Annotated in this window: 111 protein-coding genes (2 of these 111 running past the window's edge); 73 read left to right on the top strand and 38 right to left on the bottom strand. The window is 59.5% G+C overall.

Annotated features, from left to right (window positions below):
* Both CXK96_RS02685 and CXK96_RS02680 read right to left on the bottom strand, forming a co-directional pair.
* A protein-coding gene (locus tag CXK96_RS02685) for a glutathione S-transferase N-terminal domain-containing protein (RefSeq protein ID WP_102834942.1) crosses the window boundary here: on the bottom strand, positions 1-125 show its 5' portion. 580 nt of this gene lie to the left of the window's left edge; only the first 125 of its 705 coding nucleotides appear in the window; its start codon is at positions 123-125; its stop codon lies off the left edge, out of view.
* A 107-nt stretch (positions 126-232) separates the two neighbouring features.
* A complete protein-coding gene (locus CXK96_RS02680) occupies positions 233-811 on the bottom strand; it encodes a hypothetical protein (protein WP_102834941.1) in 579 nt (192 codons plus the stop codon).
* 88 nt (positions 812-899) lie between these two features.
* On the opposite strand from CXK96_RS02680, the gene CXK96_RS02675 reads away from it, so the two are divergent.
* From CXK96_RS02675 to CXK96_RS02660, 4 genes are all read left to right on the top strand, one after another.
* Entirely contained in the window at positions 900-1,340 is a 441-nt protein-coding gene (locus tag CXK96_RS02675; RefSeq protein WP_102834940.1) for an HIT family protein, read from the top strand.
* Positions 1,341-1,459: 119 nt separating this feature from the next.
* Positions 1,460-2,470, top strand: a complete 1,011-nt coding sequence (locus tag CXK96_RS02670; protein WP_102834939.1) for an ABC transporter substrate-binding protein — start codon at positions 1,460-1,462, stop codon at positions 2,468-2,470.
* Positions 2,467-3,228: an ABC transporter permease gene (locus tag CXK96_RS02665; protein WP_102834938.1), complete on the top strand. Its 762-nt coding sequence runs from the start codon at positions 2,467-2,469 to the stop codon at positions 3,226-3,228. The genes CXK96_RS02670 and CXK96_RS02665 overlap by 4 nt, the downstream gene beginning before the upstream one ends.
* Entirely contained in the window at positions 3,221-3,874 is a 654-nt protein-coding gene (locus tag CXK96_RS02660) for an ABC transporter ATP-binding protein (protein WP_102834937.1), read from the top strand. The genes CXK96_RS02665 and CXK96_RS02660 overlap by 8 nt, the downstream gene beginning before the upstream one ends.
* A gap of 37 nt (positions 3,875-3,911) precedes the next feature.
* Here the strand turns inward: CXK96_RS02660 and CXK96_RS02655 are convergent, their stop codons facing one another.
* Together CXK96_RS02655 and CXK96_RS02650 are read right to left on the bottom strand one after the other, a co-directional pair.
* Positions 3,912-5,177: a DUF445 domain-containing protein gene (locus CXK96_RS02655; RefSeq protein WP_102834936.1), complete on the bottom strand. Its 1,266-nt coding sequence runs from the start codon at positions 5,175-5,177 to the stop codon at positions 3,912-3,914.
* 135 nt (positions 5,178-5,312) lie between these two features.
* Entirely contained in the window at positions 5,313-5,705 is a 393-nt protein-coding gene (locus CXK96_RS02650) for a hypothetical protein (RefSeq protein WP_102834935.1), read from the bottom strand.
* 201 nt (positions 5,706-5,906) lie between these two features.
* Between CXK96_RS02650 and CXK96_RS20705 the strand changes: the two genes are divergently transcribed.
* The 4 genes from CXK96_RS20705 (at position 5,907) to CXK96_RS02635 (ending at position 8,153) form a co-directional block, all read left to right on the top strand.
* Positions 5,907-6,050 carry a hypothetical protein gene (locus CXK96_RS20705; RefSeq protein WP_159967441.1) on the top strand — a complete coding sequence of 48 codons (144 nt, stop codon included), beginning with the start codon at positions 5,907-5,909 and terminating at the stop codon, positions 6,048-6,050.
* Positions 6,051-6,168: 118 nt separating this feature from the next.
* Positions 6,169-6,390 carry a hypothetical protein gene (locus CXK96_RS02645; protein WP_045425167.1) on the top strand — a complete coding sequence of 74 codons (222 nt, stop codon included), beginning with the start codon at positions 6,169-6,171 and terminating at the stop codon, positions 6,388-6,390.
* 77 nt (positions 6,391-6,467) lie between these two features.
* Positions 6,468-6,896, top strand: coding sequence for a 3-isopropylmalate dehydratase (locus tag CXK96_RS02640; RefSeq protein WP_102834934.1), 429 nt, complete (start codon positions 6,468-6,470; stop codon positions 6,894-6,896).
* Positions 6,897-7,142: 246 nt separating this feature from the next.
* Positions 7,143-8,153: an alpha/beta fold hydrolase gene (locus CXK96_RS02635; protein WP_180981475.1), complete on the top strand. Its 1,011-nt coding sequence runs from the start codon at positions 7,143-7,145 to the stop codon at positions 8,151-8,153.
* Positions 8,154-8,213: 60 nt separating this feature from the next.
* On the opposite strand, the gene CXK96_RS02630 is transcribed toward CXK96_RS02635, so the two are convergent.
* The 3 genes from CXK96_RS02630 to CXK96_RS02620 form a co-directional block, all read right to left on the bottom strand.
* Positions 8,214-10,073, bottom strand: a complete 1,860-nt coding sequence (locus CXK96_RS02630; RefSeq protein WP_102834932.1) for an SLC13 family permease — start codon at positions 10,071-10,073, stop codon at positions 8,214-8,216.
* Between the two features lie 157 nt (positions 10,074-10,230).
* On the bottom strand, positions 10,231-11,229 hold the full coding sequence (locus CXK96_RS20700; protein ID WP_180981474.1) for a sensor histidine kinase: 999 nt from the start codon (positions 11,227-11,229) through the stop codon (positions 10,231-10,233).
* A 2-nt stretch (positions 11,230-11,231) separates the two neighbouring features.
* Entirely contained in the window at positions 11,232-11,669 is a 438-nt protein-coding gene (locus CXK96_RS02620) for a response regulator (protein ID WP_102834931.1), read from the bottom strand.
* 305 nt (positions 11,670-11,974) lie between these two features.
* Here CXK96_RS02620 and CXK96_RS02615 point away from each other — a divergent pair, with 305 nt between their 5' ends.
* Positions 11,975-12,877 (top strand): alpha/beta fold hydrolase, encoded by a 903-nt coding sequence (locus CXK96_RS02615; RefSeq protein ID WP_102834930.1) that lies wholly within the window; start codon positions 11,975-11,977, stop codon positions 12,875-12,877.
* A gap of 19 nt (positions 12,878-12,896) precedes the next feature.
* On the opposite strand, the gene CXK96_RS02610 is transcribed toward CXK96_RS02615, so the two are convergent.
* Positions 12,897-13,844: an alpha/beta hydrolase gene (locus CXK96_RS02610; RefSeq protein ID WP_102834929.1), complete on the bottom strand. Its 948-nt coding sequence runs from the start codon at positions 13,842-13,844 to the stop codon at positions 12,897-12,899.
* 174 nt (positions 13,845-14,018) lie between these two features.
* Here CXK96_RS02610 and CXK96_RS02605 point away from each other — a divergent pair, with 174 nt between their 5' ends.
* Complete coding sequence (locus tag CXK96_RS02605; protein ID WP_102834928.1) at positions 14,019-14,744, top strand: SIMPL domain-containing protein; 726 nt, start codon at positions 14,019-14,021, stop codon at positions 14,742-14,744.
* A 177-nt stretch (positions 14,745-14,921) separates the two neighbouring features.
* Here CXK96_RS02605 and CXK96_RS02600 read toward each other — a convergent pair whose 3' ends face one another.
* Positions 14,922-16,145: an MFS transporter gene (locus CXK96_RS02600; RefSeq protein ID WP_102834927.1), complete on the bottom strand. Its 1,224-nt coding sequence runs from the start codon at positions 16,143-16,145 to the stop codon at positions 14,922-14,924.
* Positions 16,146-16,456: 311 nt separating this feature from the next.
* On the opposite strand from CXK96_RS02600, the gene CXK96_RS02595 reads away from it, so the two are divergent.
* Positions 16,457-16,648 (top strand): CsbD family protein, encoded by a 192-nt coding sequence (locus CXK96_RS02595; RefSeq protein WP_045429079.1) that lies wholly within the window; start codon positions 16,457-16,459, stop codon positions 16,646-16,648.
* A 52-nt stretch (positions 16,649-16,700) separates the two neighbouring features.
* Here CXK96_RS02595 and fdxA read toward each other — a convergent pair whose 3' ends face one another.
* Positions 16,701-17,024 carry a ferredoxin FdxA gene (fdxA, locus tag CXK96_RS02590; protein ID WP_102834926.1) on the bottom strand — a complete coding sequence of 108 codons (324 nt, stop codon included), beginning with the start codon at positions 17,022-17,024 and terminating at the stop codon, positions 16,701-16,703.
* Between the two features lie 131 nt (positions 17,025-17,155).
* Positions 17,156-19,726: a DNA mismatch repair protein MutS gene (mutS, locus tag CXK96_RS02585; protein ID WP_102834925.1), complete on the bottom strand. Its 2,571-nt coding sequence runs from the start codon at positions 19,724-19,726 to the stop codon at positions 17,156-17,158.
* Positions 19,727-19,955: 229 nt separating this feature from the next.
* On the opposite strand from mutS, the gene CXK96_RS02580 reads away from it, so the two are divergent.
* From CXK96_RS02580 to recX, 4 genes are all read left to right on the top strand, one after another.
* Entirely contained in the window at positions 19,956-20,381 is a 426-nt protein-coding gene (locus CXK96_RS02580) for a potassium channel family protein (RefSeq protein WP_180981482.1), read from the top strand.
* Between the two features lie 93 nt (positions 20,382-20,474).
* Positions 20,475-20,975 carry a CinA family protein gene (locus tag CXK96_RS02575; RefSeq protein WP_102834923.1) on the top strand — a complete coding sequence of 167 codons (501 nt, stop codon included), beginning with the start codon at positions 20,475-20,477 and terminating at the stop codon, positions 20,973-20,975.
* A gap of 84 nt (positions 20,976-21,059) precedes the next feature.
* Entirely contained in the window at positions 21,060-22,103 is a 1,044-nt protein-coding gene (gene recA / locus CXK96_RS02570; protein ID WP_102834922.1) for a recombinase RecA, read from the top strand.
* A 5-nt stretch (positions 22,104-22,108) separates the two neighbouring features.
* Positions 22,109-22,570, top strand: coding sequence for a recombination regulator RecX (recX, locus tag CXK96_RS02565; protein ID WP_102834921.1), 462 nt, complete (start codon positions 22,109-22,111; stop codon positions 22,568-22,570).
* Positions 22,571-22,636: 66 nt separating this feature from the next.
* Here the strand turns inward: recX and CXK96_RS02560 are convergent, their stop codons facing one another.
* Both CXK96_RS02560 and CXK96_RS02555 read right to left on the bottom strand, forming a co-directional pair.
* Positions 22,637-23,728, bottom strand: coding sequence for a TIGR00730 family Rossman fold protein (locus tag CXK96_RS02560; protein WP_102834920.1), 1,092 nt, complete (start codon positions 23,726-23,728; stop codon positions 22,637-22,639).
* A gap of 259 nt (positions 23,729-23,987) precedes the next feature.
* Positions 23,988-25,388 carry an MBL fold metallo-hydrolase RNA specificity domain-containing protein gene (locus CXK96_RS02555; RefSeq protein ID WP_102834919.1) on the bottom strand — a complete coding sequence of 467 codons (1,401 nt, stop codon included), beginning with the start codon at positions 25,386-25,388 and terminating at the stop codon, positions 23,988-23,990.
* Positions 25,389-25,516: 128 nt separating this feature from the next.
* On the opposite strand from CXK96_RS02555, the gene CXK96_RS02550 reads away from it, so the two are divergent.
* A complete protein-coding gene (locus CXK96_RS02550) occupies positions 25,517-27,922 on the top strand; it encodes a xylulose 5-phosphate 3-epimerase (RefSeq protein WP_102834918.1) in 2,406 nt (801 codons plus the stop codon).
* Positions 27,923-27,973: 51 nt separating this feature from the next.
* On the opposite strand, the gene CXK96_RS02545 is transcribed toward CXK96_RS02550, so the two are convergent.
* Positions 27,974-28,366 carry a PA3611 family quorum-sensing-regulated virulence factor gene (locus CXK96_RS02545; protein WP_102835039.1) on the bottom strand — a complete coding sequence of 131 codons (393 nt, stop codon included), beginning with the start codon at positions 28,364-28,366 and terminating at the stop codon, positions 27,974-27,976.
* A gap of 114 nt (positions 28,367-28,480) precedes the next feature.
* On the opposite strand from CXK96_RS02545, the gene CXK96_RS02540 reads away from it, so the two are divergent.
* Positions 28,481-29,197, top strand: a complete 717-nt coding sequence (locus CXK96_RS02540; RefSeq protein ID WP_102834917.1) for a tRNA-uridine aminocarboxypropyltransferase — start codon at positions 28,481-28,483, stop codon at positions 29,195-29,197.
* Positions 29,198-29,211: 14 nt separating this feature from the next.
* Here CXK96_RS02540 and CXK96_RS02535 read toward each other — a convergent pair whose 3' ends face one another.
* Positions 29,212-30,135 carry a DMT family transporter gene (locus CXK96_RS02535; protein WP_102835038.1) on the bottom strand — a complete coding sequence of 308 codons (924 nt, stop codon included), beginning with the start codon at positions 30,133-30,135 and terminating at the stop codon, positions 29,212-29,214.
* A gap of 234 nt (positions 30,136-30,369) precedes the next feature.
* Between CXK96_RS02535 and erdR the strand changes: the two genes are divergently transcribed.
* Positions 30,370-31,020: a response regulator transcription factor ErdR gene (erdR, locus tag CXK96_RS02530; protein ID WP_102834916.1), complete on the top strand. Its 651-nt coding sequence runs from the start codon at positions 30,370-30,372 to the stop codon at positions 31,018-31,020.
* Positions 31,021-31,068: 48 nt separating this feature from the next.
* Here the strand turns inward: erdR and CXK96_RS02525 are convergent, their stop codons facing one another.
* Positions 31,069-31,995 (bottom strand): LysR family transcriptional regulator, encoded by a 927-nt coding sequence (locus CXK96_RS02525; RefSeq protein WP_102834915.1) that lies wholly within the window; start codon positions 31,993-31,995, stop codon positions 31,069-31,071.
* Positions 31,996-32,108: 113 nt separating this feature from the next.
* Between CXK96_RS02525 and fpr the strand changes: the two genes are divergently transcribed.
* Positions 32,109-32,885 (top strand): ferredoxin-NADP reductase, encoded by a 777-nt coding sequence (fpr, locus tag CXK96_RS02520; RefSeq protein WP_102834914.1) that lies wholly within the window; start codon positions 32,109-32,111, stop codon positions 32,883-32,885.
* A gap of 62 nt (positions 32,886-32,947) precedes the next feature.
* Here the strand turns inward: fpr and CXK96_RS02515 are convergent, their stop codons facing one another.
* Together CXK96_RS02515 and CXK96_RS02510 are read right to left on the bottom strand one after the other, a co-directional pair.
* Complete coding sequence (locus tag CXK96_RS02515) at positions 32,948-33,433, bottom strand: YchJ family protein (protein ID WP_102834913.1); 486 nt, start codon at positions 33,431-33,433, stop codon at positions 32,948-32,950.
* A 6-nt stretch (positions 33,434-33,439) separates the two neighbouring features.
* Positions 33,440-33,937, bottom strand: a complete 498-nt coding sequence (locus tag CXK96_RS02510; protein WP_102834912.1) for a DUF6231 family protein — start codon at positions 33,935-33,937, stop codon at positions 33,440-33,442.
* Positions 33,938-34,147: 210 nt separating this feature from the next.
* On the opposite strand from CXK96_RS02510, the gene CXK96_RS02505 reads away from it, so the two are divergent.
* Complete coding sequence (locus tag CXK96_RS02505; RefSeq protein ID WP_102834911.1) at positions 34,148-34,750, top strand: OmpA family protein; 603 nt, start codon at positions 34,148-34,150, stop codon at positions 34,748-34,750.
* Between the two features lie 60 nt (positions 34,751-34,810).
* Here the strand turns inward: CXK96_RS02505 and CXK96_RS02500 are convergent, their stop codons facing one another.
* Complete coding sequence (locus CXK96_RS02500; RefSeq protein ID WP_102834910.1) at positions 34,811-35,275, bottom strand: CopD family protein; 465 nt, start codon at positions 35,273-35,275, stop codon at positions 34,811-34,813.
* A gap of 86 nt (positions 35,276-35,361) precedes the next feature.
* Here CXK96_RS02500 and dinG point away from each other — a divergent pair, with 86 nt between their 5' ends.
* From dinG to pdxH, 4 genes are all read left to right on the top strand, one after another.
* Entirely contained in the window at positions 35,362-37,506 is a 2,145-nt protein-coding gene (gene dinG, locus CXK96_RS02495; protein WP_102834909.1) for an ATP-dependent DNA helicase DinG, read from the top strand.
* A gap of 138 nt (positions 37,507-37,644) precedes the next feature.
* Positions 37,645-38,793, top strand: a complete 1,149-nt coding sequence (locus CXK96_RS02490; protein ID WP_102834908.1) for a serine hydrolase domain-containing protein — start codon at positions 37,645-37,647, stop codon at positions 38,791-38,793.
* A 136-nt stretch (positions 38,794-38,929) separates the two neighbouring features.
* Entirely contained in the window at positions 38,930-39,559 is a 630-nt protein-coding gene (locus CXK96_RS02485) for an OmpA family protein (protein ID WP_102834907.1), read from the top strand.
* A 113-nt stretch (positions 39,560-39,672) separates the two neighbouring features.
* Positions 39,673-40,320, top strand: coding sequence for a pyridoxamine 5'-phosphate oxidase (gene pdxH, locus CXK96_RS02480; protein WP_102834906.1), 648 nt, complete (start codon positions 39,673-39,675; stop codon positions 40,318-40,320).
* A 50-nt stretch (positions 40,321-40,370) separates the two neighbouring features.
* Here pdxH and CXK96_RS02475 read toward each other — a convergent pair whose 3' ends face one another.
* A complete protein-coding gene (locus CXK96_RS02475; RefSeq protein ID WP_102834905.1) occupies positions 40,371-40,607 on the bottom strand; it encodes a hypothetical protein in 237 nt (78 codons plus the stop codon).
* A gap of 175 nt (positions 40,608-40,782) precedes the next feature.
* Here CXK96_RS02475 and CXK96_RS02470 point away from each other — a divergent pair, with 175 nt between their 5' ends.
* The 7 genes from CXK96_RS02470 to CXK96_RS02440 all read left to right on the top strand — a co-directional run bounded on the left by CXK96_RS02470 (position 40,783) and on the right by CXK96_RS02440 (position 47,244).
* A complete protein-coding gene (locus CXK96_RS02470) occupies positions 40,783-41,244 on the top strand; it encodes a glycine zipper 2TM domain-containing protein (RefSeq protein WP_102834904.1) in 462 nt (153 codons plus the stop codon).
* A gap of 289 nt (positions 41,245-41,533) precedes the next feature.
* Complete coding sequence (locus tag CXK96_RS02465; RefSeq protein ID WP_102834903.1) at positions 41,534-44,326, top strand: monovalent cation/H+ antiporter subunit A; 2,793 nt, start codon at positions 41,534-41,536, stop codon at positions 44,324-44,326.
* Entirely contained in the window at positions 44,326-44,655 is a 330-nt protein-coding gene (locus CXK96_RS02460; protein ID WP_102834902.1) for a Na+/H+ antiporter subunit C, read from the top strand. The genes CXK96_RS02465 and CXK96_RS02460 overlap by 1 nt, the downstream gene beginning before the upstream one ends.
* Entirely contained in the window at positions 44,652-46,154 is a 1,503-nt protein-coding gene (locus tag CXK96_RS02455) for a monovalent cation/H+ antiporter subunit D (RefSeq protein WP_102834901.1), read from the top strand. The genes CXK96_RS02460 and CXK96_RS02455 overlap by 4 nt, the downstream gene beginning before the upstream one ends.
* Complete coding sequence (locus tag CXK96_RS02450) at positions 46,151-46,651, top strand: Na+/H+ antiporter subunit E (protein WP_102834900.1); 501 nt, start codon at positions 46,151-46,153, stop codon at positions 46,649-46,651. Before CXK96_RS02455 ends, CXK96_RS02450 begins: the two co-directional genes overlap by 4 nt.
* Entirely contained in the window at positions 46,636-46,905 is a 270-nt protein-coding gene (locus CXK96_RS02445; RefSeq protein WP_102834899.1) for a K+/H+ antiporter subunit F, read from the top strand. Before CXK96_RS02450 ends, CXK96_RS02445 begins: the two co-directional genes overlap by 16 nt.
* 9 nt (positions 46,906-46,914) lie before the next feature.
* On the top strand, positions 46,915-47,244 hold the full coding sequence (locus tag CXK96_RS02440; protein ID WP_102834898.1) for a Na+/H+ antiporter subunit G: 330 nt from the start codon (positions 46,915-46,917) through the stop codon (positions 47,242-47,244).
* A gap of 58 nt (positions 47,245-47,302) precedes the next feature.
* Here CXK96_RS02440 and CXK96_RS02435 read toward each other — a convergent pair whose 3' ends face one another.
* Both CXK96_RS02435 and map read right to left on the bottom strand, forming a co-directional pair.
* On the bottom strand, positions 47,303-50,005 hold the full coding sequence (locus tag CXK96_RS02435) for a [protein-PII] uridylyltransferase (protein WP_102834897.1): 2,703 nt from the start codon (positions 50,003-50,005) through the stop codon (positions 47,303-47,305).
* A gap of 31 nt (positions 50,006-50,036) precedes the next feature.
* Positions 50,037-50,819, bottom strand: a complete 783-nt coding sequence (gene map / locus CXK96_RS02430; RefSeq protein ID WP_102834896.1) for a type I methionyl aminopeptidase — start codon at positions 50,817-50,819, stop codon at positions 50,037-50,039.
* 301 nt (positions 50,820-51,120) lie between these two features.
* On the opposite strand from map, the gene rpsB reads away from it, so the two are divergent.
* The 23 genes from rpsB (at position 51,121) to ispD (ending at position 77,226) form a co-directional block, all read left to right on the top strand.
* The gene (rpsB, locus tag CXK96_RS02420; RefSeq protein ID WP_102834894.1) at positions 51,121-51,861 is read left to right on the top strand and encodes a 30S ribosomal protein S2; all 741 of its coding nucleotides are present in this window, start codon (positions 51,121-51,123) and stop codon (positions 51,859-51,861) included.
* Positions 51,862-51,986: 125 nt separating this feature from the next.
* A complete protein-coding gene (tsf, locus tag CXK96_RS02415; RefSeq protein ID WP_102834893.1) occupies positions 51,987-52,856 on the top strand; it encodes a translation elongation factor Ts in 870 nt (289 codons plus the stop codon).
* 196 nt (positions 52,857-53,052) lie between these two features.
* Complete coding sequence (gene pyrH, locus CXK96_RS02410; protein ID WP_045429014.1) at positions 53,053-53,796, top strand: UMP kinase; 744 nt, start codon at positions 53,053-53,055, stop codon at positions 53,794-53,796.
* The gene (frr, locus tag CXK96_RS02405; RefSeq protein ID WP_102834892.1) at positions 53,793-54,350 is read left to right on the top strand and encodes a ribosome recycling factor; all 558 of its coding nucleotides are present in this window, start codon (positions 53,793-53,795) and stop codon (positions 54,348-54,350) included. Before pyrH ends, frr begins: the two co-directional genes overlap by 4 nt.
* A gap of 158 nt (positions 54,351-54,508) precedes the next feature.
* Positions 54,509-55,270, top strand: coding sequence for a polyprenyl diphosphate synthase (gene uppS / locus CXK96_RS02400; protein ID WP_102834891.1), 762 nt, complete (start codon positions 54,509-54,511; stop codon positions 55,268-55,270).
* Positions 55,264-56,079, top strand: coding sequence for a phosphatidate cytidylyltransferase (locus CXK96_RS02395; RefSeq protein ID WP_102834890.1), 816 nt, complete (start codon positions 55,264-55,266; stop codon positions 56,077-56,079). The genes uppS and CXK96_RS02395 overlap by 7 nt, the downstream gene beginning before the upstream one ends.
* Complete coding sequence (ispC, locus tag CXK96_RS02390) at positions 56,052-57,266, top strand: 1-deoxy-D-xylulose-5-phosphate reductoisomerase (protein WP_258005594.1); 1,215 nt, start codon at positions 56,052-56,054, stop codon at positions 57,264-57,266. The genes CXK96_RS02395 and ispC overlap by 28 nt, the downstream gene beginning before the upstream one ends.
* An 85-nt stretch (positions 57,267-57,351) precedes the next feature.
* Positions 57,352-58,704 carry an RIP metalloprotease RseP gene (gene rseP / locus CXK96_RS02385; protein WP_102834888.1) on the top strand — a complete coding sequence of 451 codons (1,353 nt, stop codon included), beginning with the start codon at positions 57,352-57,354 and terminating at the stop codon, positions 58,702-58,704.
* 69 nt (positions 58,705-58,773) lie between these two features.
* Positions 58,774-61,137 (top strand): outer membrane protein assembly factor BamA, encoded by a 2,364-nt coding sequence (gene bamA / locus CXK96_RS02380; RefSeq protein ID WP_102834887.1) that lies wholly within the window; start codon positions 58,774-58,776, stop codon positions 61,135-61,137.
* Between the two features lie 47 nt (positions 61,138-61,184).
* A complete protein-coding gene (locus CXK96_RS02375; protein WP_102835037.1) occupies positions 61,185-61,688 on the top strand; it encodes an OmpH family outer membrane protein in 504 nt (167 codons plus the stop codon).
* Positions 61,688-62,746, top strand: coding sequence for a UDP-3-O-(3-hydroxymyristoyl)glucosamine N-acyltransferase (gene lpxD / locus CXK96_RS02370; RefSeq protein WP_102834886.1), 1,059 nt, complete (start codon positions 61,688-61,690; stop codon positions 62,744-62,746). The genes CXK96_RS02375 and lpxD overlap by 1 nt, the downstream gene beginning before the upstream one ends.
* A 100-nt stretch (positions 62,747-62,846) precedes the next feature.
* Positions 62,847-63,287, top strand: coding sequence for a 3-hydroxyacyl-ACP dehydratase FabZ (fabZ, locus tag CXK96_RS02365; RefSeq protein WP_019342391.1), 441 nt, complete (start codon positions 62,847-62,849; stop codon positions 63,285-63,287).
* Positions 63,284-64,060 carry an acyl-ACP--UDP-N-acetylglucosamine O-acyltransferase gene (lpxA, locus tag CXK96_RS02360; RefSeq protein WP_102834885.1) on the top strand — a complete coding sequence of 259 codons (777 nt, stop codon included), beginning with the start codon at positions 63,284-63,286 and terminating at the stop codon, positions 64,058-64,060. Before fabZ ends, lpxA begins: the two co-directional genes overlap by 4 nt.
* A 1-nt stretch (position 64,061) precedes the next feature.
* Entirely contained in the window at positions 64,062-65,195 is a 1,134-nt protein-coding gene (gene lpxB / locus CXK96_RS02355) for a lipid-A-disaccharide synthase (protein WP_102834884.1), read from the top strand.
* On the top strand, positions 65,195-65,842 hold the full coding sequence (gene rnhB / locus CXK96_RS02350) for a ribonuclease HII (protein WP_102834883.1): 648 nt from the start codon (positions 65,195-65,197) through the stop codon (positions 65,840-65,842). The genes lpxB and rnhB overlap by 1 nt, the downstream gene beginning before the upstream one ends.
* Positions 65,843-65,974: 132 nt before the next feature.
* Entirely contained in the window at positions 65,975-69,496 is a 3,522-nt protein-coding gene (gene dnaE / locus CXK96_RS02345; RefSeq protein WP_102834882.1) for a DNA polymerase III subunit alpha, read from the top strand.
* A 185-nt stretch (positions 69,497-69,681) separates the two neighbouring features.
* On the top strand, positions 69,682-70,632 hold the full coding sequence (locus tag CXK96_RS02340) for an acetyl-CoA carboxylase carboxyltransferase subunit alpha (protein ID WP_102834881.1): 951 nt from the start codon (positions 69,682-69,684) through the stop codon (positions 70,630-70,632).
* A 163-nt stretch (positions 70,633-70,795) separates the two neighbouring features.
* Positions 70,796-72,115, top strand: a complete 1,320-nt coding sequence (gene tilS / locus CXK96_RS02335; RefSeq protein WP_102834880.1) for a tRNA lysidine(34) synthetase TilS — start codon at positions 70,796-70,798, stop codon at positions 72,113-72,115.
* Positions 72,116-72,255: 140 nt separating this feature from the next.
* On the top strand, positions 72,256-73,887 hold the full coding sequence (locus CXK96_RS02330; protein WP_102834879.1) for a CTP synthase: 1,632 nt from the start codon (positions 72,256-72,258) through the stop codon (positions 73,885-73,887).
* Positions 73,884-74,729: a 3-deoxy-8-phosphooctulonate synthase gene (gene kdsA, locus CXK96_RS02325; protein ID WP_102834878.1), complete on the top strand. Its 846-nt coding sequence runs from the start codon at positions 73,884-73,886 to the stop codon at positions 74,727-74,729. The genes CXK96_RS02330 and kdsA overlap by 4 nt, the downstream gene beginning before the upstream one ends.
* Positions 74,730-74,762: 33 nt before the next feature.
* The gene (gene eno, locus CXK96_RS02320) at positions 74,763-76,052 is read left to right on the top strand and encodes a phosphopyruvate hydratase (protein ID WP_102834877.1); all 1,290 of its coding nucleotides are present in this window, start codon (positions 74,763-74,765) and stop codon (positions 76,050-76,052) included.
* A 194-nt stretch (positions 76,053-76,246) separates the two neighbouring features.
* Positions 76,247-76,525, top strand: a complete 279-nt coding sequence (ftsB, locus tag CXK96_RS02315) for a cell division protein FtsB (RefSeq protein ID WP_073301032.1) — start codon at positions 76,247-76,249, stop codon at positions 76,523-76,525.
* Positions 76,522-77,226 (top strand): 2-C-methyl-D-erythritol 4-phosphate cytidylyltransferase, encoded by a 705-nt coding sequence (gene ispD, locus CXK96_RS02310; protein ID WP_102834876.1) that lies wholly within the window; start codon positions 76,522-76,524, stop codon positions 77,224-77,226. Before ftsB ends, ispD begins: the two co-directional genes overlap by 4 nt.
* Before the next feature lie 75 nt (positions 77,227-77,301).
* On the opposite strand, the gene CXK96_RS02305 is transcribed toward ispD, so the two are convergent.
* From CXK96_RS02305 to CXK96_RS02295, 3 genes are all read right to left on the bottom strand, one after another.
* Positions 77,302-78,468: a hypothetical protein gene (locus CXK96_RS02305; RefSeq protein WP_102834875.1), complete on the bottom strand. Its 1,167-nt coding sequence runs from the start codon at positions 78,466-78,468 to the stop codon at positions 77,302-77,304.
* Positions 78,469-78,549: 81 nt separating this feature from the next.
* Positions 78,550-78,867, bottom strand: coding sequence for a ribosome hibernation-promoting factor, HPF/YfiA family (gene hpf / locus CXK96_RS02300; protein WP_102834874.1), 318 nt, complete (start codon positions 78,865-78,867; stop codon positions 78,550-78,552).
* 131 nt (positions 78,868-78,998) lie between these two features.
* Positions 78,999-79,898, bottom strand: a complete 900-nt coding sequence (locus CXK96_RS02295) for a LysR family transcriptional regulator (RefSeq protein ID WP_102834873.1) — start codon at positions 79,896-79,898, stop codon at positions 78,999-79,001.
* Positions 79,899-80,027: 129 nt separating this feature from the next.
* On the opposite strand from CXK96_RS02295, the gene CXK96_RS02290 reads away from it, so the two are divergent.
* Both CXK96_RS02290 and fghA read left to right on the top strand, forming a co-directional pair.
* Positions 80,028-81,143 carry an S-(hydroxymethyl)glutathione dehydrogenase/class III alcohol dehydrogenase gene (locus tag CXK96_RS02290; RefSeq protein WP_102834872.1) on the top strand — a complete coding sequence of 372 codons (1,116 nt, stop codon included), beginning with the start codon at positions 80,028-80,030 and terminating at the stop codon, positions 81,141-81,143.
* A gap of 68 nt (positions 81,144-81,211) precedes the next feature.
* Entirely contained in the window at positions 81,212-82,057 is an 846-nt protein-coding gene (gene fghA / locus CXK96_RS02285; RefSeq protein WP_102834871.1) for an S-formylglutathione hydrolase, read from the top strand.
* 222 nt (positions 82,058-82,279) lie between these two features.
* On the opposite strand, the gene CXK96_RS02280 is transcribed toward fghA, so the two are convergent.
* Both CXK96_RS02280 and CXK96_RS02275 read right to left on the bottom strand, forming a co-directional pair.
* Positions 82,280-83,329 (bottom strand): alkene reductase, encoded by a 1,050-nt coding sequence (locus CXK96_RS02280; protein WP_102834870.1) that lies wholly within the window; start codon positions 83,327-83,329, stop codon positions 82,280-82,282.
* A gap of 37 nt (positions 83,330-83,366) precedes the next feature.
* Positions 83,367-83,669 carry an ArsR/SmtB family transcription factor gene (locus tag CXK96_RS02275; RefSeq protein WP_102834869.1) on the bottom strand — a complete coding sequence of 101 codons (303 nt, stop codon included), beginning with the start codon at positions 83,667-83,669 and terminating at the stop codon, positions 83,367-83,369.
* Between the two features lie 182 nt (positions 83,670-83,851).
* Here CXK96_RS02275 and ispF point away from each other — a divergent pair, with 182 nt between their 5' ends.
* The 8 genes from ispF to CXK96_RS20695 all read left to right on the top strand — a co-directional run bounded on the left by ispF (position 83,852) and on the right by CXK96_RS20695 (position 90,411).
* The gene (gene ispF, locus CXK96_RS02270) at positions 83,852-84,325 is read left to right on the top strand and encodes a 2-C-methyl-D-erythritol 2,4-cyclodiphosphate synthase (RefSeq protein ID WP_102835036.1); all 474 of its coding nucleotides are present in this window, start codon (positions 83,852-83,854) and stop codon (positions 84,323-84,325) included.
* Positions 84,322-85,362 carry a tRNA pseudouridine(13) synthase TruD gene (gene truD, locus CXK96_RS02265; protein ID WP_102834868.1) on the top strand — a complete coding sequence of 347 codons (1,041 nt, stop codon included), beginning with the start codon at positions 84,322-84,324 and terminating at the stop codon, positions 85,360-85,362. The genes ispF and truD overlap by 4 nt, the downstream gene beginning before the upstream one ends.
* The gene (gene surE, locus CXK96_RS02260; RefSeq protein WP_102834867.1) at positions 85,362-86,111 is read left to right on the top strand and encodes a 5'/3'-nucleotidase SurE; all 750 of its coding nucleotides are present in this window, start codon (positions 85,362-85,364) and stop codon (positions 86,109-86,111) included. The genes truD and surE overlap by 1 nt, the downstream gene beginning before the upstream one ends.
* A gap of 38 nt (positions 86,112-86,149) precedes the next feature.
* Entirely contained in the window at positions 86,150-86,785 is a 636-nt protein-coding gene (locus CXK96_RS02255) for a protein-L-isoaspartate(D-aspartate) O-methyltransferase (protein ID WP_029404859.1), read from the top strand.
* Between the two features lie 17 nt (positions 86,786-86,802).
* Positions 86,803-87,738, top strand: coding sequence for a DUF368 domain-containing protein (locus CXK96_RS02250; protein ID WP_102834866.1), 936 nt, complete (start codon positions 86,803-86,805; stop codon positions 87,736-87,738).
* Between the two features lie 30 nt (positions 87,739-87,768).
* Positions 87,769-88,611: a peptidoglycan DD-metalloendopeptidase family protein gene (locus CXK96_RS02245; RefSeq protein WP_423835175.1), complete on the top strand. Its 843-nt coding sequence runs from the start codon at positions 87,769-87,771 to the stop codon at positions 88,609-88,611.
* Between the two features lie 98 nt (positions 88,612-88,709).
* Positions 88,710-89,708 (top strand): RNA polymerase sigma factor RpoS, encoded by a 999-nt coding sequence (gene rpoS, locus CXK96_RS02240; RefSeq protein ID WP_102834865.1) that lies wholly within the window; start codon positions 88,710-88,712, stop codon positions 89,706-89,708.
* A gap of 556 nt (positions 89,709-90,264) precedes the next feature.
* Positions 90,265-90,411 (top strand): hypothetical protein, encoded by a 147-nt coding sequence (locus tag CXK96_RS20695; protein ID WP_178114594.1) that lies wholly within the window; start codon positions 90,265-90,267, stop codon positions 90,409-90,411.
* A 20-nt stretch (positions 90,412-90,431) separates the two neighbouring features.
* Here the strand turns inward: CXK96_RS20695 and CXK96_RS20865 are convergent, their stop codons facing one another.
* Together CXK96_RS20865 and CXK96_RS20860 are read right to left on the bottom strand one after the other, a co-directional pair.
* Positions 90,432-90,845 carry an NUDIX hydrolase gene (locus CXK96_RS20865; RefSeq protein WP_256061626.1) on the bottom strand — a complete coding sequence of 138 codons (414 nt, stop codon included), beginning with the start codon at positions 90,843-90,845 and terminating at the stop codon, positions 90,432-90,434.
* Entirely contained in the window at positions 90,842-91,183 is a 342-nt protein-coding gene (locus CXK96_RS20860) for a GNAT family N-acetyltransferase (RefSeq protein ID WP_256061630.1), read from the bottom strand. The genes CXK96_RS20865 and CXK96_RS20860 overlap by 4 nt, the downstream gene beginning before the upstream one ends.
* Positions 91,184-91,829: 646 nt before the next feature.
* Here CXK96_RS20860 and CXK96_RS02230 point away from each other — a divergent pair.
* Positions 91,830-92,345, top strand: coding sequence for a hypothetical protein (locus CXK96_RS02230; RefSeq protein ID WP_102834864.1), 516 nt, complete (start codon positions 91,830-91,832; stop codon positions 92,343-92,345).
* Positions 92,346-92,725: 380 nt separating this feature from the next.
* Here the strand turns inward: CXK96_RS02230 and CXK96_RS02225 are convergent, their stop codons facing one another.
* On the bottom strand, positions 92,726-93,175 hold the full coding sequence (locus tag CXK96_RS02225) for a group II truncated hemoglobin (protein ID WP_102834863.1): 450 nt from the start codon (positions 93,173-93,175) through the stop codon (positions 92,726-92,728).
* Between the two features lie 122 nt (positions 93,176-93,297).
* Between CXK96_RS02225 and CXK96_RS02220 the strand changes: the two genes are divergently transcribed.
* Complete coding sequence (locus CXK96_RS02220) at positions 93,298-93,729, top strand: universal stress protein (RefSeq protein WP_102834862.1); 432 nt, start codon at positions 93,298-93,300, stop codon at positions 93,727-93,729.
* A 25-nt stretch (positions 93,730-93,754) separates the two neighbouring features.
* On the opposite strand, the gene CXK96_RS02215 is transcribed toward CXK96_RS02220, so the two are convergent.
* Both CXK96_RS02215 and CXK96_RS02210 read right to left on the bottom strand, forming a co-directional pair.
* A complete protein-coding gene (locus CXK96_RS02215; protein WP_102834861.1) occupies positions 93,755-94,099 on the bottom strand; it encodes a YajD family HNH nuclease in 345 nt (114 codons plus the stop codon).
* Positions 94,100-94,133: 34 nt separating this feature from the next.
* Complete coding sequence (locus CXK96_RS02210) at positions 94,134-94,844, bottom strand: YebC/PmpR family DNA-binding transcriptional regulator (protein WP_102834860.1); 711 nt, start codon at positions 94,842-94,844, stop codon at positions 94,134-94,136.
* A gap of 215 nt (positions 94,845-95,059) precedes the next feature.
* On the opposite strand from CXK96_RS02210, the gene CXK96_RS02205 reads away from it, so the two are divergent.
* Positions 95,060-95,956: an EamA family transporter gene (locus CXK96_RS02205; RefSeq protein WP_102834859.1), complete on the top strand. Its 897-nt coding sequence runs from the start codon at positions 95,060-95,062 to the stop codon at positions 95,954-95,956.
* Positions 95,957-96,311: 355 nt separating this feature from the next.
* Here the strand turns inward: CXK96_RS02205 and CXK96_RS02200 are convergent, their stop codons facing one another.
* The 4 genes from CXK96_RS02200 to CXK96_RS02185 form a co-directional block, all read right to left on the bottom strand.
* Positions 96,312-98,234 (bottom strand): HAMP domain-containing methyl-accepting chemotaxis protein, encoded by a 1,923-nt coding sequence (locus CXK96_RS02200; RefSeq protein ID WP_102834858.1) that lies wholly within the window; start codon positions 98,232-98,234, stop codon positions 96,312-96,314.
* 118 nt (positions 98,235-98,352) lie between these two features.
* Entirely contained in the window at positions 98,353-98,673 is a 321-nt protein-coding gene (locus CXK96_RS02195) for a DUF2025 family protein (RefSeq protein WP_102834857.1), read from the bottom strand.
* 146 nt (positions 98,674-98,819) lie between these two features.
* Complete coding sequence (locus tag CXK96_RS02190; protein ID WP_102834856.1) at positions 98,820-99,497, bottom strand: MOSC domain-containing protein; 678 nt, start codon at positions 99,495-99,497, stop codon at positions 98,820-98,822.
* A 41-nt stretch (positions 99,498-99,538) separates the two neighbouring features.
* Positions 99,539-99,727: a hypothetical protein gene (locus tag CXK96_RS02185; RefSeq protein WP_102834855.1), complete on the bottom strand. Its 189-nt coding sequence runs from the start codon at positions 99,725-99,727 to the stop codon at positions 99,539-99,541.
* Between the two features lie 119 nt (positions 99,728-99,846).
* Between CXK96_RS02185 and dgt the strand changes: the two genes are divergently transcribed.
* Both dgt and CXK96_RS02175 read left to right on the top strand, forming a co-directional pair.
* A complete protein-coding gene (dgt, locus tag CXK96_RS02180; RefSeq protein WP_102834854.1) occupies positions 99,847-101,343 on the top strand; it encodes a dGTPase in 1,497 nt (498 codons plus the stop codon).
* Between the two features lie 345 nt (positions 101,344-101,688).
* Complete coding sequence (locus CXK96_RS02175; RefSeq protein WP_102834853.1) at positions 101,689-102,897, top strand: ammonium transporter; 1,209 nt, start codon at positions 101,689-101,691, stop codon at positions 102,895-102,897.
* A gap of 86 nt (positions 102,898-102,983) precedes the next feature.
* Here the strand turns inward: CXK96_RS02175 and CXK96_RS02170 are convergent, their stop codons facing one another.
* Entirely contained in the window at positions 102,984-103,637 is a 654-nt protein-coding gene (locus CXK96_RS02170) for a TetR/AcrR family transcriptional regulator (protein ID WP_102834852.1), read from the bottom strand.
* A 95-nt stretch (positions 103,638-103,732) separates the two neighbouring features.
* Between CXK96_RS02170 and CXK96_RS02165 the strand changes: the two genes are divergently transcribed.
* A complete protein-coding gene (locus CXK96_RS02165; RefSeq protein ID WP_102834851.1) occupies positions 103,733-104,830 on the top strand; it encodes an efflux RND transporter periplasmic adaptor subunit in 1,098 nt (365 codons plus the stop codon).
* 5 nt (positions 104,831-104,835) lie between these two features.
* Positions 104,836-107,910, top strand: coding sequence for an efflux RND transporter permease subunit (locus tag CXK96_RS02160; protein ID WP_102834850.1), 3,075 nt, complete (start codon positions 104,836-104,838; stop codon positions 107,908-107,910).
* Between the two features lie 26 nt (positions 107,911-107,936).
* Here the strand turns inward: CXK96_RS02160 and CXK96_RS02155 are convergent, their stop codons facing one another.
* Entirely contained in the window at positions 107,937-108,497 is a 561-nt protein-coding gene (locus CXK96_RS02155) for a TetR/AcrR family transcriptional regulator (protein ID WP_102834849.1), read from the bottom strand.
* Positions 108,498-108,688: 191 nt separating this feature from the next.
* On the opposite strand from CXK96_RS02155, the gene CXK96_RS02150 reads away from it, so the two are divergent.
* Both CXK96_RS02150 and CXK96_RS02145 read left to right on the top strand, forming a co-directional pair.
* Positions 108,689-109,438, top strand: a complete 750-nt coding sequence (locus CXK96_RS02150) for a Zn-dependent hydrolase (protein ID WP_102834848.1) — start codon at positions 108,689-108,691, stop codon at positions 109,436-109,438.
* A 139-nt stretch (positions 109,439-109,577) separates the two neighbouring features.
* Positions 109,578-112,120: the 5' portion of a transglycosylase domain-containing protein gene (locus CXK96_RS02145; protein ID WP_423835174.1), read on the top strand. 583 nt of this gene lie beyond the right edge of the window; only the first 2,543 of its 3,126 coding nucleotides appear in the window; it begins with the start codon at positions 109,578-109,580; the stop codon falls past the right edge of the window.

Genomic DNA, 112,120 nt, shown 5'->3' with positions numbered 1-112,120 from the left:
CCCGTCTCCTCCAGCATGATTGACACCTTCACCCCGTTGGGCGTGGGCAGCGAATACAGCTGCAGGCGATCCGGGTAGCTGGCGGGCCATTTCTGCGTGATGGCGAAGGTGGATAGATCGTGCATGGAGCCCTCCAGGGAAGCGGGTTATTCGAGTCGGTAGGTTGGTACGGGTTGTTACTAAGGATCAGGTTTTTATATCTTTCGTTCGATAGCGATTCCTGGGTAGGCGCCTAGTTCAGAGCATCTAGGAATGTTCCATGAATCTCGTACGTTGCCTCGAATCCATGAGGGCCCTTCCAATGCTGCGATAAGAGTTTTGTTAAACGGCGGCCGTAAGCCGATATAAGCCATTCGTAATCCGTCCATATTTTTGGACTCAGGTTTGCCGGGTCGGTGCTACTTGCCTTGTTCAGCGCGCAGGGATACCTAGCCCAAGATTCGTTACCGTCTTCAAACGTGCCCAAAATTTTCCGTGCTTTGCGCCTGTAGGGAGCCTGCTTTGACAATGCCGCAAGTTCCGTCAGCTTGTGAGTTCGAAGGGGTTTTGCGAGTGTGCCATTCGATATCCAGCTCGGATTTTCAAATACCAGAAGGGCCTTGATTGCATTCTCTAAGGCAAACGACGCAAGGAGAAATGTCGCACGATCTGTGTTGTCCCAAAATGCTTCGCGCCCAGTCTGGTGGTCTATTCGCCGAAGGAATCCATGTCCGTAGCCGTCCCTTAGTTTCAAGGCTTGGCCGTGGAGATCGTCCGCCACTGAGAACCAGCTATGTGGGCATGCAAAGCCGACGAATTCCTCATTTGTCATGTTGTCCGTTTCCCTTGTTGTGGCCGTATGCTACGCATCAAAACGCATCCACTATGTGCTTAGGCCGCTTAACTTATCGGAGTCGCTCATGAGCTTAACTACCCCCTATGACCCCCAAAACATCTTCGCGCAGATCATTCGCGGCGATGCGCCTTGCTACAAGCTCTACGAAGACGACCATGTCCTGGCCTTTCTCGACGTGTTTCCGCAGTCCTACGGCCATGCGCTGGTGATTCCGAAGCGCTCCGCGGCCTGCAACATCCTCGATGTGGATACCGAGGCGCTGTGCAAGGTGATGGCGGTGGCGCAAAAGCTGGCGCGTGTGATCGTCGATGAGCTGCAGCCTGACGGCGTGCAGATCGCGCAGTTCAACGGGGCGCCGGCAGGGCAGACGGTGTTCCATATCCATGTGCACATCGTGCCGCGCTATTCGGGCGAGGGGCTCGGTATCCATGCCGCAGGCAAGGCCGATCCAACGGAGCTGGAAAAGCTGCAGGCGCGGCTGGTCGGCAAGTTGGCCGAAATCTAGTGCTGAGTTAGAGCTGAACCGGCAACGCTGCAGCCACGGTTACAGTCGCGACCATCGCAGCAGCGAAGAGACACCAAAGTACTATTCGTGGCTGATGTGAGGCTTCGTACCCTGCGGGCATGAAGCCTGCTCCGCTGTCCCTCATCCTCTATTTCGCTCGCGCATGCCTCGCCGCACTTCGATGTGGGCGTGTGGTTCTGCTCGCGATGTTGCCGTTGTTTGTCCAGGCGCAGGGCGAGACGCAACCACTGCCGGTCCTGACGCTCAGCGTGCTGCAGTTCGGCACGCCGCATTGGGAACTCGATCATCTCAAGCGTCACAACCTTGACCGGGCCAATGGCTTCGAGTTGAAGGTGCGTCTGGTGGCTGACTTGCCCGCCTCAAGGCTGGCGCTGAGCAGCGGCAGCGTGGACGGCGCGGTCAGCGATTTGCTCTGGGCCCAGGCGCGCTACGAAGCCGGCACGGCATATCGCTACCTGCCGTTTTCCTCGCAGATCGGCGAAGTTCTGGTAAAGGACGGCAGCGACATTCGCACCCTGGCCGATCTGCGCGGCAAGCGCATCGGTGTTGCAGGCGGGCCGGACGGGCTGGGCTGGCAACTGTTGCAGCAGGTAGCGGCAAGGCAGGGACTCGATCTGGCGCGCGAAGCGACAGTGCAGTACGCCGCGCCACCGCTGCTCAGCCAGGCGCTGCGGCGGGGTCAGGTGGATGCGTTGCTGACCTTCTGGCACTTCTCGGCGCGGCTGCGCGGCGAAGGCGGCGTACACACAGCGTTCGGTCTTGATGAGATGGTCGGAACACTGGGTCTCGATCCGGATCTGCCCGTGCTGGGTTATCTGTTTCCGCAAGCCTGGGCCAACGCGCACGGCGACCTGTTAGAACGCTTCGCCAGCGCGCTGCGACAGACCAAGAACGAGCTGGCGACTCAACCGGATCACTGGCAAAAGATCCGGCCCTTGATGCGTGCCGACAACGACGCAGTGTTCGCCGCGCTGCATGACAGCTTCGTTGAAGGCATCCCGCAGCCGATGGACGAAGCGCGTATCACTGCGCTGCAGCGGCTGTTGGCCCTGACTGGCGCCAAGCAGGGCCAGCTGATGCCCGCGGCGCTGTTTCAGAGCGGGCCATGAGTGGGTCGCGCTATGCCTGCTGGGTTGCGCTGCCGCTGTTGGTGGCGATCTGGGCTGTTGTAGCGGTGAGTACGAATACGGCCCTGCTGCCGAGCCCGGCAAATGTGCTGCGGACCTTCTTGCTGGCTGTTGAAAGCGGCGAGCTGCCCCATCACTTATTGGTCACTTTGCGCCGGGTGCTGATCAGCTTTGCGCTGGCGATGGCGCTGGGTGCGCTGCTGGGCGTCTGGATGGGGCGTTCGCGGTTAGCCAACGCGGTGCTCGATCCCCTGCTAGTGCTGTTTCTCAACCTTCCGGCACTGGTCACCATCATCCTGCTCTACGTCTGGTTTGGTTTGGTAGAAGAGGCGGCGGTGCTGGCGGTGGTGATCAACAAGGTGCCCAACGTGGCTGTCACCGTACGCGAAGGCGCGCGCAGCCTCGATCCAAAGCTGGAGCAGATGGCGCAGGTATATGGCTTCAACCGCTGGCAGCGGGTGGTGAACGTCTGGCAGCCGCAGCTGTTTCCCTATCTGATGGCGGCGACTCGCGGTGGTCTGGCGCTGATCTGGAAGATCGTTCTGGTGGTCGAGTTGCTGGGCCGTTCCGATGGCGTCGGCTTCCAGTTGCACATGGCCTTTCAGGTGTTCGACGTGGCGAGCATATTGGCCTACAGCCTGGCCTTCATCGCTGTCGTGCAATTGATTGAACTGGTGCTGCTGCAGCCGCTGGAGCGTCGCGCATCGAGCTGGCGCAACGCTGGGATGCAGCATGCTTGAGGTGCGCATCGATGGCGTGGCGGCAGGCCATCCGGTACTGGGCGTGATCAATGCGCAGGTGCGGGCAGGTGAGCGCATCTGCCTGTTGGGCCCCTCCGGTGTCGGCAAGAGCACCTTGCTCAATGCCATTGCCGGGCTTGACCCGCGTCTGGCGCCGATGGTCCGACTACTACCCGGCCTACGCATCGGCTACCTGTTTCAGGAGCACCGCCTGCTGCCGTGGTACACGGTGCGGCAGAACCTCAAGCTGGTCGGCGCAACCGCAGGCGATATCGATCGGCTGCTGGCTGATGTTGGCTTGAGTGATGCGGGTGATCGGCTGCCGGATCAGCTCTCGCTGGGTATGGCGCGTCGCGCGTCGCTGGCCCGTAGCCTGGCAATCAGGCCGGATCTGCTCTTGCTTGATGAACCCTTCGCCTCGCTCGACCCGGATCGCGCCGCCGAATTGCGTGAGCTGATCGTTCGCCTGCTTGAGGGACAGCCACAGATGGCGCTGATCTGCGTGACCCATGATGTCCACGACGCCGATCAACTGGCCAATCGCCTGTGGTATATGAGCGGCCAGCCTGCAACCCTGCGCCGGGATAGGCCCGTTATGGCCGGTGCCAGTCAGATTAGCGAGCAGCTGCGCACGCTCCAGGTCTGAAAAGGCTTGCTGGCCGCGCCATACCGGCCGCGCTCACTCAGCCAGCCGCCAGCTGCGTCAGAGCATGCAGCAGCAGCCCGACCAAACCGCCGACCAGCGTGCCGTTGATGCGAATGTACTGCAGGTCCTTGCCAACGCTCTGCTCCATCTGTTCGACCAATTCGCGGCTTTCCCAGTTTTCCACACGCTGGGCAATGTACTTGCCGATCTGTCCGCGGTAACGCTCGAGCAGGCTCGGCGCGGCTGCCATCAACTGTTCGTTGATCCAGTTGCGCATGGCGGTGTCGGCGGCCAGGGAGTCGCCCAAACCTTGGGTCAGGCGCACGATCCGTTTGCCGATACGAGAATCCGGGCTTTCCAGATCGGCTTCCAGCCACTCGGTCAGCTCACGCCAGAGAGTCCGCAGGTAGTCGGTGGTTGCGGGGTGCTCCAGCAATTGGGCGACGATGCGCTCGACCTCCAGCCGATAGGCCGGATCATGCTTGAGTCGATCAATGTATTCGCTAACGTGTTCATCGAAACGCTCGCGCAGAGGATGTTCAGGGTCACCGGCAATCTCGGCGATCACCGCTGATACGCCGTCGACGAACTTGTTGGCCGACCAACCGCCGACTGCCTTGCCAAGCCCCAGGTAGCGCAGCGTCCTGACTTCAGCCGTGATGGCATCGGCCACCAGCGCGCGGGTGTCGTCGTCCTGCAGCAGTGCATCGACCTTGATCAGCGCTTCATCGAGCATCGCCTGGTGCTTGCCCTGGCGCGTAAGCATTTCCAGCACCTGCCCGCAGATCGGTGCGAGATCGACCTTGCGCGCGCGGTGGATCAGCTTGGCCTGGACGAAGGCTTGCACGCGCTCGTCGTGCAGCGACTCGACGCCGAACCTCGCCATGTTGGTGAGCTGACGGCCCACCGCTTCGGCGTTGGCGGGATGGCGCAGCCAGTTGGCCAGTCGACCGCCGATATCGAGTGCCTCGAGCTTGGCCAGCACCATAGGCGTGGAGAGAAAGTGAGTGGTGATGAAGCTCGACAGGTTCTGTCCGATGCGCGCCTTGCTGCGCGGGATGATCGCCGTGTGGGGGATCGGCAGGCCGAGCGGGTGGCGGAACAGGGCCGTCACAGCGAACCAGTCGGCAATTGCACCGACCATCGCCGCTTCAGCGAAGGACGCGAGATAGCCCCAGGCCGGGTGGCGCGGTTCCATGGCGGTTGCGATGACATAGAGCAACGCAGCGAGTAGTAGCAGCAGGCCGGCGACCAGTTTCATGCGCGTGACGGGGGATTGCCAGCGGCGGTGCAGAGGGCTCATGCGATTCCTCTTTTGTGGCGAGTGGTGTGTGCGGGTGGTGCGCAGGCGTATCGGATCGGGAGGTGCCGACGGGTCTGCCTATACAGCACAGACCCGGTTAGCGAGGTAAGGGTTCGGCATCAGCAGCCGTGCGGCTTATAGCTCGTCGTCTTCCTCGCGCAGCAATACGTAACTATCGTCTTCCAAGCGCTCGCAGACGTAGAACATGGATATGGTGCCGTCCTGCTCGGTCACGGCCGCGTAGTCGTCCGCCTCGACAGTGAAGAAACCCTTGGAGTCTGAGCCGTGCTCACTGGCAAACACGGCGGTAAAGAACGCCTCTTCCGGCATGCCATCGAAGTAGTCGGCCCGGGCCTTGGCGTCCCACTCCTGCGGCGGCTCGAACTGCCCGGTGATGATCACGCGGGCATCGCCCATGTCGCGTTCTTCGCCGTCCGGGTCCGTTTCATGAGCGCGGTAGATCGTGCAGTTGAGTGCATCCGGGTCGGCCAGAATACTGTCGCGCGAAGGGGTTTGGGTGGCAGGCATGGCAGGCAGCTCCGGTCAAAGATTGGATTGTCGGCAGTGTGGTGGAGTACTGGGGTCGCTGCAATCGCAAGTTGGAAAGGGCGATGGATTCTTTTGGCTGCAAAGCACTGATCGGACCGCCGGTGCCCGGACAGGCGAACGCTGCAGGGCGCCTGTTGCTCCAATCGGGTAGACCCTTTGCACCAAGCCAACGAGGTAGCCATGAACCAGAGCGACCAGACTCAGCCTGAGCAGAACAAGCCAGCCGACGACCTGCCGGACGTCACCATGACCGACGCCGGCGAGAAGGAAGCAGGTGAGGACCCTGATTTCGACGAAGTCGAAGGCGACGACAACCGGGGCTAGCCCGCTGACGTTCGTTTGCCGCACCGGCTGCAAGCCAGTCGGTACGTCTAATGGCGCACTCACTCGCCGCTTTCTTGCTTAAGAAGCGGGTCGCGCAGATTCATAAAAGGAGCACAGCATGGACAAATACCACGTGAACCCCACCCCGATGGGCTGGGAACTGACCGATCAGCAGTCTCAGGAAACGGTGTTGCGTACCCTCACCAAAGACGAAATGTTCACCGGCCTCGACAGTTTGATGGAAGGCAAGACCGCATCGGTCGAGGTCTACGATCGCCACGGAACGCTGGAAGAAGAACGGCCCTATCCCGGCAGCAGCCATCCGGTGTCGACCCGGTAAGCCACAACTATCCGCACGGTGAGCGAATAAAGCTGTCGTACCATTACCGCTTCGCTTACCAGACTGGAGAGTCCTCTATGCGCTTGATCCTCGCCCTGATCCCTGTGCTGGCCTTGGCCGGTTGCTCGTCCTGGCAGGCGGATCCGGAGGACATCACGCCGGTCCCCGAGGAACGTTTGCGTGCGTACCAAGCGCCTGTCGCCAATGGCGGCGAGCTGGTGGTGACGCGTGACTTTGGCATTCGCGGCGGCGGCTGCTATGTGGCGGTAATGGTCGATCGCAAGCTTGCTGCGCGTATCCACGTCGGCGAGCGGGTGCGCTTGCAGGTGCCGGCGGGGATGCGCATCGTCAGCATCGAGTCGGACCCTGAGGACGACACGCTGTGCGGCATGGGCAATCTGCTGCGCGAGAAGGCCGCGCGGGTCGAGCCCGGAGAGACGCTGCAGTTTCGCATCAGCAGTGATAACCGCATTGGCTTCGATATCAATCAGGTCGACACCGAGTAGACCTTCGCATCGCGCTCTGCTGAGGGCGGGCAGTGGGGCGGGTCGCTCAGTCACGGTCACCCACCGGTATAAAGACGAAACATTCTTCTGCCGGCCATGCCGAACCCTCACTTCGCTTTCGTGCTCCCAGATAGGCAAACCGTTGTGCTTGAGCCCTCGGCGTCTATCTGACATCCCCAGCCGTCCGCTCCGCACAACGACCCATACGCCATGCAGCCCAAGTGGCCGCCCGCCAGGAGTCGATGCGTGAAACGAGCCATATCCTCCCTGATGTTCGTCGCCGGGCTAGCCCTGGTTCCCGCGTTGCACGCTGAACAGAGTCCGAGCTACGGGCCGCATCTTGAGGGGTTCGACTATCCGCACGCGATCAAGCGCTTCGAGTTTTCGTCGCAGCGCCAGCCGTTAGAGATGGGCTACATGGACGTAGCCCCAGCGGGTAAGGCCAATGGGCGAACGGTCGTGCTGATGCATGGCAAGAATTTCTGCGCGGCGACCTGGGAAGAGAGCATCGCGGTGCTCTCGCAGCAGGGTTATCGGGTGATTGCACCGGACCAGATTGGATTCTGCAGCTCCAGCAAACCCGAGCGATACCAGTTCAGTTTCGCGCAGCTGGCGCATAACACCCGGGCATTGCTGAGGTCGCTGGATCTGGAGAAGGTCACCGTCATCGGACATTCGATGGGCGGCATGCTGGCGTCACGGTTCGCCCTCAACTATCCGCAAATGATCGAGCAACTGGTCTTGGTCAATCCGATTGGTCTTGAGGACTGGCAAGCCAAAGGCGTGCCGTATGCCCCGATTGAACAGCTGTATCAAAGTCAGCTGAAAACCGACTTCGAGAAGATCAAAGCCTACCAGCAGAAGTTCTATTACAACGGCAACTGGAAGCCGCGTTATGACCGATGGGTGAATATGGCCGCCGGGATGTATGCCGGCGACGGCAAGGAAATAGTCGCCTGGAACCAGGCGCTGACGTCCGACATGGTCTTCACCCAGCCGGTCATTCACGAATTCGATACCCTCAGCGTGCCGACGTTGCTGTTGATCGGTGGCAAGGATCGCACGGCACCGGGTGCGAACCGTGCGCCGGAGGATGTTGCACAACGCCTCGGGAACTACCCAGAACTGGGCCAAAAGGCCGCGGCGATGATCCCCAACGCTACTCTGGTGCCTTTCCCGGAGCTCGGACACTCCCCCCAGGTCGAGGCCCCTGATGTGTTTCATGAGGCTTTGCTAGACGGCCTCAAGGCGCACTGATCGACGTGGCGCGTACGGATGACGGCACGCCGGTGTTTTAAGCACCGGCTGTGCAGGCCTCTACAACGGCCATACCCAGAGAATCGTGGGCACCGACACCAGCACCACCATGATCGACAGCGGCAGCCCGAGTCGCCAGTAATCACCGAAACGGTAGCCGCCCGGCGCCATTACCAGAGTATTCGACTGATGTCCGATGGGGGTGAGGAAGGCGCATGACGCCCCAATCGCGACCGCCATCAACAGCGGGTCGGCAGAGGCCTCCATGCCTCGTGAGAGCGCTATTGCCACAGGCGCGGCGAGTACCGCCGCTGCGGCATTGTTGACGACGTTGGACAGCAGCATTACCCCAATCATCAGGATCGCAACGGTGGCTGCCGGCGGCGCAGCCTGACCGATGTCGAGCAGGGCATCGGCGATCAGGCGGGAACCACCGGTGGTTTCCAACGCTTCGCCGATGGGCAGCATCGCGGCAATCAGGACGATGATCGACATGTCGATGCTTTTGTAGATGTCGCCGGTCGGCACCAGCCCGACGAGGATCATCACCAGTGCACCGGCCACCAGCGCCACAGCCGCCGGAACGATGCCCAGTGCGATGAGCGCCAGTGCGGCGGCGAATATACCGCTGGACAGCAAAACTTTTTGCGGAGCGGTGATGCGTAAGCCGCGCGAGGCCAGGGGCAGGCAACCGAGGCTGTTGAGGGCGGTTTGCAGTTGGTCCTCGCGCGCCTGCAGCAGCAGAATGTCGCCGGCGGCAAAGCGGATTTTGCCAAGTCGCTGCTGCAACCGTTGCCCTTGGCGAGCCACGGCCAGGATGTTCACACCGTATCGCTCGCGCAGCGAAAGACCGGTCGCGCTCGTGCCGACCAGTGACGAGTTGGCCGTCACAATGGCCTCTGCTAGCGCTCGCTCGGCACGGCGATCCCCGTTGGATTCGGTGGTGTCGGGCTGCTTGTCCGCGTCGCCATTCTTTTCCGCGCGCTTTTCCTGCTCGGCTTTCTCCCGCGCCTCCGCCTTGCTGTCGGCTTCGGCGGCGAGTTGCAGGTGAGTGACGTCGAGAAAGCGCTTCAGGCTGTCGGAGTCCGCTTCGACCATGAGGATGTCTTCTCCGCGCAGCACGTCGTAGGTCGACGGCATGCGCTGATACTGTCCGTCTCGTATCAGTGCGATGACCATGACATCCGCCTCGTCACCGCCTGCAACGATCAGATCATGCAGCGAGCGACCGACATACTTGCTGTCTGCCGGAATTTGCAGCTCGGTCATGTAGGCGCTGATTTCGAACAGCTCCTTGTCGCCACTTGGATCTTCACGGCGAGGGGTCAGGCGCCAGATCAAGCCGATGAACAGTACGCCGGCGAGCGTGATCGCAAGGCCCACCGGCAAAAAGTCGAACATGCCGAACGCCTCGTCGGCGACCTCACGCCGATAGCCTGCAATGATGATGTTTGGTGGTGTACCTATCAGCGTCAGGGTGCCGCCAAGCAACGAGCCGAAGGCCAGCGGCATCAACAGGTAGGAGGGCGATCGGCCGCTTTGACGGGACATCCACACGGCCACCGGCATGAACAGCGCCAGTGCGCCAACGTTGTTCATGAACCCCGAGCACAACGCGACGATGCCCGTCAGTGTCAGTACCTGAATCCAGGGACGGTCACCGACTTTGGTCAGGTGGCGTGCCAGCGAATCCACCACGCCGCCGTTGAGTAGCCCGCGGCTGAGTACCAGAACCGCCGCAACGGTGATTACGGCCGGATGCCCGAGGCCCATGAACGCCTCCTGCGGTGGCACGATGCCGGCCAGGGTGACCACCAACAAGGCACCCACTGCGACGATGTCGTAACGCCAGCGATTCCACACGAACAGGCCCAATGTCGCGGCGAGGACGGCGAACACGATCAGCTGATCGCTTTGCATGAATAACTCCGGCAGGCAGCTGCACGCGCTTTAACGAGGCGTCGGTCAGCAGAACGGGTGGAATGGTTTGAAGGTTGCGCCATGCGGCTGCTGGCACGTGGCGCGGTCTCTACAGCAAATGGAGCGCAGCGTTCGTGTCCGCCTCGCTGCGCGCCAGTCAGCAGGGGAAGCGGAGGCAGACCTGAGCACCATTTAAATTGCGGCGGATGACGGTCGCGTTGCAAGCGTGCGCCAGAGCGTCGACCAGCTCTCTGCCCTTGGCGCTGCCGCGTGGCGTGCTGCTGGTGAGTTCGTCCTCGCTGAAACCAGGCCCCTGGTCGGCAATGCATATCTCGGCCACTCCCGGCTCCGGTCGCCGCACAGTGAGAGCGATGCGGTTCACCCGTCCATGCTTGATTGCATTGATTACCAGCTCGTTGACGATCAGGCCAAGGTTGGATGCAGTCTGGAATGAAACCTTCACCGACTGAGCCTCGGTTGTCAGGATGTGATCCTCACCCCGTTCGATGGTGAGCACGCTGCGCGCCAGATTCGGCAGATAGTCGGCCAGGTCGACAACTCCGCTGGTGTATTTGTGCAACTCGTTCTGCACCGCCCCAACGCCATGAATACGGCTGATCGCTCCTTGCAGGAGGGTTTTGGCTTCCTCTCCACTGGCGCGGTTCTTCGAGAGTTGAAGGAACGAGATGATCAGCTGCAGGTTGTTCTTCACCCGGTGGTTGAGCTCAGCTAGCAAGAGCCGCTGGTGTTCTTCAAGGTCTCGCTGCTCGGTGATATCGATGCAGCTGCCGAAGTAACCGGCGAACTCGCCGTTGCGGAAAAAAGGCGCGCCGTTATCGAGAAACCAGCGATAGACACCGTCACGGCGGCGAAGTCGGTAGGGCATGGTGAAGGTTTCGCGGGCATCGAAGGCATCGTTGTAGATCGCGACGCAACGCTCGAAATCGTCGGGGTGGACGTCTTCTGCCCAGCCATAGCCAAATAATTGCTCCGGCGTTCTGTCGACGAACTCCTGCCAGGGTTTGTTGAACCAGTCGCAGAGCTTGTCGGTACGTGACCGCCAGATCATTACCGGTGCGTTATCGGCAAGCTCACGGAATTCGCGCTCGCCCATGCCGTCCTGCGGTTCACCCACAGGTTCTTGCGACTGGTCCATGTTCAGGCTCCTGGGCGGTTGCAGGTTAAAGCAGGGGAGTAGACTTCAAGCGAAGCCGGCACGGACATTGGTAACACAGTCAGCCCACTGATCAGAGCCTGTGCGATCGCTACACAGCGGCCCAGATCGCTCGGTTCGTAAGGCTTGCGTAACAACCCCAGGGCGGCATCGGTGTTGTTGCGCGCCGCTTCGGTCTGGCCGCTGACGAACATCGACGCAATCCCGTAGCGCTTGCGCAGAGTGCGCGCGAGCGCAACGCCTTCATCGTGCCCCGCCAGGTTGATGTCAACCAATGCGATGTCGATGCTCCGGCTGTCGGCCAGCGCCAGGGCTTGCTCATCGCCATAAGCGGGGCCGATGATCTCGTGTCCTTCGTCTTCCAGCATAGACGCTGCGATCAACGCGAGTATGGGATCGTCTTCAACCAGCAGGATGCGCATGAAAGCCTTTCGGTATAGGAAAAGGAGGAGTTTTTGCGGAGCCACGGCAATTAGCCGTGAAGTCTAGCAATGCCGACAAGCGACTTGCGAACATTCATCGATGAGCGCTAATGATTCGAGCGGCGCCTAGGGCGCGGAACATTGGCGGGTGCGTTTCCGACGCCTATGGTTGTTGAGGACCGTAATCAGCTGCTGCGTCGCCTCCCTCGAGGTTGCGCGCTGTAGCGCTGCTGATTGAGTCATGTTTGGCCCCAAAGCAAATGTGCGAGAGCCCGGCACATCAGTTACCAAGGATTGACGACCGCATGCCTGAATCCATCAGTCTCACATGCCGTGACGGCTATTCACTGTCTGGGCAGCTCTGGCTGCCAATTGGGGACAGCTGCGGCTCGGTGGTTATCAGCAGCGCGACCGGTGTGCTGGCGCGCTACTACGCCCGGTATGCTGATTTTCTGCGCGAGCAGGGCTACACGGTGCTGACCTACGACTACCGCGGTATTGGTGGCTCGCGGCCTGAAAGCCTGCGCGGCGTGCACATTCGCTGGCGCGACTGGGGTGATCTGGACTTCGACGCCGCGGTGCGCTGGATGCGCCAGCGTGATCCTGACGGTCCGCTGATTGCGGTCGGTCACAGCATCGGCGGTTTCCTGCCGGGTTTCGCGGCGGCCGCGACCAAAGTGGACCGCTTTCTCAGCGTTGGGGCGCAATACGCCTACTGGCGTGACTATGCGGCTGCGCAGCGCCTGCGGATGTTCGCCAAGTGGCATCTCTGCATGCCTGCAATGGCAGCGTTGTTCGGCTATTTTCCCGGCCGCCGCTTGGGCTGGCTGGAGGATCTGCCGGCGGGCGTTGCACGGGAATGGGCGTTTCGCCGGGCAAGGCTTGAACAGAGCTACCCCGAGCACGAGCGGGCAGATGTGCTTCAGCGCTTTGCTGCGATCAATGCGCCCATCCTGGCGGTTAGCGTCAGCGACGATGAATACGGCACGCCAGCGGCTATTGCGCGCGGACTGGCCTATTACCGCAACGCTCAGGTCCAGCAGGTGCAGCTCAGCCCGGCGGCACTGGGCATGGAGCGGGTCGGGCACTTCGATCTGTTCCGCGAACGCCACCGAGATGGATTCTGGAAAGCCAGCCTGGGCTGGATTGAGGAGGGCCGCAACCCCTGGTCAGACGAGGCACAACCCGCCGTTTGTGCAGCCTGCTGAGCGCGAACGCGGCAGCACATCAACTGCGGTTGGTTTCTGAATCGCCTGGCAATGTTCTGTTGGCGGCGTGCTCCACTGGTGTCTCCAGCAATTCCCGGATGGCTTCGGCATAGGCGCGCCGACCCACGCGCATGGCGTTGTTGTGGTTGCCGCCTTCTATCAGCAGGAGCTGTTTGGGGTTACGCGCAGCGGCGTAGAGTGCTTCGCTGAAGCGCGCCGGCACGTATTGATCTTGCGTTCCGTGGACGAGCAAGAGCGGCATGCCGACCTGGTCGATCTTTTCCAGCGAGTCGAATTTCTGCGACACCAACCAATGGATCGGCCAGGCGGTGTCGGCCACTTCCGTCGCGATATCGGCCAGGTTGGTAAAAGTGGATTCAACGATCAATGCGCGCGCTTGCGGTGGTTCGTCCCGGAGTTTGGCTTCACGGCCAAGCTCGGCCGCCAGGTCTACCGCCACAGCGCCGCCCAGCGAATGGCCATAGATCAGACGTTTGCCGGCGTCTGGTTGTAGCGTTTTCAAGTGGTCCCAGGCGATGCGTGCATCTTCATAGACGGTGGCCTCGGACGGCAGCTCGCCGAGGCTCTGGCCGAAGCCTCGGTAGTCGATTGCCAGCACCGAAAAACCCAGCGACCGAATCTGCTCCAGCCGGAACAGGTGCCCGGTGAGGTTCCACCGCGACCCATGAAGATAGAGAATTGCTGGCGCATCTGCCGCTTCGGCTGGCCACCACCATGCGTGGATGTTCTGGCCGTCGCCGAGCGCAGGCGTGCTCAGCTTCAACTCTTCCACGCCACTGGGTAAACCTCGATACCAGCTGGCGGTACCAGGCTCGATACGAAACACCAGTTCTCGCTCTTTCTGCTCGAGCATTGAGCAACCTAACGGCAGCACGGCGAGCGCTGCGAGGATGATCAGCGAAGCAACAGTGCGGGCTCTGGTGCGGAAAAACGGCAACTTCGACATGCGGTGAGGGCGTCTCCTTCTGGAGCGGACATTGAGCGTCCAGTTGGATAGGCACGCAAGCGGCTAGCGTCGATAAGTCATTACTACAGATTGCAGTGCGGCACGGGTGACTAGCGGCCATTGATTAGCGATGCGGAGTAGCATCAACGCTCCTACTGCTGATGGAGGTTCATCGTGACTACCGCACGTATCGGTTTGCTGCCCGCTTTATTGATCGCCGCCGCGGTGGCATTTGCTGGTTGGTCTGTAGGGCAGGGGGTGGAGCGCTTTCGCATGGCGGATCGCTCGGTGACGGTCAAAGGGCTCGCGGAACGAGACGTGTCGAGTGATTTCGCCGTCTGGACACTGGGTTTTCGTCGTGCCGGCAACGATTTTGCCAGCGTTCAACAGAACCTGTCCGAGGATCGCAATCGAGTCGTAGCATTCCTTCGCGAGCAGGGATTCGCTGACGACGAGATCGAAGTGCGCCCGTTACAGGTTCAGGATCTGTTGGCGCGTGAGTGGGCCCCGCAGGAGATCGCCCTGCGTTTCAACGGCAGTGGGCAGGTGCTGGTGAAATCGCCGCGTGTCGAGGCGGTCGGTAAGGCCGCTAACGGCGTAGACCCGTTGATACAGGCCGGCATCCAGCTGGATACCGAACAGAACGGATTTAGCGGGCCGCGCTACCAGCTGCGAGGCTTCAACGACCTAAAACCGGCGCTGTTGGAAGATGCCACCCGCAACGCCCGCGAGCAGGCTGCCAAGTTCGCCGAAGATGCCGGAGCGCAGCTCGGCGAATTGAAGACTGCCAACCAGGGTGTAATTCGGGTGCTCGACGACGACGGCAGCGACATGGACACCGGACGCACGCCAGGCAAGCGTCTGCGTGTGGTCAGCACATTCGAATACGCGCTGCAGTAATTCCCCCGTTGCTGGGACGCCGGTTAGGAGGAACTTCGCGGTTTGCAGCAAAACATGACCTCATGTGGCGTTAGGCTCGATATCCGTTCGAGCATGGAGCTGATTGCGGTTTTTTTTGGATGGGTCAATCAGCAGGCGTTTCGGTTGGCGAGTCCACGACTCGATGAGGTCATTCCCTCAATCGCAGGCGGTGGCGGCTCCCCTTGTTTCTTCGCTTGGGTTGCTTGCAGTCCAGGCCCACCAGAACACCAGCAAGCCGACGGCAGCGGTAGCGGCACCGATGTAGCCGGTCGAGGTCCAGCCAAGTCCGGCGCTGATCGCCAGCCCGCCGAGCCAGGGTCCGAGCGCGTTGGCAACGTTGAATGCCGAATGGTTGGATGCGGCTGCTAGGGTCTGGGCTTCACCGGCCACATCCATCAGGTGGGTCTGCAGGGGCGGGCCGAGCGATATCATGGTGCCTACCGCAAACGCGGCTGGAAGGATCGTCCACAGCGAGTGCGCGGCGAGCGGGAACACCAGCAGCACCACAATGCTCCATAGCAGCAACCAGGCAATTGCCTTGAATCCCAACTTGTCGAACAGCCAGCCGCCAAAAATGTTGCCGACGATGCCTCCCAGGCCAAGCGCGGCCAGGCCTACCGGAATCCAGTGCTCGCCGACGCCGGTGATCTCCAGCAGGGCTGGCGCCAGGTAGCTGAATACGCAGAACATGCCGGCGAAACCGATCGAGCTTATGGCCAGCGCCAGCCACACAGGTTTGCGATTGAAATCACGCAGTTCGAGCATGGGGTTGTTGCGCGGCTCACTGCGGTCGAGTGGCAGGAAGATTGCCACCAGCAACACCGTCAGCAGGGCGATGAGGCCCACCAGACCGAAGGCCCAGCGCCAGCTGAGCCATTGCCCCAGCCAGGTGGCGGTTGGGTTGCCGATCAGCATCGCAATAGTCAGGCCGGCCAGCACGCGGCTGACCGCCTTGGCGCGTTGATCGGGGGCCACCATTGAAGCGGCGACCAGCATGGCTACGCCGAAATAGGCGCCGTGGGGCAGCCCTGCAATAAAGCGAAAGACCATCAGCGTGTGGTAATCCGCCGCCATCGCGCTGGCGAAGTTGCCCAGTGCGAAGAAGGTCATCAGCAGCAACAGCAGATGCCGCCGAAACATTCGGGAACCGAGGATCGCCAGCAGCGGTGCTCCCACCACGACGCCCAGCGCATAGGCGCTGATCACGTGGCCCACCTGGGGTTCGCTGATTCCGAGGCCCTGCGCGACGTTGGGCATCAGGCCCATGATGGCGAATTCGCCAGTGCCGATGGCGAACCCGCCCATGGCCAGGGCCAGCTCGATCAGCAATATGGCGCGTGCCGAAAGCGTCGGCTTGCCTGTGGCGTTCAGATGGTTCATCGGTGCCTCGACGGGATGATTCGAATAACGGACGCGCGCCGCTCAAGTCGAGCGGCGCTGGGGCGTGCGGTGGTGGGCGAATAAGTAGGCAGTAATCACAGGTTGAAGTTCTGCTCCGCGTTGAGGACCGACTGCGCTTATGGCGCGACCCATGTCATGGTGCGTTTAGGGGGGGCGGCTCGGTTGTCAATGGATCGCCTGGCCAAAGCACGCAATGATTGATGACCCTGCCGAACCGTTCCTCGGGAAAACGAAACTATTGTCGGAGCGGCTCTGTCAACTGAACGTACCCAAGCAGAGAGGAACGCGCCATGAGCAGTACCGGAGATAAAATGAAAGGCAACCTCAACGAAGCCGCGGGCAAGGCCAAGCAGGGTCTGGGCGAGGCGACTGATAACGAGCGCATGAAAGGCGAAGGCCAGCGTCAGGAAGTCAAAGGCGACGCTCAGCAAGTCAAGGGCGAAGCCAAAGACACAGTGAAGAAGGGCGTTGATCGCGCCTGACCGCTGAGCCAAGAAAAAAGCCCGCATCGCGGGCTTTTTTCGTTTCTGGTGCTTAGCGCTCCAGATACTGCAGCTTGTCCTTCACGCCGTCCCACTCTTCGGCATCGGGCAGCGAGTCCTTCTTCTCGGTAATGTTCGGCCAAACTTCCGCCAGATCGGCGTTCAGCTGGGTGTATTCCTGCTGATCATCGGGCACTTCATCTTCGGAGAAGATCGCCTGGGCAGGGCACTCCGGCTCGCAAAGCGCGCAATCGATGCACTCGTCGGGATGAATGACCAGGAAGTTCGGGCCTTCGTAGAAGCAGTCCACCGGACAGACTTCCACACAGTCGGTGTATTTGCACTTGATGCAGTTGTCGGTGACGACGAAGGTCATTTCTAGCTATCTCCTCGGGCGTGTCAGGTGGCGTTGCAATGACGCCCCCGTTCGGCAGGACTATAGCGACACCAGGCAAATGCCGCCTATATCCAAAAAATGCGCGCGATTCTATCAGCTTTTAGCAGCCGTCAAACACGCGCTTTTAGGTTGTATAGCAGGTCCAGCGCCTGGCGCGGGCTCATATCATCGGGATTGATCCGCGCCAATTCTTCGACCACCGGATGGGGCAGGCTGGCGAAGAGGTCATTCTGCATGGGTGGGGCAGGCTGGCCGGGCGCCATTTTCGGCGTTTCGTGAGGCAGGCTGGTAGTTTCCAGCCGCGACAGATGGTCACGTGCGCGTTGGATCACCTCACCTGGCACGCCAGCCAGTTGTGCCACGGCCAAGCCATAGCTCTGGCTTGCCGGACCCGGCAGGACGTGGTGAAGGAAGACGATGCGATCATTGTGCTCGGTGGCCGACAGGTGCACGTTAGCCACCGTTGGCTGGCTTTCCGGCAGCACGGTGAGCTCGAAGTAATGCGTCGCGAACAAGGTGTAGGCGCGCAGCTTGGCAAGGTGCTCGGCAGCCGCCCAGGCCAGCGACAAGCCATCGAATGTGCTGGTGCCTCGACCGACTTCGTCCATCAGCACCAGACTGCGGTCGCTGGCATTGTGCAGAATATTGGCGGTCTCGCTCATTTCCACCATGAAGGTCGAGCGGCCGCCGGCCAGGTCGTCCGAGGAGCCGATGCGGGTGAAGATGCGGTCGACCAGGGACAGCTCGCAGGCCTTCGCCGGAACGAAACTGCCGATCTGCGCCAGCAGGACGATCAGCGCGGTCTGACGCATGTAGGTCGACTTACCGCCCATGTTCGGACCGGTGATGACCAGCATGCGGGTGTCGTCATCAAGGTTGAGATCGTTGGCGACGAACGGCGTCTGCAGGACCTGCTCGACCACCGGATGACGGCCTTGTTCGATCTGCAGGCAGGGATGCTCGACGAAACGTGGACGGTTGAGATCAAGCGTCAGCGCCCGTTCGGCCAGGTTGCTGAGCACGTCGAGTTCGGCCAGCGCCGCAGCACTGTCCTGCAGTGGCGCGAGATGACCAATGAGGCGTTCCAGCAATTCTTCGTAGAGCTGCTTTTCGCGCGCCAATGCGCGGCTCTTGGCAGACAGCGCCTTGTCTTCAAATTCTTTCAGTTCGGGCGTGATAAAGCGTTCGGCCCCCTTGAGTGTCTGCCGGCGAATGTAATCGGCTGGGGCCGACTCGGCCTGTTTGCTCGGCAGCTCAATGAAATACCCGTGCACGCGGTTATAGCCAACCTTCAGATTGGCCAACCCGGTACGGGCCTTCTCGCGGGTCTCCAGATCCATCAGGTACTGGCCGGCGTTCTCCGACAGCGATTGCAACTCGTCCAGCTCGGCGTCATAGCCGGTTTTCAGGACGCCACCCTCACGGATCACCGCCGGTGGATTATCGATGATGGCTTTAGCCAGCAAGGCAGCCAGCTCGGGATAAGTCCGAATAGTGGCTGCCAGCTCGATCAGGTGCGGCGCCACCAGTTCCTGCAGGCCTTCCTGCAGCTGCGGCAGTGCCGCGAGCGCGTCGCGCAGGCGCGCCAGATCGCGGGGACGCGCATTGCGCAGGCCGATCCGCGCCAGGATGCGCTCGAGGTCGCCGATCTCCTTCAGCTGCGGCTGGATCTGTTCAAACCGATAGTGCTCGAGCAGGCAGGTGATCGAGTCCTGGCGGGCCTCGAGCACGCGTCGATCACGCAGCGGACGGTTCAACCAGCGGCTGAGCAGACGGCTGCCCATGGCGGTCTGGCAGCGGTCGACCACTGATTGCAGGGTGTTTTCCCGTCCCCCGCCGAGATTGATGTCCAGTTCCAGATTGCGCCGGGTCGCCCCGTCGAGAATCACTGTCTCGTCGAGGCGTTCGTGACGAAGGCTGCGCAAATGATGCAGAGCGGTACGCTGAGTTTCCTTGGCGTAGGTCAGGAGGCAACCCGCGGCGCCGATGGCCAGCGTCAGCTGCTCGCAGCCGAAGCCTTTCAGGTCCTGAGTGCCGAACTGCTGGCAGAGGCCCTTGAAGCCGCTGTCACGGTCGAAATCCCAAGGCGCGCGACGGCGCACACCGCGGCGCTTCTCCACCGGCAGATTCGCCGGCCAATCGTCCGGGATCATCAGCTCGGCCGGGTTGAGACGTTCGACTTCAGCCAGCAGCGTTTCCCAGCCGCCGAACTCCTGCACGCTAAATCGGCCGCTGGTGATGTCCAGCACCGACAGGCCGAACAGCTTTTCATCGCCGACCACCGCCGCAAGCAGGTTGTCGCGGTGCTCGTCGAGCAGCGCTTCATCACTCACCGTGCCGGGGGTGATGATCCGCACCACCTGTCGTTCCACCGGGCCCTTGCTGGTGGCCGGATCGCCAATCTGCTCGCAGATCACCACGGACTCGCCAAGCTTCACCAAACGGCTGAGATAGCCCTCGGCCGAGTGAAACGGAATGCCAGCCATGGGGATCGCATTGCCACCGGACTGGCCACGCGCAGTCAGGGTAATGTCCAGCAGCTTGGCCGCTTTCTTGGCGTCGTCGTAGAACAGCTCGTAAAAGTCGCCCATGCGGTAGAACATCAGCTGATCAGGGTGCTCGCGTTTGAGCTTCCAGTACTGCTGCATCATGGGCGTGTGATGGGACAGGTCTTGTGACATATAGCTCGACTTGGGGCGATGTGACAGCGCGGGCGCGGCTCGCTCCCTTTCAGGTAACGGCCGTTGCTGGCACTGTGCGCAGGATGAAATAAACCGGGAAGGTTATCATGGCCAGCGCAGGTGCGAAGGGCCAACCTGCGGAGCCGATACCTGGGATGCCCCGCATGGGTTTGATTGCTTTGGAAGTGCTATGTCTGCTCTAGAACAGGCGTCGACCGCATCGGCGAATCTGCTTCTCGTTACGTTGGTCAACATCATCGTCGTTGCGGTAGTCGTGGCGATTCACTACGAGTTTCTGTCGCGTCTATCTGCAAGCAGGGCGAGCCCACATTTCCATCATCGCGTCGGGATAGTGTTTGGTGTGTTTGGCGCATTGACCGCGCACGCGGTGGAGGTCTGGGTGTTCGCCTTTGCCTACTACCTCATGCACCACGCGACAGGCTGGGGGACGCTGGCCGGCGAGTTCAGCGGCAGCCTGCTGGACTGTGCCTATTTCTCTTTCACGACCTTCACGACCGTTGGTTTCGGGGATATCCACCCCGTCGGCGCCATTCGATTTCTGACGGGCATCGAGGCGTTGACGGGCTTGGTTTTGATCACCTGGACCGCCTCGTTTCTGTTTCTTGAAATGCAGCGCCACTGGACCGTCCGCTGATGGCATTCATCAGGCTGTGTCTGGCGACGTGTGGCTGACCCTCAGAAACGTGCGCTGCTAAGGTAGCGTTTGATATCGATATCAGGAGCCTTCATGTCCGCCTTGACCGAACTCGCGGCCCAGCTAGGCCATGCGCTCCAGCAAAAGTCGGCGCAAGTAACCACAGCCGAATCTTGCACAGGGGGAGGCATTGCCGAGGCCATTACCCGCATTGCTGGCAGCTCGGCCTGGTTCGAGGCTGGCTATGTCACCTACTCGAACCGTCAGAAAACGCGTCAGCTGCAGGTGCCGGAACATCTGTTTTCCGAAGTGGGCGCAGTGAGTCGTGAGGTTGTAGAAGCGATGGTCTGCGGCGCACAGGTCGCCAGCGGAGCGCGCTACGCCGTTGCCGTCAGCGGCGTAGCAGGGCCGGGCGGTGGGTCGCCGGATAAACCGGTCGGTACGGTTTGGTTGGCCTGGGGGTGCGAGGGTGAGCGGTTTGCAAGACGCTTCCAGTTTGACGGCGACCGACAGTCTGTTCGTGAGCAAAGTGTGAAGGCTGCGCTCGTCGGATTGATCCGCCTAGTGGCCGGAGAAAATCCCATTGAGGGCTAGGCGCTCGTTTTTGCCTATGCTCTAATACTGTCTACTTATACAGTTGTCGTGGCCTCTGGCCCTCTTGATCAAGTGAGGATTGTAATGGACGAGAACAAGAAGCGCGCCTTGGCTGCCGCCTTGGGCCAGATCGAAAAGCAGTTCGGTAAAGGCGCGGTCATGCGCATGGGCGATCATGATCGCCAGGCGATTCCAGCCATTTCCACTGGCTCGCTGGGCCTGGACATCGCGCTCGGCATTGGCGGTCTGCCTAAAGGTCGGATCGTCGAGATCTACGGTCCGGAATCTTCCGGTAAGACCACCATGACGCTTTCCGTCATTGCTGAGGCTCAGAAGGCCGGCGCCACTTGCGCCTTCGTCGACGCCGAACATGCGCTGGATCCCGATTACGCTGGCAAGCTCGGCGTCAATGTAGACGACCTGCTGGTTTCACAGCCCGATACCGGCGAACAGGCTTTGGAAATTACCGACATGCTGGTGCGCTCCAACGCGGTCGACGTGATCATTGTCGACTCCGTAGCGGCTCTGGTCCCCAAGGCGGAAATCGAAGGCGAGATGGGCGATACCCACGTCGGTCTGCAGGCTCGTCTGATGTCTCAGGCGCTGCGCAAGATCACCGGTAACATCAAGAACGCCAACTGCCTGGTTATCTTCATTAACCAGATCCGCATGAAGATCGGTGTGATGTTCGGCAGCCCGGAAACCACCACCGGCGGTAACGCATTGAAGTTCTATGCATCGGTTCGTCTCGACATCCGCCGTACCGGCGCGGTGAAGGAAGGCGACGAAGTGGTCGGCAGTGAAACGCGCGTCAAGGTCGTCAAGAACAAGGTGGCGCCACCGTTCCGTCAGGCCGAGTTCCAGATTCTTTACGGCAAGGGCATCTACCGCAATGGCGAGGTCATCGACCTCGGCGTTCAGCAGGGTCTGGTCGAGAAGTCTGGTGCCTGGTATGCCTACAAAGGCAACAAGATCGGTCAGGGCAAGGCCAACGCTGCTAAATACCTGGAAGAGAATCCAGAGATCGGTCGCGAAATCGAACAGCAGATTCGTGACAAGTTGCTGGTGGTTTCTCCGAGCAGCAAGGCCAATCCGGTCGTTGAAGACCTTGCCGAAGCTGACCTCTAAGTAGCATGCCGGTCGTGCTCGACAGCCCTGCCGCCGTGCGGCGGGCCGCTATGGATTTACTGGCCCGGCGCGAGCACGGACGTATGGAGCTGAGTCGCAAGTTGCGTTCGCGTGGTGCCCCGCCTGATCTCATCGAGCCAGCCCTGGAAAAACTGGCTGATGAGGGGCTGCTCAGCGAGGCTCGCTATCTGGAAAGTTTTGTGCGCATGCGTGCCAATGCGGGCTACGGCCCGTTGCGCATACGTGAGGAACTGACCCAGCGAGGCCTCCTGCGAGAGGAAATCGAGCAGGCGTTACGTGACAGTGGCTTCGACTGGAATGAGCAGTTGCGCGAAGTCTGGTTGCGAAAGTTCGGTGAGTTACCGGGCGATCAGCGTGAAAGGGCCCGCCAGGGCCGCTTTTTAAGCTACCGTGGCTATCCCCTGGATTCGATTGGTCGCCTTCTGCGGGGCGCTTCGCTCGACTGATCCGGATTGGATAGTGGCCGTTTTGCTGCTGGTCGAGATCGCGTCACTAACTGAGCTCGCACTACTTCAATCTTCAGCGCTCAGCGGCGAAGCCCAGTGTTCCTTTGCATTGATAAAGTCGGTCAGCTCCCGTAGCCGGCCATGATCCCTTCCGTTAAATACGAAGCTCAGCCTGGGTAACGGCTGCAGTTCCGGCTCGTCCAATTCCATTTCACAGCACGCTTGCTGCTCGAAGCGGCCTTTGAGACAAAGGTCGGCAAAATGTTCGTTCATGTAGGACACGGCGGAATCGGTCAGCACATGGTTCATGCGCATGACGAAGCGGTCTTGCAGCCATCGGCTCGAGTGGAAGTTGCTGTAGAAGTGATCGATCTCAGCAGCAGCGTCTTCGGCATTGTCTACCAAGCGCATCAGTCGCATATCAGTTGGAAGGATGTAACGGTTGCCTTCAAGCTGTCGGCGCATGAAGTTCAGCGCGTCTTTCCAGAATGTGCCGCCGGGCTCATCCAGCAGCACAATCGGCACCAGTGGGCTTTTGCCCGTCTGGACCAGCGTGAGTACTTCCAGGGTTTCGTCCAGTGTGCCGAAACCACCGGGACAGAGCACCAGCGCATCGGCCTCTTTGATAAAGAACAGCTTGCGCACGAAGAAGAAGTGAAAAGACAGCAGGTGGTCGGTGCCATCTACCGTCGGATTAGCATGCTGCTCGAAGGGTAGGGTGATGTTCAGGCCAAGGCTGTTATCCATGCCTGCGCCTTCATGGGCAGCCGACATGATGCCGCCACCGGCACCGGTAATAACCATCAGGTCGTAGCGTGCAAGCGTCTCGCCGAGCTCGCGGGCGAGCGCGTACAACGGGTGTTCGATGGGCGTTCTCGCCGAGCCGAAAACGGTCACTTTACGGCGACGCTTGAACTGATCGAGGCGGCTGAAGGCGTGCTCCATTTCACGCATGGTTTGTAGCAGAATCTTGGCATCCCAGCGGCTTCGATCGGCTTGAGCCATGCGCATGACGGTAACCAGCATTTCCCGATACAGGGGCAGGTTCTGGCTGCTGGATGGAACTACGAGTGCAACCAGTTCATCGATTTTCTTCGATAGTTCGGCACCACTGGTTTTGAAATGTCGCGACAGGTAATCGTCCGATTCGAAAGGCATACAAGTTCTCCCTGTGGAAGCTGGGGCGCTGCTCAGCCGCCGGGAGCGAGAACCGTATCTCGCCCTGTGGTCTGAGTAAGTCCAGACAGCCGCCGAAAACAATCTGGGTGATGGTATGTCGGCATTTGGCGTTCGTGACGCACTTGTTTCATGCCTAACAGTAGCTCAGCGCGAAGATGTCGAACGTCGGTTCTATCGCTCTGTGAACAGCCACGATTATCGCGCGTGCAGCTTTGTCTGGGGCATCAGTTTCCGGCCATCAGAGTGCGATGCGATCTCCCGGTTCCGGAATGCGGGCTTGCCAATCGAGGCGAACACGCAGGGCCTCCTGCAATGTACGCATCTTGTCCAGCTCCCCATGGACTAGATACAGCTCCGGGCGCGACTTGAAGTGGCTAGCCCATTCGATCAGCTGCGATTGCCCCGCATGCGCGGAGAAACCGCCCAACGTATGGACCTGGGCGTTCACCGCTATGCGCTGATGCATCAGCTTGACGGTTTTCGCTCCATCGACGATGGCGCGACCAAGTGTGCCGCTCGCCTGGAAGCCTGGGATGACTAAATGGCATTCCTTACGCCAGAGGTTGTGCTTGAAGTGATGAAGAATGCGCCCACCATTGCACATGCCGCTGCCGGCGATAATGATCGCGCCACTTTTGAAACGGTTGATAGCCATCGATTCTTCAGGGGTTGGCGTCGCCCTGAATATCGGCAGCCATGTCTCGATACGCTGCCGGTTACTATCGGCTGCTGCGCCTGGTTCTATGTCCAGCTGCTCCTGGAAAAGTGAGTAGATTGCGTTCGCGCCGATGGCCATCGGGCTGTCCAGAAAGACCACTTGCTGAGGCACTCGGCCTTGGTGGTACAGAAGGCCGAGGTAATAGATCAGATCTTGCGTGCGGCCAACGGCGAAGGACGGCATGAGTACGTTGCCACCATCACGGTGGGCTTGCTGAAGGATCTCGGCCAGTTCTTCGATGGTTGCCTGATGATCGCGGTGGTCGCGGTCGCCATAGGTGGACTCCATCAGTACCACGTCGGCTTCGCGCAGTGGCGTCGGCGCGTGCATCAGGGGTGAGCAGGCATTGCCAAGGTCCCCGGAAAATACCAGGCGGCGGGTAGCGCCAAAGTCGGTGACGTCGACTTGAACGATGGCTGAGCCAAGGATGTGTCCCGCATCAAAAAAGGTCACGGAGACCCCCGGTGCGGCTTCGAAGACGTCGCCATAGGCGTGAGGCTGTCGTTGCGCAAGCATGCGTTCGGTGTCGACCCGTGTGTAGAGCGGCTTGATAGCCGGCTTGCCCAGACGCGCGCGCCAACGGTTTTCCCACTCGGCGTCCTTTTCCTGGATGTTGGCCGAGTCGAGCAGCATCAGCTCGACCAGCTTCCCGGTCGCTTCGGTGACATGAATCGACCCTTTGAATCCTGCTGCCACGAGCTTCGGTAACAAGCCGCTATGGTCGATGTGTGCGTGTGACAGCACCACGGCATTCAGGGTCTGCGGGTCGAAGCTAAAACCTGCACGGTTGCCGGCCTCCTCTTCGCGCCGCCCTTGGCGCATGCCGCAGTCGAGAAGCACGCGAACGCCATCATGGGTTTCGATCAGATAACAGGATCCAGTGACCTGTTGGATGGCGCCGAGAAAGCTGAGCAAAGCCATGAGAACCTCCTGTTTGTACAGTTGCGCCCAGCATGCCCGCTATGCCGGCAGCTCATCTTGATGCATATCAGAGAGAGCCCGCTAGACGCTGACTAGACTATCGCCAATGCCCACCAACGGAGTGCCTCATGAATCAGCTACTGCCCAGTCTTGACGAGCTGGACCATCATGCGGAGATCCAGCCGGAGTTCGCTCGCTGGCGAACCGGGTACGGACCCTTTGAACATGCTTTGGAAACCCAGGCTGCCGTATTTCGCCTGGCCCATCAGCTGGTACAGGCCGAGTTGCAGCCGGATCTGGCAAGTGTGTATCGGCTGCTGCAGGCGATCGACAGGATCGGTTCGGCTGGCCTGTGGCTGGTTGTACACATGACCTATGCGCGTCGCGTTCGGCTGGACGGCTCTGAACTCAGCGCCGAGGACTTCAAGGTTGCGCCAGAAGGGCATACCGGCGGTTCTCTTAATATGGTGCCTGCCTACGCCGGGTATCTAGGACTGAACGCCCTGACCGGCAGTACACGTGCTTGGTTGATGGGGCAGGGGCACTGCGTTGCAGCGATCGAAGCGCTGAATCTGCTTAGCGACAATCTGCACCCCGAACAGAAGCAAGCCTACGGCGCTGGCGAAGCGGGTATCAATCGGCTCCTTGAGGACTTCTACGGATACCATCAGGCGGCGGATGGCAGCCCCTCAGCGCCTCTCGGCAGCCATGTCAATGCACACACTGGGGGCGGTATCGCCGAAGGCGGATACCTTGGCTTCGCCGAGCTGCAATATGCCCACATGCCACTGCCTGGCGAGACGTTGGTGGCCTTTCTGTCCGATGGTGCAGCAGAGGAACAGCGCGGCAGCGACTGGATTCCGCGCTGGTGGCGTGCCGAGGATTGCGGTGTAGCGCTGCCCATCATGATCGCCAATGGTCGGCGTATTGAACAACGCACCCAGCTTGGCACTCATGAGGGGCTTGAGGGGTTTCGCCAGCATCTAAGCCGTTGTGGCTTTGACCCCATCCCGTTCGATGGGCGCGACCCGGCTGCTTTCGTCTGCGCCCTGTGGGAGATGGAGCAGCGCCTGGTTAGGCGTGTCGAGGAAAAATCCCGCGGTCTGCTGCGCTATCCGCTGCCGATCCCCTACGGAATAGCCGAGACGATCAAGGGATTCGGCTTCTATGGTGCCGGCTGCAATGCAGCGCATAACCTGCCGCTGCCGGGCAACCCGCACGTTGATGACGCTTCGCGTGAGTTGTTCAATACCCATGCCGCCCCGCTTTTCGTTCCCTGGAATGAGCTTGAGCAAGCTCGCCAGCTGGTTGCGCAGTCCCGCCATGCGCGCCCTGCCGAGCGCGACAACGTCCTCGCGACCAGGCGGCCCAATGCTCCGGTCATGCCGCCGCTCCAGTATCACGATCACGCCTGTTCCCCGATGGCAGCGGTAGATGATTTCTTTGTCGAACTCACCCGTGCCAATCCGTCACTGCGCCCTCGTGTGGGTAACCCCGATGAACTGGCCAGCAATCGCTTGGGCGGCGTACTCAGAGCGATGAAGCACCGCGTGGTCGATCCTGAGGGAGAGCTGGAGGCGGTGGACGGAAAGATCATCACGGCACTGAATGAAGAGGCCGTGGTTTCCGCCTGTCTTGCCAACCAGGGCGGCCTGAACCTGGTTGCCAGTTATGAGGCGTTCTGCGTGAAAATGCTCGGCGCGGTACGCCAAACCCTGATTTTCTCCCGGCAGCAGAAGGAGGTTGGGCGGCCAGCCGGTTGGCTTGGCTGGCCCATCATCGCCACGTCTCACACCTGGGAAAACGGCAAGAACCAGCAGTCGCACCAGGACACCACATTTTGCGAGGCCTTGCTGAGCGAAATGAGCGATATGGCGAGAGTTTTGTTCCCGGCAGACCACAACAGCGCCATGGCACTGCTGCCTTCGATCTACCAGACCCGCGGTGCGCTGGCTTGCCTGGTCATGCCCAAGCGTGAGCGGCCAGCCGTTTTCAATCAGGCGCAGGCCGAGCAGCTTGCCCGTGACGGCGCGATCATCGTTGACGAGCAGAAGGGTGATAACCCCATCCTTCTGATTGCCAATGGCAGCTATCAGTTGACTGAAATGCAACGTGCCACTCAGCGCCTCAAAGAAGCGCGTGTTAGCTATCGTCTGGTGTATTTACAGGAGCCGGGTCGCTTCCGCGCACCGCGGGATCGTTGGGAGATCGAGGCGCTTGCGGCTGAGGGTGTAACCGAGCGCCTGTTTCCCGAACAGATGGAGATGAGGGTGCTGCTCACTCACATGCGGCCCGAAGTGGCGCGTGGTCATCTCTGGCCGATTTTGCCGGACGTGCGACGAAATTCGGTTCTGGGCTATCGCAATCGTGGTGGCACGCTGGACGAGGGCGGTATGCAATTCGCCAACCGGGCTAGCTGGGCAAATGTATTGGCCGCCTGCGCACGTTTGCTCGATATACCGCGAACCGCACTGCTCAAGCCAGATGAGGCGGCTGCGGTCGCGGGCAAGGGCGATCCGCGCGTGCTGCGCTAGTCAGACCTGTCAAAGGGCAGCGCCGATGCTGCCCTTGGCGTGTTGCCGGCTTCAGCAATCGCTGGAGCGATAGCGTTCCGTGGTGATCGGTTTCTTGCTCTGGTACTCACTGAACTCGAAGCGCAACACTGCGCCCTGGCTCATCAGCTGACGCAGGCCCTCGTTGTTGCAAACGCTGGCGGCCAGTTGGGTGCGGACTTGCTTGGGGTTGTCTCGCATCTGCGCGGCGTGGCGCGGCTGAACGCTCAAATGGTTGACCAGCTCGTTTCCGTCGACGCTGTAGCCCTCGTCGAGCAGGTCGGAGTTGATCGCACGTGGAGTGCCTACACTGCTTTCACGGGCGACTTTTTCCAGCAATTGGCTGAGCGCCTGGTCCTGTGCGGATGCGGTGTGGGCGAAGGGCAGGGCGAGGCAAAGCGTTAGAAGTGTGGTCAGACGGCGCATGGTGATCTCCTGATGACTGCCGTCGTTCGACCGGTGTCGGTCCTCACGGTTCAGCGCTGCCATGGTTTGGGGGCGGCTGTTAAACTCCGCTCCCCCTCTGTTGATCGAACAATCATGACTCACGCCGTCGTCCGCCTTCGCGATGCTCGCCTGGCGCGTAGCGCCAAACCGTTCATTGCCCGCGGTTCTCGCACGCCGCGGTGTGCCCGCTGCCGAGTTGCCTTCAGCCATTGCCTGTGTGACTGGCTGCCATCGGTGACGACCAATAGCGCGGTCTGCCTGATCATGCACGATATCGAGCCGCTGAAACCGAGCAATACCGGTTGGCTGATTGCCGATATCGTGGCTGAAACCTATGCCTTCACCTGGCAACGAACCGGTGTAGACGCTGCGCTGCTAGAGCTGCTGGCCGATGCCCGCTATCAGCCCCTGGTGGTCTTTCCGGGTGAGTACGCGCAACCAGATCGGGTGGTTACGGAGCTTGAGGTCACACCGGGGAAGCGCCCGCTGTTCATCCTGCTGGATGCGACCTGGACCGAAGCGCGAAAGATGTTTCGTAAAAGCCCCTATCTGAATCATCTGCCTGTGCTGAGCTTGCAGGCCGACGTACTGTCACGTTATCGCCTGCGTCGCTCGACCCGCAGCGAACACCTGTGCACCGCGGAGGTCGCTGCGTTGTGCTTGGGCTTGGCTGGAGATGACCAAGGCTCCGCGGCACTGGATACCTGGCTCGATGCGTTCACTGACCATTACCTGGGTGCTAAGTATCACCGCGCACCAGACCCCGAGGATGCCACTCATCGGGCGCTGGCTGCCCTTGGCCAGCGCTGATATTGGCCTGTGGGTCAGTGCCTGGCCACCTGTGGGATTTCGGTAGCAGCCGGCACGGGTACATCCTTGCGCGGCCAGAGTTGGGCGGCGAGCATGCCAACGAACATCAGCGCACAACCAAAATAACCGCGCGGACTTAGGCTTTCATCAAGCAAAAATGCTCCAGCAAGTGCGGCGAACACCGCTTCGAGCGAGAGGATGATGGCCGCGTGCGAGGCGATTGCGTGCTTCTGCGCCACGACTTGCAAGGTATAACCAACCCCCACTGCGAACATTCCGCCATAGATTAGGGCCGGCGCGGCAAGCCAGATGCTGTTCAGGCTGGCTTCTTCGAAGACTGCCGCCAGCAGCAGACTGACGACCGCGCAGGTCACGAATTGCAGAAAGGCCAGGCGAATGGCGTCATGACGACCCACGAAAAAGCTCACCAGCAACACATGAATGCCCCATACGAAAGCGCCAGCCAACTGTATCCAGTCGCCGGAAGCGATCTGAAAGTTTTCGTCGATGCTGAGCAGCGCCATGCCAACCACGGCGAGTATTGCGCCTAGCCAGGTGCCCATGCCGGTCCTCTGGCCAATAGCCAGGCCGAGTAAGGGCACGACGATGACGTACAAGCCAGTGATGAATCCAGAGTTGGTCACGCTGGTGAACAGCAGGCCAACCTGTTGCAGGTTGATGCCTATAGTGAGTGCGAGGCCCATGCTGAGGCCTCCAAGCAGCAATCCGCGCTGCAGGAATGGCTCGTGGCGAGCAGCGTCTCGACCTTGGTGCAGCAACAAGGGCAACAATACGATTGCGCCCAATGCGAAGCGAAGGCCGGTGAACAGGAATGGCCCGATGTTATCCATGCCGACCCGCTGTGCGACGAATGCGCTTCCCCAGATCATGGCCGTGATCAGCATTAAGAAATCGGCGCGAAGGGCTTGTTTGCGCATGTTTGAACTCGTGCGGAAAAACCGCGAACTTTGCATCAAACCGATGGGCTTTGCCACCGCTTCGCCGTCCGGCGCGGCAAACGGCTGATTAAATGCGGAACGATGATCGAATTTCGCGTGGTGGCGCGATATCATCACCGCGGTCACCCTCGAGCATATTGCGGGTTCTTGCCGTCCTGATTGTCAGCACCCGGCTCAGGCAGGTGAAGCGCCAATAAAAACTATAGGTCCGCCATGGCTGCTTACGAAATCCTTATCGCCGATGATCATCCCCTGTTTCGCAGTGCCCTCCAGCAAGCGTTGACGCTTGGCCTGGGCGATGATGTTCGGCTTTCCGAGGCGGCTAGCATTGCCGAGCTCGAAGCTCAACTGACCCGAACATCGGACTGGGATCTGGTATTGCTGGATCTCAATATGCCCGGCGCTTATGGCTTCTCCGGGCTGGTGCTGCTGCGAGGTCAGTATCCCCAACTGCCTGTTGTGATGATCTCTGCACAGGAAGACGCTGCGGTTGTTGCTCGCTCTCGCGAGTTTGGCGCCAGCGGTTTCATACCCAAATCCAGCTCACTCGAGACGATTCAGCAGGCTGTGCGGGTCGTGCTTGATGGCGACGTCTGGTGGCCTAGCAATATCGAGGATGTGGCGCACGTCAGCCCCGAAGCCAAGGCTGCCAGCGAAGGGCTCGCAAGCCTCACGCCCCAGCAGTTTCGCGTGCTCACCATGGTGTGCGACGGTTTGCTAAACAAGCAGATCGCCTATGAACTCAGTGTTTCCGAGGCGACCATCAAGGCGCATGTGACCGCAATCTTTCGCAAGTTGGGCGTTCGCACCCGAACCCAGGCTGCTCTACTGTTGCAGCAGATGGGCTCAATCCCCAGCAGCTGAAGGCACGTTGTTGCCTGTAGATGCCTCGCCGACCGCGCTGGCTCAGCGTCAGGCAATCGTCGGCAGCACAATCTCATCACTGCGGCGGACGCCTGCCGTCAGCGCTCGGCATTGTTCGATAAATTCGCGCATGGCGGCGGTCTGATATTTCATCGAGTGCCAGATGAAATAGAACTGCCGAGCAAGGTCCAGTTCGGGTGTTTCCAGAGCGACCAGGCTGCCCCGGCGAAATGCATCGCGTAGCGCCAATCTTGAAATGCAGCCGATCCCGAGCCCGGATTCGACGGCTCGTTTAATCGCCTCGGTGTGCTCCAGCTCGAGCCGAATGTTCAATTTGGCCGGATGATGGCGCATGGCATGGTCGAAGGTCAGGCGAGTACCAGAGCCCTGTTCGCGGAGAATCCAGGCTTCGCGCGAGAGTTGATCCAGGCTCACCGCAGTGTGGGCGGCCAACGCATGCTGGGGCGCGCAAAACACCACCAGTTCGTCCTCGACCCAGGGTAATACTTCGATCTCTGGATGCTGGCAGTCGCCCTCAATCAGACCTAAATCAAGTTCATGTTGCGCAACCTGCTGGACAATATGCGCGGTGTTCTGCACATGGAGTTTCACTCGGCATTCAGGGTGACGCTGCATAAAACTGCCGATGAGCAAGGTGGCGAGGTAGTTGCCGATCGTCAGGGTGGCGCCCACGCTCAGCGAGCCGAATCCCGTTTTGCCAGCGAGCAGATCCTCAATCGCTTTGGCCTGGTCGAGCAAGCCTACTGCCTGCGGCAATAGCTGGTGGCCTAATGCGTTCAGCCACAGACGTTTACCGGCACGATCGAACAGCTGGCAACCCGACTGGCGCTCCAGTTCGGCCAGTGAGGTGCTGGTCGCCGACTGTGAAAGGGCAAGGCTTTCAGCCGCACGGGAAACGCTTTCATGCCGCGCGAACGCGACGAACACCTGCAACTGCCGGAGTGTGAAATGCATATCTATATAACCGATAACATATATCGTTAATATTCGTTTAGCGGATATTAGTCGGCCCGGTAAACTGCCAGCAAATATTGATGCGCCGTTGTGCGCTAGAAGGGGAGCACTACATGAGCAACCTGAACGTTGAGCGAGTCCTCAGTGTGCATCACTGGAACGACACGCTGTTCAGTTTCAAAACCACCCGCAATCCGGGGCTGCGCTTTGAAAATGGTCAGTTCGTGATGATCGGACTCGAAGTGGAAGGGCGACCCCTCATGCGTGCTTACAGCATTGCGAGCCCCAATTATGAAGAGCATCTGGAGTTCTTCAGTATCAAGGTGCCAGATGGTCCGCTGACCTCTCGCCTGCAGCACCTGAAAGAAGGTGATTCACTGATGGTCAGTCGCAAGCCGACTGGCACGTTGGTGCTGGACGACCTGTTGCCGGCCAAGCATCTTTATCTTCTGAGTACGGGAACCGGTCTGGCGCCTTTCATGAGCGTGATCCAGGATCCGGAAACCTATGAGCGTTTCGAGAAAGTCATCCTGGTGCATGGTGTTCGTTACGCAAACGAAGTTGCCTACCGTGAGTTTATAACCGAGCACCTGCCGCAGAACGAATTCTTCGGCGAAGCCCTGAAAGAGAAGCTGATCTATTACCCTACCGTCACGCGCGAGGCGTTCGAGAATCAGGGGCGTCTGACCGACTTGATGCGCAGCGGCAAGCTGTTTGCGGATATCGGCCTGCCGCCGATCAACCCGGAAGACGACCGCGCGATGATCTGCGGTAGCCCTAGTATGCTGGCCGAAACAAGCGAAGTGCTCGACAGCTTTGGTCTGAAGGCATCGCCGCGGATGGGCGATCCTGGGCACTACCTGATCGAGCGAGCATTCGTCGAGAAGTGATTGGACGTTGAGTCCAACGACCGGCTGAGCGTCACGACAGCCGGTTTTTTTTGGCTGGCTCTTTAGAAGTAAGTGGCACAGCATTTCTTGTACTTCTGACCACTCCCGCACGGGCACGGGTCGTTGCGACCGCCCTTCAGCGGGACAGTGGGGTCAATGAAGTACCAGCGTCCATTGTGCTGCACGAACGCTGAGCGCTCATGTTGAGCGTGCTCTCCGGCTCCGTCGTGCCATCGTGCGGTAAAACTGACCAGCGCATGTTCTGGCTGTCCGCCGAGCACTTGGCTTTGCTCAACGTCCAGTCCCAGCCAGGTACTGTTGGCGCTCCACTCCTTCATGGACTGCAGATCCAGAGCTTGTTGCTGTGCCGGCAGCGTGGTGGCCTGCAGGTAAGCGATAGCCCCGACAACGTAGGCGCTATATCGCGACCGCATCAGTTGTTCAGCGCTAGGCGCTGGTAGACCTTGATGATAACGACCGCAACATTCGCCGTAGGGGTCGCCGGTGCCGCAGGGGCAATTTGCGTCTGTCGGTTGATCATCAGACATCGTCAATCACCACCAATATTTGCCGAACATTTGCGGATTGGCCCAGTACTTTGCATTGAGCCAGTCTGGAACCTGCTTGTAATCCAGTAGGTCGTAGGTGAAGAGGGTCACCGTTTGGCCGCCTCGTTCGAAGCGTCCGCTGAGCTGTAAGGCCAGCGAGTAAAAATCGGTTGCCTGCCAGTCCGACGCATTCAGATCGACCAAAACCGCCATGCGGCTGGTGTTGAGATTGCGAATGCCGCCGAGCAACTGCAGGCCGTCGCGCTTCGGAAGGTGTTCCAGGCAGTCAGCGACCAGGGCGAGATCGTAGCGGCGGGCCGCGAGGTCTGCAGGCAGTGGGCCGGTCAGTGCGCGATCGATCTGGCAGTGGTTATGGCTGTGGCTGAATGCATCGATAGCGGGCAGTTCGCTACGACCGACATACAGCAATCGGGCCGGACGGTGTTGTTCCAACAGGGCGGCCAAAGCTTGCTGCGGCGTCTGCGATGAGCGGGATGCGGTCAAGCCGGGATTCCTCGATATCAGGCGTAGCGGAATGCAGAGATTGCAGTCCGCTCGGTCTGTCAAAGTATAAAGACTAGCGCGCTGGCGCCTGCCGTCCTAGTCTCGATATAACTGGAGCTGCTTATGCTATGGCGCATAAAGCTCTGGCCGATCCCACATTAGGAGGCTTTAACGATGAGTAGCTTACGGACAGCAGTACCCGTGATTGTGATGACCACCTTTCTGGCCGGCTGCGCAGGGGTGCAGAAACAAGATTGGCCCAGCTGCGCGGCTGTTGGCGGCGTAACCGGCGCCGCGTTGGGCGCGATAGAAAGCAGCACCTACACAGGTTATGGCGCATTGATTGGTGGCGGCATGGCTGCAGCCTACTGCTGGGCCAATGGCACCGAGCAGGAGACTGTCGCCGTGGTTGAAACGGTTGAGCCTGCACCGATGGCTGAGCCGGAGCCCGAGCCTGTGATGGAGGCCGTACGGGTTGAGCTGGACGTAAAATTCGACTTCGACAAAGCCACCATCCGTCAGGACGCATACGATGACATCGAAGTGCTTGCTGACTTCATGAAGCAGTACGACCAGACCTCGACGACTGTAGAGGGTCACACCGATTCCATCGGTACTGACGCTTATAACCAACGTCTGTCCATGCAGCGTGCCGAGTCCGTTCGCGATGCACTGGTAAACCGCTACGGTGTTGAAGCCAACCGTCTTGAAGCGGTGGGCTATGGTGAGTCGCGTCCGGTCGCTGATAACTCGACCGAGCTGGGCCGCGCCATTAACCGTCGCGTTGAGGCGTCGGTCGAAGCGCGTCCGTAACGCAGGCTCTGTAAAAAAACCGGGTTGTATGACCCGGTTTTTTTGTTTCGATTGGCCGCTTCAGAACAAGGGGCGCGCGCTTGCCAGCGCGACCACAGCCAGACCCACCAGTAGATTAATGCCGACAAGCTTGCGGATCTGGCCCAATGCAGCGCCACCTTCCGGCCAGTTCTGCGCGGTGATCGCGCGCTTGAGTTGGGGCAGTTGCAGCAGCTGTATGCGCCAGAACAAGGCGAGCATCACCAGGAACATCCCGGCCATGATGTGGACGTAGCGAGGCGCAGCCTCCAGCCCGTCGAAGCGCATGTGCCACATACCGATACCACTTATCGGAAGCACCAGCACTGTAACCCAGACCCATCGAAAGAAGCGGCGAAACACTTCGGCCCAAAGCTTCAACCGTTCCGGTGCCTGTAGTGCGGAAACAGCCGCTGGGCGCAGGACCATCCAGGCGAAGAACATGCCTCCCACCCAGATCACTGCGGCTAGTACATGTAGTGAATAGAGCGCGGCGAATGCGGTCATGGGAAATCTCCGGTGGCGGTTGAGGAAACGCGCGTTATCATAGCCACCCTCCAGAAATACTGAAAATATATACAGCATCCGCGCCCATGCTCAGCACTGAACTCAAGTCCCAGATCCAGGGCGCCTACTCCCAGTTTCTCGAAGCCAAGGGCCTCAAGCCCCGTTATGGCCAGCGTCTGATGATCGCCGAAGTGGCGAAAGTGCTCGGTGCGATCAAGGCCGACGATGAGGGGCGGCGCGATGGGGAGCCCGCTGTCGTCGCGGTCGAGGCTGGCACTGGCACCGGCAAGACTGTCGCCTATAGCCTGGCTGCCATTCCGACGGCCAAAGCGGCGGGCAAGCGCTTGGTGATCGCAACAGCTACGGTCGCGTTGCAAGAGCAGATTGTGCACAAGGATCTGCCGGATCTGATGCGCAATAGCGGCCTGAGCTTTTCCTTTGCTCTGGCCAAGGGACGCGGTCGTTATCTTTGCCTGTCCAAACTCGACGCACTGCTGCAGGAAGGGCAGGCGCAGAGCGCAACCGCTCAATTGTTCGAAGAAGAGGGCTTTCGCATCGATGTGGACGAGCGGAGCGAAAAGCTCTTCGGAAGCATGATCGAGAAGCTCGCAGGCAACCGCTGGGATGGTGATCGCGACAGTTGGCCTGAAGAGTTGGCTGATCCCGACTGGGCGCGCCTGACCACGGATCACAGTCAATGCACCGGGCGCCACTGCCCCAACTTTCAGCAGTGCGCCTTCTACAAAGCGCGCGAAGGCATGACCAAGGTTGACGTCATCGTCACCAATCATGACATGGTGCTCGCAGACCTCGCGTTGGGTGGTGGGGCGGTGCTGCCCGATCCGCGCGACACACTCTATGTCTTTGACGAAGGCCATCATCTGCCGGATAAGGCGATCGGGCATTTCGCTCATTTCACCCGCCTGCGTTCTACCGCCGAGTGGCTTGCCCAGGTCGAAAAGAACCTGACCAAGCTGCTCGCCCAGCATCCGCTGCCGGGCGATCTCGGCCGGCTGATCGAGGCGGTTCCGGAAATCGCCCGAGACCTTCGCAGTCAACAGCAATTCATGTTCAGTGCCTGCGAACAGCTGGCTGACTTCCGAGCCGGCGAAGACATGGAGGGCCGCGAGCGGCCTCGTCATCGGTTCGTGGGTGGTGTGGTCCCGGAGCATCTGATCGAGCTGGGTATCGAGCTGAAAAAGGGCTTCGCCAAGCTGAACGATCTGTTCACCCGGCTGACCGAGTTGCTCAAAGAGGCGATGGATGGCGAAACGGGTGTGGGCATCGCCAGCCATCAGGCCGAGGAGTGGTATCCATTATTCGGCAGTCTGCTCACTCGGGCCCAGGGCAACTGGGAGCTGTGGACGGCCTTCACGGTCGACGATCCAGAAGACAGCCCACCCATGGCGCGCTGGCTGACACTGGCCGATGGTGGCGCTCTGTTCGATATCGAAGTCAACGCCAGTCCGATCCTTGCGGCCGAGACGTTGCGCCGCAATCTGTGGAACGTCTGCTACGGCGCGCTGGTAACATCGGCCACGCTCACCGCACTGAACAGTTTCGATCGCTACCGCATGCGTGCCGGGTTGCCACGTTGTGCTGTTACGGCGGTGGTGCCGAGCCCGTTCCATCATGCCGACGCTGGCGTACTGAGAGTGCCCGATCTCAAGGCCGACCCGCGGGATGCCGCTGCACACACAGCTGCGATCGTACGGGATCTGCCGCAGCTGGTGGAGGCTTCACGCGGCACGCTGGTACTTTTTTCGTCGCGTAAACAGATGCAGGACGTTTTCGACGGGCTGGAGCGGGACTGGCGACGGCGGGTGCTCATTCAGGGCAATCTGTCCAAGCAGGAGACCCTTAACAAGCACAAGGCGCGCGTGGACGATGGCGAGAAGAGCGTGCTGTTCGGGCTCGCCAGCTTTGCAGAGGGAGTCGACCTCCCTGGTGCGTATTGCGAACACGTGGTGATTGCCAAGATTCCGTTTGCTGTACCCGATGACCCGGTCGAAGCAGCGTTGGCCGAGTGGATCGAGGCGCGAGGCGGTAATCCCTTCATGGAAATCGCCGTACCTGATGCCTCCTTGCGCCTCGTACAGGCCTGCGGAAGGCTGCTACGTACTGAGGAGGACCGCGGCACGATCACGCTGCTGGATCGCCGGGTCGTCACGCAGCGCTACGGAAAGGCCATCCTCAATGCGTTGCCGCCGTTCCGCCGCGAGATCGGTTAGTGGCATGTTGGCCTAGCGAGCAAGATGCGCCGTTATTCAAGTGAATGATTGTCTCTTCAGCGAACTCGAATTTGTTTGCCAGATTCGGTGTGACTGGAACAATGCGCTGAATCCATCAGCCTGGTAAGGAGCACAAACGTGCAAATTCAGGGGTATTTCGATCTTCGTTTCGAAGCGGTCAGGGACGCATTCAGCGAGCTTTTCGTGCGGACCCAGCAGCGTGGCGCCGCTGTCTGCGTGAAGGTTGGTGGCGAAACCGTCGTCGATCTGTGGGCTGGCGTCGCAGATAATGCCGGTGAACAGGCTTGGCAGAGCGACACCCTGGTCAATCTGTTTTCTTGCACCAAGACGTTCACCGCGGTGGCTGCCCTGCAGTTAGTCGCGGAGGGCAAGCTGCAGCTGGATGAGCCGGTTGCCCGTGTGTGGCCGGAATTTGGTGTCAACGGCAAACAGGACATCACGCTACGGCAACTGCTCAGCCACCAGGCCGGGCTGCCGGCGGTTCGCCAGCCGCTACCGCCCGAAGCTCTGTACGATTGGGAAAAGATGACTGCGGCGCTCGCAGCCGAGACGCCCTGGTGGACGCCAGGTGAAGGTCACGGCTATGCCGCAATCACCTATGGTTGGTTGCTAGGCGAACTGATCCGTCGTGCCGACGGCCGTGAGCCGGGTGAAGCGATAGTTGCGCGCACCGCTCGGCCTTTGGGGCTCGATTTCCATATCGGTCTGGCCGATAGCGAGTTTGACCGAGTCGGTTATCTGACACGGGAGAAAAACAACCTTGGCGACGCAGCTGCCCAACGGGTAATCAAAGCCCTGATGTGCGATCCGCAGTCGCTCACGGCTCTCGCCTTTACCAATCCACCGTCGATCATGAACAGCGCGAATAAGCCGGAGTGGCGTCGAATGGCACAGCCAGCTGCCAACGGGCATGGTAATGCGCGATCGTTGGCGGGCTTTTATGACGGCCTGTTGCGTGGGGAGCTGCTTGATTACCAGCTGCTGGACGAGATGACGCGAGAACACTGCATCGGTGAGGACCGCACGCTGCTCACCCGGACTCGTTTCGCGCTAGGCTGCTGGCTAGACCAGCCGGACGTTGAGAACGCCACCTTCGGAATGGGGCCGGGCGCCTTCGGCCACCCGGGGGCCGGCGGTTGCATCGGTTTCGCCGATCCTCAGCGCGAAGTGGCCTTCGGCTTTGTCACCAACACCATGGGTCCTTACGTGCTGATGGATCCACGCGCGCAATCTCTGGCACGTGTAGTCAAGGCATGTATCGGTTGAACCACTCGTCTGTTTGGCTGGGTGAGACTTTGCAGAACAAGGACCTGCGTCCACAATTTGAGTCAAATCCTTGCTTAAGCTGCGTGTTCAACCCGCGCAGTTTGTTTTCGCAACCCTCTTCCACGGAAATTGGCTCATGAACCTGCTGAAAAGCGCCTCTCTTGTACTCTGTATGGTCATTGCCGGCTGCAGCTCCAACGACGAAAAGCCGGTGGAAGTGGTTGCTGCGCCGAGTTCTGTGATTGACGCTGCCTGGTTGGATGGGTACGAGCCGCGCCTTCGCGATGCGTTGAAGGACAGTCATTTCGAGCTTGAGCGCCGTGAGGGCGTATTAGTGGTCACCGCACCTGTCGATGGCTCCTTCAACCCCGACCGCCCCGGCATGCTGCTGCCTGTAACGCTTGGCCCGCTTAGTCGGGTGGCGAAATTGGTGGAAGGCGACGAGAAGACCGCCGTGGTTGTGGTTGGCCATGCTGACAGTACGGGACCGACCGATCTTAACCGCGACATCAGCCGCCAGCGTGCCGGTGCCGTAGCGGCAATTTTCCGGTTGAGTGGCTTGAAACACGACCGGCTGCGCATTCGTGGGCTGGGTTCAGATATGCCGCGTGCTTCAAACGAGCACGAAGAAGGCCGTGCTCTGAACAGGCGTGTCGAGATGGTCCTGGCTCCTCAGCCAACCTTGCTGGCACTGATTACCCAGTACAGCGAGGCGCCGGCCAAGCCGACCCAAGTCGCTGCCGCAGAAGTCAGCAAAGCCAAATAACTTGGCGCTGTCATCGACGCGCTGCCCATTCGGCCTACTTTTGCGTTGAATCAAGCGGGGTAAGGCATAGAGCCGGTAAGCTTTGGCTTCAACTGTCTTCCAGGAAACCAGCGATGACCCAATCCTTGGCCGATATGCGCCGCGATTACACGCGTGACGGACTCAGTGAAGTGAACGCGCCGGAAGAGCCGTTCGAACTCTTTCGGCAGTGGTTTCAGGATGCGGTGCAAACGGAGCAGCCGCCTGTCGAACCGAATGCCATGACCTTGGCGACGGTAGACGCCGAGGGTCGCCCCCATTGCCGAGTGCTTCTGCTCAAAGCATTGGATGAACGTGGCTTCACCTTTTTCAGCAACTATGACAGTGCCAAGGCCGAGCAGCTGGAAGCATGTCCGTTCGCTGCGATGACCTTCTTCTGGCCCAGCCTAGAGCGTCAGGTACGTATCGAGGGACGGGTCGAGAAGGTCAGCGCGGCCGAGTCGGATGCTTACTATCAGGTGCGTCCGCTGGGTAGCCGCCTTGGCGCTTGGGCTTCACCCCAAAGCCATGTGATTCGCGATCGTGCCGAGCTTGAACGGCTTCTCGCCGAGACGGAGCAGCGCTTTCTGGACCAGGCCCCGCATTGCCCGCCTCATTGGGGCGGTTATCGTTTGCTGCCGGAGCGAATGGAGTTCTGGCAGGGACGTCCCAGCCGTCTGCATGACCGGCTGAACTATCGACGCCTGGCCAGCAACTGGCAGCGCGAGCGTCTGGCGCCCTGAGCCGAGGGCTCAGCTTTTGATCAGAGGCCGGTTGCGGCCTCTTTTTCATGTCAGCGCTCGTTGTAGAGCGCTAATTCGCTTTCCAGCCATGCTTGCAAGTCCTTACGTTTGACGCGCGCATCTTTCGCAGCTGAAAGGCGCTGCAAGACCCACGCTCGCTTCTGTGGGTCATCTCCTGCCAACGAAAGCGCCAGGTCCCGGTCCGCCCAGCGTCTGAATCGGATGAACAGCCAGGCATGGAAAACCAGCCCGGCCAGCGTAACGATGGTGATAATGAAGTAGTCCATAGATAGTCTCGAGTACAGCTTGAGCGAGCGCCCTGCATGCGGGACGGGATCGCCTCGGGTAAAGTACGGTCCTAGTTGAATGAATGCTGAGTCAGGTCGAGGCGGTTGCCAAGTGTTTCTTCGCCGCACCGACTGACCACGGTCGGGTTCAACCTCGTTTCCCAGGAGAGTACCTATGCGCCACTCTATCGTTGTTGCTTCGTTCACCGTCGTGGCGCTTGCCGTCGGCGGTTGTACTTCCAACCTTACCGGGGATAGCTATTCCCGCGACGAGGCGCGGACCGTCCAGACGGTACGTTATGGCACGATCGAGTCATTGCGCCCGGTCAAGCTCGAAGGGACCAAGACCCCGATCGGTACCGGCGCAGGCGCTGTGGTCGGTGGTATTGCTGGTAGCGGGGTTGGTGGCGGTCGGGGCAGTGCCGTGGCGGCGGTGATCGGCGCACTGGCCGGCGGTATGCTCGGTTCAGCAGCGGAGGAGGGGATCACACGGGCTCAAGGCGTTGAAATCACGGTGCGTGAGGATGACGGCAACATGCGCGCCTATGTTCAGGAAGTCGAGCCCAATCAGGTGTTTCGTGTCGGTCAGCGCGTGCGCATCATGACGGTCAATGGCACGAGCCGTATCGCACCCTGATACCGTTCGTCTTGGCCGGGGAGGATTAGCAACGGGCTGTCGCGGACGCCAGTCAGATGCGATGAATAGCAGGCAATTTTTCCACGCGGATTTGAAGACAGGGCGCAGCCTGAATGCCGGCTGATACGGTGTTTAGGCTGCGCTTTTTGTTTTTCGAAATACTTGAATCCATGACGTTGCTACGGTCGGTATGGATAATCGGCGCACACCGCCATGCCCCTTCGGGCTGCGAAGGGCCGACCAAGGGATATAACTGCCGTGCGCACGCGCGGCTTAAGGGGTTTTACTCATGGCGCTTGCGCTGATCATCGCGTTGCCATTCCTGGGCATATGCCTGCCGTTGCTGCTTGAACGGTTTGGGCGATCTGCCTGTGCATTCGGTGCCGGTTTGGCCCCATTGCTGGCGTTGGCATTGCTGTTGTCCAAGCGTGCCGCCGTGTTTGGCGGCGAGACGGAAGTCCAGTCCCTGCCCTGGCTTCCCGAGCTGGGGTTGAACCTCAGTTTGAGGCTGGACGGCCTGGGATTTCTCTTTGCGCTGCTGATTCTCGGCATCGGCCTGCTCGTCATCCTTTATGCACGCTATTACCTGTCGAAGAGCGAGCCGATGGGGCGCTTTTTCGGCTTCTTTCTATTGTTCATGGGCGCCATGCTCGGTGTGGTGCTAGCTGAAAACCTTCTGTTGATGTTGATGTTCTGGGAGCTGACCAGCCTTTCGTCGTTCCTGTTGATTGGTTTTTGGAATTACCGCTCCGATGCACGCCAGGGCGCGCGCATGGCCCTCGCAATTACAGGAGGCGGCGGGCTAGCGCTGTTGGCGGGTATTTTGCTGATCGGGCATATCGTCGGCAGCTACGAGCTAAGCACTGTCTTGGCGTCGGGTGATTTGATCCGCGCCAGCGGCTTGTATCCGCTGACCTTGATTCTGATTCTGCTCGGTGTATTTACCAAATCGGCGCAGTTTCCGTTTCACTTCTGGTTGCCACAGGCGATGGCGGCGCCCACCCCTGTATCGGCATTTCTGCACTCCGCGACCATGGTCAAGGCTGGCGTGTTTCTGTTGGCGCGGATGTACCCGGCCCTTTCCGATTCGGAATGGTGGTTTTATCTGGTCAGTTTGACGGGCTTGGCGACGTTGCTGATCGGCGCGGTCATGGCGCTCTTCCAGCACGACCTGAAAGGGTTGCTGGCGTATTCGACCATCAGTCACCTGGGACTGATCACTTTGCTGTTCGGTCTCGATTCACGTCTCGGGCCGGTGGCTGCGATCTTCCATATCATCAATCACGCAACGTTCAAGGCTTCGTTGTTCATGGCCGCGGGGATCATTGACCACGAGACCGGAACTCGCGATATGCGGCGAATCAACGGCATGTTGAAGTACATGCCGCACACGGCGGCGCTGGCAATGGTGGCGTCGCTGGCGATGGCCGGCGTGCCGCTGCTAAACGGCTTTCTCAGCAAGGAGATGTTCTTTGCCGAGACGCTCGACCAGCATCTGTTGGGTAGCTTTTACTGGACGATCCCGGCTCTGGCGACGCTGGCGAGTGCCTTTTCAGTCGCTTACTCGCTGCGCTTCGTGCACGACGTATTTTTCAACGGCGAACCGATCGACCTGCCCAAATATCCGCCGCATGAGCCGGCGCGGTACATGAAGATTCCCGTTGAGATCCTCGTGTTGCTTTGCCTGCTGGTGGGTACCTTGCCGGCCTACACTGTCGCACCTTTGTTGGCTGCGGCTGTTGCCGGCAGCCTGGGCGGTGACGTTCCTGACTACAGTCTGGCCATATGGCATGGCTTCAACCTTCCCTTGGCGATGAGTTTCGTGGCGCTGGGCGGTGGCCTGTTGATCTACTCGATGCGCAAGTGGGCGTTTCGCTGGTATGAAGGGCTGCCGCGTGTCGATTCGCTGCAGGTCTTTGCTCAGGTGGTCAGCGGCATAGCTGCAACGGCGCGCTGGGTGACCGAGCGCATGGAGAACGGATCGTTGCAGCGGTATTTGGTGCTGATGCTGGTCAGCTCGCTGCTGGTAGTTGTGTATGCCTTGACCCCCCTACAAGCGCTGCGCGGCGCTGTACCGCTGACGCCGCTGGACGGCATCACCGTTGTCGGGATGCTATTACTCGCCCTGGCGTCGGTAATGACGGTGATCTTTCACCGCAGACGTCTCATGGCGCTGATGGTGCTCAGTGTGGTGGGGTTGTTGGTCGCCCTGGTGTTCGCCCGTTACTCGGCACCGGATCTGGCCCTGACTCAGATTTCAGTTGAGGTGGTGACGATCATCCTGCTGATCCTGGCCTTGTTTTTCATGCCGGACCGAACGCCGGTCGAGTCGAGCAGCCTGCGCAGTTTCCGTGATCTGATCATTGCGTCGGCCTTTGGCACCATGGTGGCCTTGCTTGCCTATGCGGTCTTAAGTCGGCCGTATGACAGCATCGCCTCGTTCTTTCTCGAGAACAGCGTATCCGGAGGCGGTGGAACCAACGTGGTCAACGTCATCCTGGTCGACTTCCGTGGCTTCGATACTCTGGGCGAGATCGCCGTGTTGGCAATTGCCGCAGTAGGGATCTATGGCCTGCTTCATGGCTTGCATCTGCCTCACCCGGTCAGGGATTACGGCGGCCGGCTATGGTCCACCGACAGGCACCCGATGGTCCTCGACACGCTGTCGCGCGTGCTGTTGCCGATGGCGCTGTTGGTGTCGGTATTCATCTTTTTGCGCGGCCATAATCTGCCTGGAGGTGGCTTCATCGCTGGGCTCATTACAGCAGTCGCCCTGATTCTGCAGTACATCTCTCATGGTGTGGTCTGGGCGCAGCAGCGTCAGCCGTTCAGCTATCACGGCGTGGCCGGGCTTGGTGTGCTGATTGCCGGTCTGACCGGGCTCGGCAGTTGGTTGTTCGGTCGGCCCTTCCTGACCTCGGCCTTCGGCCATTTTCATCTTCCGTTAATTGGCGACTTCGAGCTGGCAACCGCGATGCTGTTCGATCTCGGTGTGTATTTGGCTGTTGTAGGGGCGACACTGCTGATTCTTTCCAACCTCGGTCATGTCAGTCAGGACGAGTCGTGCAAGGAGGTGGTTTGATGGAAATCGTCTATGCGGTCACGTTGGGCGTGATGATGACAAGTGGCGTGTATTTGCTGCTACGTGCACGGATATTTCCGGTGGTCATGGGGCTGACCTTGATTTCATATGCAGTGAATCTCTTCATATTCGCCATGGGGCGTCTTTCGACAGGGGTTCCGGCAATCATCGGGGCGAGCGCCGAGTACGGTGATCCCTTGCCGCAAGCCTTGGTATTGACTGCAATCGTCATAGGCTTCGCCATGACCGCATTCGTTGTGGTACTGGCCCTTCGCGGTCTGGGCGAGCTGCGTACCGATCATGTTGATGGTCGGGAGCCGGGCAAATGAATCATGCGTTGATCATGCCGATCCTGCTGCCCCTGTTGGTCGGGTGCAGTTTGCTGTTGATTCATCGCCGTGGCGCATCGCTTAAGCGTTTGCTATCAGTAACCGCCACCTGGCTGCTGGTGCCGCTGGCCTTGTGGCTGGCCTGGCAGGCAAATGCTGGCGAGCTGTCCGTGTATCGTCTCGGTGACTGGCAGCCGCCGTTCGGCATCATGCTGTTGCTGGATCGGCTGAGTGCCTTGATGTTGCTGGTGACCGCGGTGCTTGCTGGCTTTTCGGTGCTTTATGCCGCGCGTGGAGATGACGAGCGCGGCCCGAACTTCCATGCGTTGTTTCAGTTCCAGCTGGCAGGCATCAACGGCGCTTTTCTGACTGGTGATCTGTTTAATCTCTTCGTGTTCTTCGAGATCCTGTTGATCTCGTCCTACGCGCTGTTGCTTCATGGCCACGGCGCGAAGCGCGTGCAGGCGGGCATCCACTACGTTGTGCTGAACCTGCTGGGTTCATCGCTGTTTCTGATCGGCGTCAGCATGCTTTATGGCCTGACCGGAACCTTGAACATGGCCGACTTGGCGGGGCGGGTGAGTGCGGCCGACCCGGCCGACGCGCCGCTTCTCGCTGCGGCGGGCTACTTGTTGCTAGTGGTTTTCGCACTGAAGGGCGCGATTCTGCCGCTGTATTTCTGGCTACCACGAGCCTACGCCGCGGCGACTGCGCCAGTGGCGGCGTTGTTCGCGATCATGACCAAGCTTGGGCTCTACGCCATCGTGCGAGTCTTCACACTGATTTTCGGCAGCGAAGCGGGTGTACTGAGCAACATGGTCCTCGACTGGTTGTGGCCACTATCGATGCTCACGCTGATCGGCGGCGTACTGGGTGCGCTGGCGGCCCGCAATCTGCAGGTCCTGCTGTCCTATCTGGTGGTGGTTTCGGTGGGCACCCTGTTGGCCGGTATCGCGCTGGGGTCAGAGGCGGGCCTCAGTGCTGCCCTGTATTACTTGGTGCACAGCACTCTGGTTTCCGGAGGTTTGTTCCTGCTCGCTGACCTCATTGCTCGCCAGCGCGGCGATATGGCCTCAGAGCTGCTTTCGGCACCAGCGCTCAAGCAGCCATTGATGCTGGGGGCATTGTTTTTTGCCGGTGCGATTTCGATCGCCGGGCTCCCGCCTTTTTCAGGATTCATCGGCAAGGTGATGCTGCTGCAGGCTGTGCCTGCTGGAGTCGACGCCCTGCTGCTGTGGCCTGTGGTGCTGGTGGGCGGGTTAGGGATGGTCATCGCGCTAAGCCGAGCCGGCAGTATGGTCTTCTGGCGGCCAAGTGAAGCGGTCAGCGTGGGGCGACCTGCGGATCGAGTGCGCGTGGTGGCCAGCTTCGGATTGCTGTTGGGCAGCGTGTTGTTGGTCGTGGTGGCGCAGCCGATTCAGGCCTATATGCAAGCGACGGCAGCGCAGCTGTTCGATCTGGGGCCTTATATGCAAATCATTCAGGGAGGTGAGGCATGAAGTCCCGCCTGCTTCCCAACCCCGCGCTCACCTTGCTGTTGGCGCTGCTCTGGTTGCTTCTCAGTAATGCGCTAAGCGTGGGGCATCTGGTGCTTGGACTGGTTCTGGCCTGGGCGATACCTTTGTTGGTGCAGGGGTTTCTGGTCGATCTGCCGAAGGTCCGCCGCCCGTTGAAGCTTTGCCTGTTCCTATTGAAGGTCTTTTACGACATCGTCGTGGCCAATGTCAGCGTGGCCAAGCTGGTGCTCAGTTCTCGAGACCGGCTGCGGCCTGCCTTCGTCGAAGTGCCGATGGCGATCGAGCATCCGTTCGTTCTCGCTGTGCTGACCAGCATCATCTCGTTGACCCCAGGGACGGTATCGGCTGCTTTGCGGCCCGGCCACAAGATGCTGTTGATCCACGCGCTGGATGCGCCCGACACGGAAGCGCTGGTGGCCGAGGTGAAAAACCGGTACGAAACACCGCTGCTGGAGATTTTCGAATGCTCACGTACGTAATTCCGCTGTGCATGGCGATCATTGGAATCGCAGCGATCCTGAATGTGGTGCGGCTGGTCCAGGGGCCCGACATGCCTGATCGGGTGTTGGCGCTCGACACCCTGTACATCAATGCGTTGGCCTTGATCGTCTTGTTTGGCATCTGGCTCGCGTCCGACCTGTTCTTCGAGGCTGCTCTGCTCATCGCGGTGATGGGCTTCGTCAGTACCGTAGCAGTGGGTAAACACCTGTTGCACGGCGAGATCATCGACTGAGGAGGCTGCATGCCATTCTGGATAGAGCTGCTGGTAAGCGCATTTCTGATAGTGGGAAGCGTGTTTGCCCTGGTAGGGGCGATCGGTTTGTATCGTCTTCCTGATTTCTTTACGCGTTTGCATGGCCCAACCAAGGCGACCACGCTTGGAGTCGGTGGGATCGTCATCGCTTCGATGATCTTCTTCAGTAATCAGGGTAACGGCCTCAGCGTCCATGAGGTGCTGATTACTCTGTTTCTGTTTTTGACCGCGCCGGTCAGCGCGCATGTGCTGGCGAAGGCAGCCATGCAGCAGAGGCTGCCCTACACAGAGAAAACCCGAGGCAAGCCCTGGGATTGACTCAGGCCCCGGCGACGTTCGCTACCGCCTCGTCGCCGAGGCAGGATGCCGTTGCTGATTAGATGACGATGCTGCTAGGTGAGGGCTGATGCTCGTTGTCCTGGGTCAACTGCTTGATCATTGCCTGCTGCAAGCGAGTGCATAGCTGCGGGTCTGACAAAGGCTGGTTGTCTGCATTGGTGACGAAGAAAACGTCCTCTACACGCTCGCCCAGCGTGGCGATCTTGGCATTCTGTACCGAGAGATCAAAGTCCAGAAACAGTTGGCCGATGCGCGCCAGTAGCCCGGGGCGGTCTGGTGCAACGACCTCGATGATCGTTTGCGGGCGCTGCATGTCGTTGTGAATGGTGACCTGCGGCGGGAACGCGAAATGCTTGAGCTGTCGCGGTACGCGTTTCTGAATGATGGTCAGATAATCAGCCGGGTTCCGCAGCGCGGTGATCAGCCCTTGTCGAATTTCTTCTGTGCGCTCGGGGTCGTTGCCGATGGGTGAACCGTCGGCGTCCAGCACGATGTAGGTGTCCAGCGTGAACTGGCTGCTCGAAGTAATGATTCGGGCGTCGTGAATGTTCAGGTTCAGCTGGTCCATGGCCGCGACGGTCACGGCGAAGAAGTCATGCTGATCTGGCGCATAGATAAAGATCTGAGTGCCACCTTCGAATTCACGCTGGGTGGTTTCCTTGATCAGGACCAGCGGACCGCCGTCGCTCGGGTGCTCGATGATTGCTTCGGTGTGCCAGGCCACATCGACCGAGCTGTGGCGCATGAAATAGTCATCGCCCAGCTGCGACCATAGCTGTTCAGCATCATCTGGATCGGTTCCGTTGCGCACCAGGCTGTCGAGTGCGGCTCGCTGGGTCTGGCGAATCTGCTCCTCGCGCCCCAGTGGGTTTTCCAGGCCGCGCTTGAGCGCGCGTTTGGTCTCGGTGTAGAGCTGGCGCAGCAGACTTGCCCGCCAGGAATTCCAAAGGGTCGGGTTGGTTGCATTGATGTCTGCAACAGTCAGCACATACAGGTAATCGAGGTGGGTTTCGTCACCTACCTGCTGAGCAAAGTCGTTGATCACCTGAGGGTCCGACAAGTCCTTGCGCTGGGCGGTCGTTGACATCACCAAGTGGTTCTCGACCAGCCATACCACCAGGCGCGTGTCCCATGCAGGCAGCTTGTGGCGTACACAGAATTCCTGCGCATCCACTGCGCCCAGCTCCGAATGGTCGCCGCCACGGCCCTTGGCGATATCGTGGTAGAGCCCGGCGATGTAGATGAGCTCCGGCTTGGGTAGCCGTTCCACCAATTTGCTGGCCAGTGGATACTTTTCGGCGACCCCGGGTTTGCTCAGTTTGCGCAGGTACTTGATGACGTTGAGCGTATGGGCGTCGACCGTGTAGATATGGAAAAGGTCATGCTGCATCTGCCCGACGATATGGCCGAACTCGGGCAAGTACCGCCCGAGAATGCCGTAGCGATTCATGCGCCGCAGATTGCGGTGGATGCCTTCCTTGCATTTGAACAGTTCGACGAAGAGGCTGGTGTTGCGGATGTCGCTGCGAAACTCGTCGTCGATCAGATGCCGGTGGTCCCTGAGCAGGCGGATGGTCTCCGCTCGTACACCCTGAATGTCGGGGTGTTGGGCCAGCAGTACGAAGATCTCCAGTATCGCGAAGGGCCTGCGCTTGAACACCGAATCATCGGCTACTTCCAGATAGCCGTCGCGCACCAGGAAGCGGCTGTTAAGCGGCACCGCATCGCCGCTGTCGCCTTCCCAGAGGATCACCTCGGCGAAGTGCTGTCCGACCAGGTCGCTTAGCTCTGAAATGCTCATCACGACACGGTAGTACTTCTGCATGAAGCGCTCGATCGCCAGCTTGGCATCGCTGTCTTCGTAGCCAAGGAGGGCGGCGAGACTGCGCTGGTGGTCGAACAGCAGGCGATCCTCCGCGCGTCCGGCCAGCATGTGAAGCCCGTAACGGACACGCCAAATGAACTCCTGCCCGGCCACCAGCAGTGAGTATTCGCCTTCCGTCAGGAATCCCTGATCAAGGATAGCGCTGAGATTCAAACTACCGAACTGGCGCCGCGCTATCCACAGAATGGTCTGTATGTCACGCAGCCCGCCAGGGGAGCCTTTGACGTTTGGCTCCAGGTTGTACTCGGTATTGTTGTACTTGGAATGGCGGGTGGCCTGCTCGTTACGCTTGGCAAGAAAGAATTCCTTGCTGGGCCACATTGCTGAAGGGCTGGTGACCTTCAGCATGTTCTGGCGCAGGCGTTCGGGGCCGGCGATCGTGCGGCTCTCCATGAGGTTGGTGATGACGGTCAGGTCTGCACGTGCCTCCTCGGCACACTCCTGCACCGAGCGCACACTCTGGCCAACTTCCAGGCCGATGTCCCAGAGCAGCGTTAGAAATCGCTCGATGGCGTCCCGAAAAATTTCCTGATCGTTATTATCGAGGAGGATCAGCAGATCAATATCGGAATAGGGGTGCAGTTCGCCGCGCCCATAGCCGCCCACCGCGACCAGCGCGATCTGTGCTTCATTGCTCCAGTCGAAGCGGCCCCAGGCGGCGCGCAGGATCTGGTCAACGAACCAGGCGCGGCCTTCGATCAGGCTACGTATATCCTGGCCGGCGAGGAAGCGCGCATCGAGCACCTCTCTGGCCTTGCGAATGACTTTCTTGAAGGCGGCGATGGGGCTGGCCTTGAGTGCCAGTTCAGCCTGGAACTGGCTGCGGTCGAACAATTCGGAATCAACCTGAGGCATACCGTCGCCCTCCGTCAAAGCATCAAAAAAATCAGGGCGATGTGCGGGCTATGGTGTCATCGCTGCGAAGGGTGAAGATCTCATAGCCATCTGCAGTGACCACAAGGGTGTGTTCCCATTGGGCGGATAGCTTGCGGTCCTTGGTAATAGCTGTCCAGCCGTCGCCAAGCAGACGGGTTTCTGACCGGCCCTGGTTGATCATTGGTTCAATGGTGAAGGTCATCCCTTCCTTTAGCTCAAGACCGGTCCCGGCTCGGCCGTAGTGCAGCACCTGCGGCTCCTCGTGGAAAACCTTGCCGATGCCATGTCCGCAGTACTCGCGGACGACGGAGAAACCGTTCTTCTCGGCGTGCTTCTGAATCACTTCACCAATGTCCCCAAGGCGCGCACCGGGGCGGACCACTTCGATCCCTTTATAAAGGCACTCCTGCGTTACCTTGCAGAGTCGCTCGGCCCACTCTGGCGCTTTGCCGACAATGAACATTCGGCTGGTATCGCCGTGGTAGCCGTCCTTGATGACCGTGATGTCGATGTTGAGGATGTCACCGTCTTTGAGCGGCTTGTCGTTGGGGATGCCATGGCATACGACGTGGTTGATCGAGGTGCAGATCGATTTGGGGTAGCCCTTGTAGTTGAGCGGGGCGGGTACAGCCTGTTGCACGTTGACGATGTGCTCGTGGCAAATGCGGTCCAGCTCTTCGGTTGTGACGCCGGGCTTGACATGATCACCGATCATTTCCAGCACCTCGGCGGCCAGGCGGCCGGCAATGCGCATTTTCTCGATGTCTTCAGGCGTCTTGATGGAAACAGTCATGCAACCCTCTTGGCGCCAAGAGGCGCAGGCGAATAGATATAAGCAGCAAATGATAAACCAAAGAGGGCGTGGCCTGCAGGCGGCCCTGGCGGCGCCGGCAAACAGAGGCAACCTTGATAACTTCATTCAGTTTCAGTACGCGCTAGCCTCCGATGCTTGCTTGTGCTATAAAACGCGCCGCTCTGCGGGACTACCTGCCGAGCCTGACCCCACACACGTGTCGACACGGTATCCTGGGTGCTCGCAAGAGTTGGATATCGGGACGCGTGGAGGCCTAACCCGACTTATCTGAGGAACTCTCATGTCTCAAGTCACTATGCGCGATATGCTGAAGGCCGGTGTGCACTTCGGCCACCAGACCCGTTACTGGAACCCGAAGATGAATAAGTACATCTTTGGCGCGCGCAACAAGATCCATATCATCAACCTTGAGAAAACCCTGCCGATGTTCAACGACGCCCTGCGTTTCGTTGAGAAGCTGGCTGCAGGCAAGAACAAGATTCTGTTCGTTGGCACCAAGCGTTCCGCTGGCAAGATCGTTCGCGAAGAAGCTGCTCGTTGTGGCTCGCCGTACGTCGATCATCGCTGGTTGGGCGGCATGCTGACCAACTACAAGACCATTCGCGCCTCGATCAAGCGTCTGCGTGAGCTGGAAACCCAGGCTCAGGACGGCACCTTCGAGAAGCTGACCAAGAAAGAAGCGCTGATGCGTACTCGCGATCTGGAAAAGCTGGATCGTAGCCTAGGCGGCATCAAGGACATGGGCGGCCTGCCGGACGCCATGTTCGTTGTTGACGTTGATCACGAGCGCATTGCTATCTCCGAAGCCAACAAGTTGGGTATTCCGGTTATCGGCATCGTTGATACCAACAGCAGCCCGGAAGGCGTCGACTACATCATCCCTGGTAATGATGACGCCATCCGTGCCGTGCAACTCTATCTCGGCTCCATGGCGGACGCTGTTCTGCGTGGTCGCCAGAACAACGCTGGCGGTGCTGACGAGTTCGTCGAAGAGGCAGCTGCCGAGGCCGCTCAAGGCTAAGCGCATCTGTCGCCTAGCTGATACCCGTTGAACAAAAAGGGGGCTATGCCCCCTTTTTGCCAATTCCGAATTGATCGCCCGAGTTGAGGGCATGATCGACAATCGAATCGAGAGGATTTGCGAACATGGCAGAGATCACTGCAGCCCTGGTTAAAGAACTGCGCGAGCGCACTGGCCAAGGCATGATGGATTGCAAAAAGGCACTCACCGCTGCTGGTGGCGACATCGAGAAAGCCATTGATGACATGCGTGCTGCGGGTGCCATCAAGGCAGCCAAGAAGGCTGGCAACATTGCTGCAGAAGGCGCTATTGCGGTTAAGGTTGCTGATGACAACAAGCGTGCCGTGATTATCGAAGTCAACTCGCAGACCGACTTTCTGGCCCTGCAGGACGACTTCAAGAATTTCGTCAGCAACAGCGTCGAGAAGGCTTTTGCCGAGAAGATGACCGATGCTGCGCCGCTGGTTGCAGCTCAGGAAGCTGATCGTGAAGCGCTGGTTGCCAAGTGCGGAGAGAACGTCAATATCCGCCGCCTGACTACCGTTGAGGCGGATCTGGTAGGTGCTTATCTGCACGGTCACCGTATCGGTGTGCTCGTTGCGCTGAAGGGTGGTAGCGTTGAGCTGGCGAAGGAAATCGCCATGCACGTCGCTGCTAGCAACCCGCAGTTCCTGGATCCGTCGCAGGTTTCCGAAGAGGCTGTTGCAAAGGAAAAGGAAATCTTCCTGGCATTGAACGAAGACAAGATCAAAGGCAAGCCGGCCGAAATCGTCGAGAAGATGGTTGCAGGCCGTATCAGCAAGTTTCTTGCTGAAGCCAGCCTGGTCGAACAAGCCTTCGTCAAGGATCCGGACGTCAAGGTCGGTGAGCTGGCTAAGAAGGCTGGTGCCGAAATCGTTTCCTTCGTGCGTTACGAAGTAGGTGAAGGCATCGAGCGCGCCGAGGTCGACTTTGCTGCTGAAGTCGCCGCTCAGGTGGCTGCCACCAAGCAATAAGACGCTTCTGCTGTCCTCAAAGAGGCTGCCCGCTTACGCGCGCGGCCTCTTTGTCGGATTGGAGGGTTGAAATGTTTTTCGCCAATGCGACGGTCACCGCTTGGCACCAACGCGATACTGCGCTGTCATAGCGCAGACATTTTTTCCGGCTGCAGGCCAGCCTAGTCATACAAATGCCGCAGGAGAGACAACGCCAATGGCTCAGCAGATGAGTGCACGCAATCCTCGCTATAAACGCATTCTGCTCAAATTAAGCGGCGAGGCCCTTATGGGGTCCGAGGACTTTGGCATCGATCCCAAGGTGCTCGATCGCATGGCCTTGGAAGTTGGTCAGTTAGTGGGCATCGGCGTAGAGGTTGGCCTGGTCATTGGTGGCGGCAACCTCTTCCGTGGTGCTGCGCTGTCTGCTGCGGGCATGGACCGTGTAACTGGTGACCACATGGGCATGCTCGCTACGGTCATGAATTCCTTGGCCATGCGTGATGCCCTGGAGCGCTCAAACATACCTGCATTGGTCATGTCGGCGATTTCGATGGTCGGTGTTACTGACCATTACGACCGCCGCAAGGCGATGCGTCACCTGAAGAGCGGCGAAGTGGTGATCTTCTCCGCGGGCACCGGCAATCCGTTCTTTACCACCGATTCGGCCGCCTGCCTGCGTGCCATCGAGATTCATGCCGATGTGGTGCTCAAGGCCACCAAGGTTGACGGTGTTTATACGGCGGACCCATTCAAGGATCCGAATGCCGAAAAGTTCGAACAGCTGACTTATGATGATGTGCTTGACCGCAAGCTGGGCGTCATGGACCTGACCGCCATCTGCCTGTGCCGCGACCACAACATGCCGCTGCGGGTGTTCAATATGAACAAGCCCGGTGCCCTGCTCAATATTGTGCTTGGCGGCGCCGAAGGAACCCTGATCGAGGAGCAGTATCAATGATCAACGAGATCAAGCAAGACGCACAGGAACGCATGAAGAAAACCCTGGAATCGCTGGGGCAGGCGTTCGCCAAGATTCGTACCGGTCGTGCTCATCCGAGTATTCTCGACGGCGTTATGGTGTCTTATTACGGCAGTGACACGCCTCTGCGCCAGATAGCCAACGTAACGGCAGAAGACTCGCGCACTCTGGCCCTTACGGTCTTTGATCGAGGCATGATTCAGGCTGTCGAAAAGGCGATCATGACGTCTGATCTCGGCCTGAATCCTGCCACTGCCGGCACTACCATCCGCGTGCCGATGCCTGCGCTTACTGAAGAGACCCGTAAGGGGTACACCAAGCAGGCGCGCTCGGAGGCCGAGAATGCTCGGGTCGCCGTGCGCAATATCCGTCGCGATGCCATTGCCCAGTTGAAGGATCTGGTGAAGGAGAAGGAAATCAGCGAAGACGAGGAACGACGCGGCCAGGACGACGTTCAAAAGCTGACCGACAAGTACGTTGCGGAAATCGACAAGGCGCTTGAAGGTAAGGAAAACGACCTGATGGCTGTTTGATGTCGCTGTACCGGACTTCGTCCGTACTGCACACGTCGGAGTGCGCCGAGCCACGTAAGTTCGCGGCGCGAGGGGCTAACCAGTCGTATCCCCGGAAGCTGCCGTTGGCGGTTTCTCCCATTGTTCGCAGCGTGATTGAGCGCAGGTAGAGTCGTTTCATGGATAAGGTCAGGCAGATTGCCGGGCGGAATGTACCCCGTCATGTCGCAGTCATCATGGATGGTAACAATCGCTGGGCGAAGCGTCGTCTCTTGCCAGGCGTGGCTGGGCACAAGGCCGGTGTCGATGCGGTGCGAGCCGTTATCGAGGTCTGCGCTGAGGCAGGTGTTGAGGTGCTGACGCTGTTTGCCTTTTCCAGTGAGAACTGGCAAAGGCCTGCTGAAGAGGTTGGGGCTCTGATGGAGCTCTTTCTGACTGCTCTACGCCGCGAAGCGCGCAAGCTCAATGAAAATGGCATCAGCTTGCGAATCATTGGTGATCGCTCTCGCTTTCATCCGGAGTTGCAGGCAGCAATGCTTGAGGCTGAGAGGATGACCGCGGGAGCAGGCCGTTTCGTGCTTCAAGTGGCCGCCAACTATGGCGGCCAATGGGACATACTCCAAGCCGCACAGCGATTGGCTCACGAAGCGCAGGAGGGTCGCCTGAATCCGGATGAGGTCACGCCTGCCGTCTTTCAGCGCTATCTGGCAACTGGTGACATGCCTCCGCCGGACCTCTGCATTCGTACCGGAGGTGAGCGGCGCATCAGCAATTTCCTTTTATGGCAGCTGGCTTACGCTGAGTTGTATTTCTCGGACCTGTTCTGGCCCGATTTCAAGCACGACGCTATGCGTACTGCATTGGCCGATTTCGCCAAGCGTCAACGACGTTTCGGTAAGACCGGGGATCAGGTAGAAATAGAGGTTCGAGCTGAATGCTGAAGCATCGCATCATCACGGCAGCCATTCTTCTTCCGATCGCGCTGATCGGGTTTTTTCTTCTTGAGGGTCTCGCTTTTGCGCTGTTCATAGGCCTTGTCGTAGTGCTTGGGGGCTGGGAGTGGGCGCGTCTGGCAGGTTTCGAGGCTCAAGCGGTCCGGGTGCTTTATGCAGCGGCGGTCGCTCTGATACTTGCTGGGTTGTATTCAGTTCCCGCTCTGGCGTCATGGTTGCTCGCGATCAGTGTGGTCTGGTGGCTGGCGGCTGCAGCGCTGGTCGTCAGCTATCCCCGAAGTCAGCGGCACTGGGGTGGGCGTACCGGCAGCCTGTTTATCGGATTGCTGATTCTGTTGCCCGCCTGGCAGGGTCTGGTTTTGCTGAAACAGTGGCCGCAGGGCAATTGGTTGATCGTTGCAGTGATGGTTCTGGTCTGGGGTGCTGATATCGGTGCCTATGCGGCGGGGAAGACCTTTGGTCGTCGCAAGCTCGCTCCGCAGGTCAGTCCGGGCAAGAGTTGGGAGGGGATGATTGGTGGCCTGGTTACCAGCCTGCTGATTACGTTTTCTGTTGGTTTCTATCAGTCCTGGTCCACACGTGAGCTAGTGCTCGCTCTGTTGGGTGCGGCTCTGGTAGTGGTCATTTCCGTTGTTGGTGATCTGACCGAAAGCATGTTCAAGCGCAGCTCTGGTATCAAGGACAGCAGCCAGCTGCTTCCAGGGCACGGTGGCGTGATGGATCGTATCGACAGCTTGACAGCTGCGGTACCCGTATTCACGGTTCTGCTATGGCTCGCCGGTTGGGGTGCATGGTGAGTGGCCCGCTGCAGGTAACAATTCTTGGCGCGACCGGTTCCATCGGGCTGAGCACGCTTGATGTCATCGCCCGTCATCCCGAGCGTTACCGGGTTTTTGCGCTTACTGCATTCAGTCGCATCGCCGAGTTGCGTGAGCTGTGCCGACTGCACCATCCCCGGTATGCCGTAGTGGCTGATAGCAGCAGGGCTCGTGTGCTGCAGGAGCAACTCGACAGCGATAGCATCAAAACGCGGGTGCTGGTAGGTGAGGGTGGTCTGAGTGAGGTTGCAGCGCATCCCGAGGTCGATGTGGTCATGGCCGCGATTGTTGGTGCGGCCGGTTTGCGTCCGACGCTCTCGGCGGTTCAAGCCAGCAAGCGGGTTCTGTTAGCGAACAAAGAAGCGCTGGTCATGTCCGGCGCGCTGTTCATGCAGGCGCTGCATGACAGCGAGGCGGTGTTGCTGCCCATCGACAGCGAGCACAACGCCATCTTCCAGTGCCTGCCTGGCAATTATGCAGCCGGCCTGAGCCGTGTCGGCGTCCGGCGTATTATGCTTACCGCCTCAGGTGGGCCGTTCCGACAACTGCCTCTGGAGCAGCTCGCTGATGTGTCTGCTGATCAGGCCTGTGCTCACCCGAACTGGTCCATGGGTCGCAAGATTTCGGTCGATTCGGCGAGCATGATGAACAAGGGGCTTGAGCTCATCGAGGCCTGCTGGCTGTTCGATGCTCGGCCGGACCAGGTCGAGGTCGTGATTCACCCGCAAAGCGTCATCCACTCGATGGTCGACTACGTCGACGGTTCGGTCTTGGCGCAGCTGGGTAACCCCGACATGCGCACACCTATTGCACATGCATTGGCCTGGCCGGAGCGGATCGACTCAGGCGTGTCCGCCCTCGACCTGCTTCAGGTGGCCCGTCTGGATTTCGAGGCCCCCGACCAGCACAGATTTCCGTGTCTTCGGATCGCCCGCCAAGCCGCTCAGGACGGCGGAACGGCGCCAGCGATGCTCAATGCCGCAAATGAGGTGGCTGTGGATGCTTTCCTGAACGGCCGCATTCGCTTCACTGAAATCGCGAGTATTATCGAGGACGTTCTTGATCAGGAGGCTTCGGTTCCGGCTCGTTGCCTTGCTGACGTGTTTGCCGCCGATGCGCAGGCTCGCAAGCTTGCTTCGAGCTGGTTGCAAGCCCGCGATCGATAGTGATCAAGAGTCCCAACTTGGCTGTGACGCCCCGGCATTGATCGGGCTGACAGGCTGCTAAAAGACCTTTCGAGGCAGAGGAAATATGGGCGCGCTGTACATGATCATTGGCACCCTCGTGGCGCTGGGTGTACTGGTAACCTTTCACGAGTTCGGGCACTTCTGGGTAGCTCGTCGTTGCGGCGTCAAGGTTCTGCGCTTCTCGGTAGGCTTTGGTCGGCCGTTGTTGCGCTGGCATGACCGCCAGGGTACCGAGTTCGTTCTCGCCGCGATCCCTCTCGGCGGCTACGTCAAGATGCTCGATGAGCGCGAGGGCGACGTACCGCCCGCTCTGCTGGAGCAGGCCTTCAACCGCAAAACCGTAAAGCAGCGTTTCGCCATTGTGTCGGCTGGGCCGTTAGCCAACTTTCTGCTTGCCCTGGTGTTCTTCTGGGTGTTGGCCATGTTGGGCACCGAGCAAGTCCGTCCGGTTGTGGGTGCGGTAGAGGTCGGTAGCCTTGCTGAGCGGGCAGGGCTGATGCCTGGGCAGGAAATCGTCGAAATCAACGGCAAGCCAACGGCTGGTTGGGCAGAGGTCAACTTGCAGCTCATCCGGCGACTAGGTGAAAGCGGCTCGCTGGAGATGCTGGTGCGTGGGGTTGATGGCGATCAGCCGCAACGGCTGCAGCTGCAGCTGACGGATTGGCTGAAAGGCGCCGAAGAACCTGACCCGATCGGTTCGCTGGGCATTCGCCCTTGGCGTCCGGAAATCGCACCGGTGGTTGCCCAGCTGGATCCGGAAGGGCCGGCTCAGGCTGCTGGTGTTCAACTAGGGGATCGTTTGGTCAGTATTGATGGAGAGGCGCTGACCGAATGGCAAGCAGTAATAGATCGGGTCAAGCCGCTGGCCGGACGGGCAGTGTTACTGGGGGTCGAGCGTGACGGCCAGCAGATTGAACTGCCCCTGACGCTGGCTGAGCGTGGTGATGGGGATAAGCGTCGGGGTTATCTTGGTGCTGGCGTTGCGGGGGGGGAATGGCCACCGGAAATGTTGCGTCAGGTCAGTCATGGTCCCGTCGAAGCTGTCGGTGAAGGGCTTCGTCGCACATGGACAATGAGCGTTCTGACACTGGATTCGCTTAGGAAAATGCTGTTCGGGGAGCTCTCGGTAAAAAACTTGAGCGGTCCGATAACCATTGCTAAAGTGGCGGGCGCTTCTGCACAGTCGGGCGTGGGCGACTTCCTGAATTTCCTCGCCTACCTGAGCATAAGTCTTGGGGTACTCAATCTATTGCCTATCCCTGTCCTGGATGGAGGGCACCTGCTCTTCTACTTGGTCGAGTGGGTCCGTGGACGTCCCTTGTCGGACAGGGTCCAGGGTTGGGGAGTACAGATCGGTATCAGCCTGGTTGTTGGGGTGATGCTGCTTGCGCTGGTCAACGACCTTGGCCGCCTTTAACCGCCATATACCTTGATGTCGCCGCGCCACGCGCAGGTTCAATTATCAGGTTTGAAAAGAAAGGACTTCATGAAACGTCTGCTGCTACCTGCGGTTATTTCCGCACTGATGATTGCCGAAGTTCACGCCGAGTCCTTCACTATTTCCGATATACGCGTCAACGGTCTGCAGCGAGTCTCTGCTGGCAGTGTCTTTGGCGCGTTGCCGCTGAATGTCGGTCAGGCAGCTGACGACAGTCGGCTGGTCGATGCAACCCGAGCGTTGTTTCGCACCGGTTTTTTTGAAGACATCCAGCTCGGCCGTGAAGGCGATGTGCTGGTAATCAACGTAGTCGAGCGCCCGTCGATCTCCGGCATCGAAATCGATGGTAACAAGGCAATCAAGACCGAAGACCTGCTTTCCGGTCTCCAGCAGTCAGGCCTTGCCGAAGGTGAAATCTTCCAGCGAGCCACGCTCGAAGGTGTGCGCAACGAGCTGCAGCGGCAGTATGTTGCGCAGGGTCGCTACTCGGCCACGATCGAGACCGAGGTTGTTCCGCAGCCACGCAACCGCGTCGCGTTGAAGATCAACATAAACGAAGGTTCCGTCGCGGCAATCAAGCATATCAACGTCGTCGGCAACTCCGTGTTTCCTGACGAAGATCTCTCCGACCTGTTCGAGTTGAAGACCAGTAACTGGTTGTCGTTCTTCCGTAATGACGACAAGTACGCGCGGGAGAAACTGTCCGGTGATCTTGAGCGTCTGCGCTCCTATTACCTGGATCGCGGCTATATCAACATGGACATCACCTCTACCCAGGTGTCCATCACGCCAGACAAGAAAGACGTCTATATCACGGTAAACATCGCTGAAGGCGACCGCTATACCGTCAGTGACGTCAAACTGAGCGGCGATTTGAAAGTGCCCCAAGAAGAGCTGCAATCCTTGCTGTTGGCAAAGGAAGGGCAGGTCTTCTCGCGAAAAGTGATGACTACCACCTCGGAGCTGATCACTCGCCGCTTGGGCAATGAGGGCTATACCTTCGCCAACGTCAACGGCGTGCCGGAAACCAACGACGAGGACAACACTGTATCGATCACCTTTGTGGTCGATCCAGGCAAGCGCGCCTATGTCAATCGCATCAACTTCCGCGGCAACACCAAGACCGAAGACGAAGTGCTGCGACGCGAGATGCGCCAAATGGAAGGCGGGTGGGCATCCACCTATCTGATCGACCAGTCCAAGACACGTCTCGAACGGTTGGGCTTCTTCAAGGAAGTGAACGTCGAAACGCCGCAGGTCCCAGGCACCGACGACCAGATCGATGTGAACTATAGCGTCGAAGAACAGCCGTCTGGCTCGATTATGGCGAGCATCGGATTTGCGCAGAATGCGGGTTTGATTCTCGGCGGGTCGATCAGTCAGAACAACTTCCTAGGCACCGGTAATCGTGTCAGCGTCGGGCTCACCCGCAGCGAATACCAGTCGCGTTACAACTTCGGATTTGTGGATCCCTACTGGACCGAAGACGGCGTAAGCCTTGGCTACAACGCTTTCTATCGAACCACCGACTACGACGAGCTGGACTACGACGTTTCAAGCTACTCGGTCGACAGTCTGGGTGGCGGTGTGAACATTGGCTATCCGATCAGCGAGACTTCGCGGCTGTCGTTTGGTCTGTCCGCGCAACAGGACACGATCGACAGTGGACGCTACACGGTTGATGAGATTTTCGATTTCATCGAGCAGGAAGGCGACAGTTATCTCAACTTCAAGGCTTCAGTCGGTTGGTCTGAGTCGACGTTGAACCGTGGCGTTCTGGCAACCCGGGGTCATTCACAGAGCCTGTCACTGGAGACCACCATTCCAGGCAGCGACCTGTCGTTCTATAAACTCGATTACAACGCTCAGCTGTTCGTGCCGGTTACCAAGACCTACACCATGCGGCTGCATACGCAGCTGGGCTATGGGGACGCCTATGGCTCGACATCACGGCTGCCGTTTTATGAGCACTACTATGCCGGTGGCTTCAACTCCGTCCGTGGTTTCGAAGACAGCAGTCTCGGTCCGCGCAGCACGCCGAGCCGTGGCGAGCCTGTAACCGGGAATGAGGGCACTATTGCCGATCCTGATCAGGATGCGCTGCCCTACGGTGGTAACGTGCTGATTCAGGGCGGGATGGAGCTGCTGTTTCCGATGCCGTTCGTCAAGGATCAACGCTCGTTGCGCACCTCGGTGTTCTGGGACGTGGGTAACGTCTACGATACGAATTGCCCGTCGGGCTCGGCTAAATGCAGCGATATCGATATCGGCGACATGGCCAGCTCGGTCGGTGTCGGTCTGACCTGGATTACTGCTATGGGGCCGCTGAGTTTCAGCCTGGCGATGCCAGTAATGAAGCCGGACGAAGCGGATACTCAGGTCTTCCAGTTCTCGCTAGGCCAAACCTTTTAATCATCTGGAGCCATGCTCCGGCGCATTCCTGAAGAGTGGTATATACCGTGCGTAAGTTGACCCAATTGCTTGTCATTGCCGCTGCTCTAGTGGCGACCCCCGCATTTGCTGAAATGAAAATAGCGGTGATGAACTATCAGATGGCTCTGCTCGAATCGGACGCCGCCAAGCGCTACTCGGTCGACGCAGAGAAGAAGTTCGGCCCACAGCTGGAGAAGCTTAAAGGACTGGAGAGCGACGCCAAGCGCATTCAGGACCGTCTGGGCAAGGACGGCGATAAGATGCAGCAGGCTGAACGTGAGCGTCTTGAGCTTGAATTCAAGCAAAAGGCCCGCGACTTCCAGTTTCTGTCGAAGGAGCTGAACGAGTCTAAAGCATCCGCTGATCGTGACATGCTCAAGCAGCTCAAGCCAAAGCTGGACAAGGCAGTCGAAGAGGTCATCAAAAAGGGTGACTATGATCTGGTGCTCGAGCGTGGCGCGGTGGTTGATGTCAAGCCGCAGTACGACATCACCCGCCAGGTCATTGAGCGCATGAATCAGCTGCGCTAATGAGCAGAGTGGCCTATACGCTCGGCGATCTGGCCGAACGGCTCGGTGCCGACCTGCGCGGCGATGGCTCGCTGCAAGTGTCAGCTCTCGCGACGTTGCAGGATGCTGGCCCTGAGCATTTGAGCTTTCTGGCCAATGCGCAGTACCGGAAATTTCTGGCCGCGACGAGAGCGGGCGGCGTGCTGCTTACCGCCAAGGACGCCGATGGCTACGCCGGTACCGCATTGGTTGTAGCCAACCCGTATCTTGCCTATGCGCGCATCTCGCATCTGTTTGAGAGGCGGCCACTGGCGCCCGTCGGTATTCATCCCACCGCGGTCGTCGATCCCAGTGCCTCGGTTGATCCCTCGGCGCGCATCGGTGCGCAGGTGGTGATTGAGGCAGATGCCTGGGTGGGTCCTGGGGTGCAGATTGGGGCGCAGTCATTAGTCGGTGCACGAAGTCGCATAGGCGCGGGAGGGCGGCTCGCTGCTCGCGTCACCCTTTGTCACGACGTAATCATCGGCGAACGCGTGGTCATTCAACCCGGTGCGGTGATCGGAGGTGAAGGGTTCGGCTTCGCCAATGAGCAGGGCAGTTGGGAAAAGATTGCTCAGCTCGGTGGCGTGCGTATCGGTGATGACGTCGAGATTGGCGCCAATACCACCATCGACCGAGGTGCCATATCGGATACGGTTATAGGCAATGGCGTCAAGCTGGATAACCAGATCATGATCGCGCATAACGTACAGATCGGTGATAACACTGCCATGGCTGGCTGTTCCGGCATTTCCGGTAGCACGAAGGTTGGTCGTAACTGCATGATTGCGGGCGGCGCTGGGCTCGTTGGGCATATCGAGGTCTGCGATAACGTGTTCATCACAGGCATGACCATGGTCACGCGGTCGATCACCGAGCCGGGAAGCTATTCTTCTGGAACGGCCATGCAGCCTGCCGCGGAATGGCGCAAGAGTGCTGCTCGGATTCGGCACCTTGACGACATGGCGCGCCGGCTGCAGCAGGTAGAAAAGCGCTTGGCGTCCGTGACCCCGCGCGGGGATACGGCTTCTGATGGCTGACCATACCGTCTGATCGCTCCTATCAGAAGGCATTTGCCAGCGGGTCGCTCGGCTATATGGCTGTGCAGGCTCCCATTCTCCTTACGGGCTTTTTTTCCAAATGATGGATATCAACGAGATACGCGAATACCTTCCCCACCGGTACCCCTTTCTGCTGGTTGACCGGGTGGTGGAGTTAGACACGGATGCCAAGCGTATTCGCGGCTACAAGAATGTCACCATCAACGAACCGTTCTTCAACGGGCATTTTCCGCAGCATCCGATCATGCCGGGCGTCTTGATCATTGAAGCCATGGCGCAAGCGGCGGGGCTGCTTGGTTTCAAGATGATGGGTGCGAAGCCAGCCGATGGCACACTGTACTTTTTTGTCGGCTCGGACAAGCTGCGTTTCCGTCAACCCGTCGTGCCGGGCGATCAGTTGACGCTCGAGGCATCCTTCATCAGCGCCAAGCGAGGAATCTGGAAGTTCGATTGCCGCGCCAGTGTTGACGGTAAGCCGGTATGCTCGGCGGAAATCATTTGTGCGGAACAGAAGATATGAGTTTGGTCGACCCTCGCGCCATCGTCGATCCTGCGGCCCGGCTGGCGGATGACGTTCAGGTCGGCCCGTGGTCGATCATCGGCCCGGATGTCGAAATAGGCGAGGGTACCGTGATCGCGTCTCACGTGGTCATCAAGGGGCCGACCCGTATCGGCCGGCACAATCGAATCTTCCAGTTTTCCTCGGTGGGTGAAGATACCCCCGACCTCAAATACAAGGGTGAGCCTACCCGCCTTGTGATTGGTGATCACAACGTGATCCGCGAAGGGGTGACCATTCACCGCGGCACCGTGCAGGATCGAGGCGAGACCACGCTCGGTGACCACAATCTGATCATGGCCTATGCGCACATTGGCCATGACAGCGTCATCGCCAATCATTGCATCCTGGTCAATAACACAGCGCTAGCTGGCCATGTGCATGTGGGTGACTGGGCGATCCTGTCCGGATACACCCTTGTCCATCAGTATTGCCACATCGGTGCTTACAGCTTTTCCGGCATGGGCACGGCCATAGGCAAAGATGTTCCCGCTTTTGTGACGGTATTTGGCAATCCGGCCGAAGCGCGCGGCATGAACTTCGAAGGCATGCGTCGTCGGGGCTTCAGCACCGAAGCCATCATGGCACTGCGCAATGCTTATAAAGTCGTCTATCGCAAGGGATTGACGGTAGAGGCTGCACTGACTGCGCTCGAGGTGGATGCCCAGGCATTTCCTGAGGTAGCGCTGTTTAGAGACTCAGTGCTGGCTTCGAACCGCGGTATCACCCGCTGATATGTCAAAACCTCTAAAAGTTGCGTTAGTTGCTGGCGAAGCGTCTGGCGACATTCTTGGCGCCGGATTGATGCAAGCGCTGAAGGCGCAGTATCCGATGGTCGAATTCGTTGGCGTGGGCGGCCCTCGAATGGAGGCGCAGGGGCTTAAATCCTATTTTCCGCAAGAACGCCTGGCTGTCATGGGGTTGGTTGAGGTGCTCGGGCGCCTACCGGAACTGCTCTGTCGACGCAAACGACTGCTCAAGACCTTGCTTGAAGTGCGTCCGGATGTATTTATCGGAATTGACGCGCCGGATTTCAATCTGGACCTGGCGCTTAAATTGCGGCGTGCTGGTGTCAAGACGGTGCATTACGTCAGCCCTTCGGTCTGGGCATGGCGTCAAAAGCGTGTGTTGAAAATCCGTGAAGCCTGCGACCTGATGCTGACGCTGTTTCCCTTCGAGGCGAAGTTTTACGACGACCATCAGGTAGCGGTGCGTTTTGTAGGCCACCCACTGGCCGACACTATCCCATTAGTAGCTGATCGAGCCGAGGCGCGGGCTCTATTGAATCTGCCGCAGGACGGGCTGGTCGTGGCGTTGATGCCCGGTAGTCGGGGTGGAGAGGTGGCTCGCCTTGGCGAACTGTTCCTGGCCGCAGCCGACCGATTGCGCTCGATGCGTCCGGGGATTCGTTTCGTGGTGCCCTGTGCCAGTTCCGAGCGGCGAGCTCAGTTGGAGCAGATGCTGACAGGGCGGGACCTCCCGCTGACGTTGCTCGACGGTCGTTCCCATGAGGCGTTGGCCGCCTGCAATGCGGTGCTGATCGCCTCTGGCACCGCAACGCTCGAAGCCTTGCTGTACAAGCGGCCCATGGTGGTGGCTTACAGCGTTGCGCCGCTGACGTTTCGGATTCTCAAGCGCCTGGTTAAAAGCCCGTATGTGGCCTTGCCTAATTTGTTGGCCCAGCGGCTCCTTGTTCCTGAGTTGCTTCAGGACGCTGCGACTCCAGACGCAATGGCTCAGCTGTTGTCGCCATTGCTGGATAACGGCGACAGGCAGACCGACGGGTTTGATGCGATTCACCGTACGCTGCGTTGCGATGCCTCGAGCCAGGCGGCCGATGCAGTGCTCGAACTGATAGGCGCGCGCTGATGCAAATCGGGCTGGATTTCAATCTGGTTGAAGAGCTGGTCGCTGGCGTCGATGAAGTGGGCCGTGGGCCGCTGTGTGGACCCGTGGTCACTGCAGCGGTGATCCTTGACCCCTTGCGTCCGATCAAGGGCTTGAACGATTCGAAGAAGCTCACCGAGGCTCGCCGCGAGGCGTTATTCGATGAGATTTGCGAGAAAGCGCTCGCTTGGTGCATTGCTCGCGCCGAGGTGCATGAGATCGATCAGCTGAACATCCTTCATGCCACCATGCTGGCCATGCAGCGTGCAGTCGAAGGGCTCAGCGTCAGACCTCGATTGGCCTTGATCGACGGTAATCGGTGCCCCCAGCTTGCGGTGCCGAGCGCATCGGTCATACAGGGCGATGCACAGGTACCCGCAATTGCCGCTGCATCGATTCTGGCCAAGGTCAGCCGGGATCGGGAAATGTGTGCGCTGGACCTGTGCTATCCGGGCTATGGGCTTTCCGCCCATAAAGGCTATCCAACGCCGCATCACCTCGACGCCCTGCGGCGTCTCGGCCCGACCATCATCCATCGCCGTTCCTTCGCGCCTGTGCGTAACCTACTGGAGCAAGGCGGCGCCGTGGTTGAGCGCGTGACCGCCGAAGCGGCTAGCCTGCTAGGCTGATCTTCGCCGGCATTCCTCAGTCTATCGAGGCGTGCTTTCCGCTGATCCACAAGCGGTTAAACGCCGTCTTAATCGGCTGCGGCTTTCCGGTACAATTCGCGGCTTGTCGTTTCGCCAGTCCAAGGTTCGTTCATGCCCGTCTCCTTCGTCCACCTCCGTCTGCACACTGAATATTCTCTGGTTGACGGACTGGTGCGCGTCAAACCGTTGGTGAAGTCGGTAGCAAGCGCAGGCATGCCAGCGGTGGCGGTCACGGACCAGAGCAACATGTGCTCGCTGGTCAAGTTCTACAAGGCGGCACAAGGCGCAGGGATCAAGCCGGTCTGTGGTGCCGATATCTGGCTGGCCAGCCGCGAGGAAGATGGACCGCTCAGCCGCTTGACCTTGCTGGCGATGAACAGCCAGGGATATCGCAACCTGACCGAACTGGTTTCGCGCGGTTGGACAGAAGGTCAGCGTAACGATCAGATCATTATTGAGCGCGACTGGGTCAAAGGCGCGGCAGATGGTTTGATTGCATTGTCGGGCGCCAAGGAAGGGGAGATCGGCCATGCGCTGCTCGATGGCGAAGAAGCCTTGGCCGAGGCATTGCTGAATGAGTGGAAGCAAACCTTTCCGCAGCGTTTCTATCTTGAAGTACAGCGTACAAGCCGCGTCAACGACGAAGAGCATCTGCATGCGGCTGTGGTATTGGCGCAGCGCTGCAGTGTTCCGCTTGTGGCTACCAACGATGTGCGCTTTCTCAAACAGGAAGATTTTGAAGCCCACGAAACGCGCGTGTGTATCGGTGAAAGTCGCACCCTCGACGACTCGCGGCGGCCGCGGAATTATTCCGACCAGCAGTATCTGAAGACGCCCGAGGAGATGTGGGAGCTGTTCAGCGATCTGCCAGAGGCGTTGGAGAACACCGTAGAGATCGCCCGGCGCTGCAACATTGAAGTGCAGCTCGGTACCTACTTCCTGCCCGATTTTCCGGTGCCGGATGGCATGACCATGGACGAATATTTCCGCAAGGTATCGTTCGACGGGCTCGATGAGCGACTCGAGGTGCTGCTGCCCAAGGACACGCCGGACTATGAGGCGAAAAAGCAGGTTTACATCGACCGGCTGAATTTCGAGCTCGACATCATTATTCAGATGGGCTTCCCCGGCTACTTCCTTATCGTCATGGACTTCATCCAGTGGGCGAAGAGCAATGGCGTGCCGGTTGGGCCTGGGCGGGGATCGGGTGCGGGGTCGCTGGTGGCCTACGTGCAGAAGATCACCGATCTCGATCCGCTGGCCTACGACCTGCTGTTCGAACGTTTCCTTAACCCGGAGCGGGTCTCCATGCCCGACTTCGACGTCGACTTCTGCATGGATGGCCGTGACCGGGTCATCGACTACGTGGCGGAGAAGTACGGCCGCAACGCGGTCAGCCAGATCATTACCTTCGGCACCATGGCGGCCAAGGCCGTGGTGCGTGACGTGGCGCGGGTGCAGGGTAAGTCCTACGGTCTGGCTGATCGACTGTCGAAGATGATTCCCTTCGAAGTCGGTATGACTCTGGCGAAAGCCTACGAAATGGAAGAGCCGCTCCGGGATTTCCTGGTCGTCGACGAAGACGCCCGGGAAATCTGGGACATGGCGCTCAAGCTCGAAGGGATCACGCGCGGTACCGGCAAGCACGCCGGCGGCGTGGTCATCGCGCCCACCAAGCTCACCGATTTTGCACCCATCGCCTGTGATGACGAAGGTGGCAGCCTGGTGACTCAGTTCGACAAGGATGACGTCGAGCAGGCGGGCCTGGTCAAGTTCGACTTCCTTGGCCTGCGCACCCTGACCATCATCAAGTGGGCGCTGGAAACCATCAATCGCGAGCAGGCGCGCAAGGGGCTCGAGCCAGTCAACATTGATTTCATCCCGCTGGACGACAAGTCGACCTATTCGTTGCTGCAAAAAGCCGAGACGACCGCAGTCTTCCAGCTTGAATCGCGCGGGATGAAGGAGCTGATCAAAAAGCTCAAGCCGGACTGCTTGGAAGACCTCATCGCTCTGGTGGCGCTGTTCCGGCCTGGCCCGCTGCAGTCGGGCATGGTTGACGACTTCATCAACCGTAAGCACGGCCGTGCAGAGATTTCCTATCCGCATACGGATTACCAGTATGAGGGCCTCAAGCCGGTGCTGGCTCCCACCTACGGCATCATCCTGTATCAGGAGCAGGTGATGCAGATTGCGCAGGTCATGGGCGGCTATACCCTTGGCCAGGCGGATATGCTGCGTCGCGCCATGGGTAAGAAAAAGCCCGAGGAAATGGCCAAGCAGCGCGGCGGCTTCATCGAAGGCTGTGCCAACAACGGCATCGACGCTGATCTGGCGGGTAACATTTTCGACCTCGTCGAAAAGTTTGCCGGCTACGGCTTCAACAAATCTCACTCGGCGGCCTATGGCCTGGTTTCGTACCAGACCGCCTGGCTCAAGGCGCATCACCCGTCGCCTTTCATGGCAGCGGTTCTATCGGCGGACATGCACAACACCGACAAGGTGGTCACGCTGATCGAAGAATGCCGCAGCATGAAGCTGCGCATCGACGCGCCTGATGTGAACAACTCCGAGTTCAAGTTCACGGTCAGTGACGATGGTCGGATCATTTACGGACTTGGAGCGATCAAAGGCGTCGGTGAGGGCCCGGTCGAAGCCATTTGTGAATGTCGCAAGGAAGGCGGGCCGTTCAAGGACCTGTTCGATTTCTGCAGCCGTGTCGATCTCAAGCGAATCAACAAGCGCACCCTCGAAGCCCTGATCCGTGGAGGCGCGCTGGATCGCCTTGGGCCATATTTCTCAGATGAGCCGAAAGCCTACCAGGCCAATATTGATCGCAATCGGGCGGTGCTGCTCTCGGCAATGGAAGAGGCGATTCAGGCAGCAGAGCAGACGGCACGCAGCCTCGACAGCGGCCATGCCGACCTCTTTGGCGGCTTGTTCGCTGAGCCCGAAGCAGATGTCTATGCGAACCATCGCAAAGCACGCGAGTTGTCCCTGAAGGAGCGTCTGAAAGGTGAGAAGGACACCCTTGGCCTCTACCTTACCGGGCATCCAATCGATGAATACGAAGGCGAGGTCCGCCGCTTTGCTCGTCAGCGCATCATCGATCTACGTCCTGCTCGGGGCGAGCAGACTGTAGCCGGGCTGATCGTCAACCTACGGGTCATGAAGAACAAGAAAGGCGACAAGATGGGCTTTATTACCTTGGACGATCGCTCGGGGCGGATCGAAGCCTCGCTGTTCGCCGAAGCCTTCAACAGCGCTCAGGCGTTACTGCAGACCGATGCTCTGGTGGTGGTAGAGGGCGAAGTCAGTAATGATGATTTCTCGGGAGGATTGCGCCTGCGAGCCAAGCGGGTCATGAGTCTGGAGGAGGCCCGAACCGGGTTGGCCGAAAGTCTGCGAGTCAAAGTGGCCAGCGATGCGCTAAAAGGCGATCGGGTCCGTTGGTTGGCCGATGTTTGCGGTCGTCATCGCGGCGCCTGTCCGATTACGCTGGAGTACACCGGCGCTGATGCCCGGGCTCTGTTGCAGTTCGGCGAAGGTTGGCGAATCGACCCTGCCGACAACTTGATTCAGGCATTGCGTGACCAGTTCGGGCGCGACAACGTCTTTCTGCAATACCGATAGTGGGACCCGCCGATGGGGGCACCTTTGCAGGTGCGAGAACCATCGGCGTCCTGAACCGGCCTGATCTCTGATCGGGTCATGATTGTGAACATTTTGTTCGACCTGAATGCGTCCGTCCCGTAAGGTAGGGCGCAAAAAACGGAACAGCTCCCGGCCGCCTGGCCGTCGACGCATGACGGATGCCTATGAACCCGAATTTTCTCGATTTCGAACAGCCGATCGCCGACCTGCAAGCCAAGATCGAAGAATTGCGCCTGGTTGGTAATGACAACTCGCTGAACATTGGCGATGAGATTGCCCGCCTGCAGGACAAGAGCGAGTCGCTCACCGAGAGCATCTTCGGCAATCTCACCAGTTGGCAGATCGCTCGTCTGGCCCGACACCCGCAGCGCCCTTACACGCTGGATTACATCAAACACCTGTTCACCGAGTTCGAAGAGCTGCATGGCGATCGCCATTTCTCCGATGACGCCGCAATCGTCGGTGGTACGGCTCGCTTGAACGGCGAGCCGGTGATGATCATCGGTCATCAGAAAGGTCGAGAGGTCCGCGAAAAGGTGCGTCGTAATTTCGGTATGCCCCGTCCTGAGGGCTATCGCAAGGCGTGCCGCCTGATGGAATTGGCCGAGCGCTTCAAGATGCCGATCCTCACCTTCATCGACACACCTGGCGCCTATCCGGGTATCGATGCTGAAGAGCGCAACCAGAGCGAGGCAATTGCCTGGAACCTGCGGGTCATGGCACGGCTGAAAACCCCCATCATCGCCACGGTGATCGGCGAGGGTGGTTCCGGTGGTGCGCTGGCTATTGGCGTTTGCGACCAGCTGAACATGCTGCAGTACTCGACTTATGCGGTCATTTCGCCTGAAGGCTGCGCCTCCATTCTATGGCGGACTGCTGACAAGGCGCCGGAAGCTGCCGAGGCGATGGGTGTAACCGCCGAACGTTTGAAGAATCTCGGTATCGTCGACAAGGTCGTACCCGAGCCGCTGGGCGGCGCCCATCGTAATCCGGCGGCGATCGCGGCGTCGCTGCGTGACGAGTTGACCGTTCAGCTCGACATGCTCAAAGGGCTCGATACCGAGGCCCTGCTGGCGCGGCGTTACGAGCGTCTGATGAGCTACGGCATTGCCTGATATTAAGTGGTCGATGAACGAAACGGCGGGCTTTCCCGCCGTTTTCATGTCTGAGCCTTTCACTTTGCCAGATTGTTTCAGCGCCCCACTGATCCGTGCGATTGGCTAGCGTTCGACCATATCCAGCTTATGCTGGCCTTCGTTTATTCTGAGCTGCAACCAGATGTCTCTCGAGTCTCGGCTGCTTGATGCATTGCAACCATGGCGTACCGCGCCGCGCTGGCGTGTGGCTTTTTCCGGTGGGCTGGACTCCACCGTGCTGCTGCATCTATTGGTGCGCTTATCGAGTCGCGAACATCTCCCGCCAATAAGCGCAATCCATATCCACCATGGTTTGCAGCCTGCAGCCGAGGGTTGGCCGGAGCACTGCCGGTCCATCTGCCGAAGCCTCGGCATTGAGTTGCAGGTTGTGCGGGTACGGGTGGAGCCTGGTCCAAGCCTCGAAAGCGCCGCGCGAGCTGCGCGATATGCGGCCTTCAGCGAGTGCTTGAACCCAGCCGACGTGCTTTTCACTGGTCAGCATCGAGACGATCAGGCGGAGACCCTGGTCTTTCGCCTGCTGCGTGGCGCGGGGGTGCGTGGCCTTGCCAGCATGCCAGCAATACGCGCGCTGGGCGATGGATGGCTGGTGCGGCCTTTACTCAATGTCTCGCGTGAAGAGCTGGAGGCCTACGCGCGAGCGCAGGGCCTCAGCTGGGTCGAGGACCCAAGCAACCAATGCACCGAACATGCGCGAAACTTTCTTCGTCATCGTGTCATGCCAGTACTCCGGCAGCGCTGGCCTCGAGCCGTGGAAAATATGGCGCGCGCCGCCGGGCATCTGGGCGAGGCACAGCAGTTGCTGGATGAGCTCGCCGAAATTGATCTGCGCAAAGCTCATGCGCCTTGCCGGTATCAGTGGTTACCGATGCCGAAGCTCTCCTTGTTGTCACTGGAATCGCTCAGTCCCGCTCGTCAGCGCAATGCGTTGCGCTATTGGTTGGCTGATCTGACGGCGCTTCCCGATAGCGATCATTGGGCTGGCTGGGATGCGTTGCGTGATGCCGCTCCGGATGCCGCTCCGGTCTGGCGCTTGGCTGCTGGCGAGCTGCACAGAGGCGATGGTTGCCTCTGGTGGTTATCGGGGCCCTGGTTGGCCACCGTGGCGGGGCTAGTCGACTGGCCGCAGCCGAGCACTGACCTGCAGCTGCCCGGCAACGGCTTCCTACGCTTGAGCGGCTACGCTGGGCAGGGCTTGTTGCAGGTGCGCTATCGTCAGGGCGGCGAGTCACTGAGAATTCCTAACCGTGGCCGGCGTGACCTCAAGCGGTTGCTCAATGAGGCTGGTGTGCCAGGTTTCGTGCGCTCGCGTTTACCGTTGCTCTTCGTCGACGGTGAGCTCGTTGCTGTAGCCAATCTGCCGCAGTTCGATGCCCAAGCCCTGTCGCTTCATTGGTCGCCGCCGGCCGACGCTAGGTTTGAGCTGATAGGGTCTTTCGAGTAGACTACGCTCCCGTCCCAACACAGCTTCTGCGGCTTTCTTCGAAAACCGTGGCAGTTGAGCTATTGCCGCCCCAGGCGCAGTGGCACCTTCGCTCTTCCCCGGCGGCGCTGACCGCTTAACGCAGACTTCTAGGGTTTTTCATGACGCGCTACATCTTCGTCACGGGTGGTGTTGTTTCTTCATTGGGGAAAGGCATCGCCTCGGCTTCATTGGCGGCCATCCTGGAGGCGCGGGGCCTGAAGGTCACGATGCTCAAGCTGGACCCTTACATCAACGTGGATCCGGGCACCATGAGCCCGTTCCAGCACGGTGAGGTGTTCGTCACCCACGACGGCGCCGAGACCGACCTCGACCTTGGTCACTACGAGCGGTTCATCCGCACCACGATGACCAAGAGCAACAACTTCACCACCGGCCGCGTCTACGAAGATGTACTGCGTCGCGAGCGCCGTGGTGACTACCTGGGCGCCACCATTCAGGTGATTCCGCACATCACTGACGAAATCAAGCGCCGCATCATCAAAGGCGCTGGCGATGCTGACGTTGCGCTGGTGGAGGTTGGCGGCACGGTCGGCGACATCGAGTCGCAACCCTTTCTTGAGGCGATCCGCCAGCTTCGCGTGGAAGTGGGCGCGAAACGCGCGATGCTGATGCACCTTACGCTGGTCCCTTATATCGCCACGGCTGGTGAAACCAAGACCAAGCCAACCCAGCATTCGGTGAAGGAGCTGCGCTCCATCGGTCTGCAGCCAGACGTACTGGTATGCCGCTCCGACCATCCGATCGACGTCTCCTCAAGGCGCAAGATTGCTCTGTTTACCAACGTCGAAGAGCGCGCGGTGATCAGCCTTGAGGACGTTGACACCATCTACAAGATTCCTGGTGTGCTGCATGCTCAGGGGCTGGACGACTTTGTGGTCGAGCGCTTCGGTCTGGAGTGCGGCGGAGCCGATCTGTCCGAATGGGATCGTGTGGTCGACGCCAAGCTGAACCCGGAGCGGGAAGTCACCATTGCCATGGTCGGCAAGTACATGGAACTTCTGGATGCGTACAAATCTCTGATCGAAGCAATGAGCCATGCTGGCATCCAGAGCCGTACCAAAGTGAACCTTCGCTACATTGATTCCGAAGACATCGAAAACCAGGGCACCAGCTTGCTGGAAGGCATGGATGCGATCCTGGTTCCGGGTGGTTTCGGTCTGCGCGGCGTGGAAGGCAAGATCGCTACGGTCAAATATGCTCGCGAGAGCAAGATTCCTTACCTCGGCATCTGCCTCGGCATGCAGGTTGCGGTGATCGAGTTTGCTCGTGATGTGCTTGGCTGGACCGACGCCAATTCCACCGAGTTCGACAAGGACAGCACCCATCCGGTCGTGGGTCTGATCACCGAGTGGGAAGATGCCACCGGTGCTGTGGAAACCCGCAGCGATGCGTCAGACCTGGGTGGCACCATGCGTTTGGGTGCGCAGGAATGCGGTCTGGAGGCAGGCTCCAATGTGTTCGCCTGCTACGGCAAGGAGCGCGTCATCGAGCGTCATCGCCATCGCTATGAAGTGAACAATAACCTGCTGCCGCAACTGCAGGCCGCTGGCCTGAAGATCACCGGTCGCTCCGGTGACGGCGCGTTGGTCGAAGTGGTCGAGGCGCCAGATCATCCCTGGTTCGTGGCCTGCCAGTTCCACCCTGAATTCACATCCACACCGCGCGACGGTCATCCGCTGTTCAGTGGCTTCGTCAAGGCAGCGCTGGATTACAAGGCGGGCAAAGCATGAGTCAGAAGACCATTCGCGTCGGCAGTATCGAAATCGCCAACGACAAGCCATTCGTGTTGTTTGGCGGGATGAACGTGCTGGAGTCTCGCGATCTTGCACTGCAGATATGCGAAACCTATGTAAAGGTCACCGAGAAACTCGGTATTCCTTATATCTTCAAGGCCAGCTTCGACAAGGCCAATCGCTCCTCGATCAACTCCTTCCGAGGCCCTGGCCTGGAAGAGGGGATGCGCATCTTTGAAGAAGTGAAGAAGACCTTCGGCGTTCCGGTGATCACCGACGTACACGAGCCTCACCAGGCACAGCCGGTGGCCGAGGTGTGCGACATCATTCAGCTGCCGGCCTTCCTCTCGCGCCAGACCGATCTGGTGGTGGCGATGGCGAAGACCGGTGCGGTGATCAATATCAAGAAGGCGCAGTTCCTCGCGCCGCAGGAAATGAAGCACATCCTCACCAAGTGTGAAGAAGCCGGCAATGATCAACTCATTCTCTGCGAACGCGGCTCCTCTTTTGGCTACAACAACCTGGTCGTCGACATGCTCGGCTTCGACATCATGAAGCGGATGCAATATCCGGTGATCTTCGATGTCACACATGCGCTGCAGATGCCGGGTGGCCGCGCCGACTCGGCTGGCGGTCGTCGCGCACAGGTTACCGATCTGGCCAAGGCCGGTCTCAGCCAAGGGCTGGCCGGGTTGTTCCTTGAGGCCCATCCGGATCCGGAAAATGCCAAGTGCGATGGTCCTTGTGCATTGCGTTTGGACAAGCTCGAACCCTTCCTCACCCAGCTCAAGCAGCTGGATGATCTGATCAAGAATTTTGCGCCAATCGAAACTGCTTGAAGCCTTGAAGCTATCTACGGAGTGTTAATAAAAATGGCAAAGATCGTCGACATCAAAGGGCGTGAGGTTCTCGACTCCCGTGGCAATCCCACTGTTGAAGCTGACGTTATCCTGGATAACGGCATTACCGGCAGCGCCTGTGCGCCGTCCGGTGCTTCCACTGGGTCCCGCGAGGCGCTGGAACTGCGCGATGGCGACAAGAGCCGTTACATGGGGAAAGGTGTGCTGAAGGCTGTCGGCAACATCAATGGCCCTATCCGTGATCTGCTGCTGGGCAAGGACCCGCTGGATCAGAAGGCGCTGGACCGCGCCATGATCGAGCTGGACGGTACCGAAAACAAAGCCTCGCTGGGTGCCAACGCCATTCTTGCCGTGTCGTTGGCTGCTGCCAAAGCCGCTGCGCAGGACCAGGATCTGCCGCTCTACGCGCACATTGCCAATCTCAATGGCACACCGGGTGAGTACTCCATGCCGGTGCCGATGATGAACATCATCAACGGTGGTGAACATGCCGACAACAATGTCGACATTCAGGAGTTCATGGTTCAGCCCGTCGGCGCCAAGACATTCGCTGATGCGCTGCGCATGGGCGCCGAAATCTTCCACCACCTGAAAGCCGTGTTGAAGGCCCGTGGCCTGAGCACTTCGGTTGGTGACGAAGGTGGCTTCGCACCGAACCTGGCATCCAACGAAGACGCCCTGGCAGCCATCGCAGAAGCGGTGGCTAACGCCGGTTATACGCTGGGCGATGACGTCACCCTGGCGCTTGATTGCGCTTCCAGCGAGTTCTTCGAGAACGGTAAATACGACCTCGCCGGTGAAGGCAAAGTCTTCGACGCCGCCGGTTTTGCTGACTACCTGGCGGGCCTGGCCGAGCGCTATCCGATCATCTCCATCGAAGATGGCATGGACGAGTCCGACTGGGCTGGCTGGAAGGTTCTGACCGACAAGATCGGTAGCAAAGTTCAGCTGGTGGGCGACGACCTGTTCGTAACCAACACCAAGATCCTTAAGGAAGGCATCGAGAAGGGCATCGGTAACTCGATCCTGATCAAGTTCAACCAGATCGGTTCGCTGACCGAAACCCTGGAAGCCATCCAGATGGCCAAGGCTGCTGGTTACACGGCGGTGATTTCGCACCGCTCCGGCGAAACCGAAGACAGCACCATCGCCGACTTGGCAGTAGGAACGGCTGCCGGCCAGATCAAGACTGGTTCACTGTGCCGCTCGGACCGCGTATCCAAGTACAACCAGCTGCTTCGTATCGAAGAGCAGCTTGGCGGGAAAGCGGCTTACAAGGGACGTGCCGAGTTTCGCGGCTAATCTGGCTATCGCTAGAAAAGCTGGGGCATGCTAGAAAAGGGCGGCGTTAGTCGCCCTTTTTTGTGGATAACGGTCAGCGCTGTTAAGGTCGCCGCACGGCGATGCGCTAGCCAGCAAAGGAAAGCCGGGCCATGTCGCTGACCGCCGCTTATACAATGTCACTGGAAACCAATCGAATTCGATCCATGCCCTCCATGCGCAGTCCCTACTGGTTGTTTGTTGTCCTGATTCTGCTCCTGGGTGGCTTGCAGTATCGCCTGTGGGTGGGCGAGGGCAGCCTCGCCCAGGTCAGCGGGCTGAACAAACAGATTGCTGAGCAGCAGGGCGAGAACCAGCGGTTGCTTGAGCGCAACCGAATTCTCGAAGCCGAGGTCAGAGAGCTCAAGCAGGGTATGGAAACTGTGGAAGAGCGTGCTCGGCATGAGTTGGGCATGGTCAAAGAGGGCGAAACTCTCTTTCAGCTCACCGAATGAGTGTAAACAATCTCCCGTCTTACTGGGTCGTTATTCCGGCTGCCGGCATTGGCAGTCGCATGCGAGCCGACCGTCCCAAGCAGTATCTGCAGCTGGCTGGAAGGACGATCTTGGAACACACCCTGGATTGTTTCCTGGGTCATCCCCAGCTCATGGGACTGGTGGTCTGTCTGGCGCGTGATGATGCCTATTGGCCAGATCTCCCTTGCGCGATAGATCCGCGGGTTCACCGTGCCGATGGCGGTAGCGAGCGAGCCGACTCCGTGCTTGGCGGCCTGCGAAGACTGTCTGGCCTCGGTGCCTCGGACAACGACTGGGTGCTGGTGCACGACGCCGCCAGACCCAACCTGACACTCACGGATCTTAATCAGCTGCTGGAGACCCTCGCCAACGATGCTGTTGGTGGGCTGCTCGCCGTGCCGGCGCGCGATACGCTCAAGCGGGCAGATACAGACGGCCGCGTCCAGGAGACGGTTGATCGCAGCGTCATCTGGCAGGCATTTACCCCACAGATGTTCCGGCTTGGGTCGTTGCGCGAGGCCTTGGCGGATGCGCTTGCGAGCGGGGTGGCGGTGACTGATGAAGCGTCCGCGCTTGAATGGGCGGGATACCACCCGCGTTTGGTTGAAGGTCGGGCCGACAATCTGAAGATCACTCGTCCAGAGGATCTTCAATGGCTGGAGCAGCGCTGGAAATCGTGAGTCCAGCGCTGCTCACAATGCTCGGCACAAAGTAAAGTCGATGCGCTCTGCATAGCAGCTCTACAGGCGTTGCGATCAGTACCGATAGATTGCAGCGGCACCACTTTCAGTTGGCATGCGTTCGGTAGGCACAGCAATCACCTCGCCGCCTTGTTCCAGCGTCCATATGGTCAACTCGTCGAGCAGGTCGGGCGTCGTTGCGGTGTCATCTTCCACAGCGACCGCCTTACCCTGCTGCTTGTCCACAACTCCTGGAATCTGACGCTCCGCCTCCACCAGAAGCGTGGCAACGCGGCCTTCGAGTGTCGCCTGGCCGATCTGCTCAAGCTGGTCGGTAGCCAGTCCCTGACCGTGCGAGACGCCGTATTGGTTGATGAAGCCTTCCAGACGCTTGATGTAGCGCGGCTGCATGACCATCCAGCTCTTTTGCCGAAGTTCGTCATGGCTCAGCAACGATGCATCGCTTTCGATCCCTTCCGAAAGCATGAACTCGTTGTGGCTGAGTTTGCGAAAGTGAAACTGATGCTCCGGCAATGCGGCGAGGATCAGCGGCAGTCGCGACTTGCGGCTGTGGTGCTCGAGAATTGCGCGGTCCACTTCACGGAAGAAACGCTCCCGGTCTCGATCGATTTCGTCTTGGCGGCCAGCGCCACCGCTTTCCACCTGCATTGGGTCGCCACGCTCGCTGGCGCGGCTGTAGCCTTGCGGGAAGCCGGTCTGCCCCTTCTCGGTCAGATCGCGCCCCAATGCTTCCTCAAGTGTTTTCGGTACCCCGTCGCCCAAGCGGACTTCGTCGATGCCGTCGCGGTTGCCTTCGAATAAACGAACCGAGTTGAGGGTGATCGCCAGTATCTGATAGCGATCAGCAGACTGCGCTATACGTAGTAGCGGCTTGAGGTGCATTCGATCATTGGCGACGGCGAGCTCGGGAACGCTGCGTTGCAAGCGGAATACTTCGAAATAATCCACCGCACCGAAGACGGCAAGTCCATCACGGTTGGAATTCCAGAAGTCGGGATCATTCATCAGGTCTTGGAACGGCTTAAGCAATGCTTTGGCCTGATCCCCCCGGCCTTGTTGCTTGAGCGAGTCTTCCAGCTCACGGACGAGGTGCTTGAAGCGAATCGGGTCCTGCTGCCGCTCGGGGAAACTGCGGTGGGTGGGCTGATAAAGTGACAGGCAGGGCGCTTCGCGTTTTGCCAGCAGTTGGGACATGGTTTCTCGATCGAGCAATCTGTTCATGTACGGCCTCACTCGTTGTCAGATGGTTCGGTTCCTCACGGGTGACGATCGGCCCGCTTTGGCGGGTCTCATAGGCGGCGTTCAGTGGTGATTGAGTTTCTTGTCCAGCGCATGGGCTAGTGCGTGGTTTAGCTTTTCGGCACAGCCGTCGATAGCCATATTCAGCGAGTCCGCCTTGTGGCTGGTCGAGATGGGCTCGTGCCCTTTGACGCGTGCTTCCATCTGGCAGCGCTTATCCTGCGGACCACTTTTGCCGCTGTTCTCGTCGTTGAGATGAACTTCGACTCGGGTCAGCTGATCGTCGAAGCGCTCCAGTTCGCTCTCGACCGTCGCCTTCACGTGCTCCTCAAGGTTGCTGGTCACGTCGACGCTATGATTGCTGTTCACCAGAATCTGCATGATGTCCTCCTGATTGAATGGCCGGCTCGCTCAAGCAGAGGGCCGGAGGCACCGGCTTCAGGATTTCGACGTGGTGGGTTAATTCGGGTTCCGCCTGACGCTGGCAGTCGGACGCGCGGCGCAGTCGCAACTCAATTGCGTTCGTTGCGGTATTCAGGGCGGCTTGCCAGGCCCTGCTTCAATGCCTGGATCAATAGCCGGACCTTTGGCAAGGGATAGCGCCGCTGCGGATAGACGGCCCATACGGCTGTATTCGGCGGCTGATAGGTTTCGAGCAAGGACACCAGTTCACCGCGGCGCAGCGGTTCCTGGACGTAATAGTCCGGTAGCTGGCATAGCCCGAAGCCCCGTAGTGCAGCGTCCAGCACCGCCTGGCCGCTGTTGCAACGCCAGTTGCCAGAGGGCTTGAAAGGCTGCTCGCGACCTTCGATCTGCAACGTCCAGGTATCAACGGTGCCTATCAGGCAATTGTGCCGCGCCAGCTCGGAAAGCGTGTGAGGCCGGCCGTAGCGCTCGAGGTAGCTCGGTGCGGCGCACAGATACATCGCCCGCGGGGCGATGCGCGTAGCGACCAGCCGTGATTCGCTGAGTCGGCCCAGGCGTATGGCCAGGTCGTAACCTTCCTGCACCAGATCGAGCGTGCGGTTGGACAATTCAATGTCGACCCGCAATTGAGGGTGCTGCGCCATGAATTCGTTTACCAGCGGCACGATGAATCGTTCGCCGTACGCGACTGCAGCGGTCATCCGCAATAACCCTGTGGGGGCGGCATGCAGGTCGCTGATGGCGTGAAAGGCTTCGTCGCGCTCTTCGATCAAACGCTGGCAGCGAGAGAGGAAGGTATGGCCGGCTTCGGTCAGCGATACACGGCGGGTGGTGCGATAGAGCAAGCGGGCCTGCAGGCGTTCCTCAAGCCGCGCCACTTGCCGACTTACATGGGATGACGATACGCGCAGATGTTCGGCGGCGCGCATGAAGCTGCCCGCTTCAGCGACTGCCACGAATTCGTCCAAGCCTTCCCACCGGTTCATAAGCGATCCTTTCGGTAGAGGGCTGAATTATCCCTGCCTGGCAATAATGTTTCCACGATCAGCTTATTAACCCTGTCTGCTGATAAAACTACACTGCGCTTCACCATTCATCCACGAGTAAAGCCAGCCATGACCATCAAGTCCCGTGCCGCAGTCGCGTTTGCCCCCAATCAGCCTCTGCAAATTGTCGAAGTGGACGTCGAGCCGCCCAAAGCTGGCGAGGTGCTGGTGCGCATCGTTGCGACTGGCGTCTGCCACACCGACGCGTACACGCTCTCCGGCGAAGACTCGGAAGGTGTCTTCCCATGCATCCTTGGTCACGAAGGGGGCGGCATCGTCGAAGCTGTCGGCGAAGGCGTTACCTCGGTGGCGGTGGGCGATCACGTGATCCCGCTGTACACCGCCGAATGCCGCCAGTGCAAATTCTGCAAATCCGGCAAGACCAACCTCTGCAGCTCGGTGCGCGCGACCCAGGGCAAGGGCCTGATGCCGGACGGCACCACGCGGTTTTCCTACAACGGCCAGCCGATTTACCACTACATGGGTACTTCGACGTTTTCCGAATACACCGTGTTGCCTGAGGTTTCGGTAGCGAAGATTCCCAAGGAAGCGCCACTGGACAAGGTCTGCCTGCTGGGTTGCGGCGTAACCACCGGGATCGGTGCGGTACTCAACACCGCCAAGGTTGAAGAGGGCGCGACTGTAGCGGTCTTCGGCCTGGGCGGCATCGGCCTGGCAGCGATCATCGGCGCAAAGATGGCCAAGGCCAGCCGAATCATCGCGATCGACATCAATCCGTCCAAGTTCGCCATCGCCGAAGAACTGGGCGCGACCGACTTCGTCAATCCGAAGGATTACGACAAGCCGATCCAGGAAGTCATCGTCGAGATGACCGATGGTGGCGTTGACTATTCATTCGAGTGTGTCGGCAACGTCCAGCTGATGCGCGCCGCGCTGGAATGTGCCCACAAGGGTTGGGGCGAATCGGTGATCATCGGTGTGGCCGGCGCGGGTCAGGAGATCAGCACTCGTCCGTTCCAGCTGGTGACGGGCCGCGTCTGGCGTGGCAGCGCCTTCGGTGGCGTCAAAGGGCGCACCGAATTGCCGGGCTATGTGGAGAAGGCTCAGACCGGTGAGATCCCGCTGGATACCTTCATCACCCACAACATGGGGCTGGACGAGATCAACCATGCGTTTGACCTGATGCATGAAGGCAAGAGCATTCGGACCGTCATCCACTATTGATTTCGCATGTCGGGCCGTGGTGCTTTGCCTTGCCTGGCGAACACCACCGGCCCGCTTCAGGAGGGCCCATGAGCCTCGAGAACATTTCCTGCCAGAAGAGCTTCGGTGGCTGGCACAAGCGCTATCGTCACCGCTCTGCCAGCTTGAACTGCGACATGGTGTTTGCCGTATACCTGCCGCCTCAGGCGGAGCAGGGCGAAAAGCTGCCCGTGCTGTACTGGCTGTCCGGCCTGACCTGTACCGATGAAAACTTCATGCAGAAAGCGGGTGCGCATCGACTTGCAGCAGAACTTGGCTTGATCATCGTCGCGCCAGATACCAGCCCGCGCGGGCCTGATGTCCCTGATGATCCTGATGCCGCTTATGACTTCGGTCTAGGGGCGGGTTTCTACCTCAATGCGACTCAGGATCCATGGGCCCAGCATTACCGTATGCACGACTACGTGGTTGATGAGCTGCCTGCGCTGATCGAGGCAAACTTCCCGGTCTCTGATAAGCGCGGCATCAGCGGACACTCCATGGGCGGTCACGGTGCGCTGGTGTGCGCCTTGAAGAATCCTGGCCGCTACCAGTCGCTGTCGGCCTTCGCGCCGATCACCAATCCGGCCGACTGCCCGTGGGGTGAAAAGGCCTTTTCCAATTACCTCGGTGAAGATCGCTCTCGCTGGCGTGAATGGGATGCCTGCGCCTTGATCGCCAAGGCGCAGGAGAAGTTGCCGATACTGGTCGACCAGGGTGATCGTGATGACTTCATGGTCAACCAGTTGAAGCCTGAGGCGTTGGTATCAGCCGCAAGAGCGGCGGATCATCCGCTGACGATGCGTATCCAGCCTGGCTACGATCACAGCTACTACTTCATCAGCAGCTTTATCGACGATCATCTGCGTCATCATGCGCAGGCGCTGAAGGCTTGAGGTGCGTTGCGTTTGCCGTTGAGCTGGCTGTTTTGCGATACCAGAACCTTTTCTCTCGGGGAGGTGCACTTACCATTGATGGCTTCACGGTGGATAGATCGTTGTAGCGTTGCCGACAGCGCAAATGCCCCAGGCCTATCGATGCAAGGCGTTGCGCGTCATCAGCGGCAAGCACAAAAAAGGCCCGACCGGTTACCCGGTCGGGCCTTCCATCGCAAGGAGCTAGTGCGATGGATAATCGGTGAAACCTTCGGCACCTTTCGCATAGAACAACTCAGGCCGAGGCTCGTTGAGCGGAGCGTCCTTACGTAGGCGCTCGACCAGGTCGGGGTTGGCGATGTACGGGATGCCGAATGCAACCGCGTCGGCTTTACCTTCTTCAAGCCAAGCGTTGGCCTGTTTTTTGGTAAAGCGCTCGTTGGCGATGTAGACGCCGCCGAAGATTTCCTTCAATTGCGGTCCGAGGCTGTCCTCGCCGGCTTTCTCACGAGTGCAGATAAAGGCGATACCGCGTTTGCCCAGCTCACGTGCGACATAACCGAAGGTTTCTGCACGATCAGAGTCGCCCATGTCGTGAGCGTCGGCTCGTGGGGCCAGGTGCACACCCACGCGGCCCGCGCCCCAGACCCCAACCGCAGCGTCCGTGACTTCCAGCAGGAGACGTGCACGGTTTTCCAGTGATCCGCCGTACTGATCGGTGCGCTGGTTGGTGCTGTCCTGAAGGAACTGGTCGAGTAGGTAACCGTTGGCACCGTGAATTTCCACGCCGTCGAAACCTGCTTCCCGCGCGTTTTCGGCCCCCTTGCGGTACGCCTCGACGATGCCGGCGATTTCTTCGGTCTCGAGGGCGCGTGGGGTTTCGAAGTCCTTCATCGGCCTGACCAGGCTGACGTGACCCGCGGGCTTGATCGCGCTGGGCGCGACTGGAAGCTGGCCGTCCAGGTATAACGGGTCGGAAATCCGGCCGACATGCCAGAGCTGCAGCACGATCTTGCCGCCCTTGGCGTGGACCGCATCGGTTACCTTTCTCCATCCCTGTACCTGCTCGGCCGACCAGATACCGGGGGTGTCCGGGTAGCCGACGCCCATCGGCGTGACCGAGGTGGCTTCGCTGATGATCAGGCCTGCGTCGGCCCGCTGGGTGTAGTACTCGACAATCAGGTCACCCGGCACGCGGCCAGGCTCAGCGCGGCAACGGGTCAGCGGAGCCATGATGATGCGGTTGGCCAGTTTCAGTTCGCCAATCTTGATCGGGTCGAAAAGTGTGGGCATAGCGATGCTGCTCCTTACAAGGTGAGGGCTGCGAAGCTCAGAGTTCACGGCCAAGACGGGTTACGAGGGCTTCGATAGCCGGTTCATTGCGTTTGAAAAAATGCCACTGACCGACCTTGCGGTTGGTGATCAGTCCCGCTCGTTGCAGTGTTGCCAGATGGGCCGAAACCGTGGACTGCGACAGCCCGGCGCGCTGGTCGATCTGCCCGGCGCATACACCGTTTTCAAGCGAATGGTGCTGCTCGGAAAAATAGCGTTGCGGCTCTTTCAGCCAGGCCAGAATCTCCCGCCGCAACGGGTGGGCAATTGCCTTGAGCATGTCGTCCAGTTCTTCGGGCATGGTGTCGTCCGGTTCGTATATCGCGATGGGGCGAACTATATATCGGTAAAAAACGATATGAGATCGATTCGGTTAATGGTCGTTATCGTTGATATTGATCTGGAGGGTTCCTGCCGCTGCGACTTCAATGGTTGCTGCTGTCCTGTAGAATCGCGGGCTGATCTTTTCGAGGGCGTATGACTATGCGAATCGGCCACGGCTACGACGTGCATCGTTTTGGTGAGGGCGACTTCGTTACCCTAGGCGGGGTACAGATTTCTCACAGGTTCGGCCTGCTCGCGCATTCGGACGGTGACGTATTGCTGCACGCCCTGAGCGATGCATTGCTTGGCGCGGCGGCGCTTGGTGATATCGGTAAGCACTTCCCGGACACCGATCCGGCCTTCAAGGGGGCCGATAGCCGCGTCCTGCTGCGTCATGTGCTCAAACAGGTGCAAAGCAAGGGCTGGAAGGTTGGCAATATTGACGCCACCATCGTTGCCCAGGCACCCAAGATGGCTCCACATATCGAATCCATGCGAACCCTGATCGCCGAAGACCTGCAAGTCGGCCTGGATCAGGTCAACGTCAAGGCCACCACTACCGAGAAGCTTGGTTTTACCGGACGTGAAGAAGGCATCGCCGTGCATGCCGTCGCGCTGCTGGTCGGCGCATGACCGAGGATCAGTTGCTCGGCCCAACGGCACATGGAGGGGCCTGTGGCTCCGCCGTGCTCAAGGCTGTGGCGGAGGACTTCCAGGTCGACGAGGTGCTCGACATCCCTTTGTCTGGTGCCGGTGAGCATCTGTGGCTCTGGGTGGAGAAGCGCAACCTCAACACCGAGGAGGCTGCGCGACGCCTGGCGCGGGCTGCTGGCGTTCCGGTGCGCAATATCAGCTATGCCGGCTTGAAAGATCGTCAGGCTCTGACCCGCCAGTGGTTCAGTCTGCATCTGCCGGGCAAAGCTGATCCTGCACTGACCGGGGCCGAAGACGAAACCCTGATGATTCTCCAGAGCGGCCGTCATCAGCGAAAACTGCAGCGCGGTGCCCACTCGGCCAATGGCTTTACCCTTCGCTTGACGGAGCTGAAGGCTGATCACGCCGAACTCGATGCGCGTCTCGAGCGAATCAAGAGGGAAGGTGTACCCAACTATTTTGGCCTGCAGCGCTTCGGTCATGAGGGAGGAAATGTCCACGGCGCCCGCGAGTATGCGGATAGGCAACAGCTTCCGGTACAGCGCAATCTCCGCTCGCGTCTGCTATCGGCGGGGCGTAGTTATCTGTTCAATCGAGTGTTAGCTGAACGAGTTGCGGCAGGTAGTTGGAATCAGGCGCGGGTCGGTGATCTGCTGGCCTTTACCGACAGCCGCAGCTTCTTTCCTGCCGGCGAGGCTGAATGCAGCGATCCACGGCTGGCCGTGCTGGATCTGCATCCGACCGGTCCGCTCTGGGGCGCCGGTGAGTCGCCCGCCTCGGGCGATGTTCAAGCACTGGAGATGCAGGTTGCCGCAACGGAGCCGTCAATCGCCAAGTGGCTCGCAGAAGCCGGAATGAAGCATGAACGGCGCATTCTTCGCCTCCCAATGGGCGGCTTGTCGTGGCATTATCCCGAGCCTGACATTCTGCAACTTGAATTCGTCCTGCCGACCGGATGCTTTGCCACTGCTGTGGTGCGCGAACTGGTCAGCCTGGCAGGGCAGACGGACATCTGATGCGTATTCTGATCGCCAACGACGACGGGGTGTATGCACCTGGGCTCGCCGCGCTTTATGACGCGCTGGCGGATTATGCCGAGTGCAGGGTGGTGGCCCCAATCCAGGACATGAGCGGCGCCAGCAGTGCGCTGACCCTGGATCGCCCGCTTCATACCACGACCATGCCGAATGGTTTTATCGGCCTGAACGGCACGCCGACGGATTGTGTTCACCTGGGCATCAACGGCCTGCTGGAAGACGTGCCCGACATGGTGGTTTCCGGTATTAATCTGGGCGCCAATCTTGGCGACGACGTGCTGTATTCCGGTACTGTCGCCGCAGCCATCGAAGGACGATTCACTGGCAAGCCCGCGTTCGCTTTTTCCCTGGTGTCGCGGCTGACCGATAACCTGCCTACAGCCGCCTACGTCGCGCGCAAGCTGGTCGAGCATCAGGCCTCGCTTGAGCTCCCTCCGCGTACGGTGTTGAGTGTCAATGTTCCAAACCTGCCGCTGGATCACCTGCGCGGCATCCAGCTGACGCGCCTGGGCCATCGAAGCAGGGCCAAGCCGCCTGTGAAGCAGGCTAATCCGCGTGGCAAGGATGGTTACTGGATTTCGGTGGCTGGGGACGTTGAAGACGGCGGGCCAGGCACCGATTTTCATGCAGTAATGCAGGGCTACGTTTCGATTACGCCATTGCAGTTGGACCGAACCTTTCATGAGGCCTTCGATGGTCTCAACAGTTGGCTGGAGGGCGTGTTGTGAACCGCGGATCCGATGACCTGCTGCGCCACGGCACCGGGATGACCTCGCAACGCACCCGTGACCGACTGATCCAGCGGCTCTACGAGGAAGGGTTGTCAGACCCTCGCGTGCTTGAGGTGATTCGGCGCACGCCGCGCCATCTTTTCGTTGATGAAGCACTGTCTCACCGCGCCTACGAAGACACCGCGCTGCCTATCGGCCACAACCAGACCATCTCGCAGCCCTTCATGGTGGCGCGTATGAGTGAACTGCTGTTGGCTGACGGCCCATTGGACAAAGTGCTGGAGATTGGCACGGGTTCCGGCTACCAGACAGCGGTATTGGCGCAGCTGGTGGAGCGGGTGTTCTCCGTCGAGCGTATCCAGGCTCTGCAGGATCGCGCCAAAGAGCGCTTGGTCGAACTCAAGTTGCGCAATGTGGTCTTTCGCTGGGGTGATGGCTGGGAGGGCTGGCCTGCGCTGGCTCCTTACAACGGCATCATCGTTACCGCGGCGGCAGCCGACGTGCCCCAGGCTCTGCTCGATCAACTGGCCCCCGGCGGGCGGCTGGTGATCCCGGTCGGGGTTGGCGAAGTCCAGCAATTGATGCTGATCATTCGAGAGGAAGACGGTTTTTCCCGCCATTTGCTGGATACCGTGCGCTTCGTGCCGCTGCTCAATGGACCTGTAGTTTGATCACAGCGGATGGAAGCATGAAAAACGCGTTGCTGTTGTACGCCAAAGGCATGGCGATGGGTGCGGCTGATGTGGTACCCGGCGTCTCGGGCGGAACCGTGGCATTCATAACCGGAATCTACGATGAATTGCTGCGCTCCATCGGTGCGGTGCCAAACGCCATCCCGGCTTTGTTGAAGGGGCGCATCGCCGAAGCATGGCGCATCGCCAACGCTAGCTTTCTACTGGTGCTGTTCGCCGGCATTCTGACCAGTGTGCTCAGTCTGGCGAAATTGATTACCTATCTGCTCGAGCAGCATCCAATTCCGGTGTGGTCTTTCTTCTTTGGTCTGATCCTGGTTTCCGTGCATTTGGTCAGCAAGGAAATCCAGCGTCGCAACCTGTCGCGGTTGGTCAGTTTGTGTCTTGGCGTCGGTTTTGCCTACTGGATTACTGTTGCCGCGCCCATGCAGTGGAGTACCAGCAGCGTCAGCCTGTTTTTTGCTGGCGCCATCGCCATCTGCGCCATGATCCTGCCGGGTATATCCGGCAGCTTCATTCTGGTGCTGCTCGGCCTTTACCCCGTGGTTCTAGGCGCAGTCAAAGCCTTGGATCTGGGTGTCATGTTGACCTTTGCCGCTGGTTGCCTGGTCGGCTTGTTGAGCTTTGCACGTGTCCTGAGCTGGGTCCTGCGCCGCTGGCGCGACCTCACTCTGGCGTTTCTTACCGGACTGATGCTTGGTTCGCTGAACAAGGTTTGGCCATGGAAAGAAACGCTCACCTGGCGCACCAACTCGCACGGTGAACAAGTGGCGCTGCTGGAGCAGAACCTCCTGCCGGGCGCCTATGGCGACCTGACCGGGCAGGATCCGCAGCTTTTGCTGGCGATCTTGCTCGCGGCAGCCGGTATCGCCCTGGTGCTTGGGTTGGAGTGGTTTGCCGGACGTCACCAGCCAGTCGCGCAAAGCGTCTGAACCGACTTTGTCGATCTTAGGGAGCGGGTATTGAAGCTCACAGCCAGCACGCGGTGGATACGCAGTTCCTCATTCCGTTGCGCGCTTGTCGCCTTGGTGGCGGGTTCGTTATTGGCCGGGTGCGCCAGCTCGCCTTCAGGCGGCGTGAGCGTTGTTGATCGCAATAACCGGGACCGTGTCACCAGCGGCCATTACACGGTTCAGCGCGGCGACTCGCTTTGGTCGATTGCGTTCCGCTTTGGCTGGGATTGGCGCGACCTGGCACAGGTGAACAATATCCGTCCGCCGCATGTCATCTATCCGGGTCAGACGATTCGCTTCAGTGGCCAGGTGCCCCGTGCTGTTGCCGCTCGTCCGGAAATCAAAACCCCGCCTTCTGTCTCCCGCACGCCAACCATTGTCACCAACCCGGTGCCAACGCCGCCACCTTTGACGCGTCCGAGCGCACCGGCGGCCAGACCTGCCGCGCCGAGTACTCCCATCAAGGCAGTGACCCGGTCTGCAAGCGGTTGGGCCTGGCCTGCAGGGGGGGTTGTGATCGGTCGATTTTCCTCAAACGGAAGTTTGAATAAAGGCATTGATATCGCCGGGGAATTAGGACAGCCTGTTTTAGCTGCTTCTGATGGGGCTGTTGTGTACGCCGGCAGTGGTTTACGGGGTTACGGCGAACTTGTGATCATCAAGCACAGCGATACCTATGTAAGTGCCTACGGCCACAACCGCAGGCTGCTGGTTCAGGAGGGGCAACAAGTCAAAGCTGGGCAGACCATTGCCGAGATGGGATCGACTGGAACCGACCGGGTGAAACTGCACTTTGAGATTCGCCGCCAAGGCAAACCTGTAGATCCGCTGCAATACCTGCCAAAGCGATGATTTGATTCAACCTGTTCCGGCCCTAGGAGGGGCTTGAGCGATGCCAAGGAACGCGTGCCGCCCAAGCCTGTTGTCGAACTCAGAACAGGAAAACAATAATGGCTCTCAAAAAAGAAGTGCCGGAGTTTGACGTAGACGATGCTGTTCTACTCATGGAACCGTCTCTGAATGTAGATCCGGATGCCGAGATCTCCCGAGTCGGTTCAGGTGGCACCAAGTCCAAGACCGCAACGGTCAAGCAACACAAATTCATCGATTACACTCGCGCGCTCGACGCCACCCAGCTTTACCTCAACGAAATCGGTTTTTCCCCACTGCTGACGCCCGAACAGGAAGTGCACTTCGCGCGTCTTGCACAGAAGGGCGATCCGGCGGGGCGCAAGCGCATGATCGAGAGTAATCTGCGGCTGGTCGTGAAGATCGCGCGGCGCTACGTCAATCGCGGTCTGTCCTTGCTGGATCTGGTGGAGGAAGGCAATCTCGGCCTGATTCGCGCGGTCGAGAAGTTCGATCCAGAGCGTGGTTTCCGCTTCTCGACCTACGCCACCTGGTGGATAAGGCAGACGATCGAGCGGGCGATCATGAATCAGACTCGGACCATTCGTTTGCCGATTCATGTGGTCAAGGAGCTGAACGTGTACCTGCGTGCCGCACGCGAGCTCACTCAGAAACTCGATCACGAGCCCAGCCCGGAAGAGATCGCCAACCTGCTCGAAAAGCCGGTTGCTGAGGTCAAGCGTATGCTGGGGCTGAACGAGCGGGTTACCTCTGTTGATGTCTCGCTAGGCCCTGATACTGACAAGACGCTGCTGGATACTCTGACGGATGACCGGCCGAGCGATCCGTGCGAGCTTTTGCTTGACGACGATCTATCCGAGAGCATTGATCAATGGCTTTCCGACTTGACCGAGAAACAGCGGGAAGTGGTTATTCGACGCTTTGGTCTGCGGGGCCATGAAAGCTGCACGCTGGAGGAGGTTGGCCAGGAAATTGGCTTAACGCGTGAGCGGGTTCGGCAGATCCAGGTCGAAGCACTCAAGCGCCTGCGTGAAATTCTGGAGCGCAACGGCCTCTCCAGTGAGTCGCTATTCCGCTAGCCCCTTTTGCTCTCTGCTCCTTACCTGCTAGGTAAGGAGCACGTCGCTCTTCCCGTCATAGTCTGTCGCGGTACCTTGTCCGGCTGTTATGTAAAGAGGGCAGCATTAACTCCGTTGCTATGATTTCCCGGTAGGCGATCCGTTGTGTAGGTATTTGCTCACAAGCTTTGTAAGCCAAGCCTGCAAGGTCGGTCGAGTGGATCGCTATAGGGAGAAAAAATTATTGATAACACTATGTTTTTATTGGGGAATTTAATTTTGTTGAATGATGGCATCGTTGCCACCATGCATTTTCCACAGTTGCCGTTGTCGCGCAAAGCTCTAATATTGCAACTGTGTTCAGGGACAAGCACAGCCGGCATGGATGTCGAGCAGGATCAACCGCTGGAAGCGGTTTCATCAGGACGATGAGTAGGAAAAAAAAGGAAGTAGGGAAGGAGGCGGGCGGGGGTTAACCCCCGCCCCTTTTTTTTGCCTGGCATTTTGTTGGGGCGGTGCGCGAACCACTGCATGGGTAGACGGCCTAACAGCCATAACCTATTCAGAGGAGCAAATCATGAACGGCAACGAACGTAATCAACCGGCCCAGCCTGGGCGGGATGAAGAAGATCCGGTTAAACGTAATCCCGATGAGGCTGATGACGATCAGCTGGATGAGGCCCTCGAAGAGACTTTCCCTGCGAGTGACCCCATATCTCCGTAATGGCTGGCCGGCGCCCTCCGTTAGTCTGCAAGCAGCCTTTGGCGCAAGGCGGGAAGTACCTGCTCTCGCAGTAAGGGCGCTAGGTGTTCCTGGCGCTCTGCATTTAGATCCAGCCATTTCAGCGCGTCTATTTCCGCCTGTGCCTTTACCGCGCTTTCCAGACGGGTGAAGTAGACGTTAGCTTCCACCCAATGATCCGGCTCGTTGGCTGCCCTTGACTGGAAATGGCCAAGTGAGTCTAGCAACGACGGGTCTATCCGCAGGCCCAGTTCTTCGAGCAACTCCCTCTCAACTGCTTGCTGAGGCGTTTCGCCTGCTTCGATTTTTCCGCCAGGCAACATGAACGCTTGGGTGCCGCGCTTGCGGACAGTCAGGACGCGTCCCGCTTCATCAAGCAGGCAGGCCGTGGCGATTCTGAGAGTGGTGAAAGTCATCGGGTGCTCTCGTTTTTGTGACATAACGCCACGAGGTTTTTGTGTCGGTTGTACCGCTGCAAGCGGGAGGCGAGCGCCTCTGGCAATACAATGGCCTCAGCGAAGCCCAGTGGTTCATAGAAAGGTACCGTCCTCGGTTCGCAAAACAGCCACACAGGCCCATCGCAGCCAACCAGTGCCTGCGCAACCAGACGCCTTCCCAGCCCCTGGCTGCGTTGGTTCGGAGTGACCAGCAAGCCGGTAAGCCATTGCCCGTGGACTATGTCTGAAAGGCATAGGCCGGCAAGAATGTCCGAGTGTTCGGCGACCCAATAGCAGGCGCCAGCCGGCGCTCGCATATGGCTGCGATGGGCTCGGTAAAACTTGTTGAGTAAAGCTCGGCATTCACCGGGCAGCTGACGCAGCTGAACGGCTTCCATTAACAATTCTCCATCTGTGCTGGCGGATATTAACCGATGTTTGTCTCGTCAACGGGCCAGCGGAGTTGGGCACCAATAGCATCGTTTTGGGTGCAGGGTTCTAGGCCAACAGACGGGTCGCGGCTCTAAAGCGGCGATCAAGTGGACAGCTTGTTGTTCTCTGCCTGCCTGTGCGAAGGAAGCAGGGCAGGCACGGCCGACCAATGCCAAGTGAAGTCGTCCGATCCAGACCTATCTGACTTGTCCCGCTGCTATTTAGCGCAACTGGCAAAGCGCTTCACCAAAGCTGTGCTGTTGGGGGCAAGAATAAACATGTGATTGGAGCTCTTTGCTATGGCGGCCGTAACGTCGTATCGCCGTTTCGCTAGTTTGCCGTTTCGTTTGTTTAGTACTAAAAAATAGTGTTTATCTAGCTGGTTCGTTAAGTAAAAAAATCATTAAATCCAACGATTTACGATGTATACCTAAAATAAAATGAACAGTCTCGGCGCGTTCCTGTCATTAACAGTGCGCATCAAATAAGTTGCGTATTCCGCCATAGTTAGCAACAACAAGAGGTGTTGTCATGAACAGACTTTTCAAAACTACCCTCCTGGTCGCCGCCATGCTTCCCGCTATTGCAGTTGCCGCTCCAGTGGCAGGTGATCGCGAAGTAACCTTGGGTGGTGCGGGCAGCAGCGATAAGGACTTCGACGATACAGTGTTCTCCCTACAGGGTAGTTGGGGTACATACTTGGACGAGTCCTCCATGTGGGGCGTACGGCAAACCGTGAATGCTCGGGATTCAGAAGGGGAAAGCGTGCAGTTCGACGGTTCCACCCGTGTGTTCTACGACTATCACTTCGGTAGCGGCAACACCCGCCCCTTCATCGGGGTGAGTGTGGGCGGGATTTACGGCGAGGAGGTTGATGAGACCTTCATGGGCGGTCCGGAAGTCGGTATCAAATACTGGGTACAGGACAAGACGTTCATCACTGCTATGGCCGAATACCAATTCCTCTTCAAAAGTGGAAGCGATGCGCGGGATCGTTACGATGACGGTGCGTTCTTTTACAGCGTCGGTATCGGCTACAACTACTGAGGCCTACGAGTGCGATGTTTAACCGCATCGCACTTGCTCTTTATGTCGAGCTAAAGAAGATTAATCCGCGCAGGCTTGCTTCATGGATAAAAGATCCGATTGCTGGACGAATGAGAGTCTTGCCGGTCCGCTTGAACGCGGTAACAGGTACTTTGCCGACCGTTTAATCTAGCTATTCCAATGATGACGCCGGGAATTAGACAATCTCGATGCCGCTTTCCCTAGAAATCCTTCCGCATCACCGATCTCCTTGCTCGTTCACCAAGGCAGAGGAGCCTCTCTGCTCACGTTGGGTGCGTCGCTCAGCGTTACCTAGCCAGTACCGGCCACGCCGGATAGACGCGGCGAGGTGCAGAAACTCGGCCTCGTAGCAAACCGAGCTAGATCACAGTTGTGGTTAACTGTCCGGGGCATGCCCGCCGGCCGGCCTGAAGAATCCGTTCTGCAGGGACTCGCAGCTGAATCAACAAGTAGTCAGCAAACGCATCGGTATATCCCTGCCTGGCAATCGCCAGCTCCATGCATTTAAGCCAGGCATCGCGCTCGGCTTCGCCCACTGTCCAGCGAGTGTGGAACTGCGGAATGCTGATGCTGCCGTAGTGTTCCGCGTAGCGACGTGGGCCGCCCAGCCAGCCGCAAAGAAACGCAGCCAGCCTCTTGCGTGACTCGGCCAGATCGCGTGGGTACAGGTGGCGGACGCAGCGAGCGTCTTCGAGTTCGTCCATGATCAGGTAGAAGTCTTCGACCAGGCGAGCCAGGCCAGACTCGCCACCGGCTGCCTGGAATGAAGCATCGCCCGTACCAAACGGAACGTCAGTTGTAGTACTCATGTTAAGCCCTCGAAATGGCAGCGGGCCGGGGAGATTGATCCAGAGCAACGGATGCGGTTTTGGCACTCAAGCGCGCTTGGATGATGGTCTATGCTGTCGTCAAATCCGGTTGGAGACTCGCTATGCGCAACATTCTTCTCGCTTATGACGGTTCGGACAATGCCAAGCGGGCATTGCAATACATCATTGATTTTGCCGCCGATGCGCCTAAGCCGCCGCAGGTACATGTGCTGAACGTACAGCAGGAGCCGGTGCTCTACGGCGAATTCGTTACCGCGGGTACGGTTGATGAGCTGAACCAGAGCTTTATCGACAAATCGAACCGTACTCTTGCAGATGCCGCTACCGCGCTGCAGACGGCCGGGATTCCACACCAGACTCACGCAATTCTGGGTAATGTGGCTGAGCAGGTTAATGATGCGGTGCAGCGCTTCGGCTGTGACACGGTGGTAATGGGCACCCGCGGTCTGGGTAGCTTTACCGGCATGCTGATGGGCTCGGTCGCCAATCGGGTCGTGCATGAAGTATCGGTGCCGGTCCTGCTGGTGAAGTAACCGGCGCCGCCATACCGGGCTGGACTCAGTCCGGTTTTTTCTTGAGGAGATCGCCCAGGTTGGCGAAGGCCTTGAAGGTCTCCTTCGGACCTAGGTCACCGCCTGGTTTCGACTCGGCGTAGTACTGATTGTCGGTGTAACGCGAGTGCTCGTTGTCGTGGCAGTACAGGCAGAGCAACTCCCAGTTCGAGCCGTCTTCCGGGTTGTTGTCGTGGTTGTGGTCCTTGTGATGGACCGTCAGCTCGCTCAGGCGCTTGCCTGAGAACTCCCTTGCGCAACGTCCGCAGACCCAGGGGTACATCTTCAGGGCCTTCTCACGATAATCCTGTTCGCGCTGTGCGTAGGGCGTATTGGGTTTGTTTGTACTCATCGCTGTGCCTCTAGCTCAACGGTTGCAGTGTTCGTTAGCCGGCCAGGCCGACATAGACATTCTGTACATCATCATGGGCGTCGATGGCGCTGAGAAAGGCTTCGACTTCTTCCAGTTCGGCCTCGGACAGCGTCGTGACGGGATTCTTCGGACGGTAGCCGAGCTGTGCCGACTGGACAGTGAAGCCATGCTCCGGCAGGGCCCGGCAGACCACGTCCATGTCGGTGGCATCGCTGATGAACAGTGTGGCACCGTCTTCAGCGGCTTCGAAATCTTGGGCGCCCGCTTCGATGGCGGCCAGTTCAGCATCGGCATCGGCATCGGCGCTAGCCGGCGCTGCTTCGATCATGCCGCAGTGATCGAAATCCCAGGCGACCGAGCCGGAGGCGCCGAGCTGGCCCTTGCGAAACAGCACGCGGATCTCGGCCACAGTGCGGTTAACGTTGTCGGTCAGGCATTCGACGATCACCGGGACCTGATGCGGGGCGAAGCCTTCATAGGTGGTGCGCTCATAGTTGACGCTCTCTCCAAGCAAGCCCGCACCTTTTTTGATAGCGCGTTCCAGGGTCTCACGGGGCATCGAGGCCTTCTTGGCCTGCTCGACTACCAGGCGCAAGCGAGGATTCATGTCCGGGTCAGCGCCGCTGCGGGCCGCGATCATGATTTCCTTGGACAGTTTGCCGAAGGTGCGTCCCTTGGCGTTGGCTGCCGCTTCCTTATGTTTCGCTTTCCACTGTGCGCCCATGAATGTTCTCGTGATTGGTGAAGTTGATGGAGATCGACTGACGGCGATTCTAGCCGTTGCGGCGGCAGCAGGCACGGGCCGCGCGCAACTCCAGCGATGCGGAAGGACGTATGGCGCTTCTGCCTGTCGACTGTAATGCCCAATTGCCTGGCTGCTGTATGAGTACGCGATCGACAGACGCGGCTCTAATGCGTTTTTGTCTAGGGAACTGTTCCATGTCGCCAAAGGACCTGATGCTGGCCCTGGTTGTGATCGTTGTCTGGGGCATGAACTTCGTCGTAATCAAGGTCGGCCTGGATGACATCCCGCCGATGCTGCTAGGCGCACTGCGTTTCATGCTCGCTGCGTTTCCGGCGGTGCTGTTTATCAAACGGCCACAGATGCCACTGCGCTGGCTACTGGCATACGGCGGGACCATATCGCTCGGTCAGTTCGCCTTTCTCTTCTCCGCGATGAAGGTCGGTATGCCTGCTGGCCTGGCCTCCCTGGTTTTGCAGTCGCAGGCATTTTTCACGCTGTTCTTTGCCGTTCTGTTTCTTGGCGAGCGGCTCCGTGCAAGCAATCTGGTCGGGTTGGTAATCGCCGCTGGTGGTTTACTGCTGATTGGCATGCAAGGCGATCGCAGCATGACACTGGCCGGTTTCCTGCTGACCATCTGCGCAGCCTCGATGTGGGCAATGGGCAATATTGTCACCCGCAAGGTGGGCAAGGTGAATCTGGTTGGGCTGGTGGTATGGGGCAGTCTGATCCCCCCCATTCCGTTCTTCGCCCTGTCTTGGGTGCTGGAGGGGCCGGAAGCGATCAAGGGCGCGCTGGGCGGGTTCGGGATGGATTCGGCGCTGGTGCTGATCTACCTGGCCTTCGGTGCGACGATTCTTGGTTACGGGCTCTGGAGCAGACTGCTGTCCCGCTATCCGGCGAATACCGTTGCGCCTTTCTCACTTTTGGTGCCCGTCGTCGGCCTGACCTCTGCTGCCGTACTGCTGGATGAGCACCTGGGGCTGTTGCAGGCGGCCGGTGCATTGCTGGTCATGCTGGGGCTGGGGATCAATGTAGGCGGGGGCTGGCTGGTCAGCCGCGTGCGCACTGCCTTTGGTAGTTCGACAGCCTGACAGCAAAACGCCCCGCGACGGCATGCCGTGCGGGGCGCGCTTCTACCTCTATGGCGTTACCGAGCGGCGTGACTGCCCAGTAGTGGTGTAATGCCGTTAGCTTTTTCCCTCTTGGCCGTGCGCTTCTCCTGCGCCGTCTTCTGGGGTTTCTTCTTTGCGTTCTTCTTAGTATCCATACCCTTGCTCATGGTGTCGCCTCGCGATTGATCGGCTTGGTTGTGCATCCCTGCGTGGGTCTGCTCTGGGCCAGTGCACCTTGGCGTGAGCGTGAAGATCAAAGATGAATGAAGCCGAGACTACGCCTGCCAGACAGGATTGGATAGCGGCGGTTTTTGCCGTGGCGAGGGGCCGAATCTCATACCTTGAACCGCCCGATCATCGTCTGCAGTTCGCCGCCTAACTGCGCAAGCCGGGCGGTGGACGCAGCCGTTTCCCGGGCCGCCTCAGCGGATTGGTCAGCCACGTCGCGAACGCTGAGCACGCTGCGATTGATTTCCTCAGCAACCGAGCTCTGTTGTTCAGCCGCCGTGGCGATCTGCTGGTTCATCGCTTGAATGACTGAAACGGTTTCGGTAATGGCTTGCAGCTCGGTGCCCACTTCTCTTGCGAGGGTGACGGTATCGCGGGCCAGAGTGCTGCTGCTGTCCATCATTCCAGATGCGGTGCGGGCGCCTTTCTGCAGGGTAGCGATCAGGGCTTCAATTTGCGCAGTGGACTGCTGTGTGCGCTGGGCCAAGCCGCGCACCTCATCGGCTACCACCGCGAACCCGCGCCCAGCTTCACCCGCCCGTGCGGCCTCAATGGCAGCGTTAAGGGCAAGCAGGTTGGTTTGCTCGGCAATGCCATTGATGACGGTCAGCACCGTGCTGATGCCGTCGGTTTCCTTATTCAGCTGGGTCATGGCCTCGGCCGACAGCGTGACCTCATTCGAGAGTCGGTCAATCTGCGACAGGGCGCGCTGGACAACCGTGTTGCCTTTAACGGCCTGCTGATCGGCGCGCTGGGCGGCGCTCGACGCCTCTTCGGCATTGCGTGCGACTTCTTGCACCGTCGCGGTCATCTCATGCATGGCCGTCGCGACCTGATCGGTTTCCTGACGCTGGCTGCTGACACCAGCGCTGGTCTGCTCGGTCACCGCGGAAAGCTCATCGGAGGCGCTGGCCAGCTGTGCAGTGATACCACCGATACTTCCGATCAGCGCCTGCAGGTTGCCGCGCGTCTTGCCCAGCGCCTGGAGCAGTTGGCCGAACTCGTCATGGCGTGGCTCGGGAGGCTGACCGGTCATGTCCCCAGCACCGATGCGCTCGGCTATCTGCACTGCCTGGTTGAGGGGCTGCGTTATCTGGCGGACGATTAGCCAGCCGATCAGAGCGCCCAGGAGGATCGCCGCCAAGGTAATACCGATGACCTGAATTTTCTTGGTTTGAGCATCATCGGCACGCTTCTGGGTCTGGCTGGAGATGATGCCCCTGGCCTCCTCGTAGAGTTTCGCGAAAATGGCCTCCATGTCCTGGCGCGTCTGTTGCTGACTGGCAACGATGGGCGGCAGTTTCTTCACGAGGTCGACGTACTCGGTCGCGCTGGCCTTGAGGGTTTTCAGGTTTTCAGCTTGGGGACCGATCAGCTCTTGCTCCAGCGGTGCAATGGCTGCGTTCAACGCTTCGAACTGCTGGTTCAGGGTGTTCAGGGCGGCTTCGGATTCTTCCATCAGATATCCGCGGACGGTGAAGCGCAGCAGTCGATTCTGCTTGGAGAGCTCAGTCGTCATCAGCGCGATATTGGCAATGTCTCCGGTCGGGTGTAAGACCGGGTTGCCTTGAACGCCGTTCCAGCGCTGCTCCAGGTTGGCTATCAGCTTGTCAGTGGTATTGCCTGCTTCAACCCAGTTGGCGCGTGTCTGCTTTTTCAGTGCATGCATTGCGACGAGCTTTTCGAATGCGGCCTGGTACTCTCGCGCCTGATTGGCGATGGTTTGCAGCAACTCCCGGTCCTGCGGTTCCGAGAAGCTGGCTTTTTTCTGTTCGACCAGTCGAGCAGTGTTCGCTACCGCATCGGTTACCTGGGCAACGTATTTCTCATCGCCGCGCTCTTCGAAGCGCACCTGTGCATAGCGGATTTGGTTGGCTTCGTTGAGTAGGTTTTCTGCGGTCTGCGCTTTATCGCTCCGTGAGATCAGAGCATCCATGCTGAGCACGCCGATAGCGGCCACGCAGACGGTGAGCAGCAGTACCGCAGCGAAGCCAAGCGTCAGCTTGTAGCTGACTTTGAGATTTTTCATTGTTGTTCCTCAAGCTGGCAGAGCCGATGGTAGTGGTCGTACAACGACATCGGCTTGAACCGCTATAACTTGAGGATGTTGTCTGATGACTGGCTGATTTATAGTCAACGGGCGCTTGTCATTGTCTGACACGCTGTGCCTGGATCTCAGGCAAATCATTTCGGCGCATGTAGGCAAGTAACGGCTCGGTGATGGCTAGCCGGTCATTGATGTTCTGGTCGAGGAGCAGCTGAATCAGCTCACGTTTGAGCGTCATCAGCTGGTTATCGATGGTTTGCCAGACAAATTCGCTCGCCGGTGTGATGCTGCTGTCGGCGACATCCATGCCGAACGAGTCTTCGCTAAACCGAACGATGTGCTGGCCGGTTTTGCCGTTGAAACCCACAAAACCTTGCAGGCAGTCGGCGGCCCGGCAGATGTCGACGGATGTAATGCTCATGTAAACCTCGGTATCGATTCGGGTGGTTTACACGCAGGGCAGGCGTTCGATGCTGCTGGCGACCTTCTTATGAGGTCGCTTTGATTGACGCGTATTGTCGTGGTCGGCGTTGCGTCTGAACAGCGGCATGACGCCGCTTGCCCTTGTCAGAACAACGCCGCCTGATCCTGTTGCCGTCGCCTGCTGTCCAGCCGTTGACGAAAGCGCGTGCGGTATTCACTTGCCAGCGGTGACAGATTGGCCAGCCAGGCGAGTTCGATGTCGTTGACGTCGTCATTGACGAAGCCGCGCCAGACGCGAAGCACGCTGGCGGTCGGCCACGGCCGCTCTATCAAGTGCAGGTCCGCGCCGAGTTCGATGGCCCCGGGTTCAAGGGTTCGGTACAGCCATCCGGTTCGGCCACTTTTGGCCATATGGCGAGCGAGGCCACGGACGCTGTGTCGCCGGTCCAGGTTGCTACAAGGCGAGCGGGGCTGGCTGACTTCGATCACGGCATCGCCCCAGCGAAAGCGATCCCCGATACATACCTGTCGTTCATCCAGGCCCAGCGTCGAGAGATTTTCGCCAAACGCGGCGGGACCAATGGCCGACAGCTGCGGATAAAGCTTGCGCCAGTGAGAGTAGTGCTCGGCCGGATAGTGGCATAGGCTGCGATCCGGCCCGCCATGGAAACGGTAATCGGCGACACGGTCGCCCTGTAGCCCGTTGAGATTGAGCCAGACCTCGCCCATCGCCAGCTGCTTGTCGATGGCTGAAGGCTTCTCTGTACCCGGCAGTCGCAGCAGCTGGTCGCGTAGGAAGGGACCTTCAACCGGCCATTGCATGAGGGCGCCCTGATCTGGATAGGTGAGCTATGGGGCTGGCTTCAGCCTTCATTGAGACGGGCCAGCTCGCGGCGCACCATGGCGGCGAACTCTGGCGGCTTGAGCTGATAAAGCTCGGTGGCGACCCAGCCCAGCCAGCGTGCGCCCAAGGCTTGCCGTTGTTCAAGTAGCCGTCGCGCTTCGGCGGTCGCTCGTTCGGCGTGTTGCTGATGAAACTCCGACCGGCCCATGTCTACTCCTCAAGCTGAGCGCGCGATTCTAAACGACAAGCGCAGTTGGCGCCTGATCGCTTGGTAAAGCCGCTGTGCCGCGCTAGGCTCGCGACTCCGTCGTTTAACGAGCTCGAACCATGCCGCGGTCTGTGAATTTCAAGGACAAGATTTCCCGTCAGCGGCCTTATGGGCGCGTCGAGCCGGGTCTCAAAGCCTCCGAAGGTGATCTGTCATTGGTCATCGACCAGCTTGAGAGCGACCGCGGTCGCATCATCAACTCCGCCGCTGTGCGGCGTTTACAACAGAAGACTCAGGTCTTCCCGCTGGAGCGCAACGCAGCGGTGCGCAGCCGCTTGACCCACTCACTCGAAGTCCAGCAGACGGGTCGCTTCATTGTGCGCACCCTGTACAAACAGCTCGGTGAGCGGGCGACGCAATACGGCCTGGATGGGTTGGAAGGTGCGCTGGAAAGCCTCGTTGAAATGACGTGCTTGATGCACGACATCGGCAACCCACCGTTTGGGCACTTTGGCGAGTTTGCCATTGGCGAGTGGTTCAAGCGGAACCTGAACACGCTGTTCGACGCCGCTATCCCCAACGGTGAAGGCAATAGCGAATTGCGCAGTCGTATGCTGCTCGACCTCGAACAGTTCGAAGGCAACGCTCAGGCGATTCGCTTAGTCGTTAGCCTGCTACGGCTTAACCTGACCTACACACAGACGGCGGGGCTGCTGAAATACGTGCGCGCCGCTTATGCGCCCAAGCCGGCCAAGGGATCACCCGGCGCCTATCTGTTGAAGAAGCCAGGCTTCTACCTTTCAGAGGAATTTTTTGTCGACGATCTGCAGGCCGCGTTGGGGCTACAACCTGGCACGCGTCACCCGGTGGCCTACATCATGGAGGCGGCCGATGATATCGCCTATTGCCTTGCCGATATCGAAGACTCGGTGGAGAAGGGCATCTTCTCCATTGAGCAGTTGTCACAGCTGCTGATCGACAAGTTCACCGAGCACGGCTCGCCCGACGAGCCGATCGCGAATACCGGCCGCAGCTTTCGCAGCATGGTCGAGTACGCCCAGGCGCGTGCTGCCAAAGAGACGATCAACAAGGTTGGCGAATTCTTCGTCTGGCTGCGGGTGAATATGGTCCACCCGCTGGTGCAGCACGCCGCGCAGCAATTTATCGAGCATATCGAGGCGGTCTACGACGGCACGCTGGACCGCGCGCTGCTGGAAGACGCAAGTCTGCCAAACGCCATTGTGCAGACCTTCAAGGATGTCGCGATGGACCACGTGTTCTGTCACCGCGAAGTTGAAACCTTGCAGTTGCAGGGCTACCGAATTCTCCAGGGGCTGCTGGACGCCTACGCGCCGCTGCTGGCCGTCGCTCCGGAGACCTTCCGGGCATTGACGGAAGGCGGTTGCCGTAGCGAGCCGCACCTGCAAATGCTTGCCCGGCGCCTGCCCAGTCAGCTGATCAAGGCCTATCACGAGTCGCTGAAAGCGCATCCTGAGGGAAGTGAAGACCAGGCGTTGTGGGAGTTCTACTACCGCTGCCGCATGCTTCAGGACTTCGTCAGCGGTCTGACCGATCAGCTGGCGCAGGACGAATACCGCACGCTCTCTGCTTTGTAACCTCGATGGCTGTCGTCCAGCCAGTCGTCCTCGCCTGGCTCGCCAGCTCTTGCTGACATCCGCTGCGCCAAAATCGCTCGCGCCGCCGTTTCGTTGGTACACCACTTGCATTTGTCTGGTGCGTGCGTTTGGAGCGTGGCCCCTAAATGGCGCAACGATCTGCCGCTGAGCCAGGCGGGATTGAGCCTAAGTGTTTGAAAATCAACGCTTTGGTTTGTCGGGGATGAAAATCTTGCAAGTCCGCCGCAACAGTTCATAGCAAACCTCCGCTTACCCGTGGTGCATGTTGGTGCGTGCAATGGGGGCGGTTTGCTGTTTTGGTGCGCTTACCATAGGACCTAGTAGATGGATAACCCAAGCAGTGCGGTAGAAGTGCTGATTCACGGTGCCAACACCCTGTTCATCCTGATGGGCGCGGTGATGGTCCTGGCAATGCATGCCGGTTTTGCCTTTCTGGAGGTCGGCACCGTACGCCTTAAAAATCAGGTCAATGCGCTGTCGAAAATCATCGCCGATTTTGCCGTCTCGACATTGGCGTATTTCTTCATCGGCTACTGGGTTGCGTATGGCGTGACCTTTCTGCAGCCGGCCGACCAGCTGATCGCCGAGAACGGCTATTCATTGGTCAAGTTCTTCTTCCTGCTGACATTCGCCGCTGCAATACCCGCGATCATCTCCGGCGGCATCGCCGAGCGCGCCAAATTCGGCCCACAGCTCTGCGCCACCTTGTTGATCGTTGCGTTCATCTATCCGTTTTTTGAAGGGATGATGTGGAACGGCAACTTTGGCGTTCAGGCTTGGCTGGAAGCGCAGTTCGGTGCGCCGTTCCACGATTTCGCCGGTTCGGTAGTGGTGCACGGTATGGGTGGCTGGCTGGCGTTCGGCGCAGTGATTCTGCTTGGCCGCCGTAATGGTCGATACCGTGACGGCCGTTTGGTGGCCTTCGCGCCCTCGAACATTCCATTTCTTGCGCTGGGATCGTGGATTCTCATCGTCGGCTGGTTCGGGTTCAACGTGATGAGCGCCCAGACCCTTGAGGGCGTCAGCGGGCTGGTGGCGATCAATTCGCTGATGGCGATGGTTGGAGGAACTGCGGCGGCATGGGCGGTCGGCCGTAACGACCCGGGCTTCCTGCATAACGGGCCCTTGGCTGGGCTGGTAGCAGTCTGTGCAGGATCAGATCTAATGCACCCAATCGGTGCGCTGGCTACGGGCATAGTGGCTGGCGCCCTGTTTGTCTGGGCATTCACTGCGGCGCAGGCCAAATGGAAGATCGACGATGTGCTCGGTGTCTGGCCATTACACGGCCTCTGCGGCGTCTGGGGCGGGCTGGCTTGTGGAATCTTTGGTCAGCACACGTTGGGTGGGCTGGGCGGCATCAGCATCATCAGCCAGGTGATCGGCACAGGCCTCGGCGTGCTGGTTGCGCTCGTTGGCGGCTTTCTCGTCTATGGCGTGCTCAAGGCAGCGGTCGGTATTCGCCTGAGTCAGGAAGATGAGTTCAATGGTGCGGACTTGTCCATTCACCGGATCGGTGCCCTGAGCCACGATTAAGGGCAACCATGCCGGCCGCCGCCGCCGCGGCCGGCTGTTCCTGAGAAGCAGGGCTTGTTTTCCGCTGCGGGACACAGGCTGCTGCTTCAGTCGACCGTACGGGGCTGGTCCGCATAAGCGCGCATGAACAGGCCAACGCAATCCTCGACATGCCGCTTGCCGTCTTCGGCGTCCAGTCGCTCGGCATAGCCGATCAGCAGACGAAAGTGTGCGGCGCCTTTGATCAACGAACAAAAATGTTCCGCGGCGCGCATCGGCTCGGGCACATCCAGCAACTGGCGGCGGTGCGCCTGGTCTAGCAACTGCTCCAGATCCAGCAGCAGCTTCTGTGGGCCTGCATCGAAGAACATCCGCGACAACGTTGGGTTCTGCGCCGCCATTGCCACCATCAGCCGGTGCAGACCGATGGATTCGGGGCTGATGACCAGCTCGTGAAAAGCCTGGGCAATATTTAGCAGGACCGAGTGGAATTCACGCCCATCCTCCAGCACGAACAGCCGGCGCGGCAGACGCGTTTCGCAGGTTGCCTTTACCGCTGCGCCGAATAGCGCCTCCTTGTCCTTGAAGTGGCTGTACAGCGTGAGCTTCGACACGCCGGCTTCGGCGGCGATGGCGTCCATGCTGCTGCCTTCATAGCCATTGCCGAGAAACAGGGTTTGGGCAGCCGCGAGGATTGCCTCGCGCTTGGCGGGGTCCTTTGGACGGCCTGGGCCGGACGGTGCGGGTGAGCTGTCGGTCATGGGTGTTTTTAATACTAGACTGGTGAGTTCGGTATTTTTACTATACCGCGCAGTATAAGTATTAGAACCCACCTTGCGACAGAGAGAGATTCGACGTGTGCCGACATGCCTTGCCCTTCCTCGGTGCTTTTGGTTTCGCCTTGCTAGCCGGTTGCGGCAATGGTGAACCCGAGCAGCTCTCTACGCGGCCCGTGATGGTGGTTCAGCCGCAGCCCGCCAGTGAAGCCTTTGAAAGCTATCCGGGGGAGGTCCATGCACGCTACGAACCCGAGTTGGCCTTTCGTATCGGCGGCAAGGTCACCGAGCGGATGGTCGAAGCCGGGGAGCGGGTGCGCAAGGATCAGCCATTGGCCAAGCTCGATCCGCAGGACGTGCGGCTGCAGCTCGAGGGCATCCGTGCTCAGGTGGCGGCGGCTGAAGCCAACCTGCGGGTCGCCCGTGCCGAGCATGAGCGCTACAAGACCTTGATGGATCGCCAACTGGTCAGCCGCTCGCAATTCGACTCTTCTGAAAATGCCTACCGCTCCGCGCAGGCGCGTCTGCAGCAAGCGCGCGCGGAATTCGATGTCGCCAACAACCAGGTCGGCTACGCCATCTTGCGCGCAACGCACGAAGGCGTGATTGCCCAACGCCGGGTCGAGGTGGGGCAGGTTGTCGGCGCCGGCCAGACGGCCTTCGTCTTGGCTGCCGATGGCGAGCGCGAGGTAGCGATCAATCTGCCGGAGCAGGCACTGGATCGCTACTCGGTTGGCCAGCCGGTCTCGGTGGAAATCTGGTCGCAGCCGGGCAAAACCTACGCCGGCCACATTCGTGAACTGTCGCCGGCTGCCGACCCGCAGTCGCGCACCTACTCGGCGCGTGTCGCCTTCGACGACGCAAAGGTGCCTGCCGAGCTTGGCCAGAGCGCGCTGGTGTCAATCCGCAGCAATGGCGAGGTGCCCTTGGCGGTGCCGCTTTCAGCGGTCACCGCCGAGCAGGGCAAGGCTTACGTCTGGCGGGTCAAGGAGGACGGCACGCTGGAGCGCGTTGCCGTGCAGACGGGGGCCTTTGGTGATTCTTCTGTGCCCATCCTCAAGGGGCTGCAGGCCGACGACTGGGTTGTCCTCGCCGGTGTTCAGATGCTCCACGAGAACCAGTCGGTGAGGGCGGTTGATCGTGACAACCGTCCGGTCGAACTGGCGGCGCAGGAGTAATCAGGATGCGCTTCAATCTCTCCGCATGGGCGTTGGGCAACCGGCAGATCGTTGTCTATCTGATGCTGCTGATGGCCGTGGTAGGTGCCCTGTCGTACAGCAAGCTTGGTCAAAGTGAAGACCCGCCCTTTACCTTCAAGGCGATGGTGATTCAGACCCAGTGGCCCGGCGCCACTGCAGAGGAGGTTTCGCAGCAGGTCACCGAACGCATCGAAAAAAAGCTGATGGAAACGGGTGAATACGAGCGCATCGTGTCCTTTTCACGGCCCGGCGAATCCAACGTGACCTTTATGGCGCGCGATTCGATGCGCTCCGAGCAGATTCCGGATCTCTGGTACCAGATCCGTAAAAAGATTGGTGACATTCGCCATACCTTGCCTGCTGGTGTGCAAGGTCCCTTTTTCAATGACGAGTTCGGCACGACCTTCGGCAACATCTACGCGCTGACTGGCTCAGGTTTCGATTACGCCGTGCTGAAGGATTATGCCGACCGCATTCAGTTGCAGCTGCAGCGAGTGAAGAATGTCGGCAAGGTCGAGCTCATCGGGCTGCAGGACGAAAAGATCTGGATCGAGCTTTCCAACGTCAAGCTGGCCAATCTGGGCGTGCCGCTGGAGGCCGTCAAACAGGCTCTTGAGGCTCAGAACACGGTGATGTCGGCAGGCTTTGTGGAGACGCCCAGTGACCGCGTACAGCTTCGCGTCACCGGCAGCTTCGACACGGTAAAACAGATTCGGGACTTCCCCATCCGGGTGGCCGGTAGCACCTTCCGCATCGGCGATGTGGCCGAGGTCTACCGCGGCTTCAACGACCCGCCGGCGCCACGCATGCGCTACATGGGCGAACCTGCGATCGGGCTGGCCGTGTCGATGAAGTCCGGCGGCGACATCCTTGTGCTCGGCGAGGCGCTGCAGACCGAATTCGCACGCTTGCAACAGGAGCTGCCGGCAGGCATGCAGCTGCGCAAGGTGTCCGACCAGCCAGCGGCAGTGAAGACCGGTGTCGGCGAGTTCGTGCAGGTGCTGATCGAGGCCCTGATCATCGTGCTGCTGGTGAGCTTCTTCTCGCTGGGTGTGCGTACGGGGCTGGTGGTCGCGCTGTCGATTCCGCTGGTGCTGGCGATGACCTTCGCGACCATGCATTACCTGGACATCGGTCTGCACAAGATTTCCCTCGGCGCCTTGGTATTGGCGCTGGGGCTGATGGTGGACGATGCGATCATCGCCGTGGAAATGATGGCGATCAAAATGGAGCAGGGCTTCGACCGGCTCAAGGCCGCGAGTTATGCCTGGACCAGTACGGCCTTTCCGATGCTCACCGGTACGCTGATCACTGCCGCGGGCTTTCTACCGATTGCCACCGCGCAGTCCAGCACGGGCGAATACACCCGTTCGATCTTTCAGGTAGTGACCATCGCCCTGGTCGCCTCCTGGATCGCCGCAGTAGTGTTCGTGCCGTTATTGGGGGAGAAACTGCTGCCCGATCTGGCCAAGCGTCATGCGCAAAAGCATGGCGGCAGCGATCAGGGTCACGACCCGTATTCGACGCCGTTCTATCAGCGTGTACGGCGGGTGATCCACTGGTGTGTGCAGCGGCGCAAAACGGTTATCGTCCTGACGTTGCTGGCGTTCGTCGGCGCGATCGGCTTGTTCCGCATCGTGCCGCAGCAGTTCTTTCCCGCCTCCGGCCGGCTGGAGCTGATGGTCGATCTGAAGCTGGCCGAAGGCGCGTCGCTCAAGGCCACCGAAGCCGAGGTGCATCGCCTTGAGGAAATGCTCAAGGACCGCGCCGGCATCGATAATTACGTAGCCTATGTCGGCAGTGGGTCGCCGCGCTTCTACTTGCCGCTGGATCAGCAGTTGCCGGCCACCAGCTTCGCCCAGATCGTGGTATTGGCTGAAAGCATCGAGGAACGTGAAGCCTTGCGTAGCTGGCTGATCGAGCGACTGCGCGATGATTTCCCTACCTTGCGCGGTCGCGTCAGCCGCCTTGAGAACGGGCCGCCCGTGGGCTATCCGGTGCAGTTCCGGGTCACCGGCGAGCATATCGATGTGGTGCGTAAGCTCGCACGCCAGGTTGCGGCCAAGGTGCGCGAGAACCCCTATGTAGCGAACGTCCATCTCGACTGGCAGGAGCCGAGCAAGGTGGTCTGGCTGAACGTGGATCAGGACCGTGCCCGTGCGCTGGGCGTCAGTACGGTGGAACTCTCGAACTTCCTCAAACGCACCTTTACCGGCACTACGGCGAGCCAGTTCCGTGAAGACAATGAGCTGATCGAAATTCTGATCCGCGGGACAGAGCGCGAACGCGAGACCTTGTCGATGCTGCCGAGCTTGGCGATTCCCACCGCCAGCGGCCGCAGCGTGCCCTTGTCGCAGGTCGCCACCCTGGAATACGGCTTCGAAGAGGGGGTCATCTGGCATCGCAACCGCATGCCAACGGTGACGGTGCGTGCCGACATCTACGGGGACCAGCAGCCAGCCTCGCTGGTGAAGCAGATCGAGCCGACCCTGAGCGATGTGCGGGCTGCGCTGCCCAGCGGCTACTTGCTGGAAGTCGGCGGAACGGTCGAGGACTCCAGTCGTGGTCAGGCCTCGGTGAACGCCGGGATGCCGCTGTTCGTGATTGTCGTGGTCAGCCTGCTGATGCTGCAGCTCAAGAGCTTCTCACGCTCGGCAATGGTGTTTCTCACCGCGCCGCTGGGGTTGATTGGTGTAGCGCTGTTCCTGCTGCTGTTCGGCAAGCCCTTCGGCTTCGTGGCGATGCTCGGCACTATCGCGCTGTCGGGCATGATCATGCGCAACTCGGTGATTCTGGTGGATCAGATCGAGCAGGACATCGGCGCTGGGCAGGATCGCTTCAATGCCATCATCGATGCCACCGTGCGGCGCTTCCGGCCCATCGTGCTCACCGCACTGGCGTCCGTGCTGGCGATGATTCCGCTGTCACGCAGCGTGTTCTTCGGTCCCATGGCGGTGGCAATCATGGGCGGGCTGATCGTTGCGACCGCGCTGACGTTGCTGTTCCTGCCAGCGCTCTACGCGGCGTGGTTCAGGGTCAAGGAAACGCCTCAGCGCTGATCAAATGTCCGAACAAGCTGGCGTCTTTAGACGCCAGCGGCCTGCAGCAACTGTTCCGCTGAGGCCTTGGCCAGCAGCGCCTGGTCGCCGGGGCCCTCGATGTGCGCCATGCTCAGTGCGCCTTCGATAAGAAACTGCAGCTGGCGAGCGAGTTGCTCCGGCTGGGGTGCGTCGAGCGCCTCCAGCAGCTCGCACAGATGGCGCTGAAATTGCGCCTTGTATCCCGCGGCGCGTTGATGGATCGGGTGTTCTCGATCCTGATATTCGGCCGCCGCATTGATGAACAGACAGCCACAGAACGCGGTCGGGCTCTGGATCATGTTGTTCAACCCATCAAACACGCTTAACAGCGCCTTGCGCGGCGGTAACGCCTGCCGCGCTTCCCGCAAACGCTCGAGCATCGGCAGCTGGCGCGCCTCCAGTACCGCCAGGATCAGTTCGTCCTTCGATTTGAAGTGCTTATACAGGGTCATCTTGGCCACGCCCGATTCGCTGAGAATCCGGTCGATGCCGGTGGCGTGGTAGCCCTCTGTGTAGAACAGCCGCTCGGCGGTGGCGAGCAGCAGGTCGCGTTTGTTGGTTGCCATGTGGATCTCCTCGGCCGGCCATTATGCGGGAGCGGTTCTGTTCCCTCCAATCGTCCTCAAGGCAGTACAAGTGCTTGCAGTGTACAGACAGGTCTGTCTACTATCCAGTCGTGCGTCGGCGCTTACGCCTGCCGCTGGCATTTGCCGGGCGTGATCGTTCTCCGTTTTTGCCTGATGAAGGAGTCTGAGTCATGCGTGTTCTCAAGAGCCTGGCGGTTTCATTGATGCTTCTCTCCGGCGCGCTGCCGGCTGCGGAGTTGCGTTTCAGCCTGATCCGAACAGGGCAGACTACATCCAGCGGCGAATACGCCTGGCGTGACGGCTACTGGGTAGCACCCGAAACGATCGATCATATAGCCGTACTGGTCGAGCACGGCGGCAAGCGTCTGCTGTTCGGTAGTGGCCTTGGCCGGCAGATCGACGCCCAGCTAGACGGCGCAATTCCCTGGCGCGTTAAGCGCTACAGCGAGGTGCAGCCGGTGCGTGACCAGCTCGAGAAGGATGGCCTGGCGGTTGATCAAGTGGTGTTGGGCTGCGCGCGCTGGAATCACGCCTCCGGCCTAGCCGATTTCCCTGAACTGTCGGTGCTCGCAAGCCCGGAGAGCATCCACTACGCACAGAATGCAACGTCGCCAGCTGTCATTCCGGGACAGTTTTCCCACGGGGTCAGGTGGCAGCCGCTTCGCTTCGAGCGCCGCGCTGTTTACGGGTTCGAGGAAAGTCTCGATCTGTTTGGTGACGAACGGTTGGTCCTGGTGAAACTGGCAGGTCATGGCGCCCTGGGCCTGTTTCTCACGCTTGATGACGGCCGGCGCTTCTTCTTTCGAGGCGATGCCGCCAGCACCGAAAGCCTCGCGGAGGCGCTGCCCGTCGAGGTCTCGCAGGGCAGGGATGCCCGGTTGCAGGCGCGACTCGGTTTCTACCCCCGCTGGGTGGAGTGAATCGCGTCGTTGCGCGGCCGGTTCAGTTCGCTGTCAGGGCGCCGTTTTGAGCCTTCCGTTCGTCTGCTCGCACACATCGAGCGCAGCGTCGCCAGCTAAGCTTAAGCCTGTAAATTTCCTTGAAGCCAGGCCGGAAACGATGGGCGCAGTATGGCGAAACGATAAATCCCGGGCAGGGGGCAGCAAGCGCTCGCCTTCCGCCGATAAGCCCGGTCGAACACGCTCGCACGGTAGCCGTCTGGCGCGCCGCATGGGTGTGTTTCTGGGCGTTTCATTACTGGCCGGGGGTGGTTATGCCGCCTGGCATGAGATGCATACATCGAAGTTGCAGGCGCTCTGGCTTAACCGTTACGCCGAGAATCTCGATTACCAGATCGAACCGGGGGCGAGCAGTAGCATCCAGTTTCCCGATGCGGGTCCGTTCGACCGCCGCCTGGGCTATGCGGCCTTGCCGACGTTCCTGGAACGGCTGACCCAACGCGGCTTCACAGTGCAGCAACAGGTGAGCTTTTCGCCAGCGCTGCTGCGCTACGTCCAGCGTGGCTTCTTTGTCCCGTACCCGGAGAAATCCAAGGCGGGGCTGACCATCGATGATTGTCGCGGCGAGCCGCTGTATGCCAACAGTTATCCCCACCAATACTACGAGACCTTCGACGACGTACCTCCGGTCATTGCGATGAGCCTGCTGTTCATCGAGGACCGTGGGCTGCTCGACGCCGGCCGCCCGCGCGCCAACCCTGCAGTGGATTGGCCACGGTTCACCATGGCAGCGGTCAGCCAGGTTGAGAAGAAACTGGGGCTGCCGGTGCAGGCCGCCGGCGGCAGCACGCTGGCTACCCAAGTCGAAAAGTACCGTCACTCGCCCGAAGGGCGCACCGGTGACGCCGAGGAAAAGATCCGGCAGATGATATCCGCCAGCGTGCGGACCTACCGCGAAGGCCAGCAAACCATGGTCACCCGGCAGCGCATCGTTCGCGATTACCTCAACAGCGTGCCGCTCTCTGCCGCCTATGGCCACGGCGAGGTGCACGGCATCGCCGATGGTCTGCGCCTCTGGTACGGCGCCGATTTCGCCGAGGTTAACCGGGTCCTCGATGCTCGGCGCAATGAAGGCGTCAGTTATGAAACGCAGGGGCTCGCGCTGCGACAGGTGCTCTCGCTGTTGATCGCTCAACGGCGCCCGTCGTACTACCTGGGAGCAGGGCGTGCCGACATGGCGGAGCTCACCGACAGCCATATCCGCTTGCTGGCCAATGGCGGCGTGATCGGTACGCGGTTGCGCAACGCCGCCTTGCAGCAGCAGGTTGAGTTCCGCAATTTGCGTCTCGAGCCGGGCATTCGTGAGGTGCCTTCCAGCAAGGGCATCACGGCCGCACGGATGCGCCTGAGCAACCTGCTGGGCGTGTCGTTGTATGAGCTCGACCGCCTGGATCTGGCCGCGACCACGCCGCTGCATGGCGAGCTGCAAGGACAGATCAGCAACTATCTGCATCGACTGGCCGATCCAGCATTCGCAGGTGAGGTGGGCTTGTTTGGCGAGCGCATGTTGTCGCCTGAGCGTACCGGCGATGTGCGTTACAGCTTCACGCTGTTCGAGCGCGGCGAGCAAGGCTTCCGTGTGCGGGTGCAGACCGACAACACCAACCAGCCGTTCGACATCAACGAGGGCAGCAAACTGGAGCTGGGCTCGACTGCCAAGCTGCGGGTGCTGACCACTTATCTGGAGGTTATCGCCGAGCTGCACGAGCGTTACGCGAAGAGCGATGTCGCCACCTTGCGCAAGGCTGAGGCGGTGGACCCGCTGACCCGCTGGGCGCTGGCTTATCTGATTCAGCATGAGGATCGCAACCTGCCAGCCATGCTTGATGCAGCGCTGGAGCGTCGCTACTCGGCCAGTCCGACCGAGCGCTTCTTTACCGGCGCTGGCATGCACCGCTTCGGCAACTTCCGCCGTGAGGACGACGGCCGCCTGCCGACCATGCGCGAAGCGCTGCAGGAATCGATCAACCTCCCGTTCGTTCGGCTGATGCGCGATCTGGTGAGCTACAGCACCTACCAGACATCCAACGGCGCCGAGCTGCTCAGAAGTGATGACAACCCTGAGCGGCGAGAGTACCTGCAGCGTTTTGCCGATCGCGAAGGCTCGGTGTTTCTGCAGCGTTTCTGGCGCAAGTATCGCGACAAGAGCGCGGACGAACGCATCGAGGCACTGTTGGATGGCATGCGCCCGACGCCATCGAGGTTGGCTGCCGTCCACCGGTATCTGATGCCCGAAGCGGACCGCGCGACTTTCGAGCGTTTTCTCAAGGCGCGTCTGCCAACGGCCACCCTCACCGACAAGGCGGTCGACTCGCTGTACGAACGCTACGCGCCGGGTTCCTACAGCCTGCCGGACCAGGGCTACATTGCCCGCGTCCACCCGCTGGATCTGTGGCTGCTGGGTTACCTGATCAAGCATCCGGAGGCTGGCATTACCGAGGTCATCGCGGCCAGCACCGCAGAGCGCCAGGAAGTTTATGGCTGGCTGTTCCGCAGCCGTCACAAGAGCGCGCGGGATAGCCGCATCCGCATCATGCTAGAGGTGGAGGCGTTCACCGATATTCACCGGCGCTGGCAGCGTCTGGGCTATCCGTTCGACCATCTGGTGCCTTCGCTGGCTACGGCGCTGGGCAGCTCGGGTGA

Source organism: Stutzerimonas stutzeri, assembly GCF_002890895.1.
Lineage (GTDB): Bacteria > Pseudomonadota > Gammaproteobacteria > Pseudomonadales > Pseudomonadaceae > Stutzerimonas > Stutzerimonas stutzeri_AB.
Note: the sequence above shows the minus strand (reverse complement) of the source record. Positions and strands in the feature narration are given on the sequence as shown.

Bases quoted from the DNA above. Each gene is read 5' to 3' on its own strand.
- CXK96_RS02680 (WP_102834941.1), bottom strand. From the start codon at position 811: ATGACAAATGAGGAATTCGTCGGCTTTGCATGCCCACATAGCTGGTTC.
- CXK96_RS02675 (WP_102834940.1), top strand. From the start codon at position 900: ATGAGCTTAACTACCCCCTATGACCCCCAAAACATCTTCGCGCAGATC.
- CXK96_RS02670 (WP_102834939.1), top strand. From the start codon at position 1,460: ATGAAGCCTGCTCCGCTGTCCCTCATCCTCTATTTCGCTCGCGCATGC.
- CXK96_RS02665 (WP_102834938.1), top strand. From the start codon at position 2,467: ATGAGTGGGTCGCGCTATGCCTGCTGGGTTGCGCTGCCGCTGTTGGTG.
- CXK96_RS02660 (WP_102834937.1), top strand. From the start codon at position 3,221: ATGCTTGAGGTGCGCATCGATGGCGTGGCGGCAGGCCATCCGGTACTG.
- CXK96_RS02655 (WP_102834936.1), bottom strand. From the start codon at position 5,177: ATGAGCCCTCTGCACCGCCGCTGGCAATCCCCCGTCACGCGCATGAAA.
- CXK96_RS02650 (WP_102834935.1), bottom strand. From the start codon at position 5,705: ATGCCTGCCACCCAAACCCCTTCGCGCGACAGTATTCTGGCCGACCCG.
- CXK96_RS20705 (WP_159967441.1), top strand. From the start codon at position 5,907: ATGAACCAGAGCGACCAGACTCAGCCTGAGCAGAACAAGCCAGCCGAC.
- CXK96_RS02645 (WP_045425167.1), top strand. From the start codon at position 6,169: ATGGACAAATACCACGTGAACCCCACCCCGATGGGCTGGGAACTGACC.
- CXK96_RS02640 (WP_102834934.1), top strand. From the start codon at position 6,468: ATGCGCTTGATCCTCGCCCTGATCCCTGTGCTGGCCTTGGCCGGTTGC.
- CXK96_RS02630 (WP_102834932.1), bottom strand. From the start codon at position 10,073: ATGCAAAGCGATCAGCTGATCGTGTTCGCCGTCCTCGCCGCGACATTG.
- CXK96_RS20700 (WP_180981474.1), bottom strand. From the start codon at position 11,229: ATGGACCAGTCGCAAGAACCTGTGGGTGAACCGCAGGACGGCATGGGC.
- CXK96_RS02620 (WP_102834931.1), bottom strand. From the start codon at position 11,669: ATGCGCATCCTGCTGGTTGAAGACGATCCCATACTCGCGTTGATCGCA.
- CXK96_RS02615 (WP_102834930.1), top strand. From the start codon at position 11,975: ATGCCTGAATCCATCAGTCTCACATGCCGTGACGGCTATTCACTGTCT.
- CXK96_RS02610 (WP_102834929.1), bottom strand. From the start codon at position 13,844: ATGTCGAAGTTGCCGTTTTTCCGCACCAGAGCCCGCACTGTTGCTTCG.
- CXK96_RS02600 (WP_102834927.1), bottom strand. From the start codon at position 16,145: ATGAACCATCTGAACGCCACAGGCAAGCCGACGCTTTCGGCACGCGCC.
- CXK96_RS02595 (WP_045429079.1), top strand. From the start codon at position 16,457: ATGAGCAGTACCGGAGATAAAATGAAAGGCAACCTCAACGAAGCCGCG.
- fdxA (WP_102834926.1), bottom strand. From the start codon at position 17,024: ATGACCTTCGTCGTCACCGACAACTGCATCAAGTGCAAATACACCGAC.
- mutS (WP_102834925.1), bottom strand. From the start codon at position 19,726: ATGTCACAAGACCTGTCCCATCACACGCCCATGATGCAGCAGTACTGG.
- CXK96_RS02575 (WP_102834923.1), top strand. From the start codon at position 20,475: ATGTCCGCCTTGACCGAACTCGCGGCCCAGCTAGGCCATGCGCTCCAG.
- recA (WP_102834922.1), top strand. From the start codon at position 21,060: ATGGACGAGAACAAGAAGCGCGCCTTGGCTGCCGCCTTGGGCCAGATC.
- recX (WP_102834921.1), top strand. From the start codon at position 22,109: ATGCCGGTCGTGCTCGACAGCCCTGCCGCCGTGCGGCGGGCCGCTATG.
- CXK96_RS02560 (WP_102834920.1), bottom strand. From the start codon at position 23,728: ATGCCTTTCGAATCGGACGATTACCTGTCGCGACATTTCAAAACCAGT.
- CXK96_RS02555 (WP_102834919.1), bottom strand. From the start codon at position 25,388: ATGGCTTTGCTCAGCTTTCTCGGCGCCATCCAACAGGTCACTGGATCC.
- CXK96_RS02550 (WP_102834918.1), top strand. From the start codon at position 25,517: ATGAATCAGCTACTGCCCAGTCTTGACGAGCTGGACCATCATGCGGAG.
- CXK96_RS02545 (WP_102835039.1), bottom strand. From the start codon at position 28,366: ATGCGCCGTCTGACCACACTTCTAACGCTTTGCCTCGCCCTGCCCTTC.
- CXK96_RS02540 (WP_102834917.1), top strand. From the start codon at position 28,481: ATGACTCACGCCGTCGTCCGCCTTCGCGATGCTCGCCTGGCGCGTAGC.
- CXK96_RS02535 (WP_102835038.1), bottom strand. From the start codon at position 30,135: ATGCGCAAACAAGCCCTTCGCGCCGATTTCTTAATGCTGATCACGGCC.
- erdR (WP_102834916.1), top strand. From the start codon at position 30,370: ATGGCTGCTTACGAAATCCTTATCGCCGATGATCATCCCCTGTTTCGC.
- CXK96_RS02525 (WP_102834915.1), bottom strand. From the start codon at position 31,995: ATGCATTTCACACTCCGGCAGTTGCAGGTGTTCGTCGCGTTCGCGCGG.
- fpr (WP_102834914.1), top strand. From the start codon at position 32,109: ATGAGCAACCTGAACGTTGAGCGAGTCCTCAGTGTGCATCACTGGAAC.
- CXK96_RS02515 (WP_102834913.1), bottom strand. From the start codon at position 33,433: ATGTCTGATGATCAACCGACAGACGCAAATTGCCCCTGCGGCACCGGC.
- CXK96_RS02505 (WP_102834911.1), top strand. From the start codon at position 34,148: ATGACCACCTTTCTGGCCGGCTGCGCAGGGGTGCAGAAACAAGATTGG.
- CXK96_RS02500 (WP_102834910.1), bottom strand. From the start codon at position 35,275: ATGACCGCATTCGCCGCGCTCTATTCACTACATGTACTAGCCGCAGTG.
- dinG (WP_102834909.1), top strand. From the start codon at position 35,362: ATGCTCAGCACTGAACTCAAGTCCCAGATCCAGGGCGCCTACTCCCAG.
- CXK96_RS02485 (WP_102834907.1), top strand. From the start codon at position 38,930: ATGAACCTGCTGAAAAGCGCCTCTCTTGTACTCTGTATGGTCATTGCC.
- pdxH (WP_102834906.1), top strand. From the start codon at position 39,673: ATGACCCAATCCTTGGCCGATATGCGCCGCGATTACACGCGTGACGGA.
- CXK96_RS02475 (WP_102834905.1), bottom strand. From the start codon at position 40,607: ATGGACTACTTCATTATCACCATCGTTACGCTGGCCGGGCTGGTTTTC.
- CXK96_RS02470 (WP_102834904.1), top strand. From the start codon at position 40,783: ATGCGCCACTCTATCGTTGTTGCTTCGTTCACCGTCGTGGCGCTTGCC.
- CXK96_RS02465 (WP_102834903.1), top strand. From the start codon at position 41,534: ATGGCGCTTGCGCTGATCATCGCGTTGCCATTCCTGGGCATATGCCTG.
- CXK96_RS02460 (WP_102834902.1), top strand. From the start codon at position 44,326: ATGGAAATCGTCTATGCGGTCACGTTGGGCGTGATGATGACAAGTGGC.
- CXK96_RS02455 (WP_102834901.1), top strand. From the start codon at position 44,652: ATGAATCATGCGTTGATCATGCCGATCCTGCTGCCCCTGTTGGTCGGG.
- CXK96_RS02450 (WP_102834900.1), top strand. From the start codon at position 46,151: ATGAAGTCCCGCCTGCTTCCCAACCCCGCGCTCACCTTGCTGTTGGCG.
- CXK96_RS02445 (WP_102834899.1), top strand. From the start codon at position 46,636: ATGCTCACGTACGTAATTCCGCTGTGCATGGCGATCATTGGAATCGCA.
- CXK96_RS02440 (WP_102834898.1), top strand. From the start codon at position 46,915: ATGCCATTCTGGATAGAGCTGCTGGTAAGCGCATTTCTGATAGTGGGA.
- CXK96_RS02435 (WP_102834897.1), bottom strand. From the start codon at position 50,005: ATGCCTCAGGTTGATTCCGAATTGTTCGACCGCAGCCAGTTCCAGGCT.
- map (WP_102834896.1), bottom strand. From the start codon at position 50,819: ATGACTGTTTCCATCAAGACGCCTGAAGACATCGAGAAAATGCGCATT.
- rpsB (WP_102834894.1), top strand. From the start codon at position 51,121: ATGTCTCAAGTCACTATGCGCGATATGCTGAAGGCCGGTGTGCACTTC.
- tsf (WP_102834893.1), top strand. From the start codon at position 51,987: ATGGCAGAGATCACTGCAGCCCTGGTTAAAGAACTGCGCGAGCGCACT.
- pyrH (WP_045429014.1), top strand. From the start codon at position 53,053: ATGGCTCAGCAGATGAGTGCACGCAATCCTCGCTATAAACGCATTCTG.
- frr (WP_102834892.1), top strand. From the start codon at position 53,793: ATGATCAACGAGATCAAGCAAGACGCACAGGAACGCATGAAGAAAACC.
- uppS (WP_102834891.1), top strand. From the start codon at position 54,509: ATGGATAAGGTCAGGCAGATTGCCGGGCGGAATGTACCCCGTCATGTC.
- CXK96_RS02395 (WP_102834890.1), top strand. From the start codon at position 55,264: ATGCTGAAGCATCGCATCATCACGGCAGCCATTCTTCTTCCGATCGCG.
- ispC (WP_258005594.1), top strand. From the start codon at position 56,052: ATGGCTCGCCGGTTGGGGTGCATGGTGAGTGGCCCGCTGCAGGTAACA.
- rseP (WP_102834888.1), top strand. From the start codon at position 57,352: ATGGGCGCGCTGTACATGATCATTGGCACCCTCGTGGCGCTGGGTGTA.
- bamA (WP_102834887.1), top strand. From the start codon at position 58,774: ATGAAACGTCTGCTGCTACCTGCGGTTATTTCCGCACTGATGATTGCC.
- lpxD (WP_102834886.1), top strand. From the start codon at position 61,688: ATGAGCAGAGTGGCCTATACGCTCGGCGATCTGGCCGAACGGCTCGGT.
- fabZ (WP_019342391.1), top strand. From the start codon at position 62,847: ATGATGGATATCAACGAGATACGCGAATACCTTCCCCACCGGTACCCC.
- lpxA (WP_102834885.1), top strand. From the start codon at position 63,284: ATGAGTTTGGTCGACCCTCGCGCCATCGTCGATCCTGCGGCCCGGCTG.
- lpxB (WP_102834884.1), top strand. From the start codon at position 64,062: ATGTCAAAACCTCTAAAAGTTGCGTTAGTTGCTGGCGAAGCGTCTGGC.
- rnhB (WP_102834883.1), top strand. From the start codon at position 65,195: ATGCAAATCGGGCTGGATTTCAATCTGGTTGAAGAGCTGGTCGCTGGC.
- dnaE (WP_102834882.1), top strand. From the start codon at position 65,975: ATGCCCGTCTCCTTCGTCCACCTCCGTCTGCACACTGAATATTCTCTG.
- CXK96_RS02340 (WP_102834881.1), top strand. From the start codon at position 69,682: ATGAACCCGAATTTTCTCGATTTCGAACAGCCGATCGCCGACCTGCAA.
- tilS (WP_102834880.1), top strand. From the start codon at position 70,796: ATGTCTCTCGAGTCTCGGCTGCTTGATGCATTGCAACCATGGCGTACC.
- CXK96_RS02330 (WP_102834879.1), top strand. From the start codon at position 72,256: ATGACGCGCTACATCTTCGTCACGGGTGGTGTTGTTTCTTCATTGGGG.
- kdsA (WP_102834878.1), top strand. From the start codon at position 73,884: ATGAGTCAGAAGACCATTCGCGTCGGCAGTATCGAAATCGCCAACGAC.
- eno (WP_102834877.1), top strand. From the start codon at position 74,763: ATGGCAAAGATCGTCGACATCAAAGGGCGTGAGGTTCTCGACTCCCGT.
- ftsB (WP_073301032.1), top strand. From the start codon at position 76,247: ATGCGCAGTCCCTACTGGTTGTTTGTTGTCCTGATTCTGCTCCTGGGT.
- ispD (WP_102834876.1), top strand. From the start codon at position 76,522: ATGAGTGTAAACAATCTCCCGTCTTACTGGGTCGTTATTCCGGCTGCC.
- CXK96_RS02305 (WP_102834875.1), bottom strand. From the start codon at position 78,468: ATGAACAGATTGCTCGATCGAGAAACCATGTCCCAACTGCTGGCAAAA.
- hpf (WP_102834874.1), bottom strand. From the start codon at position 78,867: ATGCAGATTCTGGTGAACAGCAATCATAGCGTCGACGTGACCAGCAAC.
- CXK96_RS02295 (WP_102834873.1), bottom strand. From the start codon at position 79,898: ATGAACCGGTGGGAAGGCTTGGACGAATTCGTGGCAGTCGCTGAAGCG.
- CXK96_RS02290 (WP_102834872.1), top strand. From the start codon at position 80,028: ATGACCATCAAGTCCCGTGCCGCAGTCGCGTTTGCCCCCAATCAGCCT.
- fghA (WP_102834871.1), top strand. From the start codon at position 81,212: ATGAGCCTCGAGAACATTTCCTGCCAGAAGAGCTTCGGTGGCTGGCAC.
- CXK96_RS02280 (WP_102834870.1), bottom strand. From the start codon at position 83,329: ATGCCCACACTTTTCGACCCGATCAAGATTGGCGAACTGAAACTGGCC.
- CXK96_RS02275 (WP_102834869.1), bottom strand. From the start codon at position 83,669: ATGCCCGAAGAACTGGACGACATGCTCAAGGCAATTGCCCACCCGTTG.
- ispF (WP_102835036.1), top strand. From the start codon at position 83,852: ATGCGAATCGGCCACGGCTACGACGTGCATCGTTTTGGTGAGGGCGAC.
- truD (WP_102834868.1), top strand. From the start codon at position 84,322: ATGACCGAGGATCAGTTGCTCGGCCCAACGGCACATGGAGGGGCCTGT.
- surE (WP_102834867.1), top strand. From the start codon at position 85,362: ATGCGTATTCTGATCGCCAACGACGACGGGGTGTATGCACCTGGGCTC.
- CXK96_RS02255 (WP_029404859.1), top strand. From the start codon at position 86,150: ATGACCTCGCAACGCACCCGTGACCGACTGATCCAGCGGCTCTACGAG.
- CXK96_RS02250 (WP_102834866.1), top strand. From the start codon at position 86,803: ATGAAAAACGCGTTGCTGTTGTACGCCAAAGGCATGGCGATGGGTGCG.
- rpoS (WP_102834865.1), top strand. From the start codon at position 88,710: ATGGCTCTCAAAAAAGAAGTGCCGGAGTTTGACGTAGACGATGCTGTT.
- CXK96_RS20695 (WP_178114594.1), top strand. From the start codon at position 90,265: ATGAACGGCAACGAACGTAATCAACCGGCCCAGCCTGGGCGGGATGAA.
- CXK96_RS20865 (WP_256061626.1), bottom strand. From the start codon at position 90,845: ATGACTTTCACCACTCTCAGAATCGCCACGGCCTGCCTGCTTGATGAA.
- CXK96_RS20860 (WP_256061630.1), bottom strand. From the start codon at position 91,183: ATGCGAGCGCCGGCTGGCGCCTGCTATTGGGTCGCCGAACACTCGGAC.
- CXK96_RS02230 (WP_102834864.1), top strand. From the start codon at position 91,830: ATGAACAGACTTTTCAAAACTACCCTCCTGGTCGCCGCCATGCTTCCC.
- CXK96_RS02225 (WP_102834863.1), bottom strand. From the start codon at position 93,175: ATGAGTACTACAACTGACGTTCCGTTTGGTACGGGCGATGCTTCATTC.
- CXK96_RS02220 (WP_102834862.1), top strand. From the start codon at position 93,298: ATGCGCAACATTCTTCTCGCTTATGACGGTTCGGACAATGCCAAGCGG.
- CXK96_RS02215 (WP_102834861.1), bottom strand. From the start codon at position 94,099: ATGAGTACAAACAAACCCAATACGCCCTACGCACAGCGCGAACAGGAT.
- CXK96_RS02210 (WP_102834860.1), bottom strand. From the start codon at position 94,844: ATGGGCGCACAGTGGAAAGCGAAACATAAGGAAGCGGCAGCCAACGCC.
- CXK96_RS02205 (WP_102834859.1), top strand. From the start codon at position 95,060: ATGTCGCCAAAGGACCTGATGCTGGCCCTGGTTGTGATCGTTGTCTGG.
- CXK96_RS02200 (WP_102834858.1), bottom strand. From the start codon at position 98,234: ATGAAAAATCTCAAAGTCAGCTACAAGCTGACGCTTGGCTTCGCTGCG.
- CXK96_RS02195 (WP_102834857.1), bottom strand. From the start codon at position 98,673: ATGAGCATTACATCCGTCGACATCTGCCGGGCCGCCGACTGCCTGCAA.
- CXK96_RS02190 (WP_102834856.1), bottom strand. From the start codon at position 99,497: ATGCAATGGCCGGTTGAAGGTCCCTTCCTACGCGACCAGCTGCTGCGA.
- CXK96_RS02185 (WP_102834855.1), bottom strand. From the start codon at position 99,727: ATGGGCCGGTCGGAGTTTCATCAGCAACACGCCGAACGAGCGACCGCC.
- dgt (WP_102834854.1), top strand. From the start codon at position 99,847: ATGCCGCGGTCTGTGAATTTCAAGGACAAGATTTCCCGTCAGCGGCCT.
- CXK96_RS02175 (WP_102834853.1), top strand. From the start codon at position 101,689: ATGGATAACCCAAGCAGTGCGGTAGAAGTGCTGATTCACGGTGCCAAC.
- CXK96_RS02170 (WP_102834852.1), bottom strand. From the start codon at position 103,637: ATGACCGACAGCTCACCCGCACCGTCCGGCCCAGGCCGTCCAAAGGAC.
- CXK96_RS02160 (WP_102834850.1), top strand. From the start codon at position 104,836: ATGCGCTTCAATCTCTCCGCATGGGCGTTGGGCAACCGGCAGATCGTT.
- CXK96_RS02155 (WP_102834849.1), bottom strand. From the start codon at position 108,497: ATGGCAACCAACAAACGCGACCTGCTGCTCGCCACCGCCGAGCGGCTG.
- CXK96_RS02150 (WP_102834848.1), top strand. From the start codon at position 108,689: ATGCGTGTTCTCAAGAGCCTGGCGGTTTCATTGATGCTTCTCTCCGGC.